Below are 97,118 nucleotides of genomic sequence, written 5' to 3'. Positions count from 1 at the left end.
TTTTGATCAATGGTGCGGGTGGTGGTGCGGGTACGTTTGCGGTGCAGATTGCCAAATCATTCGGGGCTGAAGTGACTGGCGTGGACAGCACGAGGAAATTGGACATGATGCGCTCGATTGGTGCAGACCATGTCATTGATTACACTCAAGAAGATTTCACCAAAAATGGGCAGCGTTATGACCTGATTCTTGATGTTGCGGCATATCATTCGATTTTCGATTACAAGCGTGCATTAAGTCCCAAGGGAATTTATGTCATAGTCGGAGGTTCCACGGCTCGAATTTTCCAAGTTATGTTCCTGGGGCCATTGATTTCAATGACCGGGAGTAAGAAAATGGGTCTCCTGATGCACAAACCAAACAAGGATTTGGCTTTTATGAAAGAACTTCTTGAAGCCGGCAAAGTAGTACCTGTTATAGATAGACGATACACGTTAAGTGAGGTTCCTGAAGCTCTCCGGTATTTTGGAGAAGGACACGCCAAAGGAAAAGTAGTAATAACTTTGGAACATAATAACAAAACCTAACAAAGCGCTGCACCCGACCGCTATTCCGCTGCGCTTCATGGCGGCAGGTGAGCTTGGTCGTTGAAACAGGTAAGTCCTTGGGGACGGTGCCCTCTACATTTAAGATTGAAGATTTATGATTTAATATTGAGGAAGGAATCAGTTTGCAGACACAGAAAGAAAGGTGTCATTGCGAGACTCGCGGAGCGAGTCGAAGCAATCTGGCACAAGCAGATCCTTCGGCTAGCGCCTCAGGACGAAATATCCCTCACGCCCTCTCCGATGGCGTGGCCCTATTTCGTTTTCTATTTTCGTCTCAAAAGGCATCAGTTAGGAAGGGAAGTGAAAGCAACTCAGATGCTTTATGTAACCAACAGGAATGATTGGCGCGCTTGGCTGGAAAAGAACCACGCCACCAAGAAAGAGGTCTGGCTAGTCTACTACAAAAAGCACACAGGTAAGCCTGGAATCACTTATGATGATGCAGTTGAAGAGGCGTTGTGCCTTGGGTGGATAGACAGCATAGTAAAAAGGCTTGATGATGAGAAGTTTGCACGGAAATTCACTCCTCGGAGGAATGGAAGTAATTGGTCTGAACTGAACAGGAAAAGGGCAAGAAGAATGATAGGGCAAGGAAAGATGACAGAGACTGGATTGGCCAGATTCAGAGAATTTGACAAGGAAAAGTTGAAGACAAAGCCGTCAAAGAAGAGGCTCGTTGTTCCTCCTGACGTAAGGAAGGCACTAGCGAGCAACAAAAAAGCTTGGAAGAACTTCAGTGACTTTGCGCCCAGCTACAAGAGACAATACATCGGATGGATAACAGACGCAAAGAGGAAAGAAACACGGGAAAAGAGGATCAGGCAGACTATCAAGTGGGCAGCACAGAACAAGAAGCCGGGGTTGATGTGATGGCTGAGATAGAGATAATCAATGGTAACGCAGACAATATCTGTGAGTACAGTATGTGTGGTTACAAGAACATTGAGCACGAGGGGTACAAGCGGAAGGCAGACTGGTTAAGGAAGCGTTTCTCTGAAGGGATGGGATTCAAGATTTTGCGTTCATACGATGGGGAGGGTGTTGGCTTTATTGAATATACTCCGGGCGAGTATGCTTGGAGGGCAGTTGAAGCGACTGGATACATGTTAATTCACTGCATAATGATATACCCCAAGAAATATAAAGGAAAGAGTTGCGGGTCGCTTTTGCTGAAAGAATGCATAAAAGACGCCAGAAAAGAAAAAATGCATGGTGTAGCCGTGGTCACCAGCAAGGGGACATGGATGGCAGGCAAGGAGCTGTTCTTGAGAAATGGGTTTGAGCTCGTGGATGAAGCACCGGCAACCTTTGAATTACTTGTGAAGAGATTCAAAAAGAAAGCGCCTCTGCCAAAGTTCAAGGGTGATTGGGACAAGAAAATCACTTCATATGGCAAAGGCCTCACGATTATTCGGTCAGATCAGTGTCCCTACATTGCCAAGTTCGTCAGAGAAATAGTTGAGACTGCACGGGAGAAGTATGGTTTGGACCCCCAAATGGTCGAGCTGACAAACTGCAAGGAAGCACAAAACGCTCCTTCACCATACGCGACTTCCGGCATGATATACAATGGAAGACTGGTTGCTGATCATCCAATAAGCAACAGGAGATTCATCAACATCATGGAAAAGGAGACAAAGAAGCATGTTGTCTGATTTGAGTAAGAAAGGTGCTAATATTCAAAGACTGGCCAGGAAGGCATCAAAGAATGGAGAGACACTCTCGGAAGTTACGAAAGGGATCTCATCTGACAAGGCGAGGGTCAAGTATGGTTGTGCCAAGGTATTAAGAACTCTGAGTGAAACGAACCCTGAAGTTCTATATAGTAGCTGGGATTTTTTTGCTGATATGCTGGATACTGATAATACCTTCCTGAAATCCGATGCCGCTTTCATCATAGCAAACCTTACGGGGGTTGATTCAAAATGCAAGTTTGAGAAGTTATTCGATAAGTTCTATGGACTGGTCGATGATGAAAGCATGGTTACTGCCGCAAACGTGGTTAAGATCTCTGGAGTTGTCGCCAAAGCAAAACCAAAACTGCAATCAAGAATAACGAATAGATTGCTAAGCATAGACAAGACACATCACGGTCGTGAGTGCAAGAATATAATCAAGGGTCACGCGATACTAGCGCTTGATGAGTATTTTGATGAGTCAAGAGACAAGAAAAAGATACTCAAGTTTGTGAAGAAGCAGTTAAGGAACCCTCGGCCTGGCACGAGGAAGAAAGCTGAGAAGTTCCTGAAGAAGTGGGATGAAGGTCGTTTGTGAAGAAGGGAGGATTCATGTTTGTGAAAAGAAGATGGGCAGTGCTCGTTCTTGCGGTGGCTTTAATGGTCCTGGGATGTGCTCCTGGTAATGAGCGCTGGGATCAGATAATCAATCCCGACAACCTGGCTGGGTTCTGGGCAGGAGTCTGGCACGGGCTGATAATCGTCATTGCTTTTGTAGTAAGCTTGTTCACCGATGAGGTCGGTTTATACGAGATAAACAACACGGGATGGTCCTACAATCTCGGTTTTTTGATTGGACTATCCTGTTCGGTGGGTGGCGGAGTCCGTCATGTTAGGAGTAGGCGAAGAAGGAAGAAGCGCGACTGGGACAGAATTGGTGAGGAGATTGAGGAGAAGGTGTGTCGTGGGCTTAGGAAATGGCTGGACGAGGCCAAAAAAGACGAAAAGGAAAAAGAATGGGAGGAAATAGCCAGCAAGATTGAAGAAAAGATCAGGATGGTCCTGAAAGAATGGGTGGATAAGGAATGACGGAAGGCCTTGCCCTATTCTCAGGTTCGGAGGGACCTCGTACGGCTGGAATTGAGAGGAGGCAAAAATGAGTGATGAGAGCAAAAAAGAGGAACACACCTGGATTGAGGTGATAGATGTGTACGCCAAAGATCTTGTGGATCGTGTCAAGGAACTGATCAAGGCCGGAAATGTCCGACGCCTGATCATCAGAAAGCCGGGCGGTAATGTTCTTCTGGAGATACCGCTTACCGCTGGCGTAGCGGTTGGAAGCGTGATGACATTATTCGCTCCGGTGTTAGCTGCCGTAGGTGCAATGGCCGCACTTCTTACAATGGTGAAGATTGAGGTGGTGCGAGTCAAGGGTAAGAATGAAGATTAGTAGAGACAAATCTCTTCAAATTGCAGAGGTGGAGAATGGATGAAAATGAACTATACAAGAGGGCAAGGGCGAGGGTCGAGGAGATAAAAGGGTTCTGTGTTCATCTGTGTCTTCCCTCATTGAATCCTGACAGGTGGGATCCTCGATTTGACATCTGAGAATGAGATTCAGGGAAAGCTGCTAACTCTCTGCCAGAAGGAATTTCCGTCCAGAGAGAACTTGGGGATCGTCAGTCTCTCGAGAATCGGGGACGGATGGGAGAATGATGTATATTCCTTTAGAATGGAATATGAAAAGGGGGGACAGCCGGAGTCACAGGACTTGATTCTAAGGATTTATCCGGGTGATGATGCACATGAGAAGTCTGCCAGAGAGTTTAATGTTATGAAACGGTTGCATGAGGCGACTTTCCCTGTGCCTGAGGTCCTGTTGTTAGGATCGGATGACATACCTTTCGGCAAACCGTTCGTCATCATGGAGAAAATAGAAGGGCGGTTGATGGGCGATGTCTTTTTTGAGTCTCCCAGAACGAAGAGGCGGGAGCTGCTGAGTCTCTTCTGCAAGATGTTTGTTGATCTCCACAAGCTCGACTGGAAACCCTTTATTGATGATCCATCATCTCATATAACAGAAGATTCCGATGCGTTCATGAAGAAGAAATTCTCGAAATGGCAGGACTATTTCCACTCATTCAGGAAAGACGAGTTCGACCCCGTCTTCGATTGGCTGAATGAACGGAGTCTGAGCGTTCGGTGGAGCCGGCCTTCCCTGATACATTGGGACTATCATCCCTGGAACGTCCTATTGAGAAATGATGGTGCTCCATTTATCATTGATTGGACTTCAGCGGAAGTCCTGGACTTCAGGTTCGATCTTGCGTGGACTCTTCTGTTAATCAGGACACACGCACATCGCAGAATGGCCAGGAGTGTTCTCAATGAGTACGTGAGAATTGCAGGGCACCGAATAGAACATTTGGATTTTTTTGAGGTCGCTGCATGTGCACGCAGGTTGTTCAGTATCTCGGTCTCTTTGAGCGACGGTGCTGAGAGGATGGGCATGCGGCCCGGTGCAGAGACGGTCATGAAAGAGAGCGCTGGTCCTTTAAAACAAGTGTACGCACTTCTGCATCATAGAACGGGCATAAAGATTCCAAAGGTCGAGACACTGCTCTCAGACATTTCTTGAGTATCATACGTCGAGCAATGTGGTTTTTGTTGATAGTAAAGGAGGGATCCAAATGAGAAGAATACGTTTTCTTCTGGCTGTCCCTGTGGTTCTCTGCATTCTTCTGGGTGGATGCAAGGAAAAGACGACCAGCTTTGTGACAATAGGCACAGGAGGTGTCACAGGAGTTTACTATCCCACAGGTGGGGCCATAAGCAGGATGATCAACAAGAAGTTTGAAGAATACAACATCAAGGCGACGGTCGAGTCAACAAGCGGCTCTGTGTTTAACATTAATGCAGTATTAACAGGGGACCTGGACTTCGGTGTTGCTCAATCAGACAGACAGTATCAGGCACACAATGGGCTGGTTGAGTGGGCTGGCGCGGGGAAACAGACAGGTCTGCGGTCTGTTTTCTCAATTCACCCCGAATCGATCACCTTGGTCGCATCAGTGAAGAGCAACATAGATGGCATTGAGGACCTGAAGGGGAAAAGGGTGAATCTGGGGAATCCCGGGTCTGGACAGCTCCAGAACTCAAGGGACGTGGTGAGGGCAGCAGGTCTTTCTGAAGAAGACCTGTCCGCGGAGCACGTCAAAGCCGTGGAGGCGCCCGGGTTGTTACAGGATGAAAGACTGGACGCATTCTTCTACACTGTAGGGCACCCTAACGGCAATATCAAAGAAGCAACATCCGGGAGAATCAAGGTCTATATTGTGTCCATCAAAGGTGAGGGCATAGATAGGTTGCTGGAGACACATTCCTATTACGCGAGGTCGACAATACCGCGTTCGTTCTATCCCCTTGCAATGAATACCGATGACATTGAGACGATCGGTGTGAAAGCGACTTTCGTTACATCAAAGAATGTGGATGATGATATTGTATATGCGATGACAAAAGAGGTGTTTGAGAACCTGGAGGATTTCAAGTCCCTTCACCCGGCCTATCTGGTGTTGACGAAGGAAAACATGCTCCAGGGTCTTTCTGCTCCAATTCACAAGGGCGCTTTGAGGTACTATAAAGAGGTCGGCCTTGATAAGCACATAAACCCAGAGCTCATTACGGAGTAGTAGGTCAGCTCAAACATTGATTGAAACAAGCGTATCCTATGCTACAATGACCGGTGCAGGGCCAATGCACCGGTTATTCAATTCTTGTTGCTTGTTGACTCAGGGAGAAGGGCCAAGGACACGTGCGCTGGAGAAAAAGCAGAGACCTGGTCAAGGAACTTCTCGATGAAGAAAAAGAGCCCGAAGAGAGCAAGACAAGTGTTGACGGAGTTCTTGTCGGCGTCATTTCAATAGCCTGGGCCCTTTTCCAGCTTTCACTGCCCCGTTTCATAATACTCGACAGCATAATGGTAAGAGCGATCCATCTTGCCTTTGCCGTAGTACTCATATTTCTAACAATCTCAATTACCAGACATAAACGCAAGGCAACCGATCGTGTTCCGCTGGTTGACTACATTGTGGCCGGCGTCGCGTGTCTTTCTGCACTCTACATAGTTTTCGACTGGGTAGGCATATCGATGCGAGCAGGTGTCCCCATCTGGCGGGATATTGCCATATGCGCAATATTGATAATCCTCGTATTGGAGGCATCGAGACGTGTCATTGGCCCTGCACTCGGGATTATTGCCATTGTATTCACGATTTATGCCTTCCTTGGACCTCGGATGCCGTTCATCCTTGCCTTTCGAGGGGTTTCGCTGACCAAGTATATGAGCCAGATTGCGTTGTCCACAGAAGGAATCTATGGGATTCCCCTTGATGTTTCTGCCAACACCGTCTTCCTGTTCGTGCTGTTAGGGTCGATGCTTCACAAGGCCGGGGCAGGCCATTTCTATAATGATCTTGCAATCTCTTTGCTCGGTCGATTCAAAGGCGGTCCCGCAAAGGCAGCCGTTGTGTCGAGTGGCCTAACGGGTCTCGTCTCTGGTTCAAGCATCGCCAATGTTGTCACAACAGGAACTTTCACAATCCCCTTGATGAAGAAAGTTGGCTATCCTGCGAAAATCGCGGCGGCAACCGAAGTGGCTGCAAGTACCAACGGACAGCTGATGCCTCCAATAATGGGTGCGGCGGCGTTCATCATCGCAGAATATCTGAGTGTGCCCTACCTTGATGTTGTAAAGGCCGCCGCCATTCCCGCCTTTGTATCTTACTTCGCGCTGTTTTACATCACCCATCTTGAAGCATCGAGGCTTGGGATGAAAGGGTTGCCCAGGCCAGATATTCCCAGATTTCTGGATGTGCTGAAACGTGGGTTTTATTACCTTATTCCGTTAGTCGTCCTGATTTATGAGTTGATGATCGTGCGCCACACTCCTAAGCTAGCTGCTTTTAATGCTATTGTCATCCTGATGGTGATCGTCTTTGTGAAGGAAATCGTCAAGGTGGTGAAAAAGAAGACGGGCGTCCTGAAGGGTGTTATTGCGAGCATCAAGACGATTGGCGAAGGATTGAATGCAGGGTCGAGAAACATGTTGTCTGTCGCAATAGCAACAGCCACAGCAGGCATTGTTGTTGGCATTGTCAACATGGGCATCGGCAGCATGATTGTTCAGATTGTTGAAATACTCTCCGGCGGGAATATCTTCTTTCTTCTATTAATAACAGCGATCGCAAGCTTGATAATTGGGATGGGTTTGCCAACGACCGCAACCTACATCGTCATGGCTTCAATTACAGTTCCGGTCATCATACAATTGAGCTCCGCAGGGGTTGTGGGTCTTATTCCTGCAATGGCTGCCCACCTGTTCTGTTTCTACTTTGGTATACTCGCCGACGACACACCTCCCGTGGGTTTGGCTGCCTATGCTGCCGCCGCTATTGCAAAATCCGACCCGCTGGCAACAGGAGTGCAGGGATTTATTTATGATCTGAGAACTGCTGTTATTCCCTTTATGTTCGTGTTCAATGCGGAACTCATTCTTCACGGGATCAACAACTTCCCTCAAGCGCTGCTCATTTTTGCAATGGCTGTATTCGGGGCTTTTGCCTTTGCGAACGCAGTTCAGGGTTGGTTCATAGTAAAGAATAGATGGTATGAAATGCCCTTGTTCCTTGCCGCATCGCTCGTCTTTTTCTATCCGGCTGTCATAACGAAGATTTTCAATTTGGATTATAGTCTTAGATACTACATGTACTTTGTCGCCATAGCGATTTATGGTATATCTTATCTAGTCCAGAAGCTGAGAATCAGGTCTGAAAAAGCAAAAAGCTGACATTCGCATTCTGGGCAAAAGTTGAAAAGTTCGTTGTTCTCACTATAGGAAAAAGGAGGTAAAGATGGTCTGGCATATTCTGGTTATTGTCGTCGGCGTGCTGACGGCCATAGGGTGGATTTGCCCAGCGGCGTCGAGCAACTTGGTTTTTGGAGCTCTGGTGGTCATTTTCGGTGCTCTGGCCCTCTGGAGTTACAGCAAGGCAAAGAAAAAAGCAGCCTGAGACTGAGCTCCAAGGTAATAAGTGAAAAGGCAAGAAACCGACAGCCGCATTCTGGGCAAAAGTTCAAAAGTTTACACGTGCCTGCCCCGTTTCTCGCGCAGCGAGACACACGGGGCCTGCCCGGGGCGTTCCACGGTCCCCCGCTTCGCGGGGTCCGCATGCCGACTGGTCTCATCGTAGTTGCCAGGAGGAGATGACCGTGAGTGAAACGAGACACTTCAGCAGAAGGGTACTTGGTGTTCTTTTCATTATTTTTTCTATGTACCCATTGGCCTTTTTACGCAAGGCCTTAACATACTACGACAAAGATGGTCTGCCCATGCTCTGGGTGGGTGCAAGGTGTACGAATTTGTTCTTTCGTGCACTACTGCGGGAGCTACCGATGCTCACGGTCCTGGTGGTCCTGTGGGGAGCGTGCGTCTATTTGATCATGGGCATAGGAATACTAAGACGTAGACACTGGACGCGCTATTTGGCCCTGATATTGTTGATAGACGTCCTGGCAAGTGTGCTGTGGAACCACTGGGTCTTATGTGTCACCATGCCGTACCTGTCCTACACTGCGGCATCATTGCCACTTATCGCTGCGGCCCTTTTCTTTCTTATCAAGACGAGAACCAGGGCAGAACCTGGGTCTGCACCGAAGAGGGTGGGATTGGCGCCGAGACTTCTGGTTGGTCTATCGATACTCCTTGTTGTCCTTAAGCTCCTGCCTGCGCCTTTGTTCATGTGGATTATGAAGACCGAAAATCAAGATACCCTATCATGGGTTAATCGCAGACCCCAAAAAACGGTATATGAGAGTAAGGACTACGAGCACATAGATGCTGGTTACAAAAGGAAAGAAGTATTCGGCTACAGTATTTGCTTACCAGAGAATCTCACTCTACTCTCAGCAGGCCTGGCTCATCGTTCCACGGCACTGATCGTTAGGCTACGGGGTACGGATAGTGAGGGTAGAGAAATCGGCTACTGGCTGACCAGTCAGACACGGTGGGAGAGCGTGTTCCGTTGGGCGAGTTATTACTATCTCTTCAGCAGCAATTCGTACGCGTGCGAGAAAGCGCTGAGCTACCCGAGTTGGAGGCCGTTACACTTATGGTTGAAGACCAGCCTGTCGGATGAGATTGATTGGGGATTCGACCGCATAGAAGATGCGAGGTCCCCCGAGTGGCGGGGTTTCTTGAGGACATATCCCCGGAGATCGTGGATAGGCTCTAGAGTGAAGTCTTCGCTCTATGACTTCGGAAATGAATCCTCCGCGGAGGTCACAATCGTTTTCGAAGACGAATCCGCAACAACAACTCTAGCCGCGCACATATTATCATCAGTCAGATTTGATGTCAGTCATATCAGCGCTGAAGAGCATTTCCTCCGCGCGAAGACGGCGCAAGCAAAGGGCGAGCTTGGCTATGCTGCAATCGATCTCGTGAATGCGATGTATGTTGCTCCGGAAAACCCAGAATATGCCTACTGCCTGGCAGATATGTTGATGGGGATGCTGGATAAGGACAAAGATCCCCTTGGCTCTGGGCTTCGTCTCGGTGATGCTGAGGGATTGCTGAGACGCGCTATCAGACTAGACCCGGCATATGAAGAGGCGTTGGAGCTGGAGGGTCGAGTAAAGAAAATCTACGGAGATGAATGACATCTCAGCTGGAAACGCACCAGATGAGAACCGGTCGCATACCTTTGTCAAAGCTGGCTCTAGATATGTCTGTCAGTTGCAATGAGCAATTATTCATCGAATCTGGGAGGTTAGATGAGTCAGATAAGAAATTCGGCAAAGGCCATTATTGTCAGAAACGGCAAACTGTTGACGATGAAGGGAGTCGATAATAAGGGGGATTACTACCTGTTGCCAGGAGGTGGACAGGGGTTTGGTGAAACGCTTCAACAAGCGTTGATCAGGGAGTGCAAAGAAGAAGTCAACGCGGATGTGAAGGTAGGGGAATTGAAATTTGTGCGCGACTATATTGCCGCGCATCACGAATTTGCATTCTTCGAAAATGAGGTTCACCAGGTCGAATTCGTGTTTGTGTGTGAACTTGCCGGTGACGAGAACGTAGGCGTGGGCAGAATTCCAGATGCAGATCAGATTGGTGTTGAGTGGTTAGAAATAGAGAAATTGATGAAGTATCGCCTTTATCCAATGGCAATCAGAGAAAGGATAATGAACCTCGAGAAAGAAGAACAACCGGTCTACCTGGGTGACATCAACTGAAAAACAAAGGGGTCAATCATGAAGTCAGAAGACCTGATAGCTTACTGCGGGGTTTCTTGCGGGACTTGCGCAAGGTGGTGCGACTATTCAGAATTCAGGACGCTTGCAGCGGTTCTTGCCGAGTGGGTAGATGCCCAGGGCTATCAGTTCTGGATGCCTACATACGCAAAAGACTTTGATTACACTGAGTTTAGAAAAGGCTTGGACTTCTTCAGCAGGAACGACACCTGGCTCGTGTGTCATAATTGTTGCAAAGGTGGCGATGGAAATCCTGAGTGTGAGATCCGGAAGTGTTGCGAGAAGCGTGGGCTCAATCTGTGCTTCGACTGTGAAGAATTCCCATGCGACAAGGTTGAACGTGACAAGAAAATGGTCAAGAGAGGGGAAAAATACAGGGAGCTTGGTAAGGATGAATGGGTGAGGCAGCAGGCAGAAAAGGCAAAGCAAGGCTTTGAACTCCACACTGGAAAGTACTATCAAATCTACGCAAAAGAACACCCACCACCCCACAGCTCCAACGGATGACTGGCTGAGAGATCATGTCCCTTGAGCCTGCTCTGTTTTCACTTGACAAACTACAGATTGAGGACTAAAGGATTAGGGTAGTCTCTGTGTTTTAGGCAGCACAGAAAGGGCCGTCTACATTCGCCCGTCCGAGAAGAATCACTGAACCCTGCAACAAGGAGGGAAGCATGTTGAGAGGCTTGTTTCTTGGGTTGTTGGGGATGGTGGTGTTAGGAACCCGGGTGGGAGCTGAAGTAGAGCGCGATCTCTCGATCGATTTTCTTTTGTCTCCGGCTGAGACTCTCTACCATGATGATGGAACTCCCGAAAGCTACGAGGGTACATGGGATGCCATGTGCGAGCGTATGCCTGCCCCTTCTTCCACACCTTATCCGTTTGACATCATCGCTGTTCGATGGAACGCATTTGACACAAGCTCTTTCACCTTCCACATCTGGGGCGACGACGGAGCAGGCGGGTTGCCCGGGACTAGCCTCTTCTCCCAGGTCGTCAACCCACCCTCTTCCGGTTGGTTTGAAATAACCATCAGTCCTCCGGTAACCATTGCCGATGGTTTTATCTACATTGGATGTCTGACCGCTGTGGGAATCGGATTTGATGAAACTGACCCCGACAGCAACCAGGCATACTGGGACTACGGGCTTGGCTGGGAACCCATATGGTGGACGGGTCCATACGGTGACTTTCTGATTAGAGCGATCATCGAGCCTACTCCGCTCCAGAACGATGTTGGCGTAGTGGAGATAGTCGTTCCAGACACCCTGATAAATCCACACGAACCTCTCGATCCAAAAGCAATAGTGCAAAACCACGGTGTGCTTGACCAGGATTCATTCCCCGACTTATGCACGATCGACTCCGCTGCGATAAATATCTACGCCGACATTGAAAGCGTCTTCGCCCTGGCCTCTGGCGAAACTACTACGGTGATATTCCCGACCTGGACCCCCGGTGGCCCTGGAAATCTGTACGAGGTCTCTATTTGCACGGACCTCACTGGAGATGAACTTCCTCAAAACGATTGTCTTGGAAGGTCATTTCGCACCATCCTTCACGATGGTGGCGTCGATGCAATTCTTCAACCCCCTGACACAGTCTTCATCGACCTGGGCTACTATCCAGTGGCGACTGTGCACAACTATGGGAATGTGCCCGAGTCACTCGAGGTGATCTGTGCCATTGACTCATATGAAGACACCTTTCACGTGACAGGACTGGCACCTGCTGCTTCGCTTCCCTGTACCTTTGGTGTCTGGCAGGTTCCTATTGCTGACAGTACTCTCTATCAAATGACGGTCGCCAGCGTGGTCATCGGTGACTCTAACGCTGCAAATGACACCCTTTCCAAGGTCATATTCGCCTACAATCCGCATGACGTCGGTGTGGACTCCATCCTCAGTCCTCCCGACTCAATAGATCCAGACTCTGCTTACTCTGTAACGGTCTTGGCTACAAACTTTGGGGAGGTGACCGAGGACTCCTTCTGGGTCAAATGCATCGTCGACGACGGCTATATCGACTCACTTGAGGTTTTTGGGCTGGATGCTGGCACTTCGGATACCCTCGATTTCGCCTTGTGGACACCCATCTCGCTTGGTCCGTGGACAATGTGTGTGTATGTTCTGCTCCCGTTTGACCGCAATGTTGTAAACGACAGTCTGTGTGTGATGATCTATGAGATGGTCGGTGTGGAAGAGTCGTCCAGAACTCCTATGCCGAAAGTCTTCGCACTTTTGCAGTCGAGACCGAATCCATTCGCCCCAGCAACCACCATCCTGTATCAGATACCGGCTGGAGAAGACGTGAATGTGAGCCTCAGGGTCTATGACGTATCGGGAAAGCTGGTGAGGACTCTGGTTGACAAAACAGAATGTCCAGGTTACAGGTCAGTTGTGTGGGATGGGAGAGACGGGTCTGGCAAAACGGTAGCCGGCGGAATCTACTTCTACCGACTGCGGGCCGGCCACTTCACATCAACAAGAAAGATGGTGGTTATTAGATAATCAGAGATCTCCGAGAATACCTGCGAAGAGTAGAACCCTGGCAGTTAGGGACGGTGCTTGACATTTGACATTTTGCATTCTTTCGTTGTTTCCCTGTGCCCGGTTCTCCCTGTAGTGCATAGACTTATGCAATGGGCTTAGGGACGGTGCTTGACATTTGACAAAATGGATGTATAATCGGGCTATGCGAAGAGCAAGACTCACCTACAAAGGCGCGTATCATCATGTCATGAACAGAGGGATAAAAGGAGAGAACATATTCGGCGACAAAAGAGCCAAGGCCTACTTCTTGAGCATCCTCGATGAGAAATCAGAGAAACAGCGGATCAGGATTTTTGGCTACTGCATCATGCGGAACCATTATCATATCGTTTTGCAGAACTCATCGGGTAAGTTGTCGGAGTTTATGAAACAATTGAACGGTCAATACGGAATCTACTACAGAAAGAGAATGGGAGGAAAGGGATATGTGTTCCAGGGCAGGTTCGAGTCAACATTGATACAAGACGATAGATATATGGAAATGGCGATTTTGTACGTATTGCTGAATCCTGTTCGCAAAGGAATAGTCCGGGACCCTTGGAATTATGAGTGGTCTAGCATAAGACAGTATTTTGCCAGAACAAAGCCGTCATTCATTGACACAGAACTTGTAGAGGAGTTGTTCAAAGAGAAGAGAATCTTGAAGCATCTACTAGTGGAGTGGGCTGGAAGAGATCTGCCGGTGAAGAAGACCAGGGCGGGGTATGTTCTAGGAGAAGACAGCTTCATTGAGAAGGCAATCAGGAAATTTGACCGCAGGAAGAAGGAAGAAGGATCAAAAAGGAGGAGAAGGCACGAATATGAGTTAGAGTCTGCGGAGAAAGTAATAGAGGATTTCGAGAAAAACATAGGGTCAAAGATAGAAGGGATTGATGTGGAAAGTCGAAAGGGGAGAGTATTGAGAAACGAATTGCTGGTCTTGCTTAAGGATAGGGCAGGCCTGACATACTCAGAGATAATACAATATCCTCTATTTCAGAATTTGAAGTATTCGTCACTCGGCCAATTGTACAAGAGGATCAAGGAAGAAGAAAAACGATGAAATGTCAAATGTCAAGCTGAAAATCCTTCGAGTATTCGGAGCCTGTCCTTCGTAGCTCGTCAGAGCGAAGGAGGGGGCACCGTCCCCACCCGGCGCGCGTAAGTTCTTGAATTACAGATACAAAGAAGATGAGCGAAATCAGGCAAAGGGGCAAAATGTCAAATGTCAAGTTGAAAATCCTTCGCGAAGTCGGAGGGCACCGTCCCCAAAGCTGAGAAACGGATTGACAGGGGGGGTGGGGGGTGGTAGGGTAGTATGGAGCGGCGCAAGGCGAAAGGCGGAGTGTGGGACGGGTCGAGAAGGTAGTAGCCTCGCTTTTCTTTAGTGGGTATTTTCCCCTTTTTCCGGCCACAGTAGGTAGCGCAGTCACCTGTGTGGCGTACTGGTTTCTTTTCCCGGAGAATCCTTATCTACAAGCAGGTCTCATTGTTGTTGTCTTTTTTGTAGGAGTCTATCTCTCATCCAGGCTGATCAAGGAATGGGGGCCTGACCCCAGAAGAGTTGTCATTGATGAGACCTGCGGAATGCTCGTTGCTCTTTTCATGGTCCCGAAATCGCTCTTGCTCGTGATAATCGCATTCCTTCTGTTCAGATTCTTTGACATAGCCAAGCCTTTCCCCATCAGGAGATCGCAGAGGCTCAAATCCGGGTGGGGTGTTGTGATAGATGATCTACTGGCGGGCATATATACCAGACTGGTGCTTCTTCTGGTCTATTTTGCTTGGAGTCGACTGGCATGAATGTAGAGGTAATTTCGATCGGAGATGAGCTTCTCCTAGGAACAGTGGTGGACACCAACTCAGCATACATTGGGAGAAGGCTCGCTGAGGTCGGTGCGGAAGTAACCTACAAGACTACGGTAGGCGATGATGCCTCGATGATTGAGAACGCTGTCAGGCAGGCTCTGGAGAGAGCTGATGTGGTGATTGTCACCGGAGGACTTGGCCCAACCCGTGACGACATTACGAAGAAAACAATAGCCGGGATACTCAACCGACCGCTCGTGCTGGACGAGTTGATCCTCAAACGGGTGAAGGAGCACTTTGAGAAGAGAAATATTGAGATGCCGGCCATCAACACCAATCAGGCCATGGTGCCCAAAGGTGCGAAGGCATTCGCAAGCCCTCTGGGTACAGCTCCGGCAATTATTATTAAAGAAAAGAACTCGCTGCTGGTGATGCTTCCTGGTGTGCCTTCCGAGATGAAGTCTCTCTTTGATGAACACATACTTCCTGCGATTGCGGAGAGAGCAAAGGGAATAGTGATTGTGCACCGAACACTGCACATATGTGGCATCACGGAGTCGAAGATAGAACAGATGCTTACGGGCAAAGTGAGAGGACTCGCCAGGGGTGAGATTGCATACCTTCCTCAGCACACAGGAGTAGATCTGAGGCTCACCGCGCGTGCGGTCTCAAAGGAAAAGGCACTGAAAAAGATAAAGAGCATAGAGGAGAAGATCGAGGGTGTGCTTGGGGAGGCTGTCTGGGGGAAGGACGATGACACCCTTGAGCAGGTTGTCGGCTACCTTCTTTCGATGAAGCGCAAGACAATATCTCTTGCTGAATCGTGCACAGGCGGTCTCATCATGGACATGATCACCAATGTGCCGGGAAGTTCATCTTACTTCATTGGTGGAGTGGTAGCGTATTCGAATGAGATAAAGACGAATAAGCTGAAGGTGCCAAAGTCCTTCCTGAAAGAGTCTGGGGCGGTGAGCAAGGAAGTCGCGCTCGCGATGGCTGAAGGGGTGAGAGGATACGCCTCATCCGACATAGGGCTTTCAGTCACCGGCATTGCGGGCCCATCGGGCGCTACCGCGGACAAACCAGTCGGACTTGTCTGTCTCGCCCTGGCCTGGGACGGCGGCTGTGTGTTTGAGCAGCACAATTTCCTGGGATCAAGAGGACAGATCAAAGAACAGAGCGCTGTTACTGGCCTGGACATGGTCAGAAGGCACCTTTTGGGGCTTTGATTCACGGGCAAAATGTCAAATGTCAAGCACCGTCCCCGAGCTGATAGCGTAAGTTCTTGCGTTCCAAGCACAAATAATGTCAGCAAAATAACACAAAAGGGCAAAATGTCAAATGTCAAGCACCGTCCCCAAAGCAGAGCGTCTGGGAACAGTTTTTCTCTTGTCTGCGTGGGGTTTTGGTGTTAGACTAACTAAGTATGGTCAGGATGTTCATTGCCGTTAGGGTATCTGATTCTGTTAGACAGAGTCTGACCAGCCTGATAGGAGAGCTTAGAAACTCAGGCGCCGATGTGAAATGGGTTGCACCGGAGAATCTGCACCTGACCATGAAGTTTCTGGGGAATGTTCTGGAAACGAGGGTCGATGAAATGGCCGACGCCGTTTCCAGGGCGTGCGAAGGGATTTCTCCTTTTGAGATGTCTCTGGAAGGCGTTGGGGCTTTCCCCAGTATCAGCCGGCCAAAAGTAGTCTGGGTAGGGGTGATCAAGGGCAAAGATGTTCTGATCAATTTGAATAAGAATATTGAAGTGGAGCTTGAGCCTATTGGCTTCGAGCGGGAGAGGCGAAGGTTCTCTCCCCATCTGACGATTGGAAGGTTGAGAAGAGAAGGACGGCCGGGCGACTTAGCGGACAGGCTGAGTATGGAGTTCAACGGCGGTGAGTGTGTTGTAGAAAGCGTCTACCTTATGAAGTCTACGCTCACGCCGAAAGGACCCATCTATGAGGAGTTGAAGCACGCCACTTTGAAGCATAACTGACTGAAAAGAGAGGCAATAATGGCGAAGAAGGACGACAGTAGGGGTAAGGCTGTTGAGATGGCCGTATCTCAGATAGAGAAGCAGTTCGGGAAGGGTTCAATAATGAGGCTGGGAGATCCCGGGGCTAGGATTTCGGTCGATACGATACCGACAGGTTCGCTCGCGCTTGATACAGCACTTGGCATAGGAGGTGTTCCAAGGGGTCGTGTCGTGGAGATATTTGGGACAGAGGCCTCTGGCAAGACTACCATAGCTTTGCACATCATCGCAGAGGCTCAAAAGCTCGGGGGTACAGCGGCGTTCATCGATGCTGAGCATGCACTGGACCCCATATATTCCAGGAGACTGGGTGTGGATGTTGATCAACTTCTCATCTCTCAGCCTGACACGGGAGAGCAGGCGCTGGAGATTACAGAAATGCTGGTCAGAAGCGGAGGAGTCGATGTTACGGTTATCGATTCTGTTGCAGCGCTGGTCCCCAAAGCCGAGATAGAGGGAGAAATGGGTGATGTTCATGTTGGTCTTCAGGCCAGGCTGATGTCCCAGGCGCTAAGAAAGCTGACCGCCGTGATAAGCAAGTCAAACACATGTGCCATTTTTGTCAATCAGGTGAGATACAAGATAGGTGTGATGTTTGGCAATCCCATGACAACTCCTGGAGGGCTGGCTCTGAAGTTTCACTCATCGGTAAGACTACAGATAAGAAGGACAAGCGCAATCAAGGTAGGCGACCAGAGCGTTGGGAACCAGGTCGTCGTCAGAGTAGTAAAAAACAAACTTGCGCCTCCATTCAGGGATGCAACCTTTGACATATATTTTGGTGAGGGGATCTCCCGTGAGGCCGAGGTGCTAGACCTTGGCGTTGAAAATAAGATTGTTGAGAAATCAGGGACCTGGTACAGCTACGGCGATGAAAGGATAGGCCAGGGCAGAGACAACGCAAGATCATTTCTGAAGGAGAACCCTTCGGTTCTGGCTGACATAGAGAAGAAGGTTAGAGAAGCACTTGGCCTTCCTATTGTTAGAAAGAAAGCCGAAGCCGCGAGGCCCAAGGAGGAAAGTTAGCGTCAGTAGCATGCCCACATGAGCAAAAGCATCACCAAGATCGAGGTTCAGAAGAAGCGCTCAAACAGGCGCTCGATATTTCTGGACGGAGATTTCTTCTGTGGTGTGGATGAGGAGGTGATATCGAGGCTTGGCCTGATAGAGGGAATGGAGGTAGATGAAGAAGAAATCGCCCGAATAATCCTGACCGAAGAGAAACTGAAGGCAAAAAGATACGCATTGAACCTCCTCTCATATAGAATGCGTTCAAGACATGAGTTGGCGAGCAGGCTCAAGCAAAAAGGTTTTGATGAAAATACGATTGATGAACTGGCAGATGATCTTGAAGATGTTGGACTAATAGATGACCTTGAGTTCGCGAAGTCGTGGATCAGAACCAGGATGGAGTTGAATCCGAGGTCTTTCTATGCAATAAGGAGGGAGCTGCAAAAGAAGGGCGTAGAGAAGGAGATTGCAGGACAGGCAGAGAACGAGTTAAAAGGTGAGTTCGACGAGAAAGGAATTGCTCTCTCTTTGGGCAGAAAGAGGCTGGCTTCACTCAAGGGGCTTGAGGCGAGGGACCTCAAGCGCCGACTATTGGGTTATCTGTCAAGACGAGGCTTCAGCTACGAGATTTCGAAATGGGTGATTGAGCATCTGAAGGATGATCGAGAGAATGACATCGAATGAACTGAGAAAAAGATTCTTTGAATTCTTTGAGGAAAGAGATCACAAGATCGTAGACGGTTCGCCTCTTGTTCCTCAGAGAGATCCCAGTCTTCTGTTTACCAGTGCGGGTATGGTCCAGTTCAAGTCTTACTACACTGGGCTCGTACCTTTGCCTTATACCCGCGCTGCCTCAGTGCAAAAATGCTTGAGGGTGAGCGACCTAGAAAGTGTCGGCAAGACCGTGCGGCACAACACCTTTTTCGAAATGCTGGGTAACTTTTCCTTCGGCGACTACTTCAAGAAAGAGGGGATTGAATGGGCATGGGAGTTCCTTCTCGAGGTTCTCAAGATTCCAGTAGAGCGGCTCTCAGTGTCCATCTATGAAGAAGATGACGAAGCTTACGATTTGTGGCACAAACATATCGGCTTAAACAGTTCGATCATCTACAGACTTGGCAAGGAAGACAACTTCTGGGGTCCGGCTGGTGCCACCGGGCCATGCGGACCCTGTTCTGAAATCTTCTATGACATGGGAGAAGAATTTGGATGCGGGAAGGAGACCTGCCAGCCGGGGTGTGACTGCGATAGGTACTTTGAATTGTGGAACCTGGTCTTTCCTCAATTTGAAAAGACGGAAAAGGGCCAGATGATTCCTTTGGCGAACAGGGGGATCGATACTGGTATGGGTATGGAGAGGCTCGCAGTCTCCATGCAGGGCGGCAATAGTATATTCGATACGGATCTCTTTTCTCCAATAATCGATGAGGCGGTCAGGGCCCTCGACGTGAGTTACTCAAAAGATAAAGTAGCTTTCAATGTAATAGTTGACCACATAAGAGCTCTCACATTTGCATGTGCCGAGGGGGTCATACCATCGAATGAAGGCAGGGGGTATGTTCTCAGAAGACTACTACGGAGAGCGCTAAGAAGGGGAGTATTCCTCGGGACCGAGGAACCTTTCCTGTATAGACTTGTGGGGACGGTCACAGATGTGATGAAGGAGCCTTATCCTGAACTGGTGGAGAGAAGGGAACAAGTGTCCTTGATCATAAAGAGTGAGGAGGAAAGGTTTTTCAGAACCCTGAATCAGGGCCTGGCGCTGTTCGAGGAGATAACTTCCACTGGCAGTGGTGTAATATCCGGCGACGACGCCTTCCGACTGTACGACACCTATGGTTTTCCCATAGATATGACATTGGAGATTGCCGGGGAGAGAGGTCTTCGAGTCGATCTCAAAGAATTCGAAGAGAAGATGGCTGCTCAAAAAGAGAGAGCAAGAGCTGCCTCCAGGTTTCAATCGGCAGACATGGGAGAAGGTTGGGAGGGTCTGGAGGGAGAGGAAGCCGAGTTTGTAGGCTATGAGAGAATCTCGATTCAGGCACGGATTATTGGATGGCGAGTAAGCAATGGGGACGTGGAAATGAGACTGGACAAGACTCCATTCTACGCAGAGGCGGGCGGGCAGGTTGGCGACACAGGCCGAATATACTCTGATGATTTCGAGGTGAAGGTGACCAACACAATATGGACAGATCATGGAGTAGTCCATGTGGGGAAACTGGAAAGGGGTGAGGTTAAAGGCGGGACGGTGACAGCTGAGGTTGACTGCGAGAGGAGGAAAGACATTGCCAGAAACCATACAGCGACTCACATTTTGCAGGGTGTCCTGAGGGTCGTCCTGGGAAAGCACGTCAGGCAGGAAGGTTCGCTTGTGGAGCCTGAAAGACTCAGATTTGATTTTACCCACTACAATCCGTTGACAAGAAGAGAGATTGACCGGGTAGAAGAGATGGTAAACTCCAAGGTGAGGGGGAACCTGTCTGTTGTGTCTGTAAACACCACCTATGACGAAGCGACCAAAGGGATGGGGGCTATCGCCCTGTTTGGTGAGAAATATGGTGATGATGTGAGAGTCATGAGGGTAGGTGACTTCTCCGCCGAGCTCTGCGGCGGAACGCACCTTGATGCTACTGGCGAAATCGGATTGTTCAGGATTGTCTCTGAAAGTGCAGTTGCAGCCGGCATAAGAAGAATAGAGGCAATGACGGGAAGAGGAGCCTACGAGCACATGAAGAAGGAGGAAGAAGTACTTTCTAGAGTTTCGGATGCTCTGGGTTCTACGACGGAAGACTTAGAAAACAAGCTTCAAAAACTTCTCCAGGAACAGAAGATCCTGAAGAAAAGGGTGAGACAGCTCGAATCCAAACTGGCATCAGCTTTCGCCGTGAAACTTGTGGGAAAAGCAAGGTTGGTAGAAGGGATACAGGTGATGGCCTCGAGGGTTGAGTTCAGTGACATAGTCGGCCTGAGACAAATGGCTGACCAGGCCAGGGCAAGGGTCAAGGGGAAGTGTGTGGGTGTGTTCGGATCCGAAATAGAGGGAAAGGCGGTCTTTGTTGCTTTTGTTACAGATAATTTGACAAATCGGCTAAAGGCGGGTGATGTGGCAAGAGAGGTGGCGAAGGTGACTGGAGGCGGAGGTGGTGGGAAGCCTACTCTTGCAGAGGCTGGAGGCAAGGACGTCGGGAAGATTGATGAGGCAATAGGCCGTGTTCCTCAAATAGTGAAGGATCTGCTCAAAAGTGCTCGATAAGGAATACGATATTGTGGTTGTGGGTGCAGGCCCAAGTGGGTCCATGGCAGCGAAGGTAGCAGCCGAACTGGGTGCGAGCGTTCTTGTTGTGGAGAAGAAAAGGGCCATTGGCGTCCCGGTTGCCTGCGCAGAGGGGATAAGCAAGCCTGTTCTCAACTCGCTGATGGCGCCAAAACCCTCCTGGATAGCGACTGAGGTTGTGGGGGCCATAGTGACAACTCCCAGCGGCCGCTCTTGCAAGATAGAACATCCAGATGCAGGCTATATACTGGAGAGGAAGATGTTTGACAGGGATCTTGCGGCCATGGCAGTACAGGCGGGTGCGTGCCTGTTGACCAATGCTGAGGTGGTTGGGCTTCTGTCAGAGAATCACAGGGTCGTGGGAGTTGAAGTTTCACACAGGGGTAACAAGAAGGTGGTTCGTTCAAAGGTGTTGATCGGTGCAGATGGCGTAAATTCAAGGGTTGCCCGGTGGACGTCGATATATGGGGAACTGTTGCCAGAAGACTATCATGCCTGCGCCGAGTACCTTCTGGGGAGGGTTGAGGTCGATCTCGGATATACAGAGTTCCTTGCCGGTAATGAAGTAGCACCTGGGGGTTATGCCTGGATTTTTCCCAAGAGCGAAGCCACTGCCAATGTTGGCTTGGGCATATCTCCGCACCTGACGAAGAAGAAACCGTTTGAATATCTGGATGAGCTTGTGGAAAAGAGGTTTCCGCATGCCAGCAAGCTGGAAACAATATCAGGTAGTGTCCCAACATCTCCTGCAGACCGTCTGGTGGGTGATGCCGTTATGCTGGTGGGGGATGCTGCCAGGGTGTCAGACCCGATGACAGGCGCAGGCATTGCGAATGGACTTTTTTCAGCAGCGATTGCAGGCAGAGTTGCGGCCCGATGTTCTAAAGAAGGCGATGTATCCAGAAAGGCGCTCTCCCAATATGAGAAGGAATGGAACAAAAAGCATGGCAAGGACCTCAGGTATAGAGCCAGGGCGCGCGAAGTTTTCCTCAAATTAACAGACGATGATTTCGAAACAATCTTTGACTTTGTGGAGAAGTATTTCGATGGAAAGATCGTGAGGGAACTAAGGCCGCGGCAGCTCGTGGTCCCATTGATAAAATCTTCTCCAAGATTCCTGGCGCTTGCCAGGCACCTTATGTGAAATCCATGGAATCTCAGTCGGGTTCGGTATTCAAGTATCTTATGGATTCGGTCAGGAAGAACGGTGCTGGCTATTTTGTTCTTCTTGACCCTGAAGGTAGATACAGTCTCAGGATAGAAGATGTCGTTACGTCAATAACAAAGAATGGTGCAGATGCAATACTCATTGGTGGATCGTCTGTGCGCAGGCGAATCTTCGATGACTTCGTAACGAAAGTGAAATCCAACACAAACCTTCCCATCATCGTCTTCCCCGGCAACGCAGATCAGTTGAACGAGAACGCTGATGCCGTTTTTTTTCTTTCGCTGGTCAGTGGGAGAAACCCAAGATATTTGATAGAGGAACATGTGAAGGCAGCACCCATAATAAGAGAGATGGGCCTTGAAACGATTCCTGTGGGCTACATCATCGTTGGTTCAGGATCCCAGACGTCGGTTGCCGTGGAGAGCCGAACAGATCCCATAGACAGAGATGACATTGATTGTGCTGTTGCACATGCACTGGCCGCCAAGTATCTGGGCATGAGGATGATATATATGGATGCGGGAAGCGGAGCAAAACTGTCGGTGCCTGAAAAGATGATAGAGAAGGTGAAGTCAGAAACCGGACTTCCCCTTATAATAGGGGGTGGGATCAGAAGTCCTGAGAACGCGAGCAAGAAGGTGGAAGCTGGGGCCGACTTCGTGGTGACCGGAAACATGATAGAACAGGATCCAACTCTGGTGGCGGAATTCAGACAGGCCATACATAGAAAGCCTGAGAATTAGAAAACTGAAGCTTACGGGTGCCTTGCAAGGAGGTTCATGTGCGAGGGGTTATTCTTGCTGGTGGTCTGGGGAAGAGGCTCTATCCCCTGACCAAGATTACGAACAAGCATCTATTGCCTGTCTATGACAGGCCGATGATATACTACCCCATACAAACGCTGGTAGATGCGGGCGTAAGAGAGGTACTGCTAGTCACTGGTGGCAACAGTGCCGGCGATTTTCTGAGACTGCTCGGCGATGGAAGAGGGTTTGGCCTTGTGAGGATACAGTATGCCTATCAGGAAAAAGAGGGAGGGATCGCCCAAGCGGTGGGGTTGGCGGAGCACTTTGCTGAGGGTGGGAAGATAGTGGTCATGCTTGGCGATAACCTGCTGGAGAAGTCGATAGCCTCCTCTGTCCGGAAGTTCAGGAAGCAGAAGAAAGGAGCAAGGATACTTTTGAAAGAGGTGGATAAACCCCAGGACTATGGTGTCGCCGAGATTAGAGGAAAGAAGATTGTGAGTGTGGTGGAGAAACCCAAGAGACCGAAGTCACATTTTGCAGTGATTGGAGTCTACATGTACGATTCGAACGTGTTTGAAGTAATAAGAAAGTTGAAACCTTCAGGAAGAGGGGAACTGGAAATAACCGATGTGAACAACGTCTATATCAAACGCAGTCAGATGTGTTACGATGTAGTTGATGGATGGTGGGGAGATGCCGGCTCATCCATCGATGGTCTGCTGCAGGTGAATAACAAGGTGAGAGAGATGAGGCGGAAGAGAAAAAGATGAATGAAATTTCAAATTACGAATTACAAATGGTGGGCGAGAAGAGGGAATGAGGGTATTGGTGACAGGGGCAGCGGGGATGCTTGGGAGAGCTCTTTGTGAGAGTTTGAAGGAAGCCCATGCTGTCACAGGGGTGGACATAACCGACTTTGATCTCTCTGAAACGTCTTGCACAGCAATGATAGTCAAAACGCGACCTGAGATTGTGTGCCATCTTGCCGCATTCACCCATGTTGATGATTGCGAGACCGATCCCGAGAAGGCATATCGGTTCAATGTGGTGGCCACAAGGAACGTTGCTGTTGCCTGCAAGGAGGCTAAGTGCCCGATGCTTTACGTGAGCACTGACTATGTGTTTGACGGTCAAGCAGACAGACCCTACTCGGAAGATGACAAACCCGGCCCGTTGAACATGTATGGAAGAACAAAACTGATAGGAGAATGGTTTGTGGAGAGGATTGTCAGTCATAACTATACAGTCAGATCCTCCTGGCTCTTCGGAGAGGGAGGCCGGAACTTCGTGGAGAAAATCCTGACTCTTGCCGGAGAGAAGGAATTCCTGGAAGTGGTGGACGATCAGAGAGGGAATCCGACATACACAAAAGACCTGGCGTTGGCCTTGAAGAAGATAATCGAGACAAAGAAATTCGGCATCTACCATGTGACAAACAACGGGGAGTGCAGTTGGTATGACTTTGCAGTGAGTATCTGCAAGCAAGCAGGTATTAAGGGTTGTACAATAAAGAGGATAAAGACCAGCCTTTCGGCAAGGCCAGCAAACAGGCCAGCCTATTCAGTTCTGGACAATAAAACTTATGCTCAGACCTTCGGAGGATATTTGAGGAGTTGGGAAGAAGCTTTGGAGGAGTATCTGGATGGACGGAGCGGAGGTGGATCAAATGGTTGAGGACAAATCCAGGATGATTAAGTCTGTACTCGAGGAAAGCGCTAAGGTGAAACTGGGACTCTTAAGGCTAGCGGATGAGATTCTGGAAGCTGCGAAGCTTCTGGTTGATGCGATCAAGGCCGGCCACAAAGTGATGCTCTGCGGGAACGGGGGTAGCGCTGCGGATAGCCAGCACATCGCCTGCGAGCTTGTTGGGAAGTTCGCGAAAAAGAGGAAGGCCCTTCCGGCAGTCGCGTTGACCACAGACACCTCCATACTCACGGCCGTTCCCAATGATGAAGGCTTTGATGTGCTATTCTCAAGACAGATCGAGGCTCTGGGCGGGCAGGGAGATATCCTTATTGCCATCAGCACAAGTGGAAAATCGCCTAATATCCTCAAGGCTCTTGAAATGGCACACAGTATGGGGATCCATACGATTGGCCTTACCGGCGAGCACGGAGAAAAGATGGCCGAGAACTGCGAGCTCCTCATCAAGGTCGGATCATCTTCTGTTGCCCGCATTCAAGAGTGTCACATCACCATTGGCCACATACTATGTGAGCTTGTCGAGTCGGAGTTCGCCTGATGCCCCTGCTCAGCATGAAATCCTGTGCAAAGGTGAACCTTGGTCTTCGCATCGTGGGGAAGAGAAGCGATGGTTACCATGATGTTGAGACGATTCTTCAAACGATAGACTTGAGTGACGAGATTGAGATTGATGAGACGAGTGCAGGGATAGAGGTGGTCTGCGACACTCCCGGTGTCCCTGAGGGACAGGAGAATCTAGCTTTTGCCGCTGCGAAGATGACGCTGGAAGCTGCGGACTCGACCAGGGGGGTGAGGATAAAGATAGACAAGAAGATACCTTCGGGAGGAGGCTTGGGTGGTGCGAGCTCAAATGCAGCAGCGACGATAAAAGGCTTAAACCGCCTGTTCGATCTTGGCTTGGACGAGGAGAAGATGTGTGGAATAGCGAGGATTCTGGGAAGCGATGTGCCCTTCTTCATAAGAGGAGGGACTGCGCTGGCAACTGGAAGGGGCGACAGGCTGCAACGCATGGATGTAAAAAAGCAGCTGAATCTCGTAGTTGTCTTTCCCGGGTTTCCCATCTCTACCGGTTGGGCCTATCAAAAGGCGAATTCGGGGTTGACACGACCTGACTTTGATATTAAGATTTTGGCCAGCGCGCTCGAGCGGGGGGACTTATCCACCCTTTGCAAAAGGCTTTATAACTCTTTTGAGGAGGTGGTATTCGGACATTATCCGGATCTGTTTGACATGAAGAAAATGATGTTACAACTGGGAGCTTTAGGCGCCCTGCTCTCTGGTAGCGGTTCATGTGTTTTCTGTGTAGTCGAGGGGAGAGACTCTGGTCGAACAATTGTATCACAGTTCACCAAAGAAGGACTGGCTGCTTGGGAGACTACAACATGCTGATGTGGATTCGTTCGAATCTTGATTTGACATGGATCTTTGGGGCGTCGGCAAGTGGCAAGCCCCGGGATTTTGGTTCCCGTAACGGAGGTTCGAATCCTCCCGCCCCAGTTCTGAGTTCACATTCATAGACTGTCGTCTCTGGCGCGGACTGGAGACGGCGAAAAAGTTGGGAAGGGGTTATGGCTGGAAAGATTAAGATATTCTCTGGCAATGCTCACGAAAATCTTGCTTTGAAGATATGCAAGAACTTGAGTAAGAAGCTGGGCAAAAGACCGACAGATCGGTTTGCTGATGGCGAAATATGGGTGAAGCTGAGTGAGAACGTGAGAGGTGAAGATGTATTCATAATACAGCCCACCTTTCCTCCTGCTGAAAATCTTCTTGAACTCCTCCTGTTGATAGATGCGGCAAAGAGGGCTTCGGCTTCAAGGGTGACTGCGGTGATTCCCTATTTTGGGTACGCGAGGCAGGACAAAAAGGATGAACCAAGAATGCCCATCTCGGCCAAACTTATTTCGAATTTGATATCGACTGCCGGCGCCGACAGAGTCCTGACCATGGATTTACACGCAGACCAGATTCAAGGCTATTTTGATGTCCCTGTTGACCATCTATATGCGGCTCCTATTTTTGCCCAGCATGTAAGGAGAACACAAAAGAATCTCAAAAGGTTGGTTGTGGTCTCGCCGGACTTGGGTGGCGCCAAGCGTGCGAGACACTTTGCCAACAGACTGGGACGTGTTGGGGTGGCAGTGATAGAGAAGCAGCGCCCACGGCCAAATGTCTCTGCGACTTTGAACGTAATAGGGACTGTGCGTGAAAAAGACTGCCTGCTTCTTGATGACATACTGGACACTGGAGGCACGGTAGTCAGCGCCTGCGCTGCTCTCAAGGAAGCTGGCGCCAGAAAGATTTTTGTCTACTGTGTACATCCGCTTCTTTCGAAGGATGCTGTGAAAAAAATCATCAAGGGGCCAATTGACGATGTGGTAGTAACCGACACTATCCCTCTGAGAGACGGTGTTGCGAAGAGAAAGTTCAATGTGGTATCCGTGTCTAGACTTCTGTCTGAGGCGATCAGAAGAATTCATGAGAACAGGTCAGTAAGCAGCCTTTTCAAATAGAATGAGAGGTACATATGGCTGAGCGTGATTTGAATGCTACGGTGAGAGAAGAAAAGGGCAAACAGGCTGGAAAAAAACTGAGGAAAAAGGGCTACGTCCCCGGTGTGATGTATGGTCACGGTGAATCTGCAATTCCCCTAGCCATTGAAAGCAAAGCCTTGAGTCAGATTCTGGAGAAGAGCTCCGGCGACAATATCATATTCAACGTTAAAATTGAAGGACGCGAAGATGCGAAAGCTGTGCTCAAGGAGATTCAGAGAGACCCGGTCAGCAGGGAGATCATGCACGTAGATTTCCAGCACGTGCATGCCGGAGAGGTGCTGACAGTTCAGGTGCCTATAATTCTGACAGGGTCATCGCCAGGGGTTAAGGAAGGTGGGATACTGGAACACATATTAAGGAAAGTGGAGGTCAGGTGCCTGCCGTCTCAGCTTCCGGACCATCTGGTGATAGACATCAGCCAGCTGGGGCTCGGTGACTTGCTCCACGTTAAGGACCTTGCTACGGGTGCACTGAAGATTCTGGATGATTCAGAGATGCCCGTAGTGAGCATCCTTGTCCCGAAGGCGAAGGTTGAGGTTCCTGTCGCCGCAGAGGAGGTTCCCGAGGAGGAGGCTGCGGCTGAGGAAGAAAAAGAGGAAGAGAAGGCGGAGGAGGAAAAGGAGAAGAAAGAGGGTCGGGAAAAGAGTTGAAATCCGCTCTTCTGTGTGGGCTCGGCAATCCAGGCAACCGTTATGCGCACACCAGACACAATCTGGGCAGTATGGTTCTGGATAGGCTGAGCCTGGTCTTTGCCGCAGAGACTTGCCCCGGCACTGAGGAATACCTTGTTGGTCGCGCTGACTATTCTAGCAAGTGTGTTTACCTTGTTAAGCCTTTGACCTATGTGAACAACAGCGGAATTGCAGTTTCAGATGCGTGTGCGAGATTTGGTGTTGAACTGGAGGATCTCCTGGTCATCTGTGATGAGTGCGAACTCCCGTTTGGCAAGATTAGGCTCAGGAAAAAAGGGCAGCACGGAGGACATCACGGACTGGAATCTGTTATCTACCACCTCCAGTCGGAGGGGTTTCCCAGGCTGCGCATCGGCATCGGGAAGCCTCCCTGTTCGGACCTTACAGAATATGTTCTGGCCGAATTTGAGCCCGAGGAAAAAGAGAGGCTGCCTCTCTTGCTGGAAGAGGCAGAGCGGGCCACAGTGTTTTTCTTAGAGCACGGTGTAGAAAAAGCTATGTCTTTAGTGAACAGAAATGATGGAGGTTGAATAGGAGATGAAACTACTCCTTTTGCCCGTCGGCGTGGGGCTCATTGGAGTCGCCTTTGCAATAATAATGGCTGTAAGGGTCATGAGGCATGATCCTGGTTCAAAAGAGATGGTTTACATATCGCTCGCAATCTATGAGGGCGCCATGGCCTTCCTGAAACGTGAGTATCTGGCCATACTCATTTTTGTCTGCGCGGTATTCATACTGCTTGCCCTTGGATTGCGGTCTCAGGGTGCTGGGTTCGCATTTGCCACCGCCATCGCCTACGTAGTCGGAGCAGGTTGTTCAATGGCTTCAGGTTTTTTTGGCCTTAGGACTTCCACCCGGGCAAACACCAGGACCGCTGAGGCCGCAAGAAGCGGATTGAATCAGGCGCTTTCTGTTGCATTTCTCGGCGGCTCAGTAATGGGCCTTACCGTAGTAGGCCTGGGCCTTTTTGCACTTTCGCTCACGTATTTCATATACACGAGCCTTGGTGGTGAACTTATGACCAGAGTACTTTGGGCCACTGGAGCCATGGCCGGATTCAGCATGGGCGCAAGTTCAGTTGCTCTCTTCGCCAGGGTCGGTGGAGGCATCTACACTAAAGCAGCGGACGTTGGTGCTGACCTTGTTGGCAAGGTTGAGGCGGGCATACCAGAAGACGATCCCCGAAATCCGGCAACAATCGCCGACAATGTTGGAGACAACGTGGGGGATGTAGCGGGAATGGGTGCTGATCTGTACGAATCGTATGTCGGCTCCATCATCGCCGGGATAGTGATTGCCGCCGCAATGAAGAGCATAGACAGGATCCTTCTTGTCTTCTTCCTCGTCTGTGTTGGGCTGCTCGCTTCAATTCTCGGCGTCTTCTTTGTCCATTCAAAGTCTGATGCTCAGCGTGCCTTGAGGAATGGGACAATTGCCAGTGCGGTACTCTTCATTGTGGGAGCTTTAGTCCTGTGCACGCTCTGGTTCGGGCGGATCGAAACCTTCTTCGCCGTTCTGGCAGGGGTTCTATGCGGTCTCATAATAGGATTTACCGCGGAGTACTACACGTCGGGCAAGGCTATCAGAGAGATTGCCAGTTCGGCAAAGACCGGGGCAGCCACGAATATTATCGCAGGTCTGGCAACTGGAATGACGAGCACCGTAATACCGATTGTGGCTATTGCCGCTGCCATAGTGATTGCATTCAAGCTGGAAGGGTTCTATGGTATTGCCCTGGCGGGAATTGGTATGCTCAGCATTGCAGGCATAACCATATCGGTTGATGCGTACGGGCCAATAGCAGACAACGCAGGAGGCATTGCTGAAATGGCGAAATTGCCGCCAGAGGTGAGAGAAATAACAGATTCTCTCGACGCTGCAGGCAACACCACGGCCGCCATCGCCAAGGGGTTCGCCATAGGTTCTGCTGCGCTCACTGCCCTGGCTCTTTTCTCAGCATACATAAAGGTGTCAAAACTGCCTGAGATTAATATGATGAAAGCAACTGTCATCGCCGGACTCTTTATTGGAGGGGTAGTACCATATGTCTTCGCATCTGCCACCATGAAGGCGGTGGGAAGGTCTGCCTTCAGGGTTGTTGAGGAGGTGAGAAGACAGTTTAGAGAGATAAAGGGGCTCATGGAAGGTGAAGCCAGGCCAGAGTATGCAAGGTGCGTGGACATAACGACCCGCGGTGCATTGAGAGAGATGATACTTCCTGGAATCCTTGCAGTTTTGATCCCCTTGGTGGTGGGCATCTTCTTCGGGACTGAGGCCCTGGGCGGACTCCTCGCCGGGTCCCTTGTGGTGGGAGTTCCGCTTGCAGTGTTTATGGCCAATTCTGGAGGTGCCTGGGACAACGCGAAGAAGTGGATAGAGAAGGGGAACCTGGGAGGAAAAGGTTCAGATCCTCACAAGAACGCCGTCGTGGGGGATACTGTGGGAGACCCGTTCAAGGACACCTCAGCACCCTCCATGAACATACTGCTCAAACTCATGGCCGTTGTCTCTTTGGTTTTTGCTCCACTCATAGTCTTGCTCAACAAACACATTGGGTTGTTCCATTGATGCAGATTGGAATAGTTGGTCTTCCTAACGTCGGCAAGTCAACTCTGTTTAATGCGCTGACTCGCGCAAATGCACAAGTTGCCGACTACCCGTTTACCACTGTTGACAAAAACGTTGGAATAGCAGAGGTCCCTGATGAGAGGCTGAAGAGACTCGGGGAATTGATGAAGCCCGAGAAGCTGACGGGGGCCCGCATACAATTTGTCGATATTGCTGGCCTGGTCAAGGGCTCAAGCAAGGGTGAAGGTCTCGGAAATACGTTCCTTGCACACATAAGAGAGGTTGATTGCATCCTGCATGTTCTGAGGTGTTTCAGAAAGGGCGGGGTAGCACACGTTGACGGGTCTGTTGATCCCTTGAGAGATGCCGAAGTCGTCTCCACTGAACTCGCGCTGGCAGACATGGAAAGCCTTGACGTAAGGATAGAGAAGGCAAAGAAGGGTGCAGAAAAGGGCGACAGGGAGGCCGAGTCTTCTCTTCAGTCCATGCTTGAGGCAAGACAAATTCTGGACTCTGGAGGTTCTCTGGCAGCGATAGATGGCCCCCCCACGGGTCTGCTTTCTGCAAAGCCTGTGCTCTATGTTATGAACATGGATGAGGGTGACATTTCTTCACATAACTTCTCTGAGCTTGAAAGCGTAAAGCAGTATGCGAAAGAGAGGATGGCCAGAGCCTGCGCAGTATGCGCAAAAGGCGAACTTGAGCTTGCAGAATTTGAAAGACAGGAGAGAAAGGTGATGAGGCGGGAACTCGGACTGGAAGGTTATGGCCTTGCTCAGCTCGTTCTGGAGAGTTTTCTTCTGTTGAACCTCATCACGTTTTATACAATCAAGGGACCTGAAACGAGAGCGTGGCACCTTCCTGTTAATTCCAGAGTCACGGAAGCTGCCGGAAAGGTCCACAGCGACCTGGAGAAAGGCTTCATCAAGGCTGAAGTGGTGTCCTTTTCTGATCTTGAGAAATCTGGGGCCATGCAGGAAGTGAAGAACCGTGGTCTTATGAGAACAGAAGGCAAGGACTACATAGTTCAAGACGGAGATGTCATTCTAGTCAGGTTTCACGTATGATCAAAAACATTTTTCACTTGAATCTGCAAGGATAATCGCTTTTAATACTGTCTACCTGAAAAAGGGGTGAATACTTGAGAGAATACGAAATGATTGTCATTTTCAGGCCAGCCCTTGAAGAGGCTGGTCTGGAAGAGGAGATCGAAAAGGTTTCCGGACTGATAAAAAACGACGGCACTGTGACTGAAATAAACAGATGGGGAACGAAGCCTTTGAGCTATGAGATAGCAAAGGAGCGGAACGGGATATACGTGCTATTCAGATTCCAGAGCGAACCTTCCGTGCTTCCAGAGTTGCGAAGAGAGCTTCAACTGGATGAACAGGTGCTCAGACAGAGGATAGTCTTATCGGGCGCGAGCGAGCAGGCGAGCGCGGAGGAAGTCCCTGACACTGGAGATAAGGGCGGGGACGAGAAGAGCTAGATCGATTTGGAGGTGAACCTGATGGCTGATTTGAAATTCCCGTCGCTTAATCATGTTCTGATTGCCGGGCGTTTAACGAGAGATCCTGATCTCCGTTACACACCGTCCGGGACGGCTGTCTGCAACTTCAGGCTGGCGTCCGGCAGGAGGTTTAAGGATCAGTCCGGAGAGTGGAGAGATGATCCGACCTTTGTGAATGTTGTCACCTGGAAGAAGACTGCTGAGAACTGCGGCGAATACTTGAAGAAAGGGAGTGCGGTTCTTGTGGAGGGGAGGTTGCAGAGCCGCTCGTGGGAAACGGAAGATGGTCAGAAAAGGTCTGTACTGGAGATAGTCGCACAAAGGGTACAGTTCCTGGATAGAGTTGGTGGTCCGGAGAAGAGAATTCCTTCTGAGGTCTCAGAAGGTGATACACCGATGGCAGATGAACAGGTTCCCTTTTAATAGCAGGGGGTGAGATGTTCGAAGAAAGAAGAAAGAGGCGTTGCAGGTTCTGCATGGATAAAGTTGATAAGATTCCTTATCAGGATGTAAGGAAGCTTCGAAGATTCGTGTCGGAAAGAGGAAAGATTATTCCGCGCCGGGTCACCGGTGTCTGTGCAAAACACCAGAGGCAACTCTCTCGGGCCATCAAGAGGGCCAGAGAGATGGCGCTGCTTCCGTACGTGTCCAGGTTCTATAGATAGAAAACCTACCAGGTCCGCAGAGGAGAGAAATGCAGGTCATTCTACTGGAAAACGTTGAAAGGCTGGGGAAAAAGGGAGAAACCGTCAAAGTGGCCAAAGGGTATGGCAGAAACTACCTGATCCCCAGGAAACTTGCCCTCTTGGATACTCCTGGGAACAGAAAGGCATATCAAAACCTGAAGGTTGTAGAAAAGGTGAGGATGAGCAGGGAGAAGAGAGAGGCTGAAATCATCGCTTCCCGACTGGAGAGAGTGTCTTTGACTGCAGTAGTGCAAGCTGGCGAGGATGACAAGCTTTTTGGTTCAGTAACCAGCAGAGACGTAGCGGAGCTCTTAGCAAAAGAAGGGTTTGAGACTGACAAGAGGGAGATATTGCTGGAGGAGCCGATCAGGAGGCTTGGGGTGTACACGGTTGGGGTTAAGGTTCATCCGGAGGTAGATGCCAAAATCAAGCTCTGGGTCGTCCGGAAATAACGTAATCTCAGGAGTTCAACTTGACTTGGTGCGGACAAAATCGTATCATGAATGTTTCAAGGGGTAGGACATACAAGGATGGTTAATGTTTCTGTTCTGGCGGTTGTTGCTAGCACATCTGGTGTCAGACTTTCCCCTTCAGACGGGCTGGATTTTCCGGGAGAAAACCACACACCGTTGGGGAGTCGCGTATCATGGAAGCCTGGCGGGTATTCTCGGATTCGCTGTTTTGTGGCCCTACCTCAGATTTCCAAGAACGTGGATCGTTCTCCTTGTTCTATGGCTCTTTCACATTCTTTTTGATAAGGGAAAGATAGCTCTTAACACCAGAGCCGTCAGGGCTCGCTGGTTGGTATTTGTGGGTGACCAGGTTTTTCATGTTGCGTCGATCTGGGCTGCTTCTCTTCTTATTGATGGGCGTATTCTGGGCGCACGAGTCCCACTGTATGGGAGCGATAGGTTCTTCCAGCTGGCCTGTACTTATCTTATAACCACGTACTTCGCTCTCTTTCTCGTCTCATCGATAAAGGCCAGCCAGCCTGGAAAGAGTCTTGTTTTGCCCAGGCCTTCGCTGCGCCTTATTGAATTTGGTGAGAGAATCGCAATTACGACATTGGCGATGATTGGTGGGCTATTGTATATTGCGATCCCCTTCTGTCTACTTCCCAGAGCCTTCTTGAAGAGGTACACGCCAGGGGAGATAAGCTACTGGGAGTTGCCTTTGAGCCTCATTCTTGCTGTCGCGGTTGGTGTGCTGTTCAGGGTTTTCCTGGGGAACCCTTTTTCCTAGTCAGGGGAGGTTTTGATTAGTGACATTGATTGAAATGAAGGTTTCCGGTTTGGGACTGGACAAGGATTCTGACAGTCCGGTTGTGCTGCTCAAAGAGGCTGATGGCGAGCGGGTCCTTCCTATTTGGATTGGACACGCGGAAGCTAGCGCGATAGCGATAGCGCTTGAGGGTATCAAAGTGGAGAGGCCTTTGACCCATGACCTGATCAGAGCCGTCATCGAAGGTCTGAAGGCCAAGGTCTCCAGAATTCTGATCAATGAGCTAAAGAACAATACCTTCTACGCGAAAATCTACCTGGAGAGGGGAAAATCCATAATAAATGTGGATGCAAGGCCAAGCGATTCTATTGCTCTTGCGCTCAGGGTTCAGGTTCCCATATTCGTGTCTCAGAATGTACTCTCGTCAAGTGGCACTTCCATGGAGATCGACGATGAGACTCGAGCAAAGGCATTGAAGAAGTTTCTGGCGAACCTTAACCCCGAAGACTTTGGGAAGTACAAGATAACGTAGTTGCTGGCCAGGAAGGCCCTGACTTCTAAGACTCCCCGGATTCTCACAAAATGTTAGAAAATCTCAAGTGTTCTGATAGAGGTTCTGCGTGAAAGAAGCTCTGGTCAAGTCGTGCTTGATATTGCTTCTCTTTTTTGGTTCTGGATGCGCGGCTTCAAGGCCTGATGTGCGTACGAGGGCAGCGAGTGCAACGCACTATTCTATGGCTGCCCTCTATGAATCAAGGGGAGAGATCGACAAGGCCATCAGTGAGTATGAGGCTGCCCTGGCCTACGACCGGACAGCGCCGGAAATCCATGCCGCCCTCCTTGCAGTCTATTACGGCCAGCGGAAGTACGACAAGGCAGTTGTCTATGGGGAGTCTGCACTGGAGTACGGTGATTCCAGTCTGAAGACATTGACCCTTCTTGGGGAGGCCTACGTAAGAGTCAACAAACCCAAAAAGGGCGCAAAGGCATTTGAGAAGGCAACAAAAAAGGACTCCACGGATGCGAGCCTATGGAGGTCGCTGGCAAGAATCCATGATATGCTCGACCAGAAATCCTTGGCTGAGAAAGAGTTTAAGATGGCGGTGGAGCTTGAGCCGTACTCGCCTCTGACCCTGGGCGATTTGGGCGGCTTTTATGGGAGGGTCGGGCGCTTCGAGCAGGCGGAAGAGCAGTACAGGAAGGCGCTGGCGATTGACTCCACGTACTTCGATGGGTACATAGGCCTGGGAGTGGTGAAGGAGCACCTGGATGACTATGGGGGCGCAGCCGAAATGTACGAGAAAGCTCTCAGGCTTGACCCCTTAAATGGGGCGCTCAAGTCGCGTTTGGGTAACATGAAACTGAGGCTGGAGGACTACGACGGTGCCGAAAGGTTACTGGAGGAGGTCGTTTCCATGAATCCACTTGACCTGAGGTCGCACAGGAATCTGGGATTGGTTTACTACCACCGCGAGAAGTATGACAGGTCGATTGAGCAATTCTTGATGGCTCTTGGACTGGATCCAAGGGATGCCCTCTCTCATTTTTATGTTTCCCGGGCATATCTGGAGAAAGGGATACTGCTGCGGGCTCTCTCAGAAATAGACATTGTCCTCTCGCTGGATGCGGAATTCCCGGGTGCTCAGACATACAAAGCCTACCTCCTTATAGAAAAGGGTGACTATCGAGGAGCACAAAAGGTTCTAAAAAGTCATGTGAGAAAAAGGCGAGATGACAAGATCGCCTACGAGTTGCTCGGCCTCATATATGGGGGGATGGGACAAGATGGAAAGGCGGAAAGAGCATACCTGAGAGTCCTGGATATCGACTCCACTGACGGGAACATCTGGCACAGCCTTGGTCTCCTATATGACAGAGCAGAGAAATATGAGAGCGCAATCACCTCTTTCAGGAATGCTGTTAAGTACAACCCCGAAGACGCTTCCGCATACAATTACATAGGGTATATCTATGCAGACCAGGGGAGGAATCTGGGGGAGGCCGTTCTGCTTATAGAAAAGGCTCTTGAGCTTGAACCAGAGAACGGGTACTTCCGAGATAGCCTGGGCTGGGCCTATTACAGGCTGGGTAAGCTTGATGATGCAGCGGCTGAGCTGGAGAAGGCCGCCCAGAACGTGCAGGAGATGGTTATATACGAGCATCTGGGGGATGTCTACAAAGACATGGGCAGATTTGAGGACGCGAGGAAGCAGTATGAGCGTGCTCTGGAACTTGACATTGAGAACAAGGAACTGAAGGAGAAACTGAAGAGTTTACCCGGAGCGCAGCTGGACTTAAGAAAGGGGGATTTACGATGGAGCATGAAGTGCTTTATCGGTCAGCTTACGCCTTACTGAGAGTAAAGCTTGAAAAGGGGGAAGCAATTTCTGCTGAGGCAGGAGCGATGGTGAGTATGTCCAGTGGAGTCGCCCTCCAGACCACTGCGAAGGGAGGCCTATTCGGCGCTCTTAAGAGGAGCGTGCTCGGAGGAGAAAGTTTTTTTCTCAACACTTTCACAGCCGACGAGGGAGGAGAAATGACTCTGGCTCCTACTCTGCCCGGTGATGTTCTCAGCATTGAACTGAGAGGCGAGACCATATATGCGCAGTCTGGGGCCTATATCGCATCATCGCCGGAGATTCGAATCGACACGAAGTGGGGAGGCGCAAGGACGTTCTTTTCTCGAGAAGGCCTGTTTCTTCTGAAGATAAGCGGGACAGGAAAGGTTTTCCTATCGAGTTACGGAGCAATCCACGAGATTGAGCTCAGTGCCGGACAGAAATATGTGGTGGATACGGGGCACATGGTTGCTTGGACTGAGGGTGTGGCATACAACGTGAAGAGAGTCGGTGGACTGAAGTCAACGTTGTTCAGCGGCGAGGGGCTCGTGTGCGAGTTGACCGGCCCGGGCAAGATCATGATACAGTCAAGAAGCGCCGATGCTTTTCTTGCGTGGCTGATTCCCCAGATCCCGAAAAACCGGCACTGGAAATGAAATTACGAATTGCTGATTACGAAAAACCCGCCCTTCCGCGGACTTGCAGATCGTGGTGATCAGGGGAAAAGCCCAAGCGTGTCCGCAGACGAGACGACACGTTAAGCGCCCAGCCAAATGTCATTCTGAGGCGGCGTTCAGGGCGCCGAAGAATCTGCTTCTCACATGGATTTTGTCAAATGTCAAGCACCGTCCCCAAGCAGGGCCCGTAAGTGTTTCAAATATAACGAGAAACAAGGTTCGACATGAACGCTAAGAGGGCAAAATGTCAAATGTCAAGCCTGTCCTTCGAGCATTCGGAGGGCACCGTCCCCAGAACATGGAGAAGTTGTCATCTGCCTGCCAGAAGAAAGGAGTATGTTATGAGGGCGCTACTTATCCTGGCCTCAGTGATGCTGATAATTGGAATGGCCATAGCAGCATTTGGGGAGAGATGGTCTTTGGGTGCCGATGCGAATCTTATGGTGACTCAAAATGCTGTTAGCAACAACTGGACAGGTGGGGAGACGGGTTCTGTGTCCTGGACATCTAACCTCACATGTCTTGCCGAAAAACAGCTCCACCAGAAGATTCACAACAGAAACACCCTGGAATTGGCGTTCGGCCAATCCTACAGCCAGAGGAAAGAGAGTAAGGTCTGGGAAAAGCCGGTGAAATCGACTGATATCATAAAACTTGAATCCATATTTCGGTTCACATTCGGACTGTTTGTGGATCCCTTTGCTGGAGGCAAAATTGAAAGCTTCTTCCTTGACAACAGCGACCCAGAGAAGGACCGGTATGTGAACCCTATGACTTTCACGGAAAGCTTTGGGCTTGCAAAGGTTCTGATCAAAGACGGGGGCCGTGAGTGGACAGCCCGTCTTGGTGCTGGTTTTAGACAATACCTTGATCGTGATGTATTGGTGAGCCCAGTGGCCAATAAGCGAGAGAACCTGACTGCGAATGACGGGGGACTCGAGTTTGTGAACGAATTCACGACGCCTCTGGGAAATGATAGAATCGTCTTGATCAACAGAATTACCGTCTTCCAGGCGTTTTTCTACTCAAAAGCGGAAGAACTGAAAGGACTGCCCAACGAAGATTACTGGAAGGCCCCGGACGTCAACTGGGAAAATATACTTTCGGGGAAGGTCACAGAACATATTATGGTCAATCTTTACACGCAGCTTTTCTACGATAAAGAAATGGATTTGGGGGCGCAGTTTATGCAGACACTATCGCTGGGGTTGACGTATAGCTTCAGGTAATGCCAGGTGAAGGGATTTGGTGCTATGTGTGCAAGACTAAGACGTAAGGCAATTGCAGGCAAAACGGCAGTAGTGTTTATTGCTCTGATCTGTGTGGTCCCTCTGGTCGGAGCCGAAGACAAAAATAGCACAAGATTGGGGATTTCACTTGGGGGTACTCACGCTGTTGGATTGGATTTTGAATATCATTCTGGAAACAACTCGATAGGATTGAGCATTGGCACATGGCTCTTTCACGATATCTGCCTGTCGTTGTCAGCCAAAAGATATCTAAGGTCCTCTGGAACCACTCCCTACGTGGGAATGGGGTTGTGGAGTGCGCTGTCGTTTTCTGATAAAGGTACTGGTAATCTGATGGCTCTCTGCTTTCCAGTAGGTATCGATTGGAGAATGGTCGAGAAACATTCCCTGGGGTTAGAGATTGATTCAAGCTACCTGTTCGCCCAGTGGGGCGCGGCAGAAGTTGATGAGCCTCCTCTCCGCCGCAGATTTGTCTTCATCCCCAACCTTTACTACAAAGGACGACTGCAATAGAGAAATTAGGAAACTGAGAAATTTGTAGGGCGGTTCGCCCTTCGGCAGGCTCAGGGCAAGCTCACTTAACGCCCATACTGAGGGCAGGGAGACCCTGCCCCTACCTCAAGGGAGAGGGGGAGGTTTTTTGAGCGTATTTCCCTTCGACTCTTCTCAGGAGGCCGTGAAACGGCCCGGGCAGGCAATACGCCCCTACAGAAATTCACAGTCAAAAGCGCAGAAGTGCGTGCCTGTCCCAGCCGCCTTTTTGGGTTGACATCATTTCCTTCCTATGCATAAGATGTTGGGGCGCCATATTGTGGAAACCTGAATTACGAAAGGAGGAGGTAGATGCGGCATGCCATAGCAGTCTTCGTGCTCCTTGGGCTTGCCCTTGTTTTCATTCCGTTTACCGCGTGTGGTCAGAATTTACAGAAAGGTGTGTTCCTGAACCCAATGGGGCTGGTGCTCGGTGGACTATCCTACCTGGAGTACGAGCACGAACTCGTTCCTCAGGGGTACCTGTTTGTGCGAGCCGATCTCATAAAGTATAGTGAGGAGGAGGAGGAGGTAGAGGGATACATAGATGTCTACAGAACAGAGTACACGGAGAGTGGGATTGGACCCGGGCTGGGTGTAGGTACGCGGTACTACTTCCTGCCGGCACAATACGGCTTTTCCCCGTACGGCAGTGTTGGAATGGATTTCCTCTTTGTCAGTTGGGAGTGGGAAGAAACCTCCTACCAGATGGATGGCAGTATCTATGAGAGATACGACGGAGATGGGTCCACCACAGCTCTGGCCTTTCATTTTGGAGCTGGGGTGGATATAAGAATGAACGAGTTTGCGATTCAGGGCGGTATTATAGCCGGCTCCTTGCTTCTTGAAGGGGAAGGTAGTCAGGGAGAGGAGCTGAGTGGTTCAGGGTTCTTCGTTGGTCTGGCCGTAGCCCTGGGTTATCGCTTCTGAGAGTTGTGCAGCACGTGCAGCACGGGGACAGGCACTGCAGTGTTGCGTTTTGCTGACGGCAGACGGCTGACAATCGATCAATTCCCAGTTTGTAGTTGCGAATTCTGCAAAAGTGCGTGCCTGCCCGCCCGGGCCGTTTGACGGCCGCTCGTTTCACGAGCTCCCCCAATCCATGCGGATAGTTTTGATTTCGTAATTTCGAAGGTGGGGGGAGAAGGCGCGCGCGGAATTTCCGAGTGCGCTTGACGCGGTTTGTCAAAAGCAGATCCTTCGACTCCGTCCTTCAGACTTCGCTCCCTTCGACTATCGCTCAGGACTAATTCTCTCTAAGCTTCGACTCCGTCTCAGCAAGAGAGACTAAGCAGGATTAACTCTTTCTAGAATTCGACCTTCGCTGGCACTCGGTAGTGATGTTCGATCCGAGTAAGCCCTTCGTCCGCTTCCGCCTCCTCAGGATTAACTCTTTGTAAGGAGCTCACTGCGCTTCGCTTGTGACCTCTAACAAAGACTAAACACGACGAAATATGCCTCATGCCATCTGACGATGGCATGGACCTATTTCGGTTGACAAAAGGGCAGTAAGTTATATCATTATCTTTAGTGAGAGACAATTCTGGAGATCGGAGTCTGATAGCAGCGCTCACATTTGGGCTATCAGACTTAACTTTATCAGTTCCGTCGAATTCTATTTGGGCGCCTTGTCTTGAAGAGATCGGTTCCAAAATGAGAAAGATGGTAGAATGAAGAGAGCCGATGGAAGAAAACCAGACCAGCTAAGGTCAGTCAAAATGACCAAAGACTATCTCAAAGATGTAGAAGGGTCTGTCCTCATTGAACTGGGCCACACGAGGCTCATCTGCTCGGCAACGCTTCAAGACGGTGTGCCACCTTTTCTAAAGGGGAGTAGACAGGGATGGGTGACCGCAGAATACGGAATGCTTCCCAGGTCTTCTATTCAGAGAATCCCCAGGTGGAGAGAATCCGGCCGGACACATGAGATACAGAGGCTCGTAGGGAGATCGCTCAGGGCGGTGACAGACCTCTCCCAGTTAGGAGACCACACCATAATCATAGACTGTGATGTGGTGCAGGCCGACGGAGGAACCAGAACAGCCGCCATAACCGGTGGATTCGTCGCCCTCTACGATGCTGTCCAGAAGATGTCTGTACAGGGGATGGTCGATAAGTTTCCCATTTCCCATTTTCTGGCCGCGGTGAGCTGTGGAATTGTGGGCGGTGAGATTATCCTTGATTTGAACTATGAGGAGGACAGCAGCGCATCGGCTGACATGAATGTAGTAATGACTGATGATGGCAAGATCGTTGAGGTCCAGTGTACAGCAGAAGGCAATACGTTTGCGATGGATGAGATGGATAAGATGATAAGGGTGGCACAGCGTGGGATAGAGGAATTGATCGAAGTACAGAGGGGTTGTATTTCGTTCGAACTTGCCTGAGGTGTATGAAAGAGAGAGAGTTTGATAGGGTTGTTGGGAGAGACAAGTGGAAGATAAGACTCGACAAGTACCTTGTGGAGTCAGGTGTCGGTGTTTCAAGGTCAGAAGTTCAGAGGCTGATAGACGCTGGCCGGGTCCTTGTCGATGGAAAAAAAGTGAAAGCTCATCACCTCTTGAAAGGGGGGGAGAAGGTCACCTGCACCTATGGTGTAGCTGAGAAGATTGCAGTTGAGCCAGAAGATATATCCATAAATGTGGTTTACGAAGATGATGATGTCATTGTTGTGGACAAACAGGCAGGGATTGTTGTCCACCCTGTAAGAGGAAACTTACACGGGACTCTCGTCAATGCATTGCTCTATCACTGCAAGTCTCTTTCGGAAGGCGGAGACATGTTCAGGCCCGGGGTGATACACAGGCTTGACAAGGACACCACTGGTCTGCTTGTTTTTGCGAGATCGAGTAAGGCTAAGTCCAACCTGGGAAGGCAGATGGAAGAGAGGACCATCACCCGCAAGTACCTGACCATGTGCTGGGGAGACATGCCTCAGAAGTCAGGGACAATCGAGGCCCCTGTGGGAAGGCATTCTTTTGACAGAAGAAAGATGGCAGTGACCCCACTTTCGTCCAGGTCGGCTGTGACCACCTACGTTGTCAAAGAGAGATTTGGTATTGCGACTTACATGGAACTCAAGCTTCTGACCGGCAGGACTCATCAGATAAGGGTGCATCTCCAGCACTTCGGACATCCTGTTGTAGCTGACGCCACCTACGGAGGCAGGAAGAAATCGGCGCTGGTGGATATAGTCAAGAAACACATGAGTAAGATAAATGATGTACTGGAAATCATTGATCGCCAGGCACTGCATGCAGCTATTCTCGGATTCAACCATCCCTCTACAGGGAAATACGCGGAGTTTTCCTCGCCGCTGCCCGAGGACATGAGTAATCTGCTTGAATTCTTGAGGAACATTGAAAACTAAAGGAAGGTAGATGGCTAGTTCTCTCGTTGTTGTGGAGTCGCCCACCAAGGCAAAGACGATAAGCAGAATCCTGGGAAAGGGTTTCGTGGTTCTTTCTTCCATGGGGCACGTAAAAGATCTGCCAAAGGCAAGGCTGGGGGTCGACGTTCAGAACGGGTTCAGGCCTGAATACATCACCATAAGAGGCAAAGGGTCGTTCCTCAGAAAGCTCAAAGATGCAGCAAAAACCGCAGACAAGGTATTCATAGCGACAGACCCGGATAGGGAAGGAGAAGCGATTGCATTCCACATTGCGAAGGAGCTCAAGAACAAGCACGAGGTTTACAGAGTCCTCTTCTTTGAGATTACTGCCAGTGCAGTCAAAGCCGCGATGGCCTCTCCTGGAGCGATAGACGCGAAGAAAGTGGACGCTCAACAGGCCAGAAGGATTCTGGACAGGCTCGTGGGATACGAGGTGAGTCCCATACTCTGGAAGACAATAAGGAGAGGGTTGAGTGCAGGGAGAGTTCAGACCGTTGCACTCAGACTTGTCTGCGAGAGGGAAAGCGAGATAGAGAGTTTTGTTCCCAAGGAGTGGTGGGACATAACTGCCCAGCTTTTGAAGGGTGAGGGCGAACCTTTCAGTGCCCGTCTGACAAAGATATCAGAAGAGAAACCACAGATAGAAAGTGAAGAAATGGCAGGCAAGATCATTCGGGATCTGAAGGGGCTCGATTTTGTGGTGAAGTCTTTGCAGAGAGGAGAGAAAAAGCAGAGGCCACAGCCTCCCTACACCACAAGCACGTTGCAACAGGATTGCTCAAGAAAGCTTGGCTTTTCGCCCAGAAAGACAATGGTCGTTGCGCAACAGTTATTCGAAGGGATTGAATTGGGCAAGGAAGGTTCTGTCGGGCTCATCACCTACATGCGAACCGACTCCACCAGGTCTGCTCCCAGAGCGATAGAAGAGGTTAGAAGTTTGATAGGCAAGGAATTTGGTGACCGGTTCGTTCCAGAAAAACTGTTCATTTACAAGTCTAGGAAAAGGGCGCAGGAGGCTCACGAAGCGATAAGGCCAACATCTTCGAAAAGGACGCCGGACTCGATCAAGAAAAACCTGGACAAGAATCAGTTTAGGCTGTACGAGCTGGTGTGGAAGAGATTCGTTGCTTCACAGATGGCAGAGGCTCTTTACAGGACTGCCTCATCGGACATCGATGCCGGCCAGTACACTTTCAGGGCGACGGCTTCAAAGATGATATTTCCGGGTTTCACGAAGGTTTACGAAATGAAAAATGGTAATGGTAGAGAAAGCGGCGCCATGAATCAAGAGTTGCCTCACCTTTCCCAAGGGGATAGGCTGGAATTGGTCAGTCTGGACAAGAAACAGCACTTCACCCAGCCACCTCCCAGGTTCACGGAGGCGACCCTGGTGCGAGAATTGGAACACAAAGGGATAGGCAGACCGAGCACCTATGCTCCGACCATATCGACCATATTGGATAGGGGGTACGTTGAAGTCAGTGGTCGCAAGTTGATTCCGACAGACCTGGGTATCACCGTAAACAAGATACTTGTACCCAGTTTTCCAGAGGTGTTCGCGGTTGGCTTCACAGCAAACATGGAAGAGCTTCTCGACAAGGTGGAATCCGGAGAGTCAGGGTGGAAGGATGTCCTGGGACAGTTCTATGGGCCGTTCAGCGAACAGTTGAGAAAAGTAGAAAGTGAGAGCAAAAGACTGAAAGAAACCATTGAGGAAGAGACTGGTGAGGCCTGTCCTGAGTGTGGAAAGCCTCTGGTTATCAGGTGGGGTAGATACGGCAAGTTCCTCGCGTGCAAGGGGTATCCGGAGTGTAAGTACACCAAGCCTGTCGAAGAAGAAGATGTTCTAGAAGAACCTTGCCCGGAATGCGGCGGTAAACTTATTTACAAGACTGGCCGCTACGGCAGGTTCGTGGCGTGCTCAAACTATCCGCAGTGCCAATTCACCAGGCCGGTGTCGGTGGGTGTCAAGTGCCCCAAGCAAGGCTGCAGTGGTGAAGTTGTTGAGAGAACCTCGAGGAAGAAGAAAGTGTTCTACAGTTGTAGCCGGTATCCTGATTGCGATTTCGCGACCTGGTACAAACCTGTGCCTATTGAATGCCCCCAGTGTGGCGCATCCATGATGGTGGAGAAGAACAAAAAAGACGGAAGAGTCCTGCAGTGCCTTGCCTGCAAACATGAGTTGAAGGGCGAGAGCTGAGCTTCTTCAGAACCCTTTGTAGGTGCCTGGCATGAATATACAGACTCTCAGTTTTAGGTTCCTGAAATCGCTGGAGGGTGAGAGGTATCTTTCTGAAGAGACCTTGAGAGCCTACGGAGGAGATTTGCGCCAGTTTTGTCAGTTTCTTCTGGATGAGGCGAAGGTGAAAGATGTAGATGATGTTGACAGGGCGCACATAAGGTCTTTCCTTTCTTCGCTATACAAGTATGGTTATGAGAGGCGCTCAATCGCCAGGAAGCTTTCAGCACTCAAGTCTTTCTTCAAGCACATGAAGAGAAAGGGTTACATTCGCACAAATCCGGCTCTGAACATAAGAAGCCCCAGGGCGGAAAAGAGGCTCCCCTCCATTCTCAGCCAAAACGAGGCCAGACTGTTGATGGAGGCGCCAAAGGGTTCGGACATCCTCGCCTTGAGAAACAGAGCCATGCTTGAGCTTCTCTATGGGGCAGGCCTGAGGGCCTCCGAACTCTGTTCGCTGAATGTGGCGGATTGTGACATGTATGCCGAGGTGATGAAAGTGAGGGGGAAGGGGAGGAAGGAGAGGCTACTGCCCATAGGCAGAAAGGCCGGTGTCGCCCTTGAAGCCTACCTGAAAAGGCGCGGAGAGCTGATGAAGGGTGTGGATAGCGATGCTTTGTTTCTTAACAAGCTTGGAACAAGACTGACCACCAGGTCTCTTCAAAGGATTGTGAGGAAGTTCATTCTTACCGTGAGTGCAAGGTCAGGAACCAATCCTCACGTATTAAGGCACACGTTCGCGACGCACATGCTCGAAAGGGGAGCGGACCTGAAAGCAATTCAAGACCTGCTCGGCCACGCGTCTTTGTCCACGACTCAGATTTACAGCCATGTCACCATAGATAGACTGAAAGAGGTTTATAAAAGAGCCCATCCCAGAGCTGAGAAAAATGTCAGACGAAAGAGCTAGGAATAGACTGCGGCTCCTCCCCATAGTGCTGTACTCTGTGGGCATGGGTTATGCGGAGGCTGCGGTCGTGGTCTATCTGAGGAGAATTTACTATCCGGAAGGGTTTAAGCTCACACTGGCGCCGATCGAGCTGCACATTCTCAGGATGGAGATAGGCAGAGAGGTCGCCACTCTGGTGATGATACTCGGTGTCAGTTTACTTGCGTATGAAAACAGGTTGAAAAAGATGGGAGCGTTTCTTCTCATATTCGGTATCTGGGATATATTTTATTATGTATTCCTAAAGGCATTGCTTGATTGGCCGGCATCTTTTATGACAATGGATGTCCTGTTTCTCATTCCGGTCCCCTGGATTTTCCCGGTAGTTTTGCCCATTTCTATTTCCACCCTCATGGTAGGGTTTGGTCTGTGGCTGATACTTAGAAAATAAGCTGGAGGTGGAAAGAGTGCGCTCAACAACGATAATCGCGGTGAGACACAATGGCAGAGTTGCCATGGCAGGTGACGGTCAGGTGTCTGTGGGAGAAGTGATAATGAAGAGTGGGGCGAAGAAGATAAGAAGAACGTATTCTGGTAAGATCCTATCAGGGTTTGCAGGAAGCACGGCCGATGCCCTCACTCTCTTCGAGAAGTTTGAAAAGAAACTGGAGGAGTTCAGGGGCAATCTTCAAAGAGCTGCAGTCGAGCTGGCCAAAGATTGGAGGACGGATAAGATACTTAGGAGACTGGAAGCTCTCCTGATAGTTGCCGATTCTGGCCACACATATGTCATATCTGGTTCTGGAGATGTGATAGAACCCGACGATGGAGTTGCCGCAATAGGTTCTGGCGGCGGATATGCGGCAGCAGCTGCCCGCTCTCTGGTGAAGCACAGCGCGCTTTCGGCTGGTGAGATTGCCGAGGAGTCGATCAAGATGGCGGCATCCCTGTGTGTCTATACTAACGATAGTATAACCCTGGAAACGCTGTAGGGACACCCGGGCTTGAAACCACGAGATTACACAAGATTAACACAGATTTCAAACACATGCTTATGGCTGAAACCGAACCAGAAGAATAATCTAGTGATAATCCTTGCCCTCCGAAGCCACTAAGGGCGAAGGAGGCTGTGAAATCTGTGGTTACAGGGGTCATGGCGCAAGAGTGGTTCTTGTTGGTTGAATATGTGTTGCCTGCGGTAGAATGTTGTGGTATAAGTCGTTTCAGAGCGAGGACATGGATATCATAGAGATACAAAAACCCCATTCTGTAGAGCCTTTCAAGCCTGATCCCAGTGCTCTGACTCCACATCAGATTGTGAAGGAGCTTGACAGGTACATAATAGGTCAGGACAAGGCAAAGAAGGCTGTGGCTATTGCCCTCAGGAACAGGTGGCGAAGACAGAGGGTATCTGGTGCACTGCGGGAAGAGATCATGCCCAACAACATAATCATGATTGGGCCTACAGGCGTGGGGAAGACCGAAATAGCAAGACGACTTGCAAGGCTTGCCCAGGCTCCATTCGTGAAGGTTGAGGCTTCGAAGTTCACGGAAGTGGGATATGTGGGCAGGGACGTTGAATCGATGATAAGGGATCTTGTGGGTATAGCCGTCAACATGATAAAGCACGAGATGATGGCCCTTGTGGAAGAAAAAGCAAGCAGTCTGGCCGAAGAGCGCGTTCTTGACATACTGCTCCCCATGGGGCCGTCCACTGTCCAGGGAGGAGAAGACTCACATTTTGGGACACGTGAAAGACTGAAGAAGCTACTCAGGGAAGGGAAGTTCAAGGACAGGATGGTGGAGCTTTCTGTTCAGAAGCAGTATGTTCCATTTCTTGAAGTGCTCACGAGCGGCGGCATGGAGGAGCTTGATAGTGGACTCCAGGATATGCTTGCAGGTATGCTTCCCAAGAAGATGAAGACGAGGAAGGTGACTGTGGATGAGGCCCTCAAGATATTGTCTCAAGAGGAAGGGCAGAAGCTGATTGACATGGATGAGGTGGTGAGTGAAGCGAAGTTGAGGGTAGAAAACTCCGGCATAGTTTTTCTTGATGAAATTGACAAAATAACTGGCGAGAAGGGACAGATTTCAGGCCCCGATGTGTCGCGCGGAGGGGTGCAGAGAGACCTCCTGCCCATAGTTGAAGGCGGCAACGTGATGACCAAGCATGGGATGGTGAAGACTGACCATATCTTGTTTATCGCAGCCGGAGCTTTCCACGCGACAAAACCTTCAGACCTTATTCCTGAACTGCAGGGAAGATTTCCCATAAGAGTCGAATTAAACAGCCTATCCAAGGAGGACCTCAGGAGGATACTCATAGAGCCTGAGAATGCTTTGATAAAACAGTATACCGCTCTCCTTGAGACCGAAGGTGTTGGAATAGACTTCACTGAAGACGCGGTCGAAGAAATTGCGAACTTTGCAGTGATGGTGAATGAGAGCACAGAGAACATCGGTGCAAGAAGGCTGCACACAATAATGACGACCCTTCTTGAGAGTATTCTGTTTTCTGTTCCAGAGAGTGGAGAGACTGAGATACATTTGAATGGTGACGCTGTGAAGAAGACCCTTTCTGGAATTGTTGCTGACCGGGACCTGAGTAGATATATACTCTGAGAGCAAAGCAACAGGGAGTTAGCTTGAAAAAAAAGAATTTCATGGGCATATCCGACATCACCAGCGAAGAGACAAAAGTGCTGCTGGGGTTGGCCATCGAATTCAAGAAGAAGCTGAGAAGAAGAGAAGAGCACAAGTACCTTAAGGATAGGATACTGGCGATGGTGTTTGAGAAGCCATCACTCAGAACAAGGGTGACATTCGAGTGTGGGATGAGCCAGCTTGGAGGTCATGCGATATATTTAGCGCCTTCTGACATTGGAGTGGGCAACAGGGAGTCGGTTTCTGATGTCGCAAGGAATCTCTCCCGCTGGGTGAATGGCATGGCGGCCAGGACCTTTACCCATTCCACCGTGAAGGAACTGGCTGAAAACTCATCCATACCTGTCATAAACGCTTTGAGCGACCTGGAACATCCGTGTCAGGCATTAGCCGATTTTCAGACTATCTGCGAGCATAAGGCGGGTGGAAGCGTAAGACTGGCCGGGCTCAGGGTAGGATACATAGGGGACGGAAACAACGTGTGCAACTCGCTGCTACTCGCATCGGCTCTGCTGGATGTCGATATGGTGGCAGGGTGCCCTCAGGGATATGAGCCGGACACTCAAGTTCTGGATATGGCCAGAAACCTGGCCAGAAAGTCGACTTTGAATGTAGTGAATGATCCTGAGCAAGCAGCAAAAGATGCAGATGTTATCTACACTGACACTTGGGCGTCAATGGGCCAGGAGGATGAAAGGGAGGAGAGGCTCAAGGTTTTCAAGGACTTTCAGGTGACCGGAGCAATGATGGGGCTGGCGAGGAAAGATGCCCTCTTTATGCACTGCCTGCCTGCGCACAGGGGTGAAGAGGTGAGTTCGGAAGTGATTGACGGTCCACAATCAGTGGTTTTTGATCAGGCTGAGAACAGGCTTCATTCGCAGAAGGCGGTTATGGTGGAGCTTATGCGGTAAAACGACATCTTTCGGATGTCGCATTGTAAATACTAGATTGTAAATATCGAATTGTAGAATCAAAGTCGAGGGGGAGGCGAATTTGAAATTTAGTATTTTTGATTTTCAATTTATAGTAGTATTTTTATTGGTTTTTGTCTGCGCCAGTGCAAGTGCCGCTGTTCCTCTCGGCCCCTCTCCCATCTGGGAATCTGTTGACAACGACTTCAGCACTGGAGGTGCTCTGGCGGATGTGGACAGAGACGGGTATTTGGATCTTTTTGTGGGCAATGGTAATGATATGGCTCTCAACAGTAATTCGGTCTACATGAACCAGAATGGAGTTCTTGAGGACATTGGTTCATGGGTGTCATTTGATCAGGGATACTTTGGACACAACGCTGTGGGTGATGTTGATAACGACGGGGATATCGATATGGCTGTCGCGTACTATGGTGGCGTGTCTGCTGGTTTTGTCCCTTATATACACAATATCTACTACAACATAGGCGATTCTCTGGAGCGGAGCCCTTCCTGGCGCAATGCGATGTCGGACACGTTTAACAGCTTCGACTGCGCGTTTGGTGACGTGGATGGCGATGGGGATCTGGACATTGTATTCTCGGGCGGTGAAATGTATTCGAGCAGAAGTCAGAGCAGTAGGCTATATCTTAACACCGGTGGGGTCTTTGAAACCATAGCATCCTGGACTTCTCTTCTAGGATATGCGTATGGCGTTGCCTGGGGTGATGTGGACAACGATGGAGACCTTGACCTGGCGATTGGGAACGAGCAGAACTACAATCATCTTTATTACAACAATGGCGGAGTGCTGGAGTCGTCGCCCTCCTGGCAGTCAGATGAGATTGCTACAGCAAACCAGATTGCCTTTGGTGATGTGGACGGCGACGGTTGGGTGGATCTGGCTGTTTCGAACGGCGCGGACTGCCGCATCTACTTCAACCAGGCAGGAACTCTCGAAGTCCACCCTTCCTGGAAGAGTGCTGATGCCAAGAGCAATTACTCATGTATTGCCCTGGGAGATGTTGACGCAGATGGTGACCTTGATCTGGCTTCAGGGGGCTGGTGGGAACCGCTGGTCGTTTTCGAGAACTTTGGCGGCACTCTTGATACAGTGCCGACCTGGTCCTGGTATCCTGGCGGTGGCAAGTCGTTGGTGTGTGAGGAGGTTGTCTGGGGTGATGTTGATGGCGACGGGGTTTTGGGCAGTTGTGATGCCCTGGATGGGGATGGTGTGAAGAAGATTTTCTATTTTCTCCACTATCCGGTGCACGCGATCGAGGACATTCTTGTCGATGGAGACACCCTCGCGCCAACCGACTACTGTTACGATTTGAATGCTGGATGGATATCTTTCAAAGACGCTCCCAGCCCGGGGATGGCTAACGTAGTCATGTGCTATGACTATTCAGGAGACCTGGACCTTATTGTGACCAACTGGGATCCTCCAACCGGCAACTTTTTGTTGGACAACATTTCTACCGGAATTATGGAGTACGCCGGAGCAAGAAACCCAGACCTGAACCACATCAAGATGAGTGCGAGACCGAATCCTTTCGTGGCGAGCACAACAGTGGACATCTCCCTGCCTGTTGAGTATGCAGAGACTCATGGGAGTTTAAGTTCAGACATAGTAGTGGCCATTTATGATGTCGGTGGAAGATTGGTCAAGGAGTTGAAGGCATTGGTTGGCGGACCTGGCTCACACTTCAGCGCTAAGTGGGACGGCAAAGACGGGGATGGGAGAAAGCTGCCAGCTGGAACCTATTTTGTCAGCATGAAATCCAGGCGACTAAGCGCATCGTGTAAGGTTGTGCTTTTGAGATAGGAGGCCCGGTATGTTGCGGACAGCGTTGTTGGTAGTTGTCTTGGCAGTTTTTTGTTCTCTTTCGGCTACTGGCACAGATTATGTTTACATGTCTGCGAATGGAGATACGTCTGCCGCCGGCATGACAAGCGGCGATACGCTCGCCTTCGGCTGCAATGTTAATGGCCGCGGTGTGTGGTGGGAGGTTTTTGTGGATACTGACCAATCCGGAGATATTTCCCCTGGAGACAAATTTCTTATAGGCATGCCGCAGATCGACCAGGACTTCACGTTTAACTTCGGCATGCCGGATGGGGATACAATGCCAGGGTGGATAAGGATGGACGTCGGGCCCGCCGGGCTTACTCCTGGCTGGACATATATCGTGAGAGCCACTGACGAAGATGGCTCGTTCGCCTCTGATACCGGGTATGTTTTGTCGCTTCCTCAACCTGACGTCATCATAAGTGGAACAGTTAGCCTCGAGGGTGTAACTCCCCCTAACAACAGTCTCGCGTTGATAGAGGTGGAGGCGAGCCCGGATACCATGATAGGAGGTTTCTGGACGGCGTTTACCGATACAAATGGGGACTACACAATAGAACTCGATTCCAGTGCACTGGGTGAACAGTACGAGATCGGTCCTTCGAGTGATATATTCGCATACGTGAGGCCAGATTATGACACCGTGACGCTCCTGGACACCTTAACAAACATGGACTACACCTATCAGCTTGCTTCCGCAAAAGTGGTTGGTTCTGTAGTGGATGACCTGGGGGACAGTCTGCCGCGGGGGCTAGGCATCGCAGCCTTCGACAGCACCTGGGAGGCAAAGGAGGCAAGCCTTCACGAACCAGGACGGTATTTCATTTGCTTCAGCGACTCAGAATTAGGGGACTGGAATCTAGGATTCTGGGGGTTCGGTCTATTGCCCTACTACATTATCCCGCCTGAACATTCCATAACCCTGAACCCCGGTGACAGTCTCGTAGAAGACTTTATTGTCTATAGGGCGGACACTATAATAGTAGGGAAAGTGACCATTGTGGATACGGTTCCACTCGATACTTTTCATTTCATGATTGCGGAGTGTGAAACGTCTGGTGTGGGAATGGCCATGACCCTGTGCGATTCCGCGACAGGACTATATAGGCTTGGTGTGAATTCCGCTGATACTCTCACCTGGCGCGTAGCCATAGACCCTCCCTTGGGAGATCGGATTCCCGGGCATGTGGTGGAAAACGGTTTCGTCAGGTCAGGGTTCAGTGGAGGTGACACCGTGAACTTCAACTTCGTTCCAGCCACAGATACCATAGGCGGAACGATTTCTTTTCACCCGAGTGTGCCCGGTTCACTCCAATTCCCGCTCGAAACACTTGTCGTTCTACTCTCCTACTGGCAGACTCCTTTCTTTCCTCCACAGAACGCATCAGGAATGGCAAATCCTGATCCGTCTGGCGCGTACTGGTTCCCATCAGAACCGGACACATATGGCATTTTCATTACGAACCTTCCGGACACCCTCTACTACTCGATACCCTTCTATTATGATAGCCTGATAGTCAACGGCGGTACCGATACACTGGACTTCGTCGTATACCACTCGAGCGTGGGTGTGCAGGAAGAGGTCATGGGGAAAAGTAGGTTTGGAGGACCCAGGCTTTATGCTTGCAGCCCCAACCCATTCTTTGGGCGTACGGTGATTGAGGCTTACATTCCGCCTGAAGGAGAATACAAATCCTCACAAGTTAGCGTCTACGATGTGACCGGGAGACTGGTGAAGGTGCTCAGCAAAGGAGAGCATGGTTCTTTAAGGCTCCACTGGGACGGAAAGAGCTCACAAGGCCGTGATGTGTCTGCTGGAATCTATTTTGTCAGGCTTGAGGCTTCCGGGGTTTGCATCACTCGCAAGGCGGTGCTCTTAAGATGAAGAAAACTCGTACCATAAGTTTTGCGAAGATGTCGGGCAGCGGGAACGATTTCGTCGTTTTCGATAACCGAAACGGAAAGCTCAATAAAGACCTTAGCGAGTTCGCGCAGAGCGTATGCAAAAGGAGAGTTGGGATTGGCGCCGACGGAATGATTCTGATTGAAAAGGACGACGAATGTGACTTCTTGATGAGATATTTTAATGCTGACGGATCTGAGGCCGAGATGTGCGGAAATGGTGGTAGGTGTGCTGCCCTTTATGCACACGTGAAGGAGATAGCGGGGCGTAAGATGAGGTTCAGGTCGAAGGACGGGATACATGCGGCGTCTGTCAATAAAGATGCTGTCAAGCTGAAGATGAGCGATCCAGCTCAGATGGATCTCGAGGTTCCGCTTGAATTGACTGGCAGAGAGGTTTCAGCCAGCTATGTGCACACTGGAGTTCCCCATGTGGTGGTTGCGGTTGAAGATGTGAAGAAGATTGATGTGTTGGAACTTGGAAAGGAGATACGGTATCTACCCAAGTTTCAGCCAGACGGGACCAACGTGGATTTTGTGCAGGTTCTCCCTCGTGGTCGGCTCAAAGTGAGAACCTATGAAAGAGGCGTTGAAGATGAGACTCTCGCCTGCGGAACAGGATGTGTCGCTGTCGCTCTGGTGGAGGGGATAAAGAAGGGCCTTAGATCCCCTGTCCACTGTGCGACTGCAGGCGGAGAGGTGCTGAAGGTTCACTTTCGCCGGGATGGCGAATCGATAACCAACGTTTTTCTCGAGGGGGCCGCTGTACTGGTGTTTGAAGGGAAGCTCCCGGCCTCTTTAGCGTGAAGTGGAGGTAGCTGCATGAAAGGTGACTTGAGGAATGGCTTGACCTTTGATGACGTACTTCTGGTGCCCAGGAAATCTTCTGTCCTTCCCAGGCAGGTTGAAGTGGCCACCAGACTCACCAGGAAGCTGACGCTCAATATTCCACTGGTGAGTGCCGCAATGGATACTGTCACCGAAGCTGAGATGGCCATCGCCATCGCCAGAGAAGGGGGAATTGGGGTCATCCACAAGAACACGACCATTGATGAGCAGGCGTCTCAGGTTGACAGGGTGAAGCGGTCTGAGAGCGGTATCATCCAGCAGCCCATCACCTTGTCGCCAGATCAAACCATTGGGCAGGCGATCCAATTAATGAGCGAGTTTTCCATATCGGGCTTGCCGGTTGTCGGTGGGGAAGGAAATCTCCTTGGTATGCTGACAAAGAGGGATCTGCTCTTTGAGGATGAGATGAGTCTGAAGGTGGAGGAATTGATGACCAGAGAAGGTCTGGTCAGTGTTCCCGTGGGGACTAGCCTGGAAAAGGCACAGGAAGTTCTGAGAAAAGCCAAGGTGGAAAAACTACCTGTAGTTGATAGTGAGGGAAGATTGAAGGGCCTCATCACGGCAAAAGACATGATGAAGTCGATTCTCTATCCAAATGCCTGCAAGGATTCGCTGGGCAGGCTGAGGGTGGGCGCAGCAGTGGGAATCAGCGAGGACACAATTGACAGGGCAAGAGCGCTCGCCAATTCTGGGGCAGACTGCATAGTGGTGGATACGGCCCACGGTCATTCTGAGATGGTTATGAATACTGCGAGAAAACTGAAGGAGACAATAAAAGATGTGGAGCTGATTGTAGGTAATGTGGCCACCAAGGAAGCGACGAAGGCTCTGATAGTCCTTGGCGCATCGGCGATAAAGGTAGGAATAGGGCCGGGGTCAATATGTACTACAAGGGTGATAGCAGGCGTCGGAGTGCCACAACTGACCGCGATAATGGATTGCTGTGCAGTGGCAAGAGCTAAGGGCGTACCGGTCATTGCGGACGGCGGAGTCAAATATTCTGGAGACATTGTGAAAGCCCTGGCCGCAGGTGCGGACAGCGTGATGGTAGGAAATCTTCTCGCCGGGACCGACGAGAGCCCCGGGGAGACCATTACCCTGGAAGGAAGAAGATTCAAGGTGTACAGGGCGATGGGGTCAATAGATGCGATGAAGTCAGGAAGCAAGGACAGATACTTCCAGATGGGTGCGAAGAAACTTGTTCCCGAGGGGGTTGAAGGGAGAGTCCCTTATAGGGGGCCCGTATCAGACACGGTCTATCAACTGGTAGGGGGCATCCGCTCTGGAATGGGCTACTGCGGAGCGAAGGATCTGGGAGAGCTGAGGAGAAGGGCGCGTTTCGTGAGAGTGACGGGCGCGGGGCTTAGAGAATCCCACCCGCATGATGTTACCATTACGAAAGAAGCCCCGAACTATGAAATCACCAAGTAGAACCCGAAAATAGAAAATCGAAAATCGAAAATCGGAAACAGAACCGCTAACCACAAGATTCCACGAGATTGACACAGAAAAATCGATGAACTATTAACAAAACCATGAATGGGGAATCTTGTGATAATCTGTGAAATCTGTGGTTCCGGAATTCAACTTCCCTTGACAGGATATGGGGAATAGGGTATAATGCTTGTGGTAGTTAAAAGTATGAAATGAGAAAAATCTGGATAGTTTCCCTCCTCTTAGTTCTGAGCGGGAGTTCCCAAGCAGAGAAATATGCTGGTGAGTTCTTGAGCCTGGGCGTTGGAGCGAGGTCTCTGGCCATGGGAAGTGCATTTGTCGCCTTAAGCGACGATGCAACCGCCCCTTATTGGAATCCAGCAGGCACTTCGCAGATGGATACCCGCCAGGTCTTCCTGCAGCATTCTGAAAGATTCGGGGGGATTGTCAGTTGCGACGGGGGCTCCTATGTCCATCCTCTCAAGGATTTTCTGGGGGCAAGAAGCGCTATCGGTTTTGCCCTTCTGAGGCTGGCAGTTGATGACATTGCTCTTACCGTGGTGCCTGACCCCGACGAACTGCCCGGTCCACAAAACATACCGGAAGTTGACAAACGGGTCAGCGTCTCTTACCACGTAGGTTATCTCAACTATTCCAGAGCGGTAGGGGAACAGTTGAGGCTTGGAGGCAGCTTCAAGATCGTTCAGGCCGACTTGTACACAGCGAGCGGGCTGGGTGCTGGTGTGGACCTAGGTGCCATTTATAATCCCCACTCGAAGGTCTCTCTCGGCCTGAGCGTACGGGATATTACTACAACGGTTCTAAGCTGGGACACAGGGACCTGGGAATACGTTATGCCCACAACCAGCCTGGGTTTTGCCCTCAATACACCTGTCACTTTTCCCAAAGGAAAATTCGCTCTGGCCGCAGATGTGGACATCAAATTCGAGAACAGAAGAAAGGTTGCTTCTCAGTTTGCATACGATCTTGTGAGTGGAGAGTCGCACTTTGGCGCTGAGTATGTTTACAGAAAGACGGTGTCAGGCAGAATCGGCATAGATGCTGGCCATCTCACCTTCGGAGCTGGCCTGGCTTACAAAGGGTTCAGCTTTGACTACGCCCATCTAGACCACGATGAGTTAGGAGGAACAACACGAATCTCAGGGTCTTACAGCTTCTGAGATGAAATTCGGATTGACAATGCCGCCCAAGTCGCTACTATCCATTTGAGTGACTCGCGGCAAACCTGTTGAGTAGGGAGGTATGGTTGCATGGCGAAAGGTAAGGTTAAGTGGTTCAACGAGAGCAAGGGCTACGGCTTTATCGCTCAGGAGGACGGCCAGGATGTATTCGTCCATTTTTCGGCCATTAAGGGAGAAGGATTCAAGACCCTAGCCGAAGGCGAGGAAGTTGAATTCGAAGTAGTTGAGGGCGAAAAGGGACTGCAGGCTGTTAACGTGGTCAAGTTGTAAAGGCTCTTGTGGTCTGAAATTGTCGGCTCCGCTTCTGGTGCGGAGCCCTCAACCTACTGACTCTATTTGAATACAGCGCCTCTCTCAGTGGAGCGTCCCCTCGAAAGCGAAACAGAACGGTGCTCTGGCTGTAACGTGCTCGTTTCACTGTCCGCGTTTTGCGACAGTCAGACCATTCAAAACGTGTTCACCTCGAGTTCTCTTCGTGCGGTTCTTCTCCGCTAAGACTCTGATTTCCTTAGCTTTAGCTTACGAAAGACGAACCCGGTGCCGTTGTGGCACAAAACTTGCCACTACTAGGCCTAAACAGGCTAACAGGCTCGGTAGAACCTTCGAAGGGGCCCAGATGCGGAGGGGTAGTGGTTTTACACTTATTGAACTGATGATGGTTGTGGCCATCATCGGTCTGGTGGCCGCCATAGCAGTCCCCAATTTCATGAGTTCGAGATACAGAGCCTATGAGGCTGCGCTTCGGGCGAACATGCACACGATTCAGATAAGCGTGGAAGACTTTGCCGCCCTCTCAGAAGGGTTTTATCCGGGGTCCATTGATACAAGAGTAGGAGACATCCTCTCAACTCTAGGCTTTTCCGTACCTGCGGGCTGGGAAAGTAAGGTGCCCTTCAGACGGTCCCTTGCTGACGGAAGGAGGGCTCCGCCATTCACTCCATATGCTCTACTTTATCCTCACCACGGCTTCAAAAATCCTTTTAGAAAAGGTGGTAACGCAGTGGACAACATTCAGGGTCCGCCTGCAACACCTCCCGCAGGATGCAGCTACTACACAGGATACGACGAGTCCGGCGTGAAAGGTGATGGCGAGGTCGCGATTGGCTACTCGATCTGCGGTTATGGTAAAGGCAGACCCCTGGCACTAGTTCTTCACTCTGGACACTAAACCCCTTTAGCACTCGTTAGGAAGACTTGTGGGACCTTTCTATAAGAGATCTGGTTTTGTTTTTCTTCTCTTGAGTCTGCTCGTCTCCGCGGTCTTCATCGGGGGCTCAAACTGGTTTACGGACGGCCATCCCACGTTTCCCACTGATGACTCCTACATATACTTTCAATATGCCAGACAACTGGTGTCAGGCCACCCATTTCAGTATAATACCGGTGATGCGCCTACCACTGGCATGACCAGCTTTCTTTACTGGATCACCCTTTCGTTTGGCTACTTGATAGGTTTCCGTGGGCCGCTTCTATTCCTTCTGGCCTTTCTAATAGGAGTCGCTGGGCTTTTGATTTCAGCCTGGCTCATGTACAGAATCGTTGAGGCGCTTGTGGGAGCAGGAGCTGGACTCCCTGCTGCCGTCCTGTTTTTGGTAAACGGACAGATTGTCTGGGGTTATCTTTCAGGCCTTGAGATTCCGCTTTTTACCACTCTCCTGCTCTTCTCGGTCCTCTCCTTCCTGAGGGATATGGAAGGAAAGACTTACAAGAGGACGATGGTGGTATGTGCCCTGCTGACCATAAGCAGGCCTGAGGGAGTGGTGTTGGGGTGCTCCCTCGCGCTCCTTCTTCTGCTTGCAGGCCACCTGAGAGGACTGAAGGAAGGCTTGAAGGGTCTTCAGAAAGGCTGGGCCTGGGTTCTCCTTCCGTTCTCGATTTCAATTGCCTACCTGGTCATGAACAAGGCGGTCGGAGGTCATTTCTCTCCCAGTTCTGGATCCTCAAAGAGCCTGTGGATAGACCCTCACATCTTCAGCCTTATCTATGCTGGGACAAGCTATGTGCTTGATACCATAAGGGGAATATTCGGAGCAGGCTACCCGTCCATTGCCACCATCGGATTCGCCGGGCACTCTCCAATCTCCTACTTTGCGCCGTTTGCTCTATTCTTTTTTCTCTTCGGTTCCTTTGCTGGTGCTGCCAGAGAATTGCGCAGCCGGCAGATTTCTGGATTCACAGTTCTGCTTGCCGTTTTCACCATCGGGGTGGGATTCGTCGCATTCACATCTGCAAGTGGATTTCAACATCACAGATATCTAATACCTTTTTATCCGATCTTTATCTTATGTATGGTCGCAGGGGTTTTTGTCCTCTCGTCGGCTCTCGGCGAGAAGCTGGGCGAGCGTTCTTTTAGGGATGGTCTTCTCGCCTTCTTCGTGGTTCTATCGGTCGTTGGACTTGTGTATTCCTTTGTCCAGTATGCATTTGAATCCCGGCTCGTCCGGGTCGCCACCGTGGAACCGGCAGAGTGGGTGAGGTCTAAGCTCAAGAAAGGTGACGTGCTGGGACTTGTAGATGCTGGAGCTCTGAAATACTACGGGGGGAAGAAAACAGTTGACCTCCTGGGCTTGACCACAGCCAGATTCTACGGTAGATGGAGAATGGGATGGGGCGCTGTCGCAGAAGAGGTCTCACACATGACAAAAGGCGAGAGGCCCTCACACATTGCCATCGTGTCCACTTTCGCCGAAAAGTCAGAGGGGATTGAATCCTTGTATGAACTGTTTGGTGATAAGGTTTACGAACCTGTACCTATCTATGGAATGGGGCAGACCATATTTGCTGTGGACTACAGTTCTGTCGATGCTGGGAGGTTGCCCGTTTCTGATCATGAAGGCTGGATAGCTGTCGATTCTCTTGATATTGGCTACCTTGAAGATGAACAAAGGTGCAGATATTCGATTCTGTCCAGGGAGTCCGGGGCGAGACTGGATGTAGGCTTACACTCTGCCACCTATGGCGACGAGAAAAAGATTGCAGACGGTGGGCGGCTTATCCTTGGGGGCGAAAGATTCACTATATCCACATTGCCAGGAAAGACTCTGAGGATCGTTACAAGGTCAGTTTCAGGATTCAAGACTTTCAGATACTCGCCTGTTCTTCCTGACGGATATATTACTTCTAACGCGCCCCCATTTACTCCCGTTGATGTATATGTCAGTGGCCTGAAGCTGGAGGGGGCTGGGATAAAGACACTCGGGAATGACACGTGGTGCGAAACCGTGCTAGAAGTCCCTTCTCAGTTTGTCTTCTCAGAGAAGACAACTATTGAAATAATAGGAAGTTATAACTCTTTTCACTACTGGTTCTTTCAAAAATAGGCGAACATGGACAACAGTATCGTTCTATTACTCTTTGCGTTTTGCAACACGACCCTTGCACTATGCAAAGCCTGCGAGAAATGGACCGTTGCAGGGAGTTGATGAGACGGCGGGTCAGATGGCCTAAGTCTCTGTCTCTTAATATGATACTGGCCTGGCTCTGCAGGTCCGGCAGAATTGGCACGCTTCTTGCGACCATGCTATAGAAACTATTGAAGAACTGCTAAGATAAGGTATCTAGGGATTTTCAAACTTGACGTAGAAAGGGGGTGAAACGAATGAAAGAGAAAGGATTCACGTTGATCGAGCTGATGATTGTGGTGGTGATCATAGGAATTCTGGCTGCCATTGCTATCCCGAACTTCATGTCGATGAGGAGCAGGGCAAAGGAAGCCTCGCTCAAGTCGAACATGCACACACTCCAGCTTGCTGCCGAGGACTTCTCGACCATGTCTGAGGGAGCATATCCCAGAACCTGCGCAACGACGGTAAGCGAAGTGTTGGTTGCCCTCGGGTATCCCACGGTCCTTACCGCAGTGAAATCGATTGCTGGTGCAGTAGCCGGGCTAGCCCCCCAATCAGCCAACAATCCGCTCTTGCCGCTTGCGTTCAAGAATCCGTTCCTTCCTACGGTGAATGCCTGGGAGAGCAATGCGCCTGGAGCCATTGCAGGATGTACTTACTACGAGTCACTTCCTGGCACTGGTGTTGCGGAAATAGCATACAGCATCAGAGGTTATGGTAAGGACGCTCTTCTCGTACTGATACTAACGGCAGGACAGTAATTTCGAGTTGCCTTGTGGAAGAAATGGCAGGCCTGGGGCCTGCCATTTCTTCATTTAGGTGACTGAAAGTCTATATATACTATAGACTTGGGCGTTCTGGATCAGAGAATGGAACCTGTGAAGGTTGGCAGCAAGGGGCACAAATGAGAGAGAAAGGATTCACATTGATCGAGCTGATGATTGTGGTGGTGATCATAGGAATTCTGGCTGCCATTGCTATCCCGAACTTCATGTCGATGAGGAGCAGGGCAAAGGAAGCCTCGCTCAAGTCGAACATGCACACACTCCAGCTTGCTGCCGAGGACTTCTCGACCATGTCTGAGGGAGCATATCCCAGAACCTGCGCAACGACGGTAAGCGAAGTGTTGGTTGCCCTCGGGTATCCCACGGTCTCTACCGCAGTGAAATCGATTGCTGGTGCGGCAAATGGTGTAAGCCCGTCGGGAAGCGACGTTCTCTTGCCGCTTGGGTTCAAGAATCCGTTCCTTCTTACGACTAATTCATGGGAGAGCAACGCGCTTGGAACGATTTCGGGATGTAGTTACTATGAGTGCTTCCCTACTGGCGCATCTACTTGGGCAGAGGAATACAGCATCAGAGGTTTTGGAAAGGACGCTCTTCTCGTGCTGGTTCTGACAGCAGGACAGTGATTTTGAGTTGCCTTGTGGAAAAAATGGCAGGCTCCGGGCCTGCCATTTTTCCATTGACAGGGGCTGAAAGTCTATATATACTATGGGCTTGGGCGTTTGGAGGAGAGAATGAAACCAGTACTGGAAACTCGTCTCTTGACAAAGATATACAAAAGTCCAATCGCGCAGAAGAAGGTGAAGGCAGTTGATGGGCTTTCCGTTGCGGTGGTTGAGGGGGAGATATTTGGATTCTTGGGTCCCAACGCTGCTGGAAAAACGACAACCATCAAAATGCTGACCGGCCTTCTCAGTCCTACTTCCGGAGAAGCCCTTCTTTTTGGAGAAAAACTGGGAAATGCATCCTTGAGGATGAAGATGGGTTTTCTTCCCGAGCAGCCGTATTTCTATCCGTATCTGACTGGCGTGGAGCTTCTCGATTTTTGCGCCCAGATATTCGGGATGCGGACAGACAAAAGAAGGGTAAAGGTTGAGCAGCTCCTGGACATGGTTGACCTCAGGGATGCTGGTAGGATGAGAATAAGTTCTTACTCAAGGGGGATGCTGCAGCGGATAGGCCTGGCCCAGGCTCTAATTAATGACCCTGAGCTGGTGATACTCGATGAGCCCCTCGCCGGACTTGACCCCATCGGAAGGAGGGATGTGAGAGACATAATACTGAAGATGAAAAAGGAAGGGAAGACTGTCTTCTTCTCCAGCCACATTCTCCCTGATGTGGAGATGATATGCGACAGAGTGGGGATACTGATCAACGGGAGGTTAATGAGCGTGGGCAGACTGGATGAACTGCTGAAAGAAGAGGTCGAATCTATTGAGATCACTGTCGAAGGGCTGGACGGTTCCCATCTGGAGAAACTGGGGGCCAAGGGGGAGAGGGTTATCGTGAGCGGAGATAGAGTGATGATAGAGGTGAGTCATCCAGAAGTTGCCAGTAAGATTCAAGGCGAGATACTGGCCGCAGGTGGTCGGGTGGTTTCCCTCGTTCCGAGAAAGAAAACATTGGAAGAGCATTTCATGAAAGAGATTGGAGCTTATTGGGGGAAGGCACTTGAGAATAGCTGCAGTCGTTAAGAACACGTTCAGGCAGGCGATAAGAGACAAGGTCCTCTATGTCCTCCTTTTTTTTGGCGTACTCACCATGGCCAGCGGGATAATAATCGGGCCCTTGAGCCTGGGGGAGGCGCCCAGGATATCGAAAGACCTTGGCCTTGCTGCCATCTCAATCTTCGGGACTCTTATCGCAATCCTGACCGGGACGAGGCTTGTGTATGAGGAGATAGAGAAAAAGACTGCCTACTTGATAGTCCCAAAACCGATTGAGAGATGGCAGTTTCTGCTGGGCAAGTACCTCGGGCTGTTGTGTGTGCTGTTTCTGGTAGTGCTCATCATGAGTTTTGCCTTCACCCTTTATGTGCTAGTAACTGAAGGGAGCCTGCACGTACACCTCTGGAAAGCGGTGCTGCTCACCTTCTTTGAGCTGGCTGTCATAACTGCAATCGCCATACTGTTCAGCACCTTTGCCACGCCCGTGGGCAGCGGAGTCTTTGCGTTTGCGGTTTTCTTTCTTGGCCACGTTACCAGGGACCTTCGCGCACTGGGAGAGATTTCAGAATCTGCTGTGGTCAAGCTGGTTACAAACTTTGCCTACTATGTTCTTCCCAATCTTTCGAACTTCAACATAAGGGGTGAGGTTGTTCATAATGTGCCGGTCCCGTGGTCTCAAATTGTGTATGCGATAACCTACGGACTCATCTACACGATAGTTGCCCTGAGCGTATCCATGGTCATCTTTCAGAGGAGAGATTTTTGAGACGTATCACCAGAATTGTCCATGGTCTACTCATAGGGTTACTCATTTGCGCCGCAGGCAGCGGCGTCTTCTTCATTCAGACGAGAATTGACAGGATAAGAAAACCCAGAGAGGCAATTGTCAGAGAATTGATGTATTTCCCATCAGGGAAGTTTATGCGGGTAGCAACTGTCGGCTACGACAACCTGGCCGCAGACCTTGTCTGGCTGAGAGCGATACAGTACTATGGCCAACACCGATTGACAGACCTGAAGTTTGAATATCTGGGTCACATATTTGACATCCTGACAACCCTGAATCCCAGGTTCACAGACGCCTATACGTTCGGTTCTTTACTTCTTGCAGACGACGCAAAGGAGCCGGAGAGGGCCCTTTTGCTACTTGATAAGGGGATGCGCAACAACCCTCACAACTGGAGAATACCTTTCACCAAGGGATTTATCTACTACGTTTTCCTAAGAGACTTTTTCAAGGCGGGGAAGTATTTTGAGATGGCTTCCACAAAGGATGGAGCGCCTGAGATGGCAGCCAGGTTCGCCTCATTCTCATACCAAAGGGGTGGGGATAGGATAACCGCGATAAATCTGTGGGGCGAGATCTATACCCGCTCAGAAAACGAAGTTGAGAAGGTAACTGCTCTCAGATACTGGAAGAGACTCGTCTCGGAGATACTGGATGAGAAGGTCAATGAATACAGAAAAAGGTTCGGCCGCTATCCTTATGCGCTTTCAGAGCTGGTGGAGGCCGGCCTGGTCCGGAAACTGCCCGTAGCTCCGGACGGCGACACTTTCGTATTCAACTGGAGGCGGAGAAGGATTGAACCTGCCTCAGGTCCCTTAAGGAAAGAGGAGTAATTGCAGGTCATATCGTACGCGGCCATTGTTGTCTTTGGACTCGCCATAGGTTCCTTTCTCAACGTCTGCATACACAGGCTTCCTTCAGGCAAATCGATAGTGAGACCGGGATCACATTGTCCAAAGTGTGGGGAGCCGATCAGGTCACGCGACAACATTCCTGTGTTGAGCTATCTCCTCCTCAAGGGTAGATGCCGTAACTGCGGACAGAGGATAAGCTTCCGATACCCTGTGGTCGAGGTCGCGTCTGCTCTTATGCTTGTGCTGGTCTATATGAAATTCGGCCCGACTATTGAATTCTTTGGATACGGGTACTTTTGCCTTGCCCTGCTGGTCATCTTCTTTACTGACATAGACAAACGGATCATCCCGGACAGGGTGATCTATCCTTCACTCGTTCTGGGACTCATCTTCACAGCATTAACGGGGGAGATCGTCAGCGGCCTTTTGGGGATGGTCCTTGGATTTTGCGTGCTGTTTTTTGTGGGCTGGCTTGGCCGGCTCATCTTCAAGAAGGAGGCGATGGGGGACGGTGACATCAAAATGGCAGCAGTGGTGGGCATCTTTCTCGGCTGGAAGCTCTTGCTGGTGAGTCTTTTTCTCTCAGTCGTCCTTGGTGCGGTCGTGGGCGCGGCGATCATGGCTCTAAGGGGAAAAAAGGGTGGCTCCGAGATTCCTTTCGGTTCCTTCATAGCAGTAGGCTCAATAATCAGCCTTTTCTGGGGAGCTCAACTTATCAGAATTTACCTTGGCTACCTTTGGCGATGAAGGGACAGAAGAGAACTGTGCTGGAGGAGATATCTCCCGAAGCCAAGCTCATATGTGGCCTCATTGGAAAAGAGGCAGCTCTCTCTTCGGCTCAAAGGTTGCTGGAGGACGCATTCGGGAAGATTGATACCAGGAGTGAACTGATCAACTTCGATTTTACAGACTACTACGAACCTGAGATGGGGAAAGACCTTTTAAGGGAGTGGGTCAGTTTTGAGGGGACATTTTCGCAGCCCGAGATAGTGAGGGCAAAACTGAAGGCGATTGGGATGGAAAGGGATCTGGCCGACGCCGATGGGAGACGGAGAGTAAATCTTGATCCTGGCTTTGTGTCAGGTTCAAAACTTGTGCTCGCCTCGACGAAGAACTTCTCTCATAGAATATATCTTTGGGGTGGAATATTTGCAGAGGTTACGCTAATATTTGAGCATGGTTCTTTCATTCCGGTGAGATGGTCGTATCCAGATTATCGGACTGATAACGCGATCAAGTATTTTGAGAGGACAAGGGAGCTCTTCTTGACGCTTCACGAGAAGGAACTGAAAAGTGGAAAAGAAAAGGTTCGCTGAACTCGTCTCTGGTTTTGTAGACAAGAAGATACTCGTCATAGGTGATTTGATGCTTGATGAGTATCTCTGGGGAAGAGTTTCAAGGATATCACCGGAAGCTCCGGTTCCCATTGTAGAGATAACATCCGAATCGATTCGCCCGGGTGGAGCGGCTAATGTGGCAGGTAACATTGCATCTCTGGGAGGAAAACCCGTGCTGGTTGGAGTTGTGGGGGATGACCTCTCTGGAAGGAAGCTTCTGGATTTGGTAGCAGGTCTGGGTTTGAACAGTTCGTCCATTGTCAAGACGAACGACAGACATACAACACAGAAGTCAAGGGTGATAGCCCATTCACAGCAGGTGGTGAGAGTTGATAGGGAGAACACTGAACCTTTAGCTGAGGAAGCGAGGTGTAGACTTCTGAGTGAGGTCAGGAAGAACATTGACGGAGTGGACGGTGTTGTTCTGGAAGATTACGATAAGGGAATATTTGGCGGAGGTCTGGCAGAAGAGGTTGTACAGATTGCTAAAGATGCCGGGAAATTCTGCACAGCTGACCCCAAAAGGAAACACTTCTTCGACTACAAGGGAGTCAGTCTTTTCAAGCCCAACCAGAGGGAGGCAGAGGCTGTCCTGGGATTGAGAATCAAGGGAGTGACCCAGCTTGAGGAGTGCTGTAGAGAACTGATGTCGAGGCTGGACGGCTCCCCTATTCTGATGACCAGAGGGTCTGAGGGGATGGTGCTCCTTGATGATGTGGGGTTCTGGTCTGTGCCCGCTTTACTCAAAGAGATATACGACCCATCGGGAGCCGGCGACACGGTCATCGCGGTCATGACCCTTGCCGTGGCCGCAGGTGCATCCTTGAGGGAGGGAGCAGTGATTGCCAACTGCGCGGCGAGCGTTGAGGTTTCCAAGTTTGGTACTGCGGTCGTGACCCGGCAGGAACTGCTTGAATGTGGCAAGGACTCTGGTGATGCCATAGAAGGCAGTTGACGGCCAAACATCCATGTTGGCCTGAGGGGAGATTGTGGGTCAGGTGGTTTCACAGGAAGAGATTGTAAAAGTCAGGCAAAAGGCGAAAGAGGATGGCAAAAGAGTCGTCTTTACCAACGGATGTTTCGACATCCTCCACCGCGGCCACGTGGAGTATCTAAGAGCTGCGGGAGAACTCGGGGACATGTTGATTGTCGGCGTGAACACAGACTCGTCGACCAAGAAAATAAAAGGCGACGAGAGGCCGATCGTTCCTCTTGAAGACAGAATGGCTGTGCTTGCTTCTCTAAAGTGCGTTGACTATGTGACAAGCTTTGATGACGAGACACCATCTGAACTGATAGAACTGCTTGTCCCCGACGTGCTTGCCAAGGGCGGAGACTGGAAGATAGACGAGGTTGTAGGCAGGGACACTGTGGAGAAGGTTGGTGGTAAGGTGGTCACAATCGACCTCCTGGAAGGCCGCTCTACAAGAGACATTATCGGGAGAATAGTAGAGAAATACTGCCGAGAATCCTGAAAATCGCTGTACGCCCTACGCTGGAGTTTGTGTGTTTTCTCGCATAGCCTGGAGCATGAGACAAGCATCGTTTCGGGGTTGACAGGAAAAGGCCAATCTGGTAAGCTGTCTGTTTGCTTGCGCAACCTATCAACAACAACGGACCAGAGTATGACCACTAAGAGTTTGAGAAAAGAGGATGTGAAAAGAACCTGGTTCATAGTGGATGCCAAGGGCCGAGTTCTGGGAAGGCTTGCAACCAAGATTGCTCGGAAACTGCACGGCAAGGACAAGAAAGACTATACTCCCCATGTGGACAACGGAGACTTTGTCGTCTGCATAAATGCAAGTCAGGTGTATGTTTCCGGGAAGAAGCGCAAGGAGAAGATGTACTACAGGCACTCAGGCTACATAGGAAGTCTGAAGGCAGAGTCCTTTGAGCGAATGATAGAAAGACACCCTGACAGGGTGATAAGGCATGCGGTCAAAGGGATGTTGCCCGACAACAAGCTGAGGGCCAGGATGATGAAGAGGCTCAAGGTTTACGGGGGCAGCGAGCATCCTCACGAGGCTCAGAAGCCGGTGGAGCTCATATTGTAAGGACTCTCCTGGTTCAACCTTTTTGCCGGGCCAGGTCGAGTTCTGATATTGGAGGTGAAATGGCAGAGTTATACTACGACTCACTCGGACGAAGAAAAGAATCCGTGGCACGCGTCAGGTTAGTTCTGGGAAAAGGGAAGAACACTGTCAATGGCAGGAGTCTTAAAGACTACTTCGGCAGAGACAGTCTGGTTGCTCTTGTGGAGCGGCCTCTGAGGCTGACAGAGAACCTTGACAAATTCGACGTGAAGGCTGACGCTACGGGAGGTGGGGTAAGTGGACAGGCCGGCGCTGTGCAGCTCGGTATTGCCAAGGCTCTGATTGCGTTTGACGAAACGCTGAGGAGTAATCTGAAAGCGGCAGGGCTGGTTACTAGAGATCCGAGACGTAAAGAGAGGGAGAAGTATGGTCTGGCCAAAAGGCGGAAGAGGTATCAGTTCTCGAAGAGGTGATACTTCTTCTGGAGAGGCCGCTCAATATACTATTTTCGAAGGGAGGTGAAGTTTGGCTCTTGTTTCAATGAAGGAGCTTCTGGAGGCGGGCGTTCATTTCGGACACAAGACTCGCAGGTGGAATCCCAAGATGAAAAGGTTCATATTCGCGGAGAGGAATGGGATATACATAATCAATCTCCAGAAGACACTTGTGAAACTGAAGGAGGCATATACCGCCATTCGTGATAACATAGCTGGAGGTGGAACGATCCTGTTTGTGGGAACGAAAAGGCAGGCCAAAGATTCTGTAAAGGAAGAGGGTGAGAGGTGTGGTGCCTTCTACGTTTCTGAAAGATGGCTGGGAGGAATGCTGACGAACTTCAGAACCATTAGAAAGACTGTCGATCGGATGAAGCAGATAGAGAAAATGCGGGGCAATGGAGCTTTTGGCCTCCTTCCCAAGAAGGAAGTTCTCCGACTGGAGAGAGAATACAAGAAGTATGACAAAGTGCTGTCAGGCATAAAAGCTATGGAGGATTTGCCCACGATGGTCTATTTGGTTGATGCGCACAAGGAGAGGATAGTGGTAAACGAGGCTTGCAGGCTCAAAATCCCAATAGTGAGCATTGTGGATACCAACATAGACCCTGATCCTATTGATTATCCTGTGCCAGGTAATGACGATGCCATAAGATCCATTAAACTCATTACCAGTCTGATGGCCAATGCTGTTGTGGAAGGCAAAGAACTTATCGCTAAGAGTTCCAGTGAGGAAGACGAAGGCGGCAAAAAAGAGGAATAGACGGGAGAGGAAACTCTAATGAGTCCAACGCCCCAACAGGTGAAGGAGTTACGGGAAAAGACTGGTGTGGGATTCATGGATTGCAAGCGAGCTCTTGAAGCTACGAACGGAGACGTGGACAAAGCCATTGAACATCTCAGGAAGCAAGGGATTGCCAAGGCAGAGAAGAGAATGGGGCGGGTGACCAGAGAAGGAATCATAGAGGCATACATCCATCCAGGTAGCAGGCTCGGCGTCCTTCTTGAGGTGAACTGTGAGACTGATTTCGTGGCCAAAACATCTGAGTTCAAAGGATTTGTTAGAGACATCTCCATGCAGGTGGCCGCCACCAATCCGCTCGTCGGATCAAGGGAAGAGATGCCAGAGGATCTGGTGGAAAAAGAGGAGTCAATATACAGAACCCAGGCGCTTTCTTCTGGAAAGCCAGAGGGCATTGTAGAAAAAATAGTAAAGGGCAAGATGGAGAAGTACTATGCTGAGGTCTGCCTTCTTGAGCAACCATTTGTAAAAGATCCGGACAAAACAGTGGAGACGCTTCTCAAGGAGTTGATTGCCAAAACAGGGGAAAACATAACGATAAAGAGGTTCGCCAGATTCAGGCTGGGTGAATAGATGGCGGAGCCGAAGTACAAAAATGTGCTGCTCAAATTGAGCGGGGAGGTCCTGGCCGGGGGTGACAGGTGGGGACTTGACCCCGTTTTTCTTTCTCGTATATCCTCTGAAGTGAAGTCTGTGGAGAAAGCTGGAGTCAGGCTCGGTCTGATGGTGGGCGGCGGTAACATTGTGAGAGGAGCAAGGTCTGAGGGTCTGGGTGTGGATAGGGCGTGTGCCGACTACATGGGTATGCTGGGGACGGTCGTAAATGGACTTGCGCTCCAGGACTACCTTGAACGGGCCGGAATAAAAGCACCTCTTCTGAGCACAATTGATATCGGCCAGATAACGGAGCCAGCTACCAGAAGAACGGTTCTGAGGTATCTGGATAGCGAAAAGGTGGTAATCTTCGTTTCAGGTACGGGGAATCCGTACTTCACCACAGATACAGCCGCAGCGCTCAGAGCCGTTGAGATGAATGCTCAAGTGCTGCTTAAAGGTACAAAAGTAGACGGTGTTTATGACTCTGATCCCAAGACAAACGCGAAGGCCCGAAAGTTCGAAACCCTATCCTACATTCGGTTCTTAGAAAGAGGACTTAAGGTTTTGGACGCAACAGCAGTCTCACTCTGTATGGAGAACTCGCTTCCCATAATAGTGTTTGACGTTCTGAAGGAAGGCAATCTTCTCAAAGCCATCATGGGGAGCAAGATAGGGACACGTATTTCCAGTTAAGAAACAACGGAGGAGGGAGATGATAAAGGAGATTCTGGGAGAATGCGAACAAAAAATGAACAAAGCAGTTGATTCGGTATTCCGGGAGCTTGGTGGAATAAGAACGGGCAGAGCCAGCGCCACACTTCTTGATGGAATCAAGGTGAGTGCGTATGGTTCAATGGTTCCTGTAAAGCAGGTGGCAAATGTAGGTGTGCCGGATCCCAAACTGATTGTTGTACACCCGTGGGATAGAAGCCTTCTGGGAGAGGTGGAGAAAGCGATACTCAAATCGGATCTGGGGCTTACACCCTCAAGTGACGGAAACGTGATAAGGTTGCACGTTCCATCTTTAACGGAAGAAAGAAGAAAAGAGCTGGTGAAGTTGGTCAAGAAGCTTGCTGAAGAGGGAAGGGTGGCAATCCGAAACGTGAGAAGGGATGCTAACGAACGGCTCAAGGCCGCCGAGAAGGACGGAGAGATCTCTGAAGATGAGGCGAGGCGGGCGCAGAAGAAAACACAGGAGTTGACCGACAACTACTCAAAGAATGTTGACGAGATTCTCGAGAAGAAAGAAGAAGAGATAATGACCGTCTGATCCTTGTTCACCTACCTTTCTGAATCAAATGGCCAAAGAGAAGAAGATTCATCCGCATGAAGTTGGGTTAGATCCCGGGGAACTCCCCCAGCACATTGCCATAATCATGGACGGAAATGGGAGGTGGGCCAGGGATAGGGGCAGGCCCAGAATCTTCGGCCATAAGGCTGGAATAGAATCTGTGCGTGATGTGGTGAAGGCATGTTCGCAGATTGACATCAAGTACCTCACCCTCTACACCTTTTCGAGAGAAAACTGGAGGCGTCCAAAGGCTGAGGTTTCGGCACTGATGAGGATTCTCCGGAACCTCCTGAGGAACGAAATCAAGGAGCTTGACGAGAACGACGTGAGGGTAATGGCGATAGGAAGGATTAACGATCTACCTGATTTTGTGCAAAAGGAGTTGTCCAGGGCAGTTGACAAGACCCGTGACAACAAAGGGCTGACTCTCATCCTTGCGTTGAGCTACGGTGGGAGGGGTGAGATAGCGGATGCAGCATCAAGGGCAGCAAAAAGGGTCCTGGACGGCAGACTCGCTCCCGAGGAGATCAACGAAGACACCTTTGGACAATTCCTCTATGCGCCAGATGTTCCGGACCCGGATTTGCTGATCCGGACGAGTGGCGAGCTTCGAGTCTCAAACTTCCTTCTGTGGCAGATAGCCTACAGCGAGATATGGGTCACGGATCTTCTATGGCCGGATTTCACTCGCAATGAACTATTCAAGGCAATTGCTGATTTTCAAAAGAGAGAAAGGAGATTTGGGGGCGTGGAATGAGGGTAAACCTCCTCCGCAGGCTGGTCACGGCCTTGGTGTTCCTGCCCGTGCTTGTGATTATTGCAAGGGCGGGTGGAGGCTACTACCTGGTCCTGATAGGGCTGGGGATAGGCATAGGCACCTACGAGTTTCTCACCATGCTCGAAGCCAGGGGGATGAAGCCCTACAAGGTGCTTGGAACATTCTGCGCACTTCTTCTGGGCTGGACGGCCTTCTATCAGAGCTACCTTTTCACATATCTTACATTCACAATACTGCTCCTTGCTCTCTCCATAACCGAGCTTTCCAGGCGCGTTGAAGAGCAGGCGATCAACCACATCGCGACCACAATTTTCGGTGCCATGTACGTGGGATGGCTGATGAGCCACCTGGTGCTGTTGAGAGAACTTCCGTACGCCATGGGACAGACCTACTCGACCGGCACGGGATATGCACTTCTCCCATTTGTGCTGACATGGAGCTGCGACAGTGCAGCCTATTTTTTCGGCATAAAGTTTGGCAGGCACAAGCTTCTTCCCAGGATAAGCCCTGAAAAGTCTTGGGAGGGGGCCATTGGAGGTGTCTTCTTTGCCGTCATAGCCGGGTTCGTTTACCAGCAGGTTTATGCGCACTTTCTTTCCTGGTTTGATATTTTTGTGCTTGGGTTCTTAGTTGGAGTGCTTGCCCAGGTGGGCGACCTCGTAGAATCCCTCATAAAGCGTGATGCAGACATGAAAGATGCCGCGACCACCATACCAGGACATGGGGGAGTTCTGGACAGATTCGATTCGCTCCTTTTCACAGCTCCAATGATATACTATTACTTGAGGTTTTTCGCTGCGAGATGAAGAGAGTAGCTGTTCTTGGATCAACAGGCTCCATTGGAAGGTCGGCACTTCAGGTCCTGGAGAACCTTGCCCCGGAGTTCGTGGTGTTTGCCATCAGTGGCAAAGATGAGCTTGACCTTCTGTCCGAGCAGGCAGGGAAACATAAACCCGCCCTTGTATCAATAGGTGATGAATCACTGAAGGGTGAGCTTGCCCGGAGGGTTCCCGGGAGGACCGAGGTCCTGTCTGGCGGTGAAGCGTTGACAGAGATAGCCTCCTGCAGCGATGTTGACATTGTGGTCAACGGACTGGTCGGTTCCGTTGGCTTCAGGCCTACTCTTGCAGCCTTGAGGGCTGGCAAGCGAGTGGCCCTGGCAAACAAAGAGCCTCTTGTCTCTTACGGGTCGATTCTGACTGCGGAAGCAAGGCGAAGCGGCGCTGAAATCATTGCCATAGATTCCGAACACAGCGCCATACACCAGGCAATGGGGAAATCTCCCGGGGATGAGGTGTCAAGGATAATACTGACCGCTTCAGGCGGCCCCTTCTTGAATGCGGCCTCGCTTGACTCGATAACTCCGAAAGAGGCCCTTGCCCATCCCACGTGGGAGATGGGAGAGAAGGTTACCGTTGATTCTGCAACACTGATGAACAAGGGTCTGGAAGTGATAGAAGCGAGATGGCTCTTCAACATCGATCCCTCAAAGATCGAGGTGGTGATTCATCCCCAGTCTATAGTCCATTCAATAGTCGAGTTTGTGGACGGCTCGTGTATTGCACAACTCTCGACTCCTGATATGAAGCTGCCCATTCAGTACGCCATCACCTACCCACGGAGGATGGAGTCGCTGACGAATAAACTTGATCTGGCTGAAGTGGCAAAGCTCGAGTTCTTCAGACCTGACTTCAGCAGGTTCCCGTGTCTGGACCTTGCTTACGATGCTATCCGTAAGGGCGGAACCATGCCGGCTGTTCTCAGTGCATCTGATGAGATCGCGGTTGCCGCCTTCCTGAAAGGCGAGATAGGTTTTACGCAGATACCTCAGGTACTGCAAGAGGTTCTGTCTAACCACACTTCCAAGTCCGATCCCACTCTGGAAGAAGCTGAAGCGGCAGACCACTGGGCAAGAGAAGAAGCCGCCCGCGCTGTAAACCGACTGAGCTCCAGACATAAGATGTAAGACCTTGTCCCCCGTGGACATCCCGTCCTTGCCCGCGAAATTGCGAAATTCGGCTGTTCTCCAAAAAAGTTGGTGACAGTGAGGAACTGGGGAGGGTCCGGAGAACGATTGCTTGTGGCGCAGAGCAAGCTCTGCTACTTCTAAATCTAAGGAGTAGCGCCGCTTGCGGCGCGCTAGGTTACCGGCCATCTGCAGGAAAACGGCGCAGAGTGTCAGACACAGCATCAGTACAAATACAGAAGTGAGTGCGGTGGGCCAATTCCAATGGCAAAGAAGGACTTAAGACCCCATTGCCAACTATTACCACCAACCAAACTGGGGAAGAGCCCGAAATTCAAAACCCCACCCTCGGACAATTCGTAGTCTATGGTTCGGAGTTTGCAGTCTGCAAAAGTCCACGTGTATCCTGAGCGAAGTGCTGAGAGTCATCGAAGGGCTGAGTCGAAGGGCCTGCCCCGTTCCACGGGGTCCCCGGTGCAGTACTGATACGATAACTTGAAAACAAAGTACAAAGTACGAATTGCCAAGTACCAAGTGGGTCAGAGATGATCTTTTGCGTTTTGTGCTTCGCTCTTCGCACCTTGCAGTTCGTAATTGCTTAAGGTGTTTTTCGTCGTGTTCAGGGAAAAGGGTTGATTATCTTGCCTATTTGTGATAGAGAAGGAAAATCAGGTTGCTTGGAGGAAGAAGATAGATGCGCTGGAGTCAAGTGTTTATACCGACAACGAAGGAAGATCCTTCTGATGCTGAGTCAGTCAGCCACAAACTGTGCATAAAGGCTGGTCTCATAAGGCCGCTTTCCGCGGGGATCTTCTCATTCCTCCCCCTGGGGTGGAGGGTCATCAGAAAGATTGAGTCGATAATAAGGGATGAGATGGATTCAATGGGCGCCCAGGAGTTCTTCCTGCCTGCGCTCTCCCCATCTGACATTTGGGAGGAAAGCGGTAGATGGGAGGAATACGGGGACGATATGTTCCGGCTGAAGGACAGGAAAGAAAGAGACATGTGCCTTGCTCCTACCCATGAGGAGATCATTGTCGATTTGGCCAGAAAGTACATTCGTTCATACAGGGACTTTCCCCAGGTTTGGTATCAGATACAGACCAAGTTCAGGGATGAACCGCGTCCGAGATCCGGGCTGTTGCGATCGAGAGAGTTCATAATGAAGGATTCCTACAGTCTCGACCAGGATGAAAAGGGACTTGATGAGAGCTACAAGCGCCACTTCGAAACCTACACGAGAATATTCAAGCGGTGTGGTCTGCTGACCTTCACCGTGGGTGCCTCAAGCGGGATGATGGGCGGTTCTGAGTCTACGGAGTTCATGTTGGAATCGGAAGCAGGAGAAGACCAGGTGGCAAGATGCTCAGAGTGTGAGTATGCCGCCAATCTTGACGTTGCCAGTTCAAAACCCCGGAAGCTGGGTCTGAAGGACCGCAAGCTTGAAATGGTGCATACACCGGGGGTGAGAACTGTCAAGGAGGTGTCTCAGTTTCTCAGTGTGGACCCCGCCACTTTGATGAAGAGCCTCTTGTTCATCGTAGGTGATGAGCCTGTGTTCATCCTCACCAGAGGTGACCAGGAGGCGAATGAGTCGAAGATGGAATCTTTCTTCAAGAAGCCTTTCAGACAAGCACACGGTGACGAGGTCAAGAGGGTGACCGGTGCTGATGTGGGGTTTGTGGGGCCAGTAAACGTGAAAGGCGTGAAGGTCTTTGCTGACCGTGCTCTTGAAGGCGAAGTCGGCTTGGTGACTGGTGCCAACAAGAACGACTACCATTACGTTGGCATCCATCCAGGGAGGGATTTCCAGGTGGATGAGTTTTGTGACTTCAGACAGGTCAAAGAGGGTGATGCGTGTGATCGTTGTGGAGGTGAGATAAGGATATCGAGGGCGATTGAGCTGGGTCATATCTTCAAACTGGGAAGGAGATACTCTCAGAAGATGGAGGCAATATATCTGGATAAGGACGGAAAGGCGCTGCCAATAGTGATGGGGTCTTATGGAATAGGGCTGGAGAGGATTTTAGTGGCAGCCATAGAGCAAGGCGCTGATAAAGACGGAATTGTCTGGCCTCCTCCTTTGGCACCGTTCCACTGCGTGATAGTACCGCTGAACATGAGTGACTCCAGGGTGGTAGAAACTTCAGAGGAGATTTACTCAGCGCTCGACGAGGAGTTCGATATCCTCCTGGATGATAGAGATGAGAGGGCTGGGAGCAAGTTCAAGGATAGCGATCTTATAGGGGTCCCTCTAAGGGTTACAGTAGGGGAGCGTAGTCTTAAGAAGGGACTCGTCGAACTCAGAGAGAGGAAGAGTGGAAAAGTTTCAGAGTTTCCAGTCGAAGATTCGGCGGAAAGGATAGGCGAAAAGATTGAGAAGTTTTTTGCCTCCTCTGGCAAGGATTCGACGTAAGCAGATATAGTTAAGGGAATTGGCCTTTTTTGTTGCAGGATGACGAGATTTGTGTTAGATTATTAAGTTAGGGTTTGATAGATGGTGAATCCTATTTCGGGCTTGTGGTTACTTATCAAGTCCGACTTGGAAGAGGTCGGTTGCGAGCTTGTTGACCTGGAGTTGAAGAAGGTGTCTAGCTCAACTCTCATAAGGGTTTACGTTGATAAAGCTGGGGGTGTGACCCTGAGCGAGATAACAGAGGCGATCAAGAAGGTTAGAGACAGGCTTGACCAGACCAATCTTGTTGAGGGGAACTATGAGCTGGAGGTGAGCTCGCCAGGGTCGAAGAGGTCCTTGAGGAAAGAAGGCGAACTCGAAAGATTCCCGGGCAGACTGGTCAAGCTCTACCTCAAGGACGGGAGCACGAGGACAGGGACGATTGCGCAGGTGACTTCCGAATCTTTGAGATTGAAGAAAGAAGCGGGGGACATCGATGAGATCAAACGCGGCAATATAAGGGACATGCACTTGTTGTTTTGCTGCAATTAGTGAGGAGGAGGAATTGGCTGGTTTCGATGTGACGGATGCGCTTTCCCAGATAATATCTCTGCGGGGTCTGGATAGGGAGTTTGTTGTTGAGACCTTAAAGGAGAGCATACTGGCTGGTGTGAGGAAGAAGTATGGAAAGGCGGAGAATCTTGAGGTAAATGTGGATGAATCCACCGGTGAGATAACAGTAAAGCGGACCAGGAGGGTGGTCGAAGAGGTCGAAGACGAAGATCTGGAACTGGATCTGGCGAAGGCAAAGTCACTTGGTTACGATGGAGAAATGGGGGGTGAGCTGGTCGAGGACATTCCACTGGAGGAGTTTGGAAGAAGTGCCATAATGGTTGCCAAGCAGATTATGTTCCAGCGTGTGAGGGAGGCTGAAAGGGAAAAAGTCTTTGTCGGTTTCAGTGAGAGAATTGGAGAGATTGTAACAGGCACTGTACAACAGGTGGACAAGAGGGGTGTGATAGTCAACCTGGGCAGGACAGAGGCAATCATGCCTTTAAGAGAACAGATCTATACAGAAAGGATAAGACAGGGACAGACAATAAGGGCGTACATCCTTGATGTTAGGCGCACGAGTAAAGGGCCCCAGGTGATACTCTCGCGAACTCATCCGGATTTCCTGAAGAAGCTATTTCACTTTGAAGTCCCTGAAGTGTATGAAGGTGTGGTTCAGATCAAATCGGTGGCCAGAGAATCTGGAGATAGAAGCAAGATAGCAGTCTACTCCAAGGATGACAAGATTGACCCGGTTGGTGCTTGCGTGGGTGTCAAGGGCTCGCGTGTGCAGGCTGTGGTGAGAGAGTTGAACGGCGAAAAGATAGATGTTGTCCAGTGGAGTAGTGAAATGTCACTCTTCGTTGGCAGATCCCTTTCACCTGCAAAGGTGCTGAAATGTGTGTTGAGTGAGAGGGGAGGTAGTGCGAGGGTCGTCATAGTTGATGATCAGTATTCACTGGCGATTGGAAGAGGCGGACAGAATGCGAGACTGGCTGCAAAGCTGACCGGCCTCAAAATAGACATTCTGAGTGAGAGCCAGTATAGAGAACAGCTCGATCGGGATAAGGAGTCTCTGGCTATGTTGGCTAAGACACGCGGGGTCTCCGCGAAGATGATAGACAGGCTGATTCTAGCTGGATTTTCCTCTGCTGCGGATATTGCAAAGAGCAGTGGGAAGGAAATCACCTCTATCAAGGGCATTGGCAAAAAGACGGCGGCAAAAATACTTGAGGATGCTCAGGAAATCGATGAGGAGATGAAACGGAAGGCCGAGGAGGCGGCGAGAAAGGAAGCGGAAGCAAGGTTGGCTGAGCGGAAGGTAGCGCTGGAGGCAAAGAAGCAAGAGGAAGAAGAGGAAAAGAGGGCGAAAGAGGTCGAACAGGCGGAAGAGACGGAGGAGGAAGAAGAAGAGCAAGAGGAGGAAGAGGTAGAAAAGGAACAAAAGGAAGAAGGGGCGGAAGAGACGGAAGAGGTAGAAGAGGAAGAATCGCCGAGTACCGCTGAGGGAAACGAAGTAGAGTCAGAAAAAGAGAAGCCAGTCGAGAGTGGAGAGTAGGAGTGGTCGGTATTGGCTAACCAGAGAATATATCAGGCAGCAAGGGATTTTGACCTTTCCAGTGAGGCGCTCCTGAAGGTGATTCGCTCGCTTGGATTCACGGTAAAAAGTCACATGAGCGTAATCACAGAGGAGATGATTGAGGCGGTCAAAAAGAGGTTCGCGGAAGAAAAGGCTGCCGCCAAAGAAACGGATATGAAGCGGGTCAGAGAGCGTGAGCAAATGGCCAAGCCTCGTACCTCGACCGTGAGACTGGAAAGACCCAGAAAGAAAGGTAAGAGAACGCGTCCGAAGAAGCGAAAGATAGATCAGAAGAAGATCCGACAGAAGGTAAGGGAAACTCTCATCCAGATGGAGAAGTCCACTCGGACGAAGAAGAAGAGGTATAAGTCTGAAAGGGTGCCGGATGCGGGAATTGTTGAAGAGAACAAACTGAGAGTGAGTGAGTTCGTATCTGTGTCTGAAGTGGGTTCTCTTCTCGATGTGGAGCCCACAGAGATCATTGCCAAGCTCCTGGAGCTGGGACTGGTCGTCACCATAAACCACAGGCTCGATTTTGAAACAATCAGCATGATCGCTGAAGAGTACGGATATGAGGCTGAGCTTATTCCCGAATACGGTGCACAATTCCTTGATACAGAGGAGGAGAAAGACGAAGATCTCACCGCTTGCGCTCCAGTAGTTACGGTGATGGGTCATGTTGACCACGGCAAGACTTCTCTGTTGGACAAGCTTAGGAAGACCGATGTCACCGCCGGAGAATCCGGGGGAATGACCCAGCATATTGGCGCTTACGAAGTGAAGGTGGGTGAAAATAGGATTGCATTCTTGGATACACCAGGCCATGAGGCATTCACTGCCATGAGGGCCCGTGGGGCACAGCTTACTGACATCTGCGTTCTGGTGGTGGCTGCGGATGATGGGGTGATGCCTCAGACGATTGAAGCTATTGATCATGCCAGGGCCGCAGGCGTGCCAATTGTCATAGCAATAAACAAGATTGATCTGCCAACTGCGAATTCCATGAAGGTGAAGCAGGACCTGGCTCAGCACGGAGTACTCGCAGAAGAATTTGGCGGAAGTACCCTTTGTGTGGAGGTTTCGGCAAAGACTGGAGAAGGACTTGATGAGCTGATCGAGACAATTCTCCTTCAGGCTGAGATGCTTGACCTTCGAGCATGCTGCTCCGGACCTGCGAGGGGAGTCGTTGTCGAGTCGAAACTGGACAGAGGCAAGGGCACCGTAGCCACTTTGCTTGTGCAGAAAGGTTGCCTACATGTTGGCGATGCCTTTGTGGCGGGGCTCTATAGCGGAAAGGTTCGGGCCATGCACGACGAGCACGGCGTGGATTTGGCAGAAGTCGGTCCTTCGACTGCGGTGCAGATTATTGGTTTTACTGGTATCCCGGAAGTGGGCGACACTTTCTTCGTTGTAGAGGATGAGGCCAGAGCGAGAACACTGAGTAGAAAAAGGATGCTTGCGAGAAGAGAGCAGGCCTTCAGAGCGGCGGGGGATGGGGTCAGTCTCAGGAAATTCCAGGAGGATCTGAAATCGGGAAAGAGCAAGGAACTGAAGATAGTCCTGAAGGGGGATGTCTGGGGATCAGTAGGAGCTCTTGCAGACTCCCTACAGGGCCTTTCCACCGACGAGGTGAAGGTCAAGATCATCCACAGCAACGTCGGGTCCATAAAGGAGTCGGACATCCTGCTGGGTGCGGCTTCCAAGGCCATTGTGGTAGGATTTCATGTAAAGCCCGACGCAAGGGCAAAAGAGATGGCTGCAAGAGATAATGTGGAAGTGAGACTCTACGACATCATATTTGAAGCCATAGATGACATAAAGCTGGCCATGACGGGCCTTCTAGAACCTGAATTTGAAGAGGTTGTTGTGGGGAAGGCTGAGGTGAAGCAGATCTTCAAGATCTCCAAGCTGGGCATGATTGCCGGCTGCTCCGTCATTTCAGGAGAGATCAGAAGAGGCATATCTGCCAAACTCATGAGGGAGAGTGAGAGCATTGGTGTCGGTATAGTCGATTCCTTGAAAAGGTTCAAGGATGATGTCAGGGAGGTTCCTGCTGGTATGGAATGTGGTATCGGGATAAGCGGCCAGGAAGATATTCAGGTAGGTGACATCATTGAGTGTTTTGAGATGAAGGAGGTACTCAGAAGTCTCTCATGATTGTAGGAACCTGTCTTGTGGACCTGCGAATCCCCGGGTGTAGGTCGTTAAAAGAGAAAAGGCAGATAGTCAAGGCTCTCAAAGATTCCATCCGGAGAAAATATAACATTTCGATTGCCGAGCTTGACCATCATGATACGTGGCAGAGAACACTGATCGGCATTGCAGCGATTTCATCGAATGCCAGGTTTGCAAACCAGGTCCTTTCCAAGGTAGTCAACGTTATTGAGGCGAACACCAGGGTTGAACTCATAGACTACAAGCTTGAAATGCGATGAGTTTGAGAACTGACAGGGTTGGAGACCTGATAGCCAGGGAGATATCCCTCATCATAGACAGGGAGCTAAAAGATCCCTCCATTGGCTTCGTCACAGTGACCTCAGCTAGAGTCACTGCGGATTTCAGACATGCGGATGTCTATGTATCTGTCTTTGGAGACGAAGCTAAGATGGAGAAGAGCATGGAGGGTTTAAGAAGGGCGAGCCCGTTCATCAGGTCTTTGATAGGGAGAAGAATAAGGATCAGATACACTCCGGAAATAAGATTCAGGTTGGACAACTCACTCATCCGCGGGGAGCAGATAGACAAGCTTCTCAAGGAGATTGAGAATGAGTGATTGCAGTGAAATAATCAAGGTGATACTTACGCACAACAAATTCCTTGTTCTCTCTCATGCTCACCCGGACGGAGACTCCATCGGTTCTCAGCTGGCATTCGCGTCAGTTCTGAGGGAATTGGGTAAGGATGTGTTAGTTGCCAATCAAGATCCCATACCTGACAAGTATCTGTTTCTGAGCGGGGTGGACGGTGTGATGACGACTATTCCGCCCGATTATACTTGTGATGTATTGGCTATACTGGACACGGCCAGTCTGAAGAGACTTGGCTCCCTTGCGGGTCAACTGCCGGTAAAAGACGTGGTAATGATAAACATTGACCACCATGTCTCCAATGACCGGTTTGGACACATTATGCTTGTCCGGCCCGAGCGTTCCTCCACTTCTGAGATTGTTTTCGAGCTGATCAAGGCTATGGATATCCCTCTGACTCCAGAAAGAGCGGAGCAGCTCTACACAGGGATAGTAACCGATACTGGTTCTTTCCGGCATCCCAACACCACCTTTGATTCGTTTATCACGGGTGCGTCACTGGTGAAGAGTGGTGCGGACCCTTCTCGTGTTGCTTCGGCGCTCTATTCCGCAAATTCGGTCTCGAGGATGAGGCTGCTCGGTCTGGTGCTCAGCAGCATCGATGTTGTGCGGGATGTTTGCTGTCTAACTCTCACCAGGGAGATGGTTCAACTTTCTGGAGCATCCATGGATGAGAGTGAGGATTTCGTTGACTTTCCGCTTTCCCTCAAAGGAGTCAGAGTGGGCCTTCTATTTAGAGAGGAGGGCGATGGGCAGATCAGAATATCCTTCAGGTCCAAAGAAGAAATGGATGTGGACGAAATAGCAAGGGTGTTTGGCGGCGGCGGACATGAGTCTGCAGCTGGGTGTGTCATTCGCGGGGAACTCGAGGATGTCAAGAAGGCAGTTGTGCGTGAAGTGTTCAAGAAGCTGGAAGAAGGGAAGGAACAGAGCACACGCTCGTGATGACATCCTGAACGTATGAATTGAAATGAACATGCTCGTTGGCATGTTCGTTTCAGTTTCTTTGATTGTGCCAGGAGATCTGTATGAATGTGGTCTCTCCTGCTAGAACCAGGTTGGAAAGCATCAAGATTTCTTCAGTCTCCAGCCAGGTTGTGAAAGTGGAGATCTCTTCGGTGATGGAAAGATTTCCCAGAGGATTGCATCTGTGTTGAGCAGCCCAATATCTTAGTTATGATAAAGACCCATAGCCTGACAAAGCTGTTCAGGGATAGAAGACGGGGAGTAGTAAGAGCCGTTGATGGGCTTGATATCGAGTGCAAGGCGGGGAGAGTGTTTGGTCTTCTTGGCCCAAATGGGGCGGGGAAAACGACAACCCTGAGAGTTCTAGCTACAATCCTCGCGCCGACGTCTGGTACGGCTACGATTAATGGATGCGACCTTGTACGAGAGCCCGGGAAAGTGAGGTCTCAAATCGGGTTCCTATCAGGAGATACCAAGCTCTATCACAGGCTGACCCCAAAAGAGATACTCTACTATTTCGGTCGACTGAGTGGGATGAGTGAGAAGGCAATAGAATCGAGAACGGCCGAGGTGTTCAGTATGCTGGAAATGGAAAATTACGCCGGGGTCAGGTGCGGGAAGCTTTCTGGCGGAATGAAACAACGTGTTTCTATAGCCAGAACAATAGTACATGATCCCCCTGTCATGATTCTGGATGAGCCGACGGCAGGACTGGACATTATGGCGAGACGTATTGTGGTCAGGTTCATCGAAAACTGCAGACTTGCTGGCAAGTGCACGGTGTTCTCCACACATATTATGTCAGAAGCGGAAAAGCTATGCGATGACATTGCCATCATACACCAGGGTAAGATAAAAGGCTCTGGAACTCTGGAAGACCTTTTGAAACAGACGAGCACCAATGAGCTTGAGGATGCCTTCATTGCCATTGTAGGTGAAGAGCGATGAACCTCAGGAATATCCGAACGGTCTACAAAAAGGAGATGATTGATTCCTTGAGAGACCGCCGAACGATCATCTCTATGATTGTGGTACCCATACTTCTCATTCCTGTCCTCGCCATGGGGTTCGGTGCCATCATGGGTATTCAAATGGCGAAGGTTGAAAGAGCCGTTGCCAGAGCCGTGGTCGTTGGGCAGGAAAACGCTCCTTCTATTATGGCCGTGCTGGAGTCAAATGCTGGGGTAGAAATAGTTGAAGAGCCAGATTACGAATCAGCGATCAAGGAAAAGAGAATAGAAGTGGCGGTGTCAATACCAGAGGATTTTCAGGCAAAGCTGGAACAAGGCTCAAGTGCGAAAGTCTCCATATTCTATGATGCTACGCAGATCAAGTCCGAGTCCGGTGCAAAAAGGATAGAAGATCTGATTGCTCAGTATGGGGATTCAATCGTTGGGGACCGTCTGGCAGAAGAAGGCCTGACAAAAGGTTTCATCGAGCCTGTTGACATCAGCACGATCAGCCTCGCCAGCAAGGAGAAGGTAGGCGCAATGATAGCAGCAATGGTCCTTCCCTATTTGATCTTGATCCTTGCTCTAACGGGGGCAATGTATCCGGCCATAGACCTGACTGCGGGGGAAAAGGAAAGGGGAACACTCGAGACTCTTCTCCTTTCGTCCGCGACAAGGTTTGAGTTGGTCATGGGGAAGTTTCTTGCTGTTTTCTCTGCGTCATTTGTGACAGCGGTTCTGGCGAGTGTCAGCATGCTCGCAACTCTGAAGGGAGGCCTTGGAGCTCTGGCAAGGGTTGGGGAAGAGGTAAGCCTTGCTATCAGTCCTTTTTCCTTGTTGGTAATCTTCTTTATGATGATACCGGTATGCTGTTTCTTCAGCGCTATTCTCATTTCAATCTCGCTGTTCGCGAAGAGCTACAAGGAGGCGACGAGTTATCTTTCGCCGCTCTTGACTCTGCTGATAATTCCTGCGGTTGTATCCATTCTACCCGGCACCGAAATGGGCGCGAAGGTTAACCTGATACCGATTCTTAATACCAGTCTTGCATTCAAGGATGTGCTGATGGGACACATAAACTGGCAGTATCTTGGCGTGGTATTCTTGGTAAATGTGGTTCTGGCCTTTCTTACCCTTCTAAGAGCGGTCACGCTCTTCAATCGAGAATCGGTACTATTTCGGGCTTAAATCTCGAACAAAACTACAAACTGAGAACTACAAATTCCGAAAATCGAACCCTCGAAAAACATTTGGTTCTCAGGTTTCGTTCGCAGTTTCCAGTGTTTTGCTCGAGCATTCCGGGACTTTTTGTGTAGCCAGTTTGTCCCTTCCAGTTGGGGGGGAATTCCTTCGCTTGATTTTGTAATTGCTTTCTTGACATAGCCTTGTTCTTGTGGCATACATTTGGGTGGAGGTGACAGTTGGTGCTGGGCAAATTCGCCAAAAAGATACTTGGAACAAAGAACGAAAGGGAGATAAAGAGGCTCACTCCCATATTCGGGGAGATAAATGCCTTCGAGGAAAGTCTGAAGTCCCTTTCTGATGAGGAGCTCCGGTCCAAGACAGCGGAGTTCAGGTCACTCATCAGGGAGAGGATGATAGATCTGGAAAACGAGTACGCTGAGACTAAGGATAGGATGGCCGCTGAGGAAGACGAGGGGATCCTTGCGGACCTTCGACTCCAAAGAGAGAATCTTGAAAAACGGATCAACGAAGAAGAAGAAAAGATACTGCGGGAGTTAATGCCAGAGGCGTTTGCGGTAGTTAAGGAAGTTTGCAGGAGACTCGTCGGTCAGAAGTGGGATGTGAGCGCCATAGAGATTGAATGGAACATGGTGCCTTTCGATGTTCAGCTAATGGGAGCAGTGGTTCTGCATGAGGGCAAGATAGCAGAGATGGCTACGGGTGAAGGAAAGACACTCGCTGCAACCATGCCCCTTTACCTCAACGCCCTCACCGGAAAGGGCGCGCATCTTGTCACAGTGAATGACTACCTGGCCGGAAGGGATGCGGAGTGGATGGGGAAGGTGTATGAGTTTCTGGGCCTCACGGTAGGCTGTATACAGGGTGGTATGGAGCCTGAAGAAAGGAAAATCGAGTACTCCTGTGACATCACCTACGGAACGAACAATGAGTTTGGCTTCGACTATCTTAGAGACAACATGAGCAGAAATCCGGACCACAGAGTCCAGCATGGCCATCACTATGCTATTGTGGATGAGGTGGATTCTGTGCTTGTGGATGAGGCGCGTACACCACTAATCATCTCAGGCCCTGTTGAGCATTCTACCCACGAACAATTTGATAGATGGAAGAAACCGGTTGACGAACTGGTTCACAAACAGACCCTTCTTGTCAACAAAACCATTGCAGAGGCAGAGGCGCTCCTTAAGAAAGGAGAGGAAGATGAGGCGGGCGTCAAACTGCTCATGGCACAGAGGGGTGCTCCAAGGAACAAAAGGTTGATGAAGGTTTTGCAGGAGCCAGGTGTGCAGAAGCTGGTTGAAAGAGCTGAGATAGAATACATACAGAGCAAGAGGATGTACGAACTGGATGAGAAACTTCTCTACAACATAGATGAGAAGTCCAATGTGGTTGACCTTTCAGAGGACGCGAAGCATTTCTTGTCCCCGACCAAAAGTCCCGATTTTTTCACACTGCCAGACCTCGCCACTGAACTGAAGCAAATTGAAGAGAATGATTCACTCAGTCCGAGGGAGAAGTCTGTTGAAAGCAACCATCTATACCAGAAGAACGCCGAGAAGATGGATTTGAACAATACCATTCGCCAGCTTCTTAGAGCACACTCTCTTTTCTTTGTGGATGAACAGTATGTTGTTCAGGAAGGCAGAGTGCTGATTGTTGATGAGTTCACCGGCAGATTGATGGCCGGCAGGAGATATTCTGAAGGGCTCCATGAGGCTATCGAAGCCAAAGAGAACGTGAGAGTTGGAGAGCAGACACAGACTTTTGCGACGGTTACGCTTCAGAACTACTTCCGGATGTATCAGAAACTTGCTGGAATGACAGGTACTGCTGAGACTGAAGCTCATGAGTTCTGGGATATCTATAAGCTCGATGTTGTTGTGATTCCGACGAACGAACCCGTAAGAAGAGTGAATTATGACGACGTCATATATAAGACCCGCAGGGAAAAGTATAACGCGGTAATCGAAGAGATACAGAAGATGCACCGTGCAGGAAGGCCCATGCTGGTGGGAACCGTTTCTGTGGATGTGTCGGAGACGCTCTCTCGTATGTTGACACGCAAAGGGATAGAACACTCAGTTTTGAATGCCAAGCACCACCAGAAAGAGGCTGAGATTATCGCGCACGCGGGTGAGGCTGGAAGGGTAACCATAGCGACCAATATGGCTGGCAGAGGTACGGATATAAAGCTTGGGCCAGGAGTTGTGAAGTGTGAAAAGTGTTGCATTTTCTGCGAGGACAAGGACTGTGAAAATTGCGCACACGAGTACATGGAACAGCAATGCAGGCAGGAGATACCCTGTGGGCTTCACATTCTCGGGACAGAGCGCCATGAGGCCAGAAGGATCGACAGGCAGCTCCGCGGAAGAAGTGGAAGGCAGGGAGATCCAGGGTCCTCGAGGTTCTATCTTTCTCTACAGGATAGACTGATGAGGCTTTTTGGCTCGGATAGGATTGCTGGAGTGATGGATAAACTTGGAGTGCAAGATGGTGAAGCAATACACCACCCGCTGGTCACACGCGCGATTTCCGGTGCTCAGAAAAAGGTGGAGATGTTCAATTTCGATATAAGAAAGAGGCTTCTTGAATACGATGATGTTATGAATGAACAGAGAAGCGAGATATACAGGTTCAGGAACGAGATCCTGGACAGCAGCAACCTAAAGGGCCGGATTCTCGAAATAATCGAACAACTGGCTGAAAGCATTGTGGATGAACATGCCGATTCCAGAAGATACTCTGAAGAATGGGACTGGGAAGGTTTGAGGGCAGACTCAAGGAGAATGTTTTTGATTGATCTGGAAATACCGGAAGAAAAGCGAGCATCAACCAATGTAGAAGAGCTGAAAGGTAATCTTCTTGAGGCTGTTAAGTTTGCCTATGATAGAAAAGAGAACGTGATAGGTGAAGCACAGATGAGGGAACTTGAAAAGAGCGTCATGCTGCACACGGTTGACACTGAGTGGAGGGACAACCTGTATGAGTTGGACGCTTTGAAGGAGGGTATAGGCTTCCGGGCGTACGCTCAGAAGGACCCGCTCGTGGAGTATAAGAGAGAGTCGTACAGGTTGTTTAAGGAGCTGAAGGATTCGATTTTTGGGGAGATAATCTCGCTCTTGTTCCGGATTGAAGTTAGACCAGTTGAAGCGGAGGAGAAAAAAGAGAAGACAAGGGCATATAAACCCGGGACCGCAAGCGTGGTCCCTGCAGAACAAGAACCAGAACGAGAAGAAGCGATCGCAGTTGCCGCCGGTGTTCGAGGAAGGAGAACGAAAAGACAACAGAGCGAATCAGGAGTTGCTGTCAGACAGTACAGAAGGGAAGGTAAGAAAATAGGAAGAAACGACCCCTGCCCCTGTGGCAGCGGCAAAAAATACAAGAAGTGTTGCGGTAGGGGCCTAGTTTGAAAGGAGGAAGGATGAGGAGGTTCTTCTTTTTCCTTCTAGCTGCAGCGCTGTTAAATGTGTCGACATCCTGTGCCGTTAACCTGCTTCAGAATTCAGGATTTGAGACTTGGTTTGATAGTCTGGGCGTGCAAGTACCTGAGTGGTGGGTAACGAGCGCACTTTTCGATTCTGGCAGTGCATACAAGTCAAGCCATGCGTACAGTGGAAGCTATTCAATAGCACTCGGTAAGACAATTGCCATCCAGGGCTTCGCGACTTCGTTGGTTCCCATTGTGGGCGGTACACATTACGATTTTTCGTTGTGGCTTGATGTCCCTGGACTCATGGGAATTGGCTTATTCCAGGTATTGCAGCTTGACATAAACGACTCGCTTGTCGGTTCTAATACGGTGAATTCCTTTCACACATCGGGGTGGGTGCAGTATGTACTGGGAATAGACGCCCATCCCGATGCAGTGTGGGCTCGTGTCTCGCTTTCCGCACTGGAGGACACCACGTTCTTTGATGATGTAATCTTGGATGGTGAGCCGGGGACAGGAGTGAATGAGGGGAAGCCGGTCCGCGCGGTCAAGGATGCTCCTCTTCTTAAGATCTCGCCCAATCCATTCAGGGGGTCGACTAAGATTGTGGCCGTGGTGGACGACGGTGGCAGTGGTGAACTCAATATCTACGACACATCCGGAAGATTGGTGAGGTGCTATGAGATCTCAGGGACCGGTCCGGTGACAGTTAAATGGGATGGCAGAGACTATGCCTCTCGCCCAGTCCCATCAGGCACATATTTCATCAGGCTCGACTCGGGTTCAAAAACCGTGTGTGAAAAGATTACGGTAATAAGATAGACTGAGTTGTTTTTGCAGATCTTGTAGGGGCGTATTGCGATACGCCCCTGCTCTTTATCCCTCTGGGGTAAAGATTGCAGAATGCAGGGGATTGGGTGCGGTCAATTTCCCAATTTCGAAGGTGTGGGTGGGGTTAGAAGCGAATTTCGGTGGGGCAGAGAAGGGTGGCGCGGAATTTCGATTTTCGATGGTGTGGCGTGGGGTAGATGGGAATTTCGAAGGTGTTGTAGGCGGTTGGGCCGATTTTCGTAATTTCGAAGGTGTTCGTGCGGGGTACGGGCGGAATTTCGTGGGTACTCGGGTGGGGTCAGGGTTCATTGTATTGGTTTACTCTTGTCATGATTTCCTTTTCTATTTCCTGCAGCCTTTTTCTCGTTTTTGCCTCGAACCTGGCAACAACTATGGGTTCAGTATTGGATGCTCTAACCAGGCCCCATCCATCTCCATATTCAATTCTCACCCCGTCAATTTTTCTCGTCCTGTACTTCTGCGAGAAAAAGGATTTAACCTTATCTACAACCTCGAATTTCCTCCTGTCTGTGCTTTCAATCCTAACTTCAGGAGTGGCAAAATACTTGGGAATCTTTTCCAGGAGGACTGACATGGAAGCATCTGCCCTGGACAAGATGGAGACAATTCTTGCTGAAGCGAATATGGCGTCGTCGAATCCATACCAGTTGTGCGCGAAGAACATGTGGCCGGACATCTCGCCTGCCAGCAACGCTTCATCTCTCTTCATCTTCGCTTTTATCAAGGAGTGGCCGGTCTTCCACATCTTCGGCCTTCCTCCAAGCGATCTTATGTACTCCGGCAGAGCCTGAGAGCATTTGACCTCGAAGATGATCTCCGCCCCCGGAACCTTTGAGAGAAGCTCCTCTGCATAGAGCGCCAGCAGTTTGTCGCCCCAGACTAGGTTACCCAGCTCATCCACAACGCCAATTCTGTCTGCATCACCATCTATGCCTATTCCGATGTCTGCGTGTTTTTCGAGGACATTCTGGACAAGCTGCGTCATGTACTTCGGTACTGTAGGGTCTGGTTGGTGGGCAGGGAATCGACCATCGGGTTTACAGTTGATGCATTCTACCCGACAACCCAGCTCTCTCAGAATTGATCTCACTATTGGTCCGCCCGTGCCATTCCCTGGATCAATCACGACCTTCAGTTTCTTTTCCACTCTGTTCTTCTTGACGACTGAGTCTTTGTAGGCCTCTGTCACAGACCTTCTGTTTTCTCTTCCCCGGCCCGTCAGGAACTTCCCGCTCTCCGCTATCTTCCTTATCTTCTGTATCTCTTTTCCGTAGATTGTCTCAGCATCCTTGCACAGTTTGAGTCCGTTGTACTTTTTCAGAAGGTGACTTCCAGTGACCATCACTCCGCCTTGCGCTCGCAGCCTGTATATGGAGAAATAGAAGACAGGTGTGGGTACGACTCCGAGGTCGATCACATTGCATCCAGTGGAGAGAAGGCCCTTCTTTATGGTTTTTGCTATCCTTGGTGAGCTGAGCCTGACGTCTCTTCCAAGTACGAGCCTTTTTCTGCCGGCGCGCTTCAGGTGCGTGCCAAAAGCCCTACCTATGCGTTGAACGACATCGTCTGTCAGGTCAGATGCTGCGACTCCTCTGATGTCGTACTGCCTGAAAATGTGTGGGTTCACTCTATAAAGACCTCTACCTTTTCATCATCTTCTTCGACATCGACAAGCTTGAATGGACCCTGAGCGGCAAGATTGTCTATGATTGCCTCCAGTTTTTTCACATCTGTCAGATTCCCAGGGTCAATCCCCTTTTCCACCATTTGGCGTCTGGCTTCTTCGGGAAGTTTTAGGTCGAATTTGGCGCCTATTTTAGCACCTATCTTGACCAAGGCAAGCGGAATGTTCACCTTGACCTTCACCTTTCCCGAGTTTTTGTCGTAGACTCTGACCTTCAACCACCTGGCCTTGCCTCTCTTAGCCACCTCGTTCAGTTCCCCACCTTCAAGGGCCTGGAGGAGCCTTTCCGCTTCCTCAGCAGAGATCTTCCCCTCCGCGACCATGTTCAAAATCCTCGCTCTTTCTTCCATTTCTTCTCCTCGTCTCTTTGTCTGGCGCTCAGCTGGACGCCTTGACAGTTATGTCGCCTGAGAGATTCACTATTGTGAGACTCCCTTTACCCTTGCCCATCTTCCCTTTTATGTGGTTGTCAGTCTGTTCCTCAATCGCTATCTTTGGTTCAAACTGCAGGTCGCCTGACATGGTGTAGGCATCGACCACAGCATCCGCGTCCTTCGGTATGGTTATGCTGATATCTCCAGATTTCGATTTCATGACAGCGCTTTGCAGGTTTTTCAAGTGCAGTTTGATGTCTCCGTCCAGGGTTTTCACGGTAAGAGACGCGGCGTCAACATCACCTTCTACGTCGCCCCCGACAAGGGATACCGAGAGAGTTTCTACTCGGGGCATTTGCACATCCGCATCCCCACCCAGACATTTTATCAAGAGTTCATCCCTGATATCCTTTGCCGTGACAATCCCCGAGCTGAGGTTTCCTCTTATCGTGCCATCGTCCGACGGGGATATGGTGAGATCACCTCCAACGAGGCTGAGTTTCACAGTAGGTTTCTTCTTCACGCGCAGGGTCTTCTTTCCACCTCTGGTTTCTAGTCGTACGCAGTGTGCTATGATTCCAGGTATTGATTCCATTACGCCGCTGACTCCACCCATAACGTCGCCGATGACATCAGAGTCTACACCGACCGTATGCCGCTCTGGCTTATGCCGGGACACTGCTTCCAGGAGTCTGGCTGCCTCCTCTGCGGTTATCTTTCCGTCTTCCAGCATCTGCAGGATTTTCATCTTTTCATCCATAATCTCCTCCTTGATTTGATACGGCTCTTCCGTGTGGACCAGAGAAACAGGGCTCAGGCCTCTCCGCGTAATCTTTTCACTGCCTCTTCAACCGTGATATCACCTTTCTCCAGAGAGGCTAGGACACTTGAAGAATCTGGTTCTTCGACAGGTTCGACCTCGTACCCGAGCGTGGCTATCACATCCCCGAGCCTGGTTCTGACAGTGGGATAGGAGATTCCAAGCTCCCGCTCCACCTCTTTGATGTTTCCCCTTGAGCGCAGGAAAACCTGAATGAATTCCATCTGTTCTGGTGTGAGGGAAAGTAGCTTTGGGAGCTCGAATTCGCCCTCTATCTTGACCTTACAAGCAGGGCAGTAGAGAGACCTGACTGTCAGTATCTCTTGGCAAACTGGGCATCCGCCTGGCATTCTGGTCATTTTCGCCCCCTTTCGAGCATTCGCTTGATAATATAAAGCCAAAGATTGAATTTGTCAAGTCGTTAATTAAGATTATTAATAAGACATGCAACATAATTAACTAACTGGTAGGGACAGGCACGCACTTTTGGACATTTGGATTTTGGTGATTGGATATTGTCTACCCCGTTAGATAATGACGTGTTGCTTCAATAGAATGGCGTTGTCTGTCCTGGAAATCGCCGTTTATTGGACCACTTGCTTTTCTTACTGGCCATATCTAACGGGGTGAAGAGATTAGAGTTTCGGGTTTAGGATTTGTCTTGGGGCAAGGGTTTTTTGGTCTTGACATCAGCAATAAGCAAACCTATAGTGGTCTAGATGATCGTAAAGTCAGTGCTCATAAGCCTTGTCCTTCTTGTGGTCTTGGCCGTGTCAGCGTGCGCCGAGGGAGAGGTCTACGTTATCCGGATAGAGGGGCTAATTGGTCCAGTCACTTCAAGGTATTTCGTCAAAACGCTGGAGCGTGCCACGTCTGAAGGTGCTCATTGTCTTGTGGTTGAGTTGGATACGCCTGGCGGCCTTGACCTGTCGATGAGAGATATGATCAAGGCCACTCTGAACTCTGAGATCCCCGTCATAGTCTATGTCTATCCCAGCGGAGCAAGAGACGCTTCCGCGGGAGTATTCATCACGCTTGCTGCGCATGTTGCGGCGATGGCACCGGGAACGAATATCGGCGCAGCGCACCCGGTAGAAATTGGCAAAGAGTCGAGTGAAGAGATGAAGGAGAAACTTACCAACGATGCTGCCGCATACATAAAATCGATTGCCGAGACGAGGGGCCGCAATTCCGAATGGGCGGAGAAGGCGGTGAGAGAATCTGTCTCCGAGACCGAAGAGGATGCGCTCAAAAAGAACATAATTGACTTTATTGCAAAGGACCTGGATGAGTTGCTTGAGAAGATAGATGGAAAGAAGGTCTCTGTTGGAGACGCCGAGGTCATTCTCAAGACCAAAGATGCGACGAGGAAACGGATTCCTATGAGCCCGAGAGAAAACATCCTCTCGAGGCTCGCCAATCCCAACATTGCGTTCATACTCCTGATGCTCGGTTTCTATGGTCTGTTCTTTGAACTTTCACATCCGGGGGCAATATTCCCTGGAGTCGTTGGCGGTATCTGCATCATTCTTGCATTCTTTTCCTTTCAAACTTTACCTATTAACTACGCGGGAGTTCTTCTCATCATACTTGGTATGGGGTTGTTCATAATGGAAGCTCTTACCCCCACGTATGGACCTCTTGCGATTGGTGGGGTAGTGTCACTGGTGCTCGGGGCGACAATGCTTGTAGACACAGATCTGCCGTTTTTGCGAGTCTCCTGGTCTGTCATCATACCGGTTGTTATGGTTACAGCGGCGTTCTTCCTGTTCGGCATGGGCATGGTTGCGAGAGCCCACCGCAGGAAGCCGACCACAGGAAGGCGCGGAATGATAGGGCTGAAGGGAGACGCAAGAGCCACTATCGATTCCAGACAAGGTCAGGTTCTAGTTCACGGAGAACTGTGGTCCGCGATTTCTGAACAGAGGATAAAGAAAGGTGAGAGGATTAAAGTGGTTGATGTAGATGGCCTTGTGCTCAAGGTCGAAACATTGCAATCATAAATAAATAGGGAGGAGAAATGGGTATAGGAATACTACTCATCGTTCTGTTTGTCGCAATAATACTGAGCAATGCCATACGAATACTGAGGGAGTATGAGAGGGGAGTGATATTCAGGCTGGGCCGTCTTGTTGCGTCAAGAGGCCCTGGATGGGTCTGGATCATACCATTCTTTGAGAAAATGGTCAGGGTCAGCCTGAGAGTTGTGACAATGGACGTTCCACCTCAGGATATTATAACCAAAGACAACGTTTCAATCAAGGTGAACGCCGTCGTCTATTTCAGGGTGATGGACCCGAACAAAGCCATAGTTGAAGTTGAAGACTTCCTTTATGCGACTTCTCAGATAGCGCAGACTACACTGAGGTCAATTCTGGGAGAGTCTGAGCTTGATGACTTGCTTGCCAAGAGAGAGCAAATCAACAACAAGCTCCAGGCGATTGTTGATGAGGCCACGGACCCGTGGGGAGTCAAGGTCTCGCTTGTGGAAATAAAGCATGTTGATCTACCTACAGAGATGCAGAGGGCTATGGCAAGACAGGCCGAGGCTGAGAGGGAAAGAAGAGCGAAGGTCATAAACGCGCAAGGAGAGTTCCAGGCATCCGAGAAACTGGCAGAAGCCTCCACTATACTTAAGGGCCATCCCATTGCCCTTCAGCTCAGATACTTGCAGACATTAAAGGAGGTGGCCGCAGAGAACAACTCAACCACTCTGTTCCCAGTACCGATCGATCTGTTCAAGCCTTTCCTGGAATTGTTTGACAAGAAGAAGTAGGAATGGGTTGTTGGTTAGATGATGAGAGTTGGCTGTTGCGGTTTTCCGACCAAGAGAGAAGATTACTATAGTAAGTTTGACATAGTAGAAGTACAAACGACATTCTACAATCTTCCCAGGCCGAGCACTGCAATCAGGTGGAATTCGGAAGCTCCGAGAAGTTTTGAATACGCGGTGAAGGCCTGGCAGACTATTACGCATCCCTCTGACAGTCCGACATACAGAAGAACAAAACTGAAGATCCCCAAATCAAAACTGACAAACTATGGTTTCTTCAGACCCACTGATGAGGTGCGCGAAGCCTGGGAGAGAACTAAGGAGATCGTGGACATTCTGAAGGCAGGAATGGTCCTATTCGAGAGTCCGCCCAGCTTTGAAGAGAACATGGACAGTGTGCTCAATGTGAGAATGTTCTTCGAAGGGGTTGAAAGGGGAGAGGTCAAAATGCTCTGGGAACCGAGGGGCAAGTGGAGTAAAGACACGGTAAAAGGGCTGTGTAAAGATCTCGATATTGTCCACTGCGTTGACCCGTTCAAAGATAACCAGGTGTATGGTGAAATAGCATACTACAGACTTCATGGTATAGGCGCATATGGATACAAGTACACAGACGAAGATCTAGCAGGACTTCTCGAATTGTGTCCGAAAGACAAAGAGTGCTACGTGTTATTCAACAACATATCGATGCTGGAAGATGCCTTGCGATTCAGGTTTCTGGTAAGAGATCGAAGATAATCAGTGTTTTCACCAGATATATGGAATCCCTCCAAAGGAAGCTCCGCAGAATAGACGGTCGAGGCTATAAGGCCTACAAAGAGATCAGAGGAGTCTATCAGTTTCAGGGCTACACTCTGTTCGTGGACCACGTTCAAGGCGATCCTTTTGCCGCGCCATCTCGCGTGAGGGTGAGGGTGAAGCAACAGGTTGCCAAATTTTCCCCTGAGCTGTTCAAGAATCGTTCGCGCAGGATTGGAGTTGAAGACTACCTGGTGAGAGCCTTCTCCAATGCCATTGATGCCGTTGCAAGGGGACACAGGGGGTCAGGCAAGAGCGGGATGGTCTCCATTGCTTCCTGTGGACAGGAGATCCTGGAGCGTTCTGCCGTGGTGGTGAATGGCGAGTTCGTCGAGGTCAGGTTCCTGGTTGGGTTGCCTGCGCGCGGGAGGATGGTCCTGGGGAAACAGGCAGAAGAAGTATTCTTTCAAGAAATCCCGCTGATAGTCTCCAGGTCCCTTCTCCACGAAAATACGGACAGAGATCGGTTGAGCAGACAGGTTGACGTTTGTGAGGATGCAGATTTCATAAGAAGTTCTCTGGTCGAGAAAGGGTACGTGTGCTTCATCGCCAATGATTCAATTCTTCCTAGAAAGACCGGAATAGACGACAGACCTATGAATCTTTCAAAGGCCGTTCCCATCCTCTCACCTGAGAGTTTAAGCATGACGTTCGATAGGCCCAACAGTGGAACCATAACGGGCATGGCAATTCCTGAGGGAGTTACATTGATTGTCGGAGGAGGCTACCATGGCAAATCCACGCTGCTGAGAGCAATCGAGAGAGGCGTGTACAATCACATTCTCGAAGATGGGAGAGAATTCGCCATAACTGATGTGAACACGGTGAAGGTGAGGGCAGAAGATGGAAGAAGGGTTGAGAAGGTCGACATCTCAGCTTTCCTGGCTAATCTTCCGACCGGTATCGACACCCGTTCTTTCTCGAGCGATGATGCCAGTGGTTCTACGTCCCAGGCCGCGAGTATCGTTGAGGGGATGGAAGTCGGTGCCAAACTCCTGCTTATGGACGAGGATACTTGCGCTACTAACTTCATGATACGTGACAGGAGAATGCAGGAGTTGATCAGCAAGGACAAGGAGCCGATTACTCCATTTCTCGACAGGGTTAGAGAGCTGTATTCTCAGTTTGGAGTCTCGTCCATCCTTGTGCTTGGAGGAAGTGGTGACTATTTCGATGTTGCAGATACAGTAATATCAATGGACACCTATCAGCCCAGGGACGTCACCTCTGAGGCAAAAGAAATAGCTGCAAGGTATGGAACACAGCGCGCCAGAGAGGTCGGAAATTCTTTCTCCAAGATTACTCAAAGAGCACCACTGCGTCACAGCTTCAATCCCAGAAGGGGGAAGAGAGAAGTAAAGATAGACACAAAGTCTATGAATGAAATCTCTTTCGGGACTACGAGAATTGACCTTCTATGCGTTGAACAGCTTGTAGATGTCGGTCAGGCCAGAGCCATTGGCGATGCTATCCACTACATGTCAAGAAAGTATGCTGACGGTTCTCACTCTATGCTTGAGATCGTGGAGATGGTTTCCAGAGATATTGAGAAGAGTGGCTTGGACGTTCTCTCGCCCTTCAGGGATGAGGTTTACGGTGACTACGCACTGCCGAGAAAATTCGAGATAGCGGCAGCCATAAACAGAATGAGAACGCTGACCGTCAAGCAATTGATGTGAAGCCATCTGCGATGACTCATTGCAAAAATCAAAATGCAAAATGATTCTTTTGGACCCAGGCGAGTAAACAGGGGGAAAGTACATCTCCCTCAAGGAGAGCGTGACCTGGTTTTCTCCCGTACTCTGTACTTTGTACTTTGGTGAAAAATGGGTAGTTGCATAAATTGCGGTAAGTCGTCAGTTGTAATATCGGAACCGCTGTCAGTCTGTGTTTCCTGCATAAGAAGTGATTTCGAGAAGGTGAAGGATCATTTAGAAAATGTCCATGCAGAGACAAGGGAGCAGTACAGCCTGCCTGGAAAGGTCCCCAGAGGGGGAAGAGTCAAGTGCAATTTTTGCGTAAACGAGTGTGAAGTTGAAAGTGGAGGTCTGGGGTTCTGTGGAATAAGAAAAGAATTGGACGGCAAGCTCAAGTTCCGTTCGGGAGGCCCCAAGCTTGCCTATCTTGACTACTACTATGATCCCCTTCCCACCAACTGTGTCGCTGACTGGGTTTGTCCCGGAAGGAACATGAAGGGCAAGTACAACCTGGCCGTCTTCTACAGGGCGTGTTCCTTTGACTGCCTCTTCTGCCAGAATTTCACATTCAGGTCGACCAACTTCGAGACTGCTTCTCCACTTTCGGATAGTGAACTTGCCACACGTGCAACAGAGGATACGGGATGTATATGTTATTTTGGAGGTGACCCAACTCCACAGATAGTGCATTCGCTCAGTGCGGCAAGAGAGGCCCGAAAGAAAGGGGACTTCAGGATTTGCTGGGAGACGAACGGCTCAATGAGCAAAGCCCACCTCAGCAAGATGATAGAAGTTGCTCTGGAGAGCGGAGGGATAATCAAGTTCGACCTCAAAACGTATAACGAACACCTGAATCTGGCGCTTTGCGGAACTACCAACAGGAGAACGCTTGACAACTTCACATATCTTGCATCACGGTTCAACGAGAGAAAGGACCCGCCACTTGCAGTTGCGAGTACGCTCCTTGTGCCTGGATACATCGATGTTCATGAGGTAAAAAAGATAGCTGGATTTATCTCTTCTCTTGACAAAGATATCCCCTATTCTCTTCTTGGATTTCATCCGCATTTCCATATGAGCGACCTTCCCGCCACTTCACGAGAACACGCAGCCAAGGCCAGGGAGGCCGCAGTGGAAGCCGGCCTTGAAAACGTACACCTCGGAAACATCCACCTCCTCTCGCGTGTGAACTACGCATGCTGATTACACTGAGAGGCAAATCCACCAGATCCGAAAATCGAACCAGGATATGGTTCTGAAACAAACTTATCATTTTTGGCTCTTCTCCGAAAAAGTTGATGACAGGGAGGAGTTGGGGAACGTACGGAG

Annotated in this window: 96 protein-coding genes and 1 tRNA gene; 93 read left to right on the top strand and 4 right to left on the bottom strand. The window is 50.1% G+C overall.

The features are described from left to right. The 88 genes from E3J62_06630 to E3J62_06195 form a co-directional block, all read left to right on the top strand. On the top strand, positions 1-527 hold a 527-nt coding region (locus E3J62_06630), incomplete at its 5' end, for an NAD(P)-dependent alcohol dehydrogenase (protein ID TET45838.1). Positions 528-653: 126 nt separating this feature from the next. Further along, on the top strand, positions 654-1,418 hold the full coding sequence (locus E3J62_06625; protein TET45837.1) for a hypothetical protein: 765 nt from the start codon (positions 654-656) through the stop codon (positions 1,416-1,418). Continuing rightward, positions 1,322-2,203: a GNAT family N-acetyltransferase gene (locus tag E3J62_06620; protein ID TET45836.1), complete on the top strand. Its 882-nt coding sequence runs from the start codon at positions 1,322-1,324 to the stop codon at positions 2,201-2,203. The genes E3J62_06625 and E3J62_06620 overlap by 97 nt, the downstream gene beginning before the upstream one ends. After that, positions 2,193-2,822 carry a hypothetical protein gene (locus tag E3J62_06615; GenBank protein ID TET45835.1) on the top strand — a complete coding sequence of 210 codons (630 nt, stop codon included), beginning with the start codon at positions 2,193-2,195 and terminating at the stop codon, positions 2,820-2,822. Before E3J62_06620 ends, E3J62_06615 begins: the two co-directional genes overlap by 11 nt. Positions 2,823-2,842: 20 nt before the next feature. Beyond that, complete coding sequence (locus E3J62_06610; protein ID TET45834.1) at positions 2,843-3,313, top strand: hypothetical protein; 471 nt, start codon at positions 2,843-2,845, stop codon at positions 3,311-3,313. Between the two features lie 67 nt (positions 3,314-3,380). Further along, positions 3,381-3,674 carry a DUF4342 domain-containing protein gene (locus E3J62_06605; protein ID TET45833.1) on the top strand — a complete coding sequence of 98 codons (294 nt, stop codon included), beginning with the start codon at positions 3,381-3,383 and terminating at the stop codon, positions 3,672-3,674. 147 nt (positions 3,675-3,821) lie between these two features. Continuing rightward, positions 3,822-4,862 (top strand): hypothetical protein, encoded by a 1,041-nt coding sequence (locus E3J62_06600; GenBank protein TET45832.1) that lies wholly within the window; start codon positions 3,822-3,824, stop codon positions 4,860-4,862. A gap of 52 nt (positions 4,863-4,914) precedes the next feature. Further along, positions 4,915-5,916, top strand: a complete 1,002-nt coding sequence (locus E3J62_06595; GenBank protein ID TET45831.1) for a TAXI family TRAP transporter solute-binding subunit — start codon at positions 4,915-4,917, stop codon at positions 5,914-5,916. A 146-nt stretch (positions 5,917-6,062) separates the two neighbouring features. Beyond that, positions 6,063-8,072, top strand: a complete 2,010-nt coding sequence (locus E3J62_06590) for a TRAP transporter permease (GenBank protein TET45845.1) — start codon at positions 6,063-6,065, stop codon at positions 8,070-8,072. Positions 8,073-8,494: 422 nt separating this feature from the next. Next, positions 8,495-9,943, top strand: coding sequence for a hypothetical protein (locus E3J62_06585; GenBank protein ID TET45830.1), 1,449 nt, complete (start codon positions 8,495-8,497; stop codon positions 9,941-9,943). A gap of 114 nt (positions 9,944-10,057) precedes the next feature. After that, a complete protein-coding gene (locus E3J62_06580) occupies positions 10,058-10,519 on the top strand; it encodes an NUDIX domain-containing protein (GenBank protein TET45829.1) in 462 nt (153 codons plus the stop codon). Positions 10,520-10,537: 18 nt separating this feature from the next. Beyond that, complete coding sequence (locus E3J62_06575) at positions 10,538-11,044, top strand: DUF3795 domain-containing protein (protein TET45828.1); 507 nt, start codon at positions 10,538-10,540, stop codon at positions 11,042-11,044. Positions 11,045-11,211: 167 nt separating this feature from the next. Beyond that, on the top strand, positions 11,212-13,047 hold the full coding sequence (locus E3J62_06570) for a T9SS type A sorting domain-containing protein (protein ID TET45827.1): 1,836 nt from the start codon (positions 11,212-11,214) through the stop codon (positions 13,045-13,047). A gap of 169 nt (positions 13,048-13,216) precedes the next feature. Next, positions 13,217-14,131 carry a hypothetical protein gene (locus E3J62_06565; protein TET45826.1) on the top strand — a complete coding sequence of 305 codons (915 nt, stop codon included), beginning with the start codon at positions 13,217-13,219 and terminating at the stop codon, positions 14,129-14,131. Positions 14,132-14,415: 284 nt separating this feature from the next. After that, positions 14,416-14,871, top strand: a complete 456-nt coding sequence (locus E3J62_06560; protein TET45825.1) for a phosphatidylglycerophosphatase A — start codon at positions 14,416-14,418, stop codon at positions 14,869-14,871. Beyond that, complete coding sequence (locus tag E3J62_06555) at positions 14,868-16,106, top strand: competence/damage-inducible protein A (protein TET45824.1); 1,239 nt, start codon at positions 14,868-14,870, stop codon at positions 16,104-16,106. Before E3J62_06560 ends, E3J62_06555 begins: the two co-directional genes overlap by 4 nt. 197 nt (positions 16,107-16,303) lie before the next feature. Then, positions 16,304-16,864, top strand: a complete 561-nt coding sequence (gene thpR, locus E3J62_06550) for an RNA 2',3'-cyclic phosphodiesterase (protein TET45823.1) — start codon at positions 16,304-16,306, stop codon at positions 16,862-16,864. A gap of 18 nt (positions 16,865-16,882) precedes the next feature. Then, positions 16,883-17,929, top strand: coding sequence for a recombinase RecA (recA, locus tag E3J62_06545; protein TET45822.1), 1,047 nt, complete (start codon positions 16,883-16,885; stop codon positions 17,927-17,929). A gap of 18 nt (positions 17,930-17,947) precedes the next feature. Next, positions 17,948-18,598 carry a hypothetical protein gene (locus tag E3J62_06540; protein TET45821.1) on the top strand — a complete coding sequence of 217 codons (651 nt, stop codon included), beginning with the start codon at positions 17,948-17,950 and terminating at the stop codon, positions 18,596-18,598. Then, positions 18,576-21,170, top strand: coding sequence for an alanine--tRNA ligase (gene alaS / locus E3J62_06535; protein ID TET45844.1), 2,595 nt, complete (start codon positions 18,576-18,578; stop codon positions 21,168-21,170). Before E3J62_06540 ends, alaS begins: the two co-directional genes overlap by 23 nt. Beyond that, positions 21,160-22,335, top strand: a complete 1,176-nt coding sequence (locus E3J62_06530) for an NAD(P)/FAD-dependent oxidoreductase (protein TET45820.1) — start codon at positions 21,160-21,162, stop codon at positions 22,333-22,335. The genes alaS and E3J62_06530 overlap by 11 nt, the downstream gene beginning before the upstream one ends. Before the next feature lie 5 nt (positions 22,336-22,340). Continuing rightward, on the top strand, positions 22,341-23,102 hold the full coding sequence (locus tag E3J62_06525; GenBank protein ID TET45819.1) for a geranylgeranylglyceryl/heptaprenylglyceryl phosphate synthase: 762 nt from the start codon (positions 22,341-22,343) through the stop codon (positions 23,100-23,102). A gap of 38 nt (positions 23,103-23,140) precedes the next feature. Continuing rightward, positions 23,141-23,875, top strand: a complete 735-nt coding sequence (locus E3J62_06520) for a spore coat protein (GenBank protein ID TET45818.1) — start codon at positions 23,141-23,143, stop codon at positions 23,873-23,875. 46 nt (positions 23,876-23,921) lie between these two features. Next, entirely contained in the window at positions 23,922-24,779 is an 858-nt protein-coding gene (gene rfbD, locus E3J62_06515) for a dTDP-4-dehydrorhamnose reductase (GenBank protein ID TET45817.1), read from the top strand. Positions 24,780-24,795: 16 nt separating this feature from the next. Then, positions 24,796-25,347, top strand: coding sequence for an SIS domain-containing protein (locus E3J62_06510; GenBank protein ID TET45843.1), 552 nt, complete (start codon positions 24,796-24,798; stop codon positions 25,345-25,347). Beyond that, positions 25,347-26,198, top strand: a complete 852-nt coding sequence (gene ispE, locus E3J62_06505; GenBank protein TET45816.1) for a 4-(cytidine 5'-diphospho)-2-C-methyl-D-erythritol kinase — start codon at positions 25,347-25,349, stop codon at positions 26,196-26,198. The genes E3J62_06510 and ispE overlap by 1 nt, the downstream gene beginning before the upstream one ends. Positions 26,199-26,235: 37 nt before the next feature. Continuing rightward, positions 26,236-26,306 (top strand) — tRNA-Gln (locus tag E3J62_06500). 71 nt (positions 26,307-26,377) lie between these two features. Continuing rightward, a complete protein-coding gene (locus tag E3J62_06495) occupies positions 26,378-27,322 on the top strand; it encodes a ribose-phosphate pyrophosphokinase (GenBank protein TET45815.1) in 945 nt (314 codons plus the stop codon). A gap of 14 nt (positions 27,323-27,336) precedes the next feature. Further along, a complete protein-coding gene (locus E3J62_06490) occupies positions 27,337-28,014 on the top strand; it encodes a 50S ribosomal protein L25 (GenBank protein ID TET45814.1) in 678 nt (225 codons plus the stop codon). Then, positions 28,011-28,586 (top strand): aminoacyl-tRNA hydrolase, encoded by a 576-nt coding sequence (locus E3J62_06485; protein TET45813.1) that lies wholly within the window; start codon positions 28,011-28,013, stop codon positions 28,584-28,586. Before E3J62_06490 ends, E3J62_06485 begins: the two co-directional genes overlap by 4 nt. A gap of 7 nt (positions 28,587-28,593) precedes the next feature. Continuing rightward, positions 28,594-30,624, top strand: coding sequence for a sodium-translocating pyrophosphatase (locus tag E3J62_06480; protein TET45812.1), 2,031 nt, complete (start codon positions 28,594-28,596; stop codon positions 30,622-30,624). Further along, positions 30,624-31,691 carry a redox-regulated ATPase YchF gene (gene ychF, locus E3J62_06475; GenBank protein TET45811.1) on the top strand — a complete coding sequence of 356 codons (1,068 nt, stop codon included), beginning with the start codon at positions 30,624-30,626 and terminating at the stop codon, positions 31,689-31,691. Before E3J62_06480 ends, ychF begins: the two co-directional genes overlap by 1 nt. 74 nt (positions 31,692-31,765) lie before the next feature. Next, positions 31,766-32,113, top strand: a complete 348-nt coding sequence (gene rpsF, locus E3J62_06470; GenBank protein TET45810.1) for a 30S ribosomal protein S6 — start codon at positions 31,766-31,768, stop codon at positions 32,111-32,113. A 21-nt stretch (positions 32,114-32,134) separates the two neighbouring features. Continuing rightward, complete coding sequence (locus E3J62_06465) at positions 32,135-32,557, top strand: single-stranded DNA-binding protein (protein ID TET45809.1); 423 nt, start codon at positions 32,135-32,137, stop codon at positions 32,555-32,557. Between the two features lie 14 nt (positions 32,558-32,571). Continuing rightward, positions 32,572-32,799: a 30S ribosomal protein S18 gene (rpsR, locus tag E3J62_06460; protein TET45808.1), complete on the top strand. Its 228-nt coding sequence runs from the start codon at positions 32,572-32,574 to the stop codon at positions 32,797-32,799. A 29-nt stretch (positions 32,800-32,828) separates the two neighbouring features. Next, entirely contained in the window at positions 32,829-33,272 is a 444-nt protein-coding gene (locus E3J62_06455) for a 50S ribosomal protein L9 (protein TET45807.1), read from the top strand. Positions 33,273-33,357: 85 nt separating this feature from the next. After that, positions 33,358-34,062, top strand: coding sequence for a DUF3307 domain-containing protein (locus E3J62_06450; protein TET45806.1), 705 nt, complete (start codon positions 33,358-33,360; stop codon positions 34,060-34,062). Positions 34,063-34,096: 34 nt separating this feature from the next. Further along, positions 34,097-34,573 (top strand): bifunctional nuclease family protein, encoded by a 477-nt coding sequence (locus E3J62_06445; GenBank protein TET45842.1) that lies wholly within the window; start codon positions 34,097-34,099, stop codon positions 34,571-34,573. A gap of 88 nt (positions 34,574-34,661) precedes the next feature. After that, positions 34,662-36,398 (top strand): tetratricopeptide repeat protein, encoded by a 1,737-nt coding sequence (locus tag E3J62_06440; GenBank protein ID TET45805.1) that lies wholly within the window; start codon positions 34,662-34,664, stop codon positions 36,396-36,398. After that, positions 36,356-37,036, top strand: a complete 681-nt coding sequence (locus tag E3J62_06435; GenBank protein ID TET45804.1) for a TIGR00266 family protein — start codon at positions 36,356-36,358, stop codon at positions 37,034-37,036. Before E3J62_06440 ends, E3J62_06435 begins: the two co-directional genes overlap by 43 nt. Positions 37,037-37,281: 245 nt before the next feature. Continuing rightward, positions 37,282-38,286, top strand: a complete 1,005-nt coding sequence (locus E3J62_06430; GenBank protein TET45803.1) for a DUF3078 domain-containing protein — start codon at positions 37,282-37,284, stop codon at positions 38,284-38,286. Positions 38,287-38,292: 6 nt separating this feature from the next. Next, positions 38,293-38,820 (top strand): hypothetical protein, encoded by a 528-nt coding sequence (locus E3J62_06425; protein TET45802.1) that lies wholly within the window; start codon positions 38,293-38,295, stop codon positions 38,818-38,820. Positions 38,821-39,150: 330 nt separating this feature from the next. Further along, positions 39,151-39,768 (top strand): hypothetical protein, encoded by a 618-nt coding sequence (locus E3J62_06420; GenBank protein ID TET45801.1) that lies wholly within the window; start codon positions 39,151-39,153, stop codon positions 39,766-39,768. Between the two features lie 740 nt (positions 39,769-40,508). Next, positions 40,509-41,225 (top strand): ribonuclease PH, encoded by a 717-nt coding sequence (locus E3J62_06415; protein TET45800.1) that lies wholly within the window; start codon positions 40,509-40,511, stop codon positions 41,223-41,225. A gap of 5 nt (positions 41,226-41,230) precedes the next feature. Continuing rightward, entirely contained in the window at positions 41,231-42,208 is a 978-nt protein-coding gene (locus E3J62_06410; protein TET45799.1) for an RluA family pseudouridine synthase, read from the top strand. A gap of 10 nt (positions 42,209-42,218) precedes the next feature. Then, complete coding sequence (gene topA / locus E3J62_06405; protein ID TET45798.1) at positions 42,219-44,429, top strand: type I DNA topoisomerase; 2,211 nt, start codon at positions 42,219-42,221, stop codon at positions 44,427-44,429. A gap of 31 nt (positions 44,430-44,460) precedes the next feature. Further along, positions 44,461-45,378: a tyrosine recombinase XerC gene (gene xerC / locus E3J62_06400; GenBank protein ID TET45797.1), complete on the top strand. Its 918-nt coding sequence runs from the start codon at positions 44,461-44,463 to the stop codon at positions 45,376-45,378. Beyond that, entirely contained in the window at positions 45,359-45,808 is a 450-nt protein-coding gene (locus tag E3J62_06395; GenBank protein ID TET45796.1) for a hypothetical protein, read from the top strand. Before xerC ends, E3J62_06395 begins: the two co-directional genes overlap by 20 nt. A gap of 16 nt (positions 45,809-45,824) precedes the next feature. Then, complete coding sequence (gene hslV, locus E3J62_06390; GenBank protein ID TET45795.1) at positions 45,825-46,349, top strand: ATP-dependent protease subunit HslV; 525 nt, start codon at positions 45,825-45,827, stop codon at positions 46,347-46,349. A 244-nt stretch (positions 46,350-46,593) separates the two neighbouring features. Further along, positions 46,594-47,979 (top strand): ATP-dependent protease ATPase subunit HslU, encoded by a 1,386-nt coding sequence (gene hslU / locus E3J62_06385; protein TET45841.1) that lies wholly within the window; start codon positions 46,594-46,596, stop codon positions 47,977-47,979. Positions 47,980-48,020: 41 nt separating this feature from the next. Continuing rightward, positions 48,021-48,932, top strand: a complete 912-nt coding sequence (argF, locus tag E3J62_06380) for an ornithine carbamoyltransferase (protein TET45840.1) — start codon at positions 48,021-48,023, stop codon at positions 48,930-48,932. Between the two features lie 82 nt (positions 48,933-49,014). Next, complete coding sequence (locus tag E3J62_06375; GenBank protein ID TET45794.1) at positions 49,015-50,760, top strand: hypothetical protein; 1,746 nt, start codon at positions 49,015-49,017, stop codon at positions 50,758-50,760. A gap of 10 nt (positions 50,761-50,770) precedes the next feature. Continuing rightward, complete coding sequence (locus E3J62_06370; GenBank protein TET45793.1) at positions 50,771-52,669, top strand: T9SS type A sorting domain-containing protein; 1,899 nt, start codon at positions 50,771-50,773, stop codon at positions 52,667-52,669. Beyond that, positions 52,666-53,493, top strand: a complete 828-nt coding sequence (locus E3J62_06365; GenBank protein TET45792.1) for a diaminopimelate epimerase — start codon at positions 52,666-52,668, stop codon at positions 53,491-53,493. Before E3J62_06370 ends, E3J62_06365 begins: the two co-directional genes overlap by 4 nt. 15 nt (positions 53,494-53,508) lie before the next feature. After that, complete coding sequence (gene guaB / locus E3J62_06360; GenBank protein ID TET45791.1) at positions 53,509-54,966, top strand: IMP dehydrogenase; 1,458 nt, start codon at positions 53,509-53,511, stop codon at positions 54,964-54,966. A gap of 215 nt (positions 54,967-55,181) precedes the next feature. Continuing rightward, positions 55,182-56,150 carry a PorV/PorQ family protein gene (locus tag E3J62_06355; protein TET45790.1) on the top strand — a complete coding sequence of 323 codons (969 nt, stop codon included), beginning with the start codon at positions 55,182-55,184 and terminating at the stop codon, positions 56,148-56,150. Between the two features lie 90 nt (positions 56,151-56,240). Then, positions 56,241-56,441 (top strand): cold-shock protein, encoded by a 201-nt coding sequence (locus E3J62_06350; protein ID TET45789.1) that lies wholly within the window; start codon positions 56,241-56,243, stop codon positions 56,439-56,441. Positions 56,442-56,787: 346 nt separating this feature from the next. Next, positions 56,788-57,339 (top strand): type II secretion system protein, encoded by a 552-nt coding sequence (locus tag E3J62_06345; GenBank protein TET45788.1) that lies wholly within the window; start codon positions 56,788-56,790, stop codon positions 57,337-57,339. Between the two features lie 28 nt (positions 57,340-57,367). Further along, entirely contained in the window at positions 57,368-59,491 is a 2,124-nt protein-coding gene (locus tag E3J62_06340) for a hypothetical protein (protein ID TET45787.1), read from the top strand. A 278-nt stretch (positions 59,492-59,769) separates the two neighbouring features. Next, on the top strand, positions 59,770-60,276 hold the full coding sequence (locus tag E3J62_06335) for a type II secretion system protein (protein ID TET45786.1): 507 nt from the start codon (positions 59,770-59,772) through the stop codon (positions 60,274-60,276). 143 nt (positions 60,277-60,419) lie between these two features. After that, positions 60,420-60,926 (top strand): type II secretion system protein, encoded by a 507-nt coding sequence (locus tag E3J62_06330; GenBank protein TET45785.1) that lies wholly within the window; start codon positions 60,420-60,422, stop codon positions 60,924-60,926. Positions 60,927-61,034: 108 nt separating this feature from the next. Next, on the top strand, positions 61,035-61,994 hold the full coding sequence (locus tag E3J62_06325; GenBank protein ID TET45784.1) for an ABC transporter ATP-binding protein: 960 nt from the start codon (positions 61,035-61,037) through the stop codon (positions 61,992-61,994). After that, entirely contained in the window at positions 61,948-62,733 is a 786-nt protein-coding gene (locus tag E3J62_06320; protein TET45783.1) for a hypothetical protein, read from the top strand. The genes E3J62_06325 and E3J62_06320 overlap by 47 nt, the downstream gene beginning before the upstream one ends. Continuing rightward, complete coding sequence (locus E3J62_06315) at positions 62,730-63,587, top strand: hypothetical protein (GenBank protein ID TET45782.1); 858 nt, start codon at positions 62,730-62,732, stop codon at positions 63,585-63,587. Before E3J62_06320 ends, E3J62_06315 begins: the two co-directional genes overlap by 4 nt. Continuing rightward, positions 63,588-64,355: a prepilin peptidase gene (locus tag E3J62_06310; GenBank protein ID TET45781.1), complete on the top strand. Its 768-nt coding sequence runs from the start codon at positions 63,588-63,590 to the stop codon at positions 64,353-64,355. Beyond that, a complete protein-coding gene (locus E3J62_06305; protein ID TET45780.1) occupies positions 64,352-64,924 on the top strand; it encodes a DUF4416 family protein in 573 nt (190 codons plus the stop codon). The genes E3J62_06310 and E3J62_06305 overlap by 4 nt, the downstream gene beginning before the upstream one ends. Continuing rightward, positions 64,902-65,900, top strand: coding sequence for a D-glycero-beta-D-manno-heptose-7-phosphate kinase (gene rfaE1, locus E3J62_06300; protein TET45779.1), 999 nt, complete (start codon positions 64,902-64,904; stop codon positions 65,898-65,900). The genes E3J62_06305 and rfaE1 overlap by 23 nt, the downstream gene beginning before the upstream one ends. Positions 65,901-65,931: 31 nt before the next feature. Continuing rightward, positions 65,932-66,420 carry a D-glycero-beta-D-manno-heptose 1-phosphate adenylyltransferase gene (rfaE2, locus tag E3J62_06295; protein ID TET45778.1) on the top strand — a complete coding sequence of 163 codons (489 nt, stop codon included), beginning with the start codon at positions 65,932-65,934 and terminating at the stop codon, positions 66,418-66,420. A 150-nt stretch (positions 66,421-66,570) separates the two neighbouring features. Beyond that, the gene (rplM, locus tag E3J62_06290; GenBank protein TET45777.1) at positions 66,571-66,999 is read left to right on the top strand and encodes a 50S ribosomal protein L13; all 429 of its coding nucleotides are present in this window, start codon (positions 66,571-66,573) and stop codon (positions 66,997-66,999) included. A gap of 59 nt (positions 67,000-67,058) precedes the next feature. After that, positions 67,059-67,451, top strand: coding sequence for a 30S ribosomal protein S9 (gene rpsI, locus E3J62_06285; GenBank protein ID TET45776.1), 393 nt, complete (start codon positions 67,059-67,061; stop codon positions 67,449-67,451). 52 nt (positions 67,452-67,503) lie between these two features. Next, on the top strand, positions 67,504-68,235 hold the full coding sequence (gene rpsB, locus E3J62_06280; protein TET45775.1) for a 30S ribosomal protein S2: 732 nt from the start codon (positions 67,504-67,506) through the stop codon (positions 68,233-68,235). Between the two features lie 18 nt (positions 68,236-68,253). Further along, positions 68,254-68,847 carry a translation elongation factor Ts gene (tsf, locus tag E3J62_06275; protein TET45774.1) on the top strand — a complete coding sequence of 198 codons (594 nt, stop codon included), beginning with the start codon at positions 68,254-68,256 and terminating at the stop codon, positions 68,845-68,847. Then, positions 68,848-69,564: a UMP kinase gene (locus tag E3J62_06270; GenBank protein ID TET45773.1), complete on the top strand. Its 717-nt coding sequence runs from the start codon at positions 68,848-68,850 to the stop codon at positions 69,562-69,564. Positions 69,565-69,583: 19 nt separating this feature from the next. Then, on the top strand, positions 69,584-70,141 hold the full coding sequence (locus E3J62_06265) for a ribosome recycling factor (GenBank protein ID TET45772.1): 558 nt from the start codon (positions 69,584-69,586) through the stop codon (positions 70,139-70,141). Between the two features lie 28 nt (positions 70,142-70,169). After that, positions 70,170-70,919, top strand: coding sequence for an isoprenyl transferase (locus E3J62_06260; GenBank protein ID TET45771.1), 750 nt, complete (start codon positions 70,170-70,172; stop codon positions 70,917-70,919). Then, positions 70,916-71,746 (top strand): phosphatidate cytidylyltransferase, encoded by an 831-nt coding sequence (locus tag E3J62_06255; protein ID TET45770.1) that lies wholly within the window; start codon positions 70,916-70,918, stop codon positions 71,744-71,746. Before E3J62_06260 ends, E3J62_06255 begins: the two co-directional genes overlap by 4 nt. Then, positions 71,743-72,906, top strand: coding sequence for a 1-deoxy-D-xylulose-5-phosphate reductoisomerase (locus tag E3J62_06250; protein ID TET45769.1), 1,164 nt, complete (start codon positions 71,743-71,745; stop codon positions 72,904-72,906). Before E3J62_06255 ends, E3J62_06250 begins: the two co-directional genes overlap by 4 nt. A 694-nt stretch (positions 72,907-73,600) precedes the next feature. Beyond that, complete coding sequence (locus E3J62_06245) at positions 73,601-75,322, top strand: proline--tRNA ligase (protein TET45768.1); 1,722 nt, start codon at positions 73,601-73,603, stop codon at positions 75,320-75,322. Positions 75,323-75,403: 81 nt separating this feature from the next. Further along, a complete protein-coding gene (locus E3J62_06240; GenBank protein TET45767.1) occupies positions 75,404-75,853 on the top strand; it encodes a hypothetical protein in 450 nt (149 codons plus the stop codon). Between the two features lie 13 nt (positions 75,854-75,866). Beyond that, entirely contained in the window at positions 75,867-77,411 is a 1,545-nt protein-coding gene (gene nusA, locus E3J62_06235) for a transcription termination/antitermination protein NusA (GenBank protein ID TET45766.1), read from the top strand. Between the two features lie 12 nt (positions 77,412-77,423). Beyond that, entirely contained in the window at positions 77,424-79,589 is a 2,166-nt protein-coding gene (gene infB, locus E3J62_06230; protein TET45765.1) for a translation initiation factor IF-2, read from the top strand. Next, a complete protein-coding gene (locus tag E3J62_06225; protein ID TET45764.1) occupies positions 79,586-79,867 on the top strand; it encodes a DUF503 domain-containing protein in 282 nt (93 codons plus the stop codon). Before infB ends, E3J62_06225 begins: the two co-directional genes overlap by 4 nt. Then, positions 79,864-80,205, top strand: coding sequence for a 30S ribosome-binding factor RbfA (gene rbfA, locus E3J62_06220; protein TET45763.1), 342 nt, complete (start codon positions 79,864-79,866; stop codon positions 80,203-80,205). The genes E3J62_06225 and rbfA overlap by 4 nt, the downstream gene beginning before the upstream one ends. Then, positions 80,198-81,184, top strand: coding sequence for a bifunctional oligoribonuclease/PAP phosphatase NrnA (locus E3J62_06215; protein ID TET45762.1), 987 nt, complete (start codon positions 80,198-80,200; stop codon positions 81,182-81,184). Before rbfA ends, E3J62_06215 begins: the two co-directional genes overlap by 8 nt. Positions 81,185-81,415: 231 nt before the next feature. Further along, complete coding sequence (locus E3J62_06210) at positions 81,416-82,153, top strand: ATP-binding cassette domain-containing protein (protein ID TET45761.1); 738 nt, start codon at positions 81,416-81,418, stop codon at positions 82,151-82,153. Continuing rightward, positions 82,150-83,343, top strand: a complete 1,194-nt coding sequence (locus E3J62_06205; protein TET45760.1) for an ABC transporter permease — start codon at positions 82,150-82,152, stop codon at positions 83,341-83,343. Before E3J62_06210 ends, E3J62_06205 begins: the two co-directional genes overlap by 4 nt. 239 nt (positions 83,344-83,582) lie before the next feature. Then, a complete protein-coding gene (secA, locus tag E3J62_06200; protein ID TET45839.1) occupies positions 83,583-86,771 on the top strand; it encodes a preprotein translocase subunit SecA in 3,189 nt (1,062 codons plus the stop codon). 11 nt (positions 86,772-86,782) lie between these two features. Then, positions 86,783-87,613 carry a T9SS type A sorting domain-containing protein gene (locus E3J62_06195; protein ID TET45759.1) on the top strand — a complete coding sequence of 277 codons (831 nt, stop codon included), beginning with the start codon at positions 86,783-86,785 and terminating at the stop codon, positions 87,611-87,613. Between the two features lie 307 nt (positions 87,614-87,920). Here the strand turns inward: E3J62_06195 and E3J62_06190 are convergent, their stop codons facing one another. Genes E3J62_06190 through E3J62_06175 form a run of 4 tightly spaced genes read right to left on the bottom strand, consistent with a single transcriptional unit; the run spans position 87,921 to position 90,880 of the window. Beyond that, a complete protein-coding gene (locus E3J62_06190; protein ID TET45758.1) occupies positions 87,921-89,270 on the bottom strand; it encodes a phosphomannomutase/phosphoglucomutase in 1,350 nt (449 codons plus the stop codon). Further along, complete coding sequence (locus E3J62_06185) at positions 89,267-89,677, bottom strand: hypothetical protein (GenBank protein ID TET45757.1); 411 nt, start codon at positions 89,675-89,677, stop codon at positions 89,267-89,269. The genes E3J62_06190 and E3J62_06185 overlap by 4 nt, the downstream gene beginning before the upstream one ends. Positions 89,678-89,705: 28 nt before the next feature. Next, positions 89,706-90,461 carry a hypothetical protein gene (locus tag E3J62_06180; protein TET45756.1) on the bottom strand — a complete coding sequence of 252 codons (756 nt, stop codon included), beginning with the start codon at positions 90,459-90,461 and terminating at the stop codon, positions 89,706-89,708. A gap of 53 nt (positions 90,462-90,514) precedes the next feature. Continuing rightward, positions 90,515-90,880 (bottom strand): DUF2089 domain-containing protein, encoded by a 366-nt coding sequence (locus E3J62_06175; protein ID TET45755.1) that lies wholly within the window; start codon positions 90,878-90,880, stop codon positions 90,515-90,517. 360 nt (positions 90,881-91,240) lie between these two features. Here E3J62_06175 and E3J62_06170 point away from each other — a divergent pair, with 360 nt between their 5' ends. The 5 genes from E3J62_06170 (at position 91,241) to E3J62_06150 (ending at position 96,992) form a co-directional block, all read left to right on the top strand. Next, on the top strand, positions 91,241-92,524 hold the full coding sequence (locus E3J62_06170) for a nodulation protein NfeD (protein TET45754.1): 1,284 nt from the start codon (positions 91,241-91,243) through the stop codon (positions 92,522-92,524). Between the two features lie 17 nt (positions 92,525-92,541). After that, on the top strand, positions 92,542-93,297 hold the full coding sequence (locus E3J62_06165; protein ID TET45753.1) for a slipin family protein: 756 nt from the start codon (positions 92,542-92,544) through the stop codon (positions 93,295-93,297). Positions 93,298-93,315: 18 nt separating this feature from the next. Continuing rightward, on the top strand, positions 93,316-94,032 hold the full coding sequence (locus tag E3J62_06160; GenBank protein TET45752.1) for a DUF72 domain-containing protein: 717 nt from the start codon (positions 93,316-93,318) through the stop codon (positions 94,030-94,032). Positions 94,033-94,052: 20 nt separating this feature from the next. After that, positions 94,053-95,771, top strand: a complete 1,719-nt coding sequence (locus E3J62_06155) for an ATPase (GenBank protein ID TET45751.1) — start codon at positions 94,053-94,055, stop codon at positions 95,769-95,771. Between the two features lie 147 nt (positions 95,772-95,918). Beyond that, entirely contained in the window at positions 95,919-96,992 is a 1,074-nt protein-coding gene (locus E3J62_06150; protein TET45750.1) for a radical SAM protein, read from the top strand. The last annotated feature ends 126 nt before the right edge of the window (positions 96,993-97,118 follow it).

The sequence above is a fragment of the candidate division TA06 bacterium genome (genome assembly GCA_004376575.1).
In the GTDB taxonomy this organism is placed as follows: Bacteria; Hydrothermota; DG-26; order E44-bin18; family E44-bin18; genus E44-bin18.
The sequence above is the reverse complement of the archived record's forward strand: the minus strand, read 5'-3'. Positions and strand labels throughout refer to the sequence as shown.

Bases quoted from the DNA above. Each gene is read 5' to 3' on its own strand.
- E3J62_06620 (TET45836.1), top strand. From the start codon at position 1,322: ATGGATAACAGACGCAAAGAGGAAAGAAACACGGGAAAAGAGGATCAG.
- E3J62_06615 (TET45835.1), top strand. From the start codon at position 2,193: ATGTTGTCTGATTTGAGTAAGAAAGGTGCTAATATTCAAAGACTGGCC.
- E3J62_06605 (TET45833.1), top strand. From the start codon at position 3,381: ATGAGTGATGAGAGCAAAAAAGAGGAACACACCTGGATTGAGGTGATA.
- E3J62_06595 (TET45831.1), top strand. From the start codon at position 4,915: ATGAGAAGAATACGTTTTCTTCTGGCTGTCCCTGTGGTTCTCTGCATT.
- E3J62_06580 (TET45829.1), top strand. From the start codon at position 10,058: ATGAGTCAGATAAGAAATTCGGCAAAGGCCATTATTGTCAGAAACGGC.
- E3J62_06575 (TET45828.1), top strand. From the start codon at position 10,538: ATGAAGTCAGAAGACCTGATAGCTTACTGCGGGGTTTCTTGCGGGACT.
- E3J62_06570 (TET45827.1), top strand. From the start codon at position 11,212: ATGTTGAGAGGCTTGTTTCTTGGGTTGTTGGGGATGGTGGTGTTAGGA.
- E3J62_06565 (TET45826.1), top strand. From the start codon at position 13,217: ATGTATAATCGGGCTATGCGAAGAGCAAGACTCACCTACAAAGGCGCG.
- E3J62_06555 (TET45824.1), top strand. From the start codon at position 14,868: ATGAATGTAGAGGTAATTTCGATCGGAGATGAGCTTCTCCTAGGAACA.
- thpR (TET45823.1), top strand. From the start codon at position 16,304: ATGGTCAGGATGTTCATTGCCGTTAGGGTATCTGATTCTGTTAGACAG.
- recA (TET45822.1), top strand. From the start codon at position 16,883: ATGGCGAAGAAGGACGACAGTAGGGGTAAGGCTGTTGAGATGGCCGTA.
- E3J62_06540 (TET45821.1), top strand. From the start codon at position 17,948: ATGAGCAAAAGCATCACCAAGATCGAGGTTCAGAAGAAGCGCTCAAAC.
- E3J62_06525 (TET45819.1), top strand. From the start codon at position 22,341: ATGGAATCTCAGTCGGGTTCGGTATTCAAGTATCTTATGGATTCGGTC.
- rfbD (TET45817.1), top strand. From the start codon at position 23,922: ATGAGGGTATTGGTGACAGGGGCAGCGGGGATGCTTGGGAGAGCTCTT.
- ispE (TET45816.1), top strand. From the start codon at position 25,347: ATGCCCCTGCTCAGCATGAAATCCTGTGCAAAGGTGAACCTTGGTCTT.
- E3J62_06495 (TET45815.1), top strand. From the start codon at position 26,378: ATGGCTGGAAAGATTAAGATATTCTCTGGCAATGCTCACGAAAATCTT.
- E3J62_06490 (TET45814.1), top strand. From the start codon at position 27,337: ATGGCTGAGCGTGATTTGAATGCTACGGTGAGAGAAGAAAAGGGCAAA.
- E3J62_06480 (TET45812.1), top strand. From the start codon at position 28,594: ATGAAACTACTCCTTTTGCCCGTCGGCGTGGGGCTCATTGGAGTCGCC.
- ychF (TET45811.1), top strand. From the start codon at position 30,624: ATGCAGATTGGAATAGTTGGTCTTCCTAACGTCGGCAAGTCAACTCTG.
- E3J62_06465 (TET45809.1), top strand. From the start codon at position 32,135: ATGGCTGATTTGAAATTCCCGTCGCTTAATCATGTTCTGATTGCCGGG.
- rpsR (TET45808.1), top strand. From the start codon at position 32,572: ATGTTCGAAGAAAGAAGAAAGAGGCGTTGCAGGTTCTGCATGGATAAA.
- E3J62_06455 (TET45807.1), top strand. From the start codon at position 32,829: ATGCAGGTCATTCTACTGGAAAACGTTGAAAGGCTGGGGAAAAAGGGA.
- E3J62_06450 (TET45806.1), top strand. From the start codon at position 33,358: ATGTTTCTGTTCTGGCGGTTGTTGCTAGCACATCTGGTGTCAGACTTT.
- E3J62_06445 (TET45842.1), top strand. From the start codon at position 34,097: ATGAAGGTTTCCGGTTTGGGACTGGACAAGGATTCTGACAGTCCGGTT.
- E3J62_06435 (TET45804.1), top strand. From the start codon at position 36,356: ATGGAGCATGAAGTGCTTTATCGGTCAGCTTACGCCTTACTGAGAGTA.
- E3J62_06430 (TET45803.1), top strand. From the start codon at position 37,282: ATGAACGCTAAGAGGGCAAAATGTCAAATGTCAAGCCTGTCCTTCGAG.
- E3J62_06420 (TET45801.1), top strand. From the start codon at position 39,151: ATGCGGCATGCCATAGCAGTCTTCGTGCTCCTTGGGCTTGCCCTTGTT.
- E3J62_06415 (TET45800.1), top strand. From the start codon at position 40,509: ATGAAGAGAGCCGATGGAAGAAAACCAGACCAGCTAAGGTCAGTCAAA.
- E3J62_06410 (TET45799.1), top strand. From the start codon at position 41,231: ATGAAAGAGAGAGAGTTTGATAGGGTTGTTGGGAGAGACAAGTGGAAG.
- topA (TET45798.1), top strand. From the start codon at position 42,219: ATGGCTAGTTCTCTCGTTGTTGTGGAGTCGCCCACCAAGGCAAAGACG.
- xerC (TET45797.1), top strand. From the start codon at position 44,461: ATGAATATACAGACTCTCAGTTTTAGGTTCCTGAAATCGCTGGAGGGT.
- E3J62_06395 (TET45796.1), top strand. From the start codon at position 45,359: ATGTCAGACGAAAGAGCTAGGAATAGACTGCGGCTCCTCCCCATAGTG.
- hslU (TET45841.1), top strand. From the start codon at position 46,594: ATGGATATCATAGAGATACAAAAACCCCATTCTGTAGAGCCTTTCAAG.
- argF (TET45840.1), top strand. From the start codon at position 48,021: ATGGGCATATCCGACATCACCAGCGAAGAGACAAAAGTGCTGCTGGGG.
- E3J62_06370 (TET45793.1), top strand. From the start codon at position 50,771: ATGTTGCGGACAGCGTTGTTGGTAGTTGTCTTGGCAGTTTTTTGTTCT.
- E3J62_06365 (TET45792.1), top strand. From the start codon at position 52,666: ATGAAGAAAACTCGTACCATAAGTTTTGCGAAGATGTCGGGCAGCGGG.
- guaB (TET45791.1), top strand. From the start codon at position 53,509: ATGAAAGGTGACTTGAGGAATGGCTTGACCTTTGATGACGTACTTCTG.
- E3J62_06355 (TET45790.1), top strand. From the start codon at position 55,182: ATGAGAAAAATCTGGATAGTTTCCCTCCTCTTAGTTCTGAGCGGGAGT.
- E3J62_06350 (TET45789.1), top strand. From the start codon at position 56,241: ATGGCGAAAGGTAAGGTTAAGTGGTTCAACGAGAGCAAGGGCTACGGC.
- E3J62_06345 (TET45788.1), top strand. From the start codon at position 56,788: ATGCGGAGGGGTAGTGGTTTTACACTTATTGAACTGATGATGGTTGTG.
- E3J62_06335 (TET45786.1), top strand. From the start codon at position 59,770: ATGAAAGAGAAAGGATTCACGTTGATCGAGCTGATGATTGTGGTGGTG.
- E3J62_06330 (TET45785.1), top strand. From the start codon at position 60,420: ATGAGAGAGAAAGGATTCACATTGATCGAGCTGATGATTGTGGTGGTG.
- E3J62_06325 (TET45784.1), top strand. From the start codon at position 61,035: ATGAAACCAGTACTGGAAACTCGTCTCTTGACAAAGATATACAAAAGT.
- E3J62_06305 (TET45780.1), top strand. From the start codon at position 64,352: ATGAAGGGACAGAAGAGAACTGTGCTGGAGGAGATATCTCCCGAAGCC.
- rplM (TET45777.1), top strand. From the start codon at position 66,571: ATGACCACTAAGAGTTTGAGAAAAGAGGATGTGAAAAGAACCTGGTTC.
- rpsI (TET45776.1), top strand. From the start codon at position 67,059: ATGGCAGAGTTATACTACGACTCACTCGGACGAAGAAAAGAATCCGTG.
- tsf (TET45774.1), top strand. From the start codon at position 68,254: ATGAGTCCAACGCCCCAACAGGTGAAGGAGTTACGGGAAAAGACTGGT.
- E3J62_06270 (TET45773.1), top strand. From the start codon at position 68,848: ATGGCGGAGCCGAAGTACAAAAATGTGCTGCTCAAATTGAGCGGGGAG.
- E3J62_06265 (TET45772.1), top strand. From the start codon at position 69,584: ATGATAAAGGAGATTCTGGGAGAATGCGAACAAAAAATGAACAAAGCA.
- E3J62_06260 (TET45771.1), top strand. From the start codon at position 70,170: ATGGCCAAAGAGAAGAAGATTCATCCGCATGAAGTTGGGTTAGATCCC.
- E3J62_06255 (TET45770.1), top strand. From the start codon at position 70,916: ATGAGGGTAAACCTCCTCCGCAGGCTGGTCACGGCCTTGGTGTTCCTG.
- E3J62_06250 (TET45769.1), top strand. From the start codon at position 71,743: ATGAAGAGAGTAGCTGTTCTTGGATCAACAGGCTCCATTGGAAGGTCG.
- E3J62_06245 (TET45768.1), top strand. From the start codon at position 73,601: ATGCGCTGGAGTCAAGTGTTTATACCGACAACGAAGGAAGATCCTTCT.
- E3J62_06240 (TET45767.1), top strand. From the start codon at position 75,404: ATGGTGAATCCTATTTCGGGCTTGTGGTTACTTATCAAGTCCGACTTG.
- E3J62_06225 (TET45764.1), top strand. From the start codon at position 79,586: ATGATTGTAGGAACCTGTCTTGTGGACCTGCGAATCCCCGGGTGTAGG.
- rbfA (TET45763.1), top strand. From the start codon at position 79,864: ATGAGTTTGAGAACTGACAGGGTTGGAGACCTGATAGCCAGGGAGATA.
- E3J62_06215 (TET45762.1), top strand. From the start codon at position 80,198: ATGAGTGATTGCAGTGAAATAATCAAGGTGATACTTACGCACAACAAA.
- E3J62_06210 (TET45761.1), top strand. From the start codon at position 81,416: ATGATAAAGACCCATAGCCTGACAAAGCTGTTCAGGGATAGAAGACGG.
- E3J62_06205 (TET45760.1), top strand. From the start codon at position 82,150: ATGAACCTCAGGAATATCCGAACGGTCTACAAAAAGGAGATGATTGAT.
- E3J62_06195 (TET45759.1), top strand. From the start codon at position 86,783: ATGAGGAGGTTCTTCTTTTTCCTTCTAGCTGCAGCGCTGTTAAATGTG.
- E3J62_06185 (TET45757.1), bottom strand. From the start codon at position 89,677: ATGGAAGAAAGAGCGAGGATTTTGAACATGGTCGCGGAGGGGAAGATC.
- E3J62_06180 (TET45756.1), bottom strand. From the start codon at position 90,461: ATGGATGAAAAGATGAAAATCCTGCAGATGCTGGAAGACGGAAAGATA.
- E3J62_06175 (TET45755.1), bottom strand. From the start codon at position 90,880: ATGACCAGAATGCCAGGCGGATGCCCAGTTTGCCAAGAGATACTGACA.
- E3J62_06170 (TET45754.1), top strand. From the start codon at position 91,241: ATGATCGTAAAGTCAGTGCTCATAAGCCTTGTCCTTCTTGTGGTCTTG.
- E3J62_06165 (TET45753.1), top strand. From the start codon at position 92,542: ATGGGTATAGGAATACTACTCATCGTTCTGTTTGTCGCAATAATACTG.
- E3J62_06160 (TET45752.1), top strand. From the start codon at position 93,316: ATGATGAGAGTTGGCTGTTGCGGTTTTCCGACCAAGAGAGAAGATTAC.
- E3J62_06155 (TET45751.1), top strand. From the start codon at position 94,053: ATGGAATCCCTCCAAAGGAAGCTCCGCAGAATAGACGGTCGAGGCTAT.
- E3J62_06150 (TET45750.1), top strand. From the start codon at position 95,919: ATGGGTAGTTGCATAAATTGCGGTAAGTCGTCAGTTGTAATATCGGAA.